This is a genomic window from Streptomyces sp. WMMB 322 (genome assembly GCF_900090145.1).
In the GTDB taxonomy this organism is placed as follows: Bacteria; Actinomycetota; Actinomycetes; order Streptomycetales; family Streptomycetaceae; genus Streptomyces.
This window is the reverse complement of record NZ_FMHI01000022.1, coordinates 1-114,957: the sequence shown is the minus strand read 5'-3', so window position 1 is coordinate 114,957 and position 114,957 is coordinate 1. Positions and strand designations below refer to the sequence as shown.

Sequence of the window (114,957 nt, the reverse complement as noted above, 5' to 3'; positions counted from 1 at the left end):
ATCCGGCGGCCAGCAGCCGGGGATCCGGGTCGACGATCATGTCCGCGGCGACCTGGGGCGGGGCGATTCCCAGGAGCATGTAGTGCCACAGGTCCGCGATGCGGTGCGGAAGGTCGGCCCGTTTGCTGGAGAGCTTGGAGAAGTGCTGGACGCCGGTGTAGCAGCCGACGAGGAGCACCGCGAGCCGTTCCACCTCGACTCCGCTGCGCAGCTGCCCCCGTTCGGCCGCGGCGGCGAGCTGGCCGCGGAAGACCTCCGCCCACTCGCGGTACGGGGAATCGTCGTGGAAGCCGATCTCTTCCTGCTCCACGGCCAGCCGTACGCCCGCGCGCAGGAGCTTGTTGGTCTGCAGCTCGCGTGCGAGGAGGAGGGTGGTGTCGATCAGACGCTGGAGACCGTCGGGCCCGGGAGGCAGGACGACGGAGTCGCGCTGGGAGAGCATGACCGTACGGGCGAGGTCCAGCTTCGAGGAGAAGTGGAAGTAGAGGGCGCCCTGCGTGATGCCGGCGCGGTGCATGATCTCCGAGATCCTTGCCGCCTTGTAGCCTCCCTCGTCGAAGACCTCGGCCGCCGCTTCCAGGATCAACTGCCTTGTCTCGACAGCCCGTTGCTGCATCGGCTTTGCTCTTGCTGGCGCCATCGGACCTCGCCCCCTGAAGGTTCTATCGTTTTCAGGCACAGATCACGTCAACCTCGGACACCATCCCACCCGGAGGGCCGCATGGCTCACACCCCCGCTGTGCCCGATCTGCCGGAGAGCACAGCGTACTCGTGGCCGGTGCCACGGGAGTTCGTGCACAAGACCGCCCACTCGGAAGTGCTGCTGACGGGCTGGCGGCGGTGCGGACAGCGCGAGTTCGAGGTGGGCGCGCAGTGGCCGCGGGACCACGGCTTCTGGCGTACGGACGATGACGGCGTACAGGATCCGATGCTGCTGGTGGAGACGACGCGTCAGGTGCTGCCGCTGATCGCGCACGCCGCATACGGGGTGCCGCCGGGGCACCAGCTCATCTGGGATCACCACCACTGCACGTTCTCCACGCCGTTCTTACCGGTTACCGGCGCGCCGGCCGAGGTGGTGCTGCACCTCTCGGCCGCGGAGGCTCCCGTTCGCGGCAAGCGGCCGCGCCGGATAACGCTGAGCATGACCGTGCGGAGCGCGGGCCGGGTCATCGGCAGCGCCTCCACCGTGTACACCGCGCACAGCCCTCAGATCTACGGCAGGCTCCGTGGACCCGGCACTCCCTCGCCGCCGGACGCCATGGCCGCCGCTCTCGCACCGCCGCCGGCGCTGACTCCCTCACTCGTGGGCCGGGAGAGCGAACGCGAGGTGGTGCTCGCCCCGGCCGGTGTCGGGAGCGGCGGCCGCCGTCAGCTGCGGGTGCTCACCACGAGCCCCTGGCTCTTCGACCACCCCGTCGACCACGCTCCGGGCATGCTGTTGATGGAAGCCGCCCGGCAGTCGGCGCACCTCGCCGCTGCCCCGCACCGTCCGGGGCTGACCCGCATGGAGGCCGAGTTCCATCGCTACGTCGACCTGGACGCCCCAAGCTGGGTCGAGGTCTCACCCGGCCCGGACGAGGCGGGGGACGAGGACCGGCCCGCGCGCGAGCGCACCCTGACGGTGTCCGTCACCCAGCACGGCAAGGAGGCCTTCACCGGTCTCGTCGGCTTCAGGACGGAGGCCGGGAACGCTGCGCGCCCCCCGGCGCTCGGGTAGGGTTACCGGCCCAGCCGCACACCAGGCCCGGGGAGGTGGGACCGATCAGCGCTGTGGAACTGGGTGTTCCGCTCCTCTCCCGCGGGCGTGCCGTCCCGCCGGCCTGAGCCCGCGCGGAGCCCGGAACCGGAAGCACCCCCGGAATCCCGAGAGGCGTGCCCGTATGTCTGTGAGTCCTTCTGCTCTCCCCTCCTCGCTCTCCCGCTCCGCGCTGGAAGCCAGGCTGCGCGAGGCCGGCTGTGTCTTCGCCGAGGAGGAGGCCGACTTGATGCTCTCCGCGGCCGCCACCGCCGGGGAACTCGCCGCCATGGCGGAGCGCAGAGCCGCCGGCCTCCCGCTCGAACACGTCCTGGGCCGTGCGGAGTTCTGCGGTCTGCGGATCGCGCTGGAGCCCGGGGTCTTCGTGCCCCGGCGGCGCACCGAGTTCCTCGTACGGTGTGCCGCAGCGCTCACCCGTCCCGGTGCTCTCGTCGTCGATCTGTGCTGCGGCTCCGGTGCATTGGGCATGGCGCTGGCGGCGGCGGTGGCCGGGCCCGGTCACGAGCCCTACGGAGCGGTCGAGTTGCACGCCTCGGACGTCGACCACGTGGCGGTGCGGTGCGCTCGGCGTAACCTCGCGGACGTCGGCGGCCGGGTCCATGAGGGGGATCTCTTCGACGGACTGCCTGCCGGGCTGCGCGGCCGCATCGAGGTACTGCTCGCCAACGTCCCCTACGTACCGACGGGTTCGTTGAGTCTGCTTCCGGCGGAGGCACGCGTCCACGAGCCGCGGGCGGCACTGGACGGCGGCAGCGACGGACTGGAGATGCTGCGACGCGTCGTGGCTGAGGCGCCGCGGTGGCTGGCGCCGCACGGTCATCTGTTCATGGAGGCCGGCGAGGCACAGGCCGAAGCGGCGACCGCAGCGATGGAGGGCAGCGGGCTGGCGGTGCGGGTGGAGCGTTGCGAAGAGCTGGGCGCGACGGTCCTCGCCGGGACGGAGCCGGGCGGGCCGCGCAGCTCAACGCGCCCTGGCTAGAAGCTGGTTGGAGGGGCGCGCCGACTGTACGGAGGGGCGGCCGGCCCCTCCCCGGGCGTCATGCGAAGCGCGCCCCGGAGCCCCTGGGAGCCGAACAAACGCGTTCTGCCGTGACCTGTGAGCCTCCCCGGTGGTGCGGCGGCCCGGCGGATGACGGCCGGCCACGAAGCACCCGCTGCCGGCTGCCGCTGCCCGCCGCGAACCGGCGTGTTCTCGTGAGGAATTGCGGCGAGAACGTGCCTGTCGGTGACCCACCTGTCCGAATGCCGCACCGGCCGTGATAGTTGTGTGCGCCAACGAGAACCGCAGCTGCACCGGATGAGTCCGTACGGAACCGCGCCGGCAGATGTGTTGCTCGTTGTGCCCGAACACACCGTCTCGACAAGGGCTTTCATGGGGACGCCGACGATACAGGTCAGAGTCCTTGCGGTCGCGGGCCGGCGTGTGTGGATGGCAGTGAGCGGCACCCTGTGCACCGCGACACTCAGAGTGCTGCACTACAGTCTCTGCGCCCGTGTCACGGACGAGCGGACGCAGTTCTTCCTCGATCTCAACGCGGTGCGCCCGGGCGAGCCGCTCCCCGCACCCGACCTTTCCCGGCTGTTACCGCCCGGTGGCCGTCTGCGCTTCCACATCGTCGGAGTGCACGAGAGTTTCCGGGGCCCGCTGGAAGCGGACAGCCGGTGCCGCTTCCACTCCGATGTCGCCTCTGCGTGGGCGGAGTGGTCACGGCAGCCCTGAACGGGGGCGCAGCCGGCCCGCGCAGACCGAAGTCACTTGAAGGCGGCCGGAGAGTCAGGCGGGATGCAGAAGAGTCATGCGGCGTCCAGCACGGCGCTGACTGTCTTGCCTCCACCGGGTGCGGTGGTGACGTCGAGACGCCGGGCGATACGGCTGACCATCGCGATGCCACGACCGCGTTCGCATTCACTTCCCGCGTGGTGCACTCGGGGCAGCAGACCGCCGTCGTCGCGGACCGCGACGGTGACCGTTCCCTCACCGCTGCTCAGTCGCAGGCGGCAGCGGCCGCCGCCGTGCAGCGCGGCGTTGGTGACGAGTTCGGAGACGACCAGCGCGGCCTCCTCAACCTGCCCCGCCGCCTCGGGCGGTGTGCGGGTGCCGGTGAGGAATCCGGTCGTCAACTGCCGCGCCGTGCGGGCCGATGCGGCACTCCGCGGCAGTGTGTACTCGACGCGTGCGGTGCGCCGCGACGGACGCGGGCTCACGCGCATGACGTTCACTTCCTCTCGGTTCCGGCTCGCTGCCCGTGGAACGGGCGGCCGGCCGGCTGCGCGAATCGAGACCTTGGGAGGTTCTTCCCGTGGGACGCGGGGGCATTCACCGGTGAACCGCAGTGGAGGCCTCCGGTCACGGAAAATCCACCGTTTCGCCGTGTTCCGCGCGAAAGCAGGCCGTACCCCCTGCCGGACCCGGACGGACGCTCGTCCGCCGGGGCACCCGTCCGGCTGTCCGCCCCGCCGGCTAACCGTCCCGACCGTCGCGGTTCTTGCCGGGTGCCGTGCCGAGCTCGTCGACGACAAGATGTTCACGGTCCGTCCTTCCGGTGCGATAGGCGGCCCGGCCGACCATGTGCGCCGCGACCGGGACCGTCAGCAGCTGGAAGAAACCGACCAGGGCCAGCGTCCCCAGGTCCGCAACGTTGCGCAGCCGCAGCCCGGCCCCGACGAGCACGAGCAGCAGGCCCAGCACCTGTGGTTTCGTCGCGGCGTGCATGCGCGTGAGGACGTCGGGCAGCCGCACCATCCCGATCCCGGCGAGCAGACACAGCACGGCACCCGCGAGCATGCAGACCAGGGACGCCACGTCCGCGGCCTCCGACCAGTTGTGCTGGGTCCAGGTCATCCGCCACTCCCCTGCTCCGCCGTGCCGCCGCTCGCTTCAGGTCCGCCGCCCGGTCCGCCGGGCTGAGCGGCGCTGTCGTGCCCCGCTGTCTGCCGGTCTCCTCCGTCGTCCACGTCGGGATCCTCGCTTCCGGCCTCGTCCCGCAGCGCGAGGAAGCGGGCAATGCTCACGGAACCGGTGAAGCCCAGAAAGGCGAGGACGAGCAACGCCGGGAGGTAGTACGGGATCTGGCGCGCCGCGGTCAGTACACCGATTCCGGCCATCACCACCGCGACGAGCGCGTCGAGCGCGACGGCCCGGTCCAGCGTGGAGGGTCCGCGCACCAGCCTCACGGTGACGAGCACACCGGAGGTGAGCAGCAGGGCGATGACGATGCTCAGGACCGCTTCCACGGGCCGCTCCTCCCACCGGTGTCATCGGTGCCGCCCGGGCCGGCTCCGGGGCCGGGCCCGTCGAATCCGGGAGAGCCGCCGCTGCCGTTCGCCGGCCCGTGACGCTCCCAGGCGTCGAGCGCGGCGATGTCGGCGCGCGTGCCGAAGGCCCGTACGACGCGGTCCTCCAGGCGCAGCACCTCGTAGCGGGCCCGCTCCCATTCCGCCTCTCCCCCGGCCCCCACCACGTGCACGAACAGCGTCCCGGACGCGCGGTGCACGTCGAGGACGTTGCTGCCGGGTACGGCTGCGACCGCGACGGACGTCGCCGTCAGCATCAGGTCGCTGGGGGTGCGCATCCGCACGGCCAGCACCGCGCACAGCGGCGGCCGCGGCCCGAGGATGTACCGGTTGAGGCGCCAGGTGGAGACGGTCATGTCGATGACGAACCGGACGGTGAACCGCAGGAGGCCCACAGGACGCAGCCGCACTTGGGTCTCGATCGGCGGCAGCGGGAAGACGACGCACACGACGAGGCCGACGAGGATGCCGGTGACCACGTCGGCGACGCTGAACGTGCCCCACAACAGCACCCACACGACGGTCAGTCCCAGCACCGTCGGCCACTGTGCCGCCGAGAGACGTCTGCGGCCGCGGGGGCTGCCGCCCGGTGGCCCGCCGCGTGCCGCGCCCGGCGGTCCGCCCGGTGGGGTGCCCTGGGGCGTATCCGGTCCGGTCTGCGGTTGTTCGCTCATCGTCCCGTCACCGCCGTCACGTAGGGCGTGCGTGCGGTCAGCTCGTCGGCCACGCGGACCGTCAGCGAGGACAGCGGCCCCGCGAACACGGTGAAGGCCAGCCCGAACGCGACGAGCGCCACCGTCGGGGCGAGCATCGCCGCCGGCGGCTGACCGGTGGTGATGGCGCGGCCGCCGAAGCTCGCGGCCTCGGCCCGCCCGGCGAGCACGTCGACGTCGACCGCCCCGCTGCCCCCGGGGGTGGCTCCCGCTTCGGACACGGCGGCGGGTTCCCCCGGTGTCTCCTCGTCCGTCTCGACGGTGTCGAGGACGACCCCCACCACGTACAGCTGCGGCGGCGCCGCCCGCCAGAAACCGAGGTTCCACGCCTTGGCGAGGGCGTAGAGGGTGAGCAGACTCGTGGCGGAGCCCGCCGCGATCAGCACGTACGTCATTGCGCCGCCGTGTGCGACGCCCGCGCGGAGCAGCCCGAACTTGCCCAGGAACCCCGACATCGGCGGCATACCCGCGAGGTTCATGGCCGGGACGAAGAAGACCAGCCCCAGGGCGGGTGAGAGTTTCGCGATGCCGCCGAGCCGCCGCAGGTCGGTGGTGACACCGCGGCGTTCGACGAGCCCGACGACGAGGAAGAGGGTGGTCTGCACCGTGATGTGGTGCACGACGTAGAAGACCGAGCCGGCGAATCCGGCGCGGGTGGCCAGGGCGATACCGAAGACCATGAAACCGATGTGGCTGATGAGGGTGAAGGAAAGGAGCCTCTTCAGGTCGGTCTGTGCGACCGCGCCCAGGATTCCCACGAGCAGTGAGAGCAGCGCGAGCACCATCAGTACGTCGCTGAGCCTGTTTCCCGGGAAGAGCAGGGTCTGCGTGCGCAGTATCGCGTAGATGCCGACCTTGGTGAGCAGTCCCGCGAAGACTGCGGTGACGGGGGCGGGCGCCGTCGGATAGGAGTCGGGCAGCCACGCGGCGAGGGGGAAGACGGCGGCTTTGGTGCAGAAGACAGCCAGCAGCGAGATCTGCGCCAACAGGGATACCCCGCCCGGCAGTTCGTCGAAGCGGCGGGCGAGTTCGGCCATGGTCACGGTGCCAGTGGCCGCGTAGACGACGGCGACCGCCGCGAGGAAGAGCACGGAGGAGAGCAGCGAGACGATCGCGTAAGTGGCTCCGGCCCGGATGCGCGTGACGGTGCCGCCGAGCGTCAGCAGGACATAGCTGGCGGTCAGCATGATCTCGAACCCGACGTAGAGGTTGAAGAGATCACCGGCGAGGAAGGTGTCGGAGACCCCGGCCACCAGCACGAGATAGGCGGGGTGGAAGACCGACATGGGGGTGCCCTCCTCCCGGTCCGCCATGCCCTGGCCGACCGAGTAGAGCAGCACGCACAGCGTCACGGACGAGGAGATCACCAGCATCAGCGACGAGAGCCGGTCGGCGACGAGGACGATGCCGACCGGCGGCTTCCAGCCTCCGGCGTACATCACCTGCGGGCCGTATCTGTCCGCGTCGATGAGCAGCATGAGGGCCACGGCCAGGACGGTCGCGAGGACGACGGTGCTGATGACGCGCTGGGTGCGCTGGAGGCGTACGCCCACGCCGAGTTTGAGTCCCGCGGCGAAGAGAGGCAGCACCACCGGCAGGGCCACCAGCGCTGATGCCGGGCCGTCGGTGCCCGGGGGTACCGCGGCGATCACCGGATGTCTCCGGCGGCGCGGTCGGCCGAGGGTGCGGATGCCGGGCCGGGGGCCTTCAACGGTCCGCCCCGAGGATCGTCTCCCACAGGTCGTCGGTCAGGTCCTCGTCCCTGCGTGCGGTACGGACGTGGGACGGGCGCGTCTCGGCGCGGGCCCGGCGACGTGCCTCGTGGTAGTGGGCACCGGCGCGCCGCGGACGCCCCGGGACGCCCTCCCGGACCAGCCGCTCGTCCTCCTCGCCGAGTGCGAGCAACTCACGTCGCCTGGCGCGGCGTTCACGTTCCCGCGGCAGGCGTCGTGAGCCCTCCTCGCGGTGTTCCTCGCCGTGCTCGGCGCGGTGTGCGACGCGCAGGTCCTCCGCGTCGTCCTGCACGTCGTCGCTGCCGGAGAGCTGCCAGGCGCGGTAGGCCATGGCGGAGAGGAACGCCGTCAGGGCGAGGGTGATGACGATGGCGGTCAGCACGAACGCCTGCGGCAGGGGGTCAGAGATCCGCTGGGGCCCGGTGACCTTGTACAGCAGCGGTGCTCGGGAGGCGGCTCCGGATGTGGCCAGGAGCAGGAGGTTGACGCCGTTGCCCAGCACGACCGTGCCGAGAACGATGCGCGTGAGGGGACGGCTGAGCAGCAGGACCGTGCCCGCGGCGATGAGTGCACCGCCGGTGGCCACCAGCGCGACCGTCTCGTTCATCTGGCGGCCTCCCCTCCGGCGCGGGCCGTGCCCTCGCTCTCGCGGAGGGAGCGCTCGACGCGCCGGTCGATCTCGGAACCGAGGCTGCGCAGCACGTCCAGGACGGCCCCCAGGACGAGCAGGTAGATGCCGGTGTCGAAGAGCACGGGGCTGGCGGCGTGGAAGTCTCCGATGACCGGCAACTTCCCGTAGTAGGTGCCCGACTTGAGGACGGAACCCTCCAGCACCAGCCCGGCGAATCCCGTCGCGGTCATCGTCATCAGGCCGAGCCCGAGCAGGAAACCGGCGTCGACCGGGGCGGCAGCGTCCAGTTCGTACCGTCCGCCCGCGAGATAGCGGACCGACAGCGCCAGCCCGGCGACGAGGCCAGCGCCGAAGCCGCCGCCCGGCAGGTTCTCGGCGCAGAAGAGCAGGTAGAGGGAGAGCACGATGATGGGGTGGAAGACCAGCCGGGCCAGCACCTCGAAGATCACCGAACGCCGTTCGGGGTCGAGGGTGCCGCTGGCGGTCAGCCAAGTACGGCGGGGGACGGCACCCGCTCCCGGGCGGGGCGAGGGGGCGCCGCTCCCGGCTTGTTGCGCATGGACCGGCCACACGTGCCCGGCCCGGTGGGTGCCGCGGCCCTCGGCGCCCAGTCCGCGGCGTACATGCGCGGACGGGCCGGCGCCCTGCGGCACAGTCGTGACGGGACTTCCGGCGCGGCGGCGCAGGAAGACGAGGCTGGTCACACCCACGGCGGCGACGCCGAGCACCGCGGACTCGCCCAGTGTGTCCCAGGAGCGCAGGTCGACCAGGGTCGTGGCGACGACGTTCTTCAGCCCGTCGGCCCGGGTCGCGGCGATCAGTTCGGGGCCCGCGGGCTGCGCCTGCCGGGCGGCTCCGGCGACGTACGTCAGTACGGCGGCGAACCCTCCGGCGGCCAGTCCGGTCACGAGCCGTGTGAGGCGCCGCGGCACGCTGGTGCGCCGCTCATCGGGGAAGCGGGCAGGCAGTCTGCGCAGGACGAGCACGAACACCACAAGGGAGACGGTCTCGACGGCGAACTGGGTCAGCGCCAGGTCGGGTGCGCCGTGCAGCACGTACAGCACGGCGGTTCCGTAGCCCGTCACGCCGGCCAGTACCACCGCCGTCATGCGCTGCCGGGATGCGGCACACAGCGCAGCCACCATGCACACCACCACGGCGACGCCGAGTTGCGGCACGGAGTCGAACCAGCGCACCGGGCCGGCGTGCCGCCACGGCGGGGCGATGATCATGGCTGCGCTCTGCGCTGCGATCAGAACGGCGAGGACTGTTCCGAGGTAGACCGGGAGCGATCCGCGCTGCACCGTGCCGGTGACCTCCAGGGCCGTGCGTTCGAGGCCGGACAGCAGGCGGGCGAAGACGTGCCGGGCGTCGGTGACCGCCAGCCTCTCCCCCAGGCGTTCCATCCGGCCTCCCATGAGGAAGAGCGCGCCGCCCGCGAGCCAGGCCAGCACGGAGAGCACGAGCGCGAGGCCCGGCCCGTGCCACAGCGCCAGCTCGTACGTGCCGCCGGACGGGGGGAACGCGTGGGCATACCGGGAGAGCAGCGGCGCGATGCTGGAGACGCCCGGCCCCAGGGCCGCTCCTGCCAGCGCGCACACGGCGGGGGGTGCGGCCAGAAGGAGACCGGTGCCGGCGCGGACGGGCGTGGGCTCGTGGATGCCCTCGCCGACGGGTTTCGTGGCGAAGGCTCCCCACAGGAAGCGCAGCGTGTACGCCGTCGTGAGAGCGGATCCGGCCGTCACCGCAGCCGTCACAGCGACGGACACCGGGCCGGGCACGCCGGCGCCGCCTCCGTGCAGCAGGGCGGCGAACGCGGCCTCCTTGGCGGGGAATCCGAGCACCGGCGGCAGCGCGGCCATGGACACACCCGCGGTCACGGCGATGGCGCACGCGGCGGGCATGGAGCGTGCCAGTCCGGAGAGCCGGTCCGTCCGCCGGGTTCCGGTGGCGTGGTCGATGATGCCCACGACGAGGAAGAGCGGGGCCTTGAACAGGGCGTGCGCCAGCAGCAAGGCGGTACCGGCGAGCGCAGCGTCGCGTGTCCCCGTGCCGGTCAGGACGGTCAGGAGGCCGAGCTGGCTGACGGTGCCGAAGGCCAGCAGCCGCTTGAGGTCCCGCTCGCGCAGCGCGCGCCATCCGCCGAACAGCATCGTCGCCGCCCCCAGGGAGAGCACCGTGACCTGCCACGGCGGCGCGTGGGCGTAGGCGGGAGCGAGCCGTGCCACGAGGTAGACACCTGCCTTGACCATGGCTGCTGCGTGCAGATACGCGGAGACGGGCGTCGGCGCGGCCATCGCTCCGGGCAGCCAGAAGCTGAAGGGCCACAGGGCGGACTTCGAGAGGGCGCCGGCGAGGATCAGCACGAGCGCGACGGCGACGGTCCCGTCGGCGGGCGGTGGATCGGCGAGGATGCCGGAGATGCGGTACGTGCCGGCTGCGTGGCCCAGCATCAGGAAGCCGACCAGCATGGCCAGTCCGCCGGCGACCGTCACGATCAGCGCCTGGAGCGCGGCGAGCCGGTTGCCACGGCGCTCCGGTACATGGCCGATGAGCAGGTAGGAGAAGACCGTCGTCAGTTCCCACATGACGTAGAGCACGATCAGGTCGTCCGCGAGGACCAGTCCGAGCATGGCGCCCGCGAACGCGGTGAGATTCCCGGCGAACTGGCCCAGCGAGAACGCCGGGCGGCTGAAGTAGCCCGCGCAGTAGACGAGCACCAGCGCGCCGATGCCGCTGACCACGGCCGCCATCAGCAGGGCGAGCGCGTCGCAGCGCAGATCCAGGCCCACGTCCAGGTCGGGCATCCACGGCCACCGCTCGACGAGCGCCTCCCCGTCCGCGACGCCCGTGTACTGCCGGACCGCCCATCCCAGTGCCGCCGCCGGGATCAGGGCCAGCAGAAGAAACGCACGCGTGCCCGTCCACCGCACCAGGAGCGGAGCGCAACAGGCCCCGGCGAAGTGGAGAAGGATCAGCGACAGCACAGCGCGAATGATTCCATGACGAATCGGTCAATCTGCGGACAAAGCCCTCGCCGGGACTCCGGAAGAAGCGGCCCGTCCACGGAGCGGACGGCCGCGGAGCGCGTGACCAGCAGCCGAGGGGCGACCGGCGGACACACCCCGGCTCACGGGCTCGGACTGAAGCTCCGGGTCCGGCTGCCGGAGGGCCACGGGGGAGCCTCCGGCAGCCGGGCCGTCAACACCCGCTGCTGCGGCAGGAGTTCGGGCCGCAGTGCCAGCACCGCACAAGGCACGGTCCGGCAAATCACCCGTGTGCCAGTTTCCCAGCCCACGCACTTTCTGTGACTCTTGGAGGACTCAGGGTGACCACCCCCGACATCAGGAGTCCCCCATGATCCTCAGCATCTCCGGCGTCCTCCTGCTCGGCTTCATCATCTTCCTCTTCACCCGCAAGGACGGGCTCAAGATCTCGCATGCACTGGTGTGCGCCCTCTTCGGCTTCTACCTGGCCGGCACCGCCCTCGCCCCCAGCATCAAGGCGGGCGGTGCCAGCCTCGCAGGCCTGCTCAGCGGGCTGAAGTTCTAGCGCGGCGCACGTCGCGTGCGGGGCCGCCCCGCCCGGCGTGCTGTGCGCCGCTTCGTCACAGGAGGTTCCGTGGTGCGTTGGCCGTTCCCCCGGCAGCCGGCGGGTGCGGGTGCTGCCGTACGTCCGGCCCGCCGCGTTCTGCGGGCCGGCACGGCCGGGGCGCTGGACGTGCTGCATCCGCTGGTCGTGCTCGTCCGCGGTCTGGCACGGCTGACGATGCTGGTGCTGCGCTGGTGGGCCCGTGCGCCCAAGGAGCGGCGCGGCCCCGTGTTCTTCCTGGCCGCGGTGGCGGTGATGGTGGTGGCCCTGATGCCGTGGGGGCCGGCCCTCGCCGTCGCGGTCGTCGTGGGCACAGCCGCCTGGCAGGGACGCGACGGTGCACGGACGGCGGGCGGAGCGGCCCGCGAGGAGGCGGAGAACACGCGCCTCCAGGCTGTCTACGACGCGCTGGTGCCCGTCTTCACGCTGCGGGACGATCCCGATCCGGACCCTCTGTACGCGCACGACGGCGCATGGGAACGGGCTTTCGAGGAGGCCGAGTTCACCGATGACGGCCGCATCGGACGTCTTCTGCTGCGGTATCCGCCCCACTTCCCCGACGGCGATCCCGCCCACCGGCTTGCCGTGGAGCAGCGCGTCGGCGCCAAGTCCGGACGCGACCGCGAGTACCGCTTCGCATGGGACGAGGAGCGCAACCAGCTGGAGATGACGGTCCCTCCGCCTCTGCCGCAGGGCGTCCGGGCCCAGCGCTTCGTGACGGGCCCCGGAGAGATCGTGCTCGGGTTCACGGACGCCGAGGCGCTGCCCCGCCGGATCCCGGTGAACGACGCCGGGCAGGCACGCGACGTCCCGCCGGTGGTATGGCGCACGGGGGCGCGCTCGGGCGAGCCGCATCTGCTCGTCGCCGGGACGCCCGGCGCCGGGTCGAGCACACTGCTGCGGTCGGTGGTGCTCCAGGCACTCCAGCACGGAGACGTGGTCGTCGTGGACGGCAGCGGCTCGGGCGGATTCGCGTGCCTGACGGGGCGTGAGGGCGTACTGGCCGTGGAGACCTCGGCCGGCGGGGCCGTCGCGTCGCTGGAGTGGGTGGTGCACGAGACGGAACGGCGGCTGACGACGGCGAGCCGCGCCCGCCAGGCAGGCCGTCCCGTCCCGGAGGACGTGCGGCGGCCGCTGTGGGTGGTCGTCGACAGGCCCGCGGCTGTCTGCCATCTCGCACGCACAGAGGGGCGACGCGACCCCCGGGAGCTGCTTCAGGTGCCGCTGCGGCACGGGCGGGCGGCGCAGGTGACGGTCGTGGTGGCGGAACACTTCGAGTGCGCACCCGAGTTGGGCCGGGCGGTGCACTCGTGCACCAGGGCCCGGGTGCTGCTCGGCGAGGCGTCGCCGGAGGAGATGTGGGCGGTGCTCGGCGAGGTCACCGTCACACCGCCCGGGGCGCATGCGGGTCCCGGACGTGGCTTCGCACGGCTGGGCGCCGGGCCCGTGCTCCGGCTACAGGTGCCGGCTGCGCCCGACCCCCTGGACGACGCGGCCGGTGAGGCCGAACGCCAGGCCGTGCTGGGGCTGTTGCCTCCGTTGACCACCGCACAGGCAAAGGCGCTGGGGGCACAGGCCGGGCAGTCCTCCGGTGCGTCGCGGACGAAGCCGGAGGCGAGGGCTCAGGCCACGTAGGTGCGGGGCACGTCGCCGTCGGCGACCGCACCTGTGCGCACGAGGTCGGCCGCCTTGGCCAGCCTGGCCACGGCCTCGTCGACGACGGGCCCTGCGACGGTGAACAGCAGCCGCACATAGCCCTCGAAGGCCCCGTCCACACCGAAACGGGTCCCGGCCGGTACCCGTACCCCGATGCGCTCCCCCGCTTCGGCGATGCGCGAGCCGGACAGGCCGCCGGTGCGTGTCCAGAGGGTCAGTCCGCCGCTGGGAACGGTGAAGTCCCAGTCGGGCAGCCTGTCATGGAGCGCGGCGACGAGCGCGTCCCGGTTGGCGCGGGCTCCCGCCCGGCGGGCCGCGACCGCCGCCTCCCAGCCGTCGCCCGTCATCAGCCGTGCCACGGCGAGCTGTTCGAGCACGGGGCTGCCCAAGTCGGCGTAGACACGGGCCGCCACGAGACTGCGGATCACCTCGGGTGCCGCCCTGACCCAGCCGATGCGCAGCCCCGCCCAGACGGCCTTGCTGACCGAGCCGACGGTGATCACGGCGGAGCCGCCGGGGTCGAACGCGGCCATCGGGCGCGGCAGTTCGACGTTCTCGTCGAGCGTCAGGTCGGTCATGGACTCGTCGGCGACGAGGACCGTGCCGGCGGCGCGTGCCGCCGCCACCATCTCCCGCCGCTGATCGTCCGGGGCGAGCGCGCCCGTGGGGTTGTGGTAGTCGGCGATGACGTACGCCATGCGCGGGGCACTCTCGCGGAACGCCTGCCGCCACGCGGGCAGGTCCCAGCCGGCCAGGCCTTCGGCCATGGGCACGGGCACGAGGCGGGCGCCCGCATCGCGCAGCAGGTGCAGGACGTTGGCGTACGAGGGGTGTTCGACGGCGACGCGCTCGCTGCGCGGGACGAGCTGCCGTGCGAGCGCGGCGACGGCGCCCATCGCGCCGGTGGTGACCATGATCTGCTCGGGCATCGTCGGGACGCCGCGGGCGGTGTAGCGCGCCGCCAGTGCCTCCCGCAGGGCGGGCAGCCCTCCGGGGTAGTTCCCGTGGGTGTCCGTGTAGGGCGCCAGGTCCGAGACCGCCCCCTGGAAGGCCTCGGTGAGGTGGGGTTCGGGCGCCAGGAAGGTCGCACAGGCCAGATCGATCACCGACCCGGCGGACTCGGGCGGCAGCGGCTCCAGTCCGCGTGTCGGCAGCGGCTTGCCCGCCGGCACGGCCGTCCAGCTGCCAGAGCCGCGCCGCGAGGCGAGGAAACCCTCGTTGCGCAGTGCCTCGAAGGCGGCGGCGACGGTCGTCCGGCTGACGCGCAGTGCCGCGGCCAGCTCACGCTCGGCGGGCAGGCGGGCGGCAACCGGAATGCGGCCTTCGAGCACGAGGAGGCGCACACCGTCCGCGAGCGAACGGTAGGCCGGTACTCGATGTCCGGCGTCGGCCGCGGTGGCCGCGCGCTGCGACGCCAGCAGCCGGGCGAGCTGCGGAGCACCCACCGCCGAGGTCCACTGCACCATGATTGCGGTCCACCTCTCCCTGATTGGCCATGGATGTGGCCTGTTTCCTGGCACCAGACTGCCACGCAACTGCTCACCGGAGCCAGCAGTGCACCGGAGGGGAAGGAGCCTCCCTTGTCACGTCCGTCTCGCCCGTCACCTCCGTCCGGCCCGACGCAGCCGGGCGGGCACACCGGCAGGCGCCTGGCGCAGCTGTACGCGGGACTCCTCCTCTTCGGAGGCAGCATCGGACTGATGGTGGAGTCCGGTCTCGGCCTCCCGCCGTGGGACGTGCTGCATCAGGGACTTGCCCGGCACACCACCCTCTCGATCGGCACCGTCTCCGTCGTCGCGGGAGCCGTGGTGCTGCTGCTGTGGGTGCCGATGCGGCAGCGGCCGGGACTTGGCACCGTCTCCAACGTCGTCCTGGTCGGGGTGGCGATGGACGCCACGATCCTGCTCACACCGGCACCTGACGCGCTCGCGCTGCGGATCTTCGCGGTGGCCGCAGGGGTGGTACTCAACGGGGTGGCCACCGGCCTGTACATCTCCGCACGCTTCGGCCCGGGCCCGCGGGACGGCCTGATGACCGGCCTGCACCGGGTCACGGGCCGCTCGGTCCGCCTCGTACGCACCGGGATCGAAGCGACGGTGCTGGTCTCCGGACTGCTGCTGGGCGGCACCGCAGGCGCCGGCACCGTCGTGTACGCGCTCGCCATCGGCCCGCTCTCCCAGCTCTTCCTGCGGGTCTTCGCCGTACCGGCAGCACCGGCGGGACCGTCCGACGGTGCACCGCTCATCTTCCCCGGCAGCTCGCACGTGGTGGCACGCGGCACCGGCCGGCGCAACGAGGACGAGACCGTGGGGCGCAGGCGCGCATGGTGGCGCGGGGGCGCGATACTGCGGCGGTGATGAGCACCGATCCTCGGAAGCCCCCGGTCTCCTTCCCCTCACATCCGGCAGCGCTGCGCCGCAAGCCGCGCCATCCCTTCCTCGACCATCCCGGTCCGCTGGCCCTCGCCCACCGTGGCGGTGCCGCGGACGGGCTGGAGAACACGCACAGCGCCTTCGCCCGCGCGGTCTCCCTCGGCTACCGCTATCTCGAAACGGACGTGCACGCCACGGCCGACGGCCGCCTCGTCGCCTTCCACGACGAGACGCTGGACCGCATGACGGACGCCAGCGGCCCGATCAGTGAACTGCCCTGGTCGCAGGTGAGGCGTGCCCGTGTCGGCGGCAGCGAGCCCCTCCCCCTGATGCGGGACCTGCTGCGGGCCTTCCCGGAAGCGCGGTGGAACATCGACGTCAAGGCCGAGCCCGCCCTCGTGCCGCTGCTGGAGTTGCTCTCGGAACAGGGCGCATGGGCTCGCGTGTGTGTGGGCTCCTTCGAGGAGGACCGCGTGGCGCGGGCGCAGGCCATGGCCGGCCCCCGGCTGGCCACCTCGCTCGGCACGCGCGGCGTGGTGAGGCTGCGGCTGCGCTCGTACGGCCTGGTACCGGCGAGGGCGGTGCGGGAGAGCGCCGTGTGCGTCCAGGTTCCCGAACACCGCTCGGGGATCCGCCTGGTGGACGCCGCGTTCGTACGTGCGGCACACGCCCGGTGGATGCAAGTGCACGTATGGACCGTCAACGAGCGAAACCGGATGCGGGAGTTGCTCGACCTGGGAGTTGACGGCATTGTGACCGATCACATCGAAACACTGCGCGACGTCCTCACCGAGCGGGGTGCGTGGATGCCCGGGCCCGGCCCGCGGTAGAGCGGCTGCGGCACACGCGCCGCTTCGCGCACACGCCGGGCGGCCGCGCACCGGGGCCGGGCACGCCGCCGGAGACGAGGGGGCAGGGCAGTGACTGCTGTGGTGACCGGTACCGGGGACGGCACGGCCGACCGCCGCCGTGAACAGCGCGGCTGGTACTTCTACGACTGGGCGAACTCGGTCTTCTCCACCAGCGTCCTGACCGTCTTCCTCGGCCCGTACCTGACGGAGGTCGCCAAGTCGGCCGCGGACGGGGACGGTTACGTGCATCCGCTGGGCCTCCCGGTGCGCGCGGGCTCCTACTTCGCCTACACCGTCTCGCTTTCGGTTCTGCTGTCGGTGCTGGTGCTGCCGATGGCGGGGGCGGTCGCCGACCGTACGGGCCGCAAGAAGCCGATGCTGGGGGTCTTCGCGTACCTGGGCGCGGGCGCCACGGCCGGGATGTTCTTCCTCGAGGGCGACCGTTACGTTCTGGGGGGCGTGCTGCTGGTCGTGGCGAACGTCTCGTTCGCGGCCTCCGCCGTCATCTACAACGCCTTCCTCCCGCAGATCGCCACGCCCGAGGAGCGCGACGCGGTCTCCTCCCGCGGCTGGGCATTCGGCTACGCGGCCGGCTCGGTTGTGCTCGTGGGGAACCTGGCGCTGTTCCTCCAGCACGAGGAGCTGGGGGTCTCCGAAGGTTCCGCGGTGCGGATCTGCCTCGCCTCCGCCGGCGTGTGGTGGGCGGTGTTCACAGTGGTGCCGCTGCTGCGGCTGCGGGAGAGACCCGGGGCGGTGGCGGGTTCGCGCGTCTCGCTGCTCAGCGGATGGCGGCAGCTCGGCCATACGTTCCGTGAACTGCGCCGCTACCGGCTGACGATGCTCTTCCTGCTGGCCTACCTCGTCTACAACGACGGGGTGCAGACGGTGATCACCCAGGCGTCGGTCTTCGGCTCCGAGGAACTGGGCGTGGACCAGACCACGCTCATCGGTGCGGTGCTGCTCGTCCAGGTGCTCGCGGTGGCGGGCGCCCTGCTGATGGGCCGGCTGGCGGCCCGCCACGGCGCCAAGCGCACGGTGCTCGGCTCGCTCGTGGCGTGGACGGCGATAGTCGGCGCAGGGTACTTCCTGCCCGCCGGGGCGCCGGTCTTCTTCTTCGCCCTCGCGGCCGGGATCGGCCTCGTCATGGGGGGCAGTCAGGCCCTCTCCCGCTCGCTGTACTCGCAGTTGGTACCGGCGGGCAAGGAGGCTGAGTTCTTCTCGCTGTACGAGGTGAGCGATCGCGGAACCAGCTGGCTCGGCCCGCTCGTCTTCGGACTCGCCTATCAGCTGACGGAGAGCTACCGGGCTGCAATCATCTCGCTGGTGGTCTTCTTCGTGCTGGGTTTCGTCCTGCTGCTGCGGGTACCGGTGGAGCGGGCGGCGGCCGCGGCGGGCAACCCACGGCCCGACCGGATTTAGAACTTGGGGCGGCGGCGCGGTAGTGTACGCCCTCGGCTCGCCGGATGGACCGTTACTGCATGCCAAAGAGATGGGAACGCTGGGTTACATCTCCTGTCAGTTGTGACAAACCGGTCATTGGTGGGTACACGAAGGGCGGCACGACGGGCGACGCATCTCCCTATTCGGGAATCTTCACCGCCGACCGGACGTTGAGCAGATGACGACGACAGCGACACCTGTCCTGTGGGCGAGAAGCCCGGGAGGCACGATTCATGAGTGAGCGAGCTCTTCGCGGCACGCGACTCGTGGTGACCAGCTACGAGACCGACCGCGGTATCGACCTGGCACCGCGCCAGGCCGTGGAGTACGCATGTGAGAGCGGGCATCGATTCGAGATGCCGTTCTCTGTCGAGGCCGAGATCCCGCCGGAGTGGGAGTGCAAGGTGTGCGGTGCACAGGCACTCCTTGTGGACGGCGAGGGGCCGGAGGAGAAGAAGGGCAAGCCCGCACGTACGCACTGGGACATGCTCATGGAGCGGCGCACCCGCGAGGAGCTGGAGGAGGTCCTCGCGGAACGGCTGGCCGTGCTCAGGTCCGGCACGATGAACCTCGCGGTACATCCGCGCGACGGCAACAACAAGCGCAAGTCCGCGTAAGCGCGCGGCATACGCGCCTTCGGACCCAGCGGATCCACACATCGCGGCGCGGGCCGTGACCTGCTACTGGTCACGGCCCGCGCTCCGGTGTGTACAGAAGGGTCCCGGTGGTACGGGCGGGTCCGCACCACTTCAGGGAGCTAGCGGGAGGGCGGCTCGTCGTCGCGGACGACCTCGCCCTCGACGACCTTGCCGTCGGGCCTGTGCATGCGCATCTGGTTCTCCGCCCTGCGGGCCTGCTGGTAGGCGTCGCCGAAGGTGCCCGGCGCGAATCCGGACCGCCGCTCCAGATGACGCTGGGCGGTGCGCCTCATCAGGGCTGCCGTCGGGGGAAAGATGCACAGCAGGCCCAGCGCGTCCGAGATGACACCCGGCACCATGATCAGCAGTCCGCCGAGCATCGTCAGCGCGTTGCCGCCGCGGGAGCTCTCCGACCCCTCAGGCGGGGCCTCCCCCTTCTGGGCGGCCTGCTGGGCCTGCTGAATGCTCTCCGTGAGCCGCTGCCACGCGCGGCGACCGGCACGCTTGATGACGAAGACGCCGAGCACGAAACCGGCGGCCAGCAGTCCGAGCACCGCGAGGCCGCCCACGGCCTCGCCGATGAGGATCAGCAGCCAGATCTCCAGGAGCGCCCACGCCGCCACCGCCAGAGGCAGGAACCTGCGTGTGCGTGACGGACGGGGGCCACCCGGGCCCTGCCGCCCGCTCGTGGAGCGGCCGGAGCCCTGCTCGTCGTGAGGCGGCTCGAACGGGTACGGTGCGCGACTCGTCATGCCTCAAGTGTGCCTGCGGTCGAGGGCCCGCTTCACGCGGCCCTCGACGCCCCAGGCGGTCACCCGCCACAAGGCCTCGACCATGATGTCGCGGCTCATCTTCGAATTGCCCCGCACCCGCTCGACGAACGTGATCGGCACCTCGACGACGTGATAGCCGGCGCTGACCGCCCGGTTCGCGAGGTCGACCTGGAAGCAGTAGCCCTGCGAGGCCACATCGTCCATCCCCAGCCCTTTGAGGGTCTCGCTGCGGAAGGCGCGGAAGCCGCCGGTGATGTCACGCAGCGGCAGGCCGAGCATCACACGCGAGTAGACGCTGCCGCCGCGGGAGAGAAGACGGCGCGAGCGTGGCCAGTTGACGACCCGTCCGCCCGGGACCCACCGCGAACCGAGCACCAGATCGGCGCCCTTGAGCGCCGTCAGCAGGCGCGGCAGCTCCTCGGGCTGGTGGGATCCGTCGGCGTCCATCTCCACCAGTACGCCGTATCCGTGGTCGATGCCCCATCGGAAGCCTGCGAGGTAGGCGGCACCGAGGCCCTGCTTGCCGGGCCGGTGCAGTACGTGGACGTGCTCGTCCTGCTTGGCGAGCCGGTCCGCGATCTCGCCGGTGCCGTCCGGACTGTTGTCGTCGGCGACCAGGATGTGCGCGTCGGGCACAGCCTCACGCACGCGGGCGGTGACGGATTCGATGTTGCCGGCCTCGTTGTAGGTCGGGATGATCACCAGAACCGTGCCGAGCGGGCCGTACTGCCGCGCCTGTCCGCCGTCCGTCACCGCTGCTGCCCCTCTTGCTTCCGCTGTGCATCGGTCTGCTGCACCTTCCCCGTCCGCCGTGTCCACCGGAGGCCGGTCCGGCTGCGCCGGCCCGTGTACCAGGCCGCGGCACAGGCGAGAACGCCCACCATAGCGATCACCCACTCCGGTACGGCGCCGACGCGGTCGGCCAAGGTGATCTCGTCACGAAGCGGAAGCCTGGCGCTGAGCACGTCGCGCTCGAATTCCTGCGTGCGCTGCTTGATCGTGCCGTCGGGGCCGACGACGGAGCTGATGCCGCTGGTGGCGGCCGTGACGACGGCGCGGCCGTGCTCGACCGCCCTCAGCTTGGACATCACCAGCTGCTGTTCGGGCTGGCCCGTCCTGCCGTAAGTGGCGTTGTTGGTCTGGACGACCAGGGCACGGGCTCCGTCCTTGACGGTGGCCCGGGGGATCTCGTCGTAGGCGACCTCGAAGCAGATCACGTCGCCGAGGCGGGCGGGCCCGGTCTGCAGGACGCCCGTGCGGTCGCCGGGCCAGAAGTCACGGGGAATCTGCTGAAGGCGGGTGATGACCTTGCTCAGCTCGTCGCGGAAGGGCACGTACTCGCCGAAGGGCACGGGGTGCTGCTTGGTGTACGAAGCACCGGGCCCCTTCTCCGGATCCCACACGATGCCCTGGTTCTCGACGTACCCCCTGGTGCCCGGATGGTCGACGAGGGCCCCCACCAGAATGGGGACGCCCACCGCCTTCGCGGCCTCGTCGATGCGCTCGCGGGCCTCGGGCCACCGGTACGGGTCGAGGTCGGAGGAGTTCTCCGGCCAGATGACCAGGTCGGGCTGCTCGGCCTTCCCCGCCTTGATCCGCCGTGCGAGGTCGAGGGTGGTGTCGACGTGGTTGTTGAGGATCTTCATGGGGCGGCCGAGGAAGTTCATCCCCGGCTGCTCCACATTGCCCTGCACCACAGCGATGTCCGCCGTGTCGTCCGCAGCGGTGGGCACGGGCACGGCGTACCCCGCGGCGGTCACGAGCGTCGCCAGGGCCAGTGAGGAGAGCAGCGGCGCCAGCGGACGGCGGGATCCCGTCCGGGCAGGGGCAGACGTAGCTCCGGGCTCCGGCTTCCCGTGCTCTTGCTGCTGAGTCCGGCCTGCTGCCCGCACGCCGCGCAGGTGCCAGAGCGCGAGCGCCGCCGCGGCGAGGGCGGTGCCCGTCAGCGCCGCGGCGTAGGTGACCAGCGGCGCCCCGCCCAGCGCGGCGAGCGGCGTGTAGGGCGACCCGGTATTGGCGAATGCCAGCCGCCCCCAGGGGAAGCCCCCGAAAGGCACACGGTCACGGGCCCATTCCTCGGCGACCCACAGGCAGGCGCCCCACAGCGGCCACAGCGGCAGCCGGGAGGTGGCGGCGAGCGCGGCACCGAGGGCCGCGACGAACAGCGACTCGATGAAGGCGAGCCCCAGGACCGCGTCCCATCCGACCACGTGAAGCCACTTGAGCAGCATGACGAAGAAGGGCCACCCGAACGCGAATCCCGTCCAGGCCCCCTGGCGGACGGTCCGGCCGCGGGTGAGCAGGCTGAGCGCGGCGACCGTCAGCAGCGACAGCGGCCACAGACCGTAGGGCGGGAAGGCGAGGGCCAGCGCGAGGCCGGCGAGGGCGGCGGCCGCTGTGCGGGCCGCTTCGCGCCTGACGAGGGTGCCAAACCGTGACAGCCTGCCGCCCCGACGCGCTGCCGCAGCCGCGGCGTCGCCGCTGACGGGCCGGGCGTCCGCAGGAACGGGCGGTTGCTGTGCCGCCGTGGCGGTGGCCCCGTCCCGGCCCGCGGTTCCGCTTCCGCTCTGCGGGCCCCTGGTGCGCGGCGACTCCTCCGGACCGTGCGGCCGGTCGGCGGACTGGCCGCCGGCGGCGGATTCGGCGGTGGTGTCGGAACCCGGTGGCAAGGTCGCGCCCTTCCTGCAGGTCGTGCGGTGGTGAAGCGACCGTATAACGGCGGTGCGCCTTCGCGGGGGCGGGGCAGGGAATGCCGCAGCGGACCAGGGGATGTGCTGCGGCCGCGGCGCCCCGAGGCCTCCGAGCCCGCAGGGCGGGAGGCGCCGACGGCAGGCAGCGGTGAGCCGGGAGCGCATGCGGCAGGGCGGCGGGACAGGAGCGGAATGCGGCGGCCAGCCCGGTGATCGCACGGCGCGAGTCGCGGGGACATCTGCGGGTCGGGGCCCGGTGCCCTTCGGGCCGACCTGGGACCCGCTGGCTGCGAGTCGACCGAGAGCCGTTGTCTACTGAGCATCCGGGCCCCACCCGGGTCACACCCGCCGGCCAGCCTCGACCTTTCAACCCCCGTGCCGCTGGCGCTGGACCTGGCTCCCAGTGGTGATGTCCCGGTGCGGTACACCACCCCCTGGCCCAGCGGCGTTCGACGACTGCGCGGGGAACGGCTGGCCGGACGTCCTGTGGTGGACCTGGCCGAACCTACCCGTCGCCGGGCATCGGCTGTCAACAGCGACGCTACCTGCGGCGTTTCGCCGAATCAGCAGGTCAGTCAGGCGCAGGGAGCGCGGCGGTCACAGCCTGAGGGCCCGTCGGCGGCGTGTAACGGACACTCATACATCACTCGTTCGGCCGCTCGTGGACCGTCACTCCCCTCACCACCGTCCGCAGGCACACGGGCAGTTGGCCGCCGGGCGTGAGATCGGGCAGGCCGGGGGTCCCTGAGCGGGGGTCGGTAGACCAGTTGGCGACGCGCGAGTCGGGCGTCTGCACGACCAGTTCACCGGTACGCCAGAGCGCGTAATCGGCGGGTGCGCCGGGGACGAGCACCCCCGCCTCGTCGGAGCCGACCGCGCGCCGCCCGCCGCGGGTGTGCGCGGTGAACCCGCCGCGCACGGAGATGCGGTGCCCGGGTGTGCGATGGAAGGCGGCAGCCCGGATGGCCGCCCAGGGGCCCAAGGGCGTCACGGGGCTGTCGGAGCCGAAGGCAAGAGGCACCCCGGCGCGCTGCAGCGCCGCGTACGGGTTGAGGCCGGCGGCACGCTCCTGGCCGAGCCGCGCCGCGTACATGCCGCCGGGACCGCCCCAGGCCGCGTCGAAGGCGGGCTGTACGGACGCGGTGAGGGCGAACTCGGCGAACGCGGCGATGGTTTCCTCGTTCAGCATCTCGGCGTGCTCCACGCGGTGGCGTGCCGCGCGCACCCGGTCCGTACCCACGCGTTCCGCGGCGGCCCGCACGCCGTCGGTCACGGCCATCAGCGCCGCGTCTCCGATGGCGTGGAAGCCGGCCTGGAGACCGGTCTCGGTGCACGCGGCGACGTGGGCGGCGATGCCTGCGGAGTCGAGATAGGCGTTGCCGGTGTGGTCGGCGTCGGCGTAGGGCGCGCACAGGTGCGCCGTGCGGGAGCCGAGGGAGCCGTCCACGAAGAGGTCACCGGCGGCCCCGACGGCGCCGAGGGCGCGGATTCGGGCGGCGTCGGCCTCGCAGGTGACGGGTTGTGCCCAGTAACCGTGCACGCGGGGCCCGTCGCCCTGCGCGGCGAGGGAGAGCAGCGCGGTGAAGTCGTCCTCGCTGGAGATGCCCGGGCCTGCGCACTCGTGGAGGTCGCTGATGCCCAGGGAAGCGGCGTGGGCGAGCGCCGCCTCCTGGGCCTCGGCGCGGCGGGCCGGTGTGAGGGTGGAGTGGGCCTGTTCGCGTACGGCGTGGTGCGCGTCGCGGGTGAGGGGCCGGTCGTCGGCGAACCCGGGCAACTCGGCGATGCGGGGGACAAGTTCGAGGGCCGAGGTCGAGACGAGCGCCGAGTGCACGTCCGTGCGGGAGAGATACAGGGGCCGCCCGCCCGTGGCCTCGTCCAGCTCCGCACGGGTGGGATGACGGCCCTCGGGCCAGTGCGTGGCGTCCCAGCCGTGACCGATGAGGACCCGGTCGCCCGGCCGCGATGCGGCGTAGCCGCGGATGCGGGCCAGAGCGTCGCGGAGTGTGGCGACGCCGGTCAGGTCGAGGCCCGTCAGGGCCAGCCCCGTGGCAGTGGTGTGCACATGTGCGTCTGTGAAGGCGGGGGTGACGAGCGCGCCCTCGAGATGGACGACTTCGTCGACTCCGTCGGCGAAGGAGTCGGCGGCCCCTTCGGAGCCGATCCAGGCGATGCTGCCGCCCTGCGTGACCATCGCCGTGGCGAAGGGGTCCGCGGGGCTGTGCACCTCCCCGCCGCGGAGCAGGACGGTGCGGTTCTCGTGCCCGGTGGCGGTGCGCTCGCTCATGGCGACAAGTCTCCCGTTCCGCCGCCGGCGGGCACCGGGCGGGTCAGACGGACGGGGGGCGCGCCTCATACGGGGTGGAGAGGACGACCGTCGTACGGGTGGAGACGCCGGAGAGGGTGCGGATGCGGGCGAGGAGGTGTTCGAGGGCGATGGGCGTGCCGACGCGGACTTTCAGGATGTAGTTCTCGTCGCCTGCGACGCTGTGGCACGCCTCGATCTCCGGTACCTCCGCGAGGCGTTCGGAGATGTCGTCGGGCGCACTCGGGTCGAAGGGCTTGACCGAGATGAAGGCCGTGAGCGGCAGGCCGACGGCCTCCGGGTCCACGAGGGCCGCGTATCCGCGGATGACACCGCGCTGTTCGAGCCGGCGCACTCGCTGGTGCACGGCCGAGGTCGACAGGCCCGTCGCCTTGCCCAGGTCGGTGTAGCTCATGCGCCCGTCCTTGACGAGCAGCTCGACGATTTGGCGATCCACTTCCTCCACAGCAGGTCAACCTACTGTGCCGGGCGCACTCGGGCACAGCGGGCGCAGGGAGGAGCGCACGTCGGAGCCCGGCGTGTGACGAAGGCCACATCGATGCTCCCGTGTCCCCGGGCGTGCGGCGATTACGCGAATGACGCCACGGGAAGTGCTTGCTGAGGCCGGGGCACGATGCCCGGCAGGTCCACATGAGGGGGATTTGCATGCGCACTGAGAAGCGGGTCCGTACTTCCGAGGAGGCCGCCGTGGCGGTACGGGAGGAGACGGCCGCCGAGGGGGCGTACGAGGAGGAAACCTTCGACATCGTCCGGGTGACCTGCCCGGACTGCGGCCGGCCGATCGCGCTTCTCGCGCAGGAGGACAGGCTCCCCGAGCACGCGCTGTGCGCCTCGCCGTGGAATCCGTTCGGGCTGACGGTCTGCCAGGGCTCCGGTCGTGCCGCGGCCGAGGCGGCGGTGGGTGACGGTGAAGCGGTCCAGGAACACGGGCTGACGGCGCTGCTGACGCTTCCGGAAGGGCTGGACTGGCGGCGGCAGCCGTTCTCGCATGCGGGCGGCCGGCGCACACTGTCGCTGATGGGAGACGCCTAGCCGGCGGGGGCAGAGCGGCCGGCCTCCCCCCGGGACGTGTCTTCGCCGCCCGGCAGGTGGATACAGCGCCGTCCTTGGGCACTCGTGTCGTCTCCGAAGGCACCGCATCGACACGAGCGAGGCCCCCATGACACAGACGCAGAGCAGGCCGGGGACGAAACCGGCGCGGCGGTCCTCGGACCGGGCGACGGTCCGGGCGCTGCTGGAGACGCACGGCCGTACGTACGCCGAGCAGGCGGGCATCAAGCTGCGGGACACCCCGTCGCCGCTGTACCGGCTGCTGGTGCTCTCGATGCTGCTCTCCGCCCGCATCCGCGCGGACGTCGCCGTCGCCGCGGCCCGGGCGCTCTCGGACGCCGGCATGACGGATGCCCGGCGGATGGCGGAAGCGACGTGGCAGCAGCGGGTGGACGCCCTCGGTGTGGGCGGCTACCGCCGCTACGACGAGCGCACCTCCACCCAGCTCGGTGACGGCGCTGAGCTGCTGCTGCGCAAGTACAAGGGCGACCTGCGGCGCATGCGCGGAGAAGGACGGGTCGCACAGCTGCTGCGCGAGGTGCCGGGGATCGGACCCACGGGCGTCGACATCTTCCTGCGGGAGGCGCAGGAGGTGTGGCCGGAGTTCGGCCCGTACATCGACCAGAAGGCACAGCAGGGCGCGCAGCGGCTGGGTCTGCCCGCCTCGCCCTCGAAGCTGGCCGGTCTTGTCACCGAACGTGACCGGGCGCGGTTCGCGGCGGCGTTGGTGCGTGCGGCACTCGACAAGAAGGTGGTCGAGGACGTGGAGGCGGCGGTCTAGGGGCTGCCCGGCGGATCTTCGTGGATCAGCGAGGGGCGTCCGGCGCATGGGGCCTCCCCCGCGAAAGCGAGGGGACGCATCGCAAGGCGGAGGGTCGTCCTCATACTGGGCGTATTCGGGCGATCCCGACAACGCGGCGAGGTGCGGTGCCGGGAGTCGCGAGCCCGCGAAGACCGCCGGACAGGCCCTAGCGGTATCGCCCCCGCGCGGATGCGGGGGCGCCGTGCTCCGGCGGGCAGGGGCATCGTGCCGCCGCGGGTCAGCGGCGGCTCTCGGGGCCCGCGAGCTGACGGGCGACCACCATGCGCTGGATCTGGTTGGTGCCCTCGACGATCTGCAGGACCTTGGCCTCCCTCATGTAGCGCTCGACAGGGAAGTCGGCGGTGTAGCCGTATCCGCCGAGGAGCTGCACGGCGTCGGTGGTCACGCGCATCGCGGCGTCGGTGCAGAACAGCTTCGCCATGGCGGCCTGCTTCCCGAAGGGGACTCCCGCATCCCGCAGGCGCGCGGCGCTCAGATACAGGGCACGGCCCGCCTCGATCTGTGTCGCCATGTCGGCGATCATGAAGCGCAGGCCTTGGAAGTCGGCGATGGGCCGGCCGAACTGTTCACGCTCGAGCATGTACGCGAGGGCCTCGTCCATGGCGGCCTGTGCGACGCCGACAGCGCATGCGGCGATGCCCAGCCGGCCGGACTCCAGCGAGGAGAGCGCCACGGTCAGGCCCTGGCCCTCCTCGCCGATGCGGCGTGCGTCGGCTACGCGTACGCCGTCGAAGTGGACCTGTGCGGTGGGTGATCCGTTCATTCCCATCTTGCGCTCGGGCGCCGCCGCGCTCAGGCCGCCGGCGTCGCCGGGCACGAGGAACGCCGTGATGCCGCGCGGTCCTTCGCCGCCCGTGCGAGCGAGCACGGTGTAGAAGTCGGCGACTCCCCCGTGGGTGATCCACGCCTTGGTGCCCTCCAGGACCCACTCGTCGCCGTCCCTCGTGGCGCGGGTGCGCAGGGAGGCCGCGTCGGAGCCGGAGGAGGGTTCGGACAGGCAGTACGCGCCCAGGGTGCCGCCGCCGAGCATGGCGGGGAGGTGGTCCGCGCGCTGCTGCTTGGTCCCGAAGACGGCGAGCGCGTGGCAGGAGAGGGTGTGGACGCTGGTGCCGAGCCCGACGGTCAGCCGCGCCGCGGCCAGTTCCTCGAGCACCTGGAGATAGACCTCGTAGGGCTGGCCGCCACCGCCGAACTCCTCCGAGTACGGGAGTCCCAGCAGCCCCGATTCGGACAGCAGCGTGAAGATCTCACGCGGAAAGCGGCCCGCTGCCTCTTCGTCGCCCGCGTCGGGGCGGATCTCCCGCTGTACGAGTTCGCGCACGAGGGCCAGCAGGTCACGGGCTTCCTGTGTGGGCACTTGACGCTGGACCGGCTGGGGTCCGTGTTGAGGCATCACGACGCTCTCCTCCTGTTCGGGGGCTGCGGCGGCGGTCCGGGGTGTGGATGGCGCCGCCGTAACAGGACCACGGCCGGGGGCCGGGCCCTGCGCGAGACCGCTTCGCCTGTGACGCCGTGTCGGGTTGCGACGGGGACTGACCAGGGGTTGCGGCGAAAAAATTATGCCCGATGGGCGGCATCCCGTCACCGGCGGCAAGAACTGGAGCCGCCCTGCGCGAGGGACAACCCGATTGGTACAAACCATTGACACACTGGTCTAGTCCTTCTACATTCCGGCGATAGCTTGCCTTGCCGTCGCATTGGTGGCGGTCAGTCATCCCGGCCCGCACCGAGGGGCCTTCAGCAGCGTCTCCCCCAACTCCCCTGAGGAGAGCCATGACCGGACTGTTCGTACGACGACGCAGACCCGCTCCTCCCGCACCCCGGCGCCGCCCTCTCGTCCTCGCCGCCGCCGGATTCGCGGCCGTCCTCGCGCTCACGCTCCCGGGAACCGGCGCGGCCGCGGCCCCCGCGGCAGGTGCGCACGCGGCCGCACAGCCCGCGAAGGGCCAGCAGCAGGCGGGCGGAAAGCTGGTGGGCTACTTCGCCAACTGGGACGTCTACCAGCGCAATTACCACGTCAAGGACATCGAGACCTCGGGAGCCGCCGCCGAACTCACGCACATCAACTATGCGTTCGGCAACGTGCAGGGCGGAAAGTGCACGGTCGGCGACGGATTCGCCGACTACGAGAAGGCCTACACCGCCGAACAGAGCGTCGACGGGAAGGCCGACAGCTGGGACCAGCCGCTGCGCGGCAACTTCAACCAGCTCCTCAAACTCAAGCAGAAACACCCGGAGTTGAAGGTGCTGTGGTCCTTCGGCGGCTGGACCTGGTCCGGCGGCTTCGGTGAGGCTGCGAAGAACCCCGCGGCCTTCGCGGACTCCTGCCACAAGCTGCTCAACGACGAGCGCTGGGCGGGGCTGTTCGACGGCATCGACATCGACTGGGAGTACCCCAACGCATGCGGGCTCTCCTGCGACGAGAGCGGCCCTGGTGCCTTCAGGGAGGTGATGAAGGCGCTGCGCGCGAAGTTCGGCGGGGAGAAGCTGGTGACGGCCGCGATCACCGCCGACGCGTCGGCCGGGGGCAAGCTGGAGGCGGCCGACTACGCGGGAGCCGCACAGTACGCCGACTGGTATCTGCCCATGACCTACGACTACTTCGGCGCCTGGGACGCTCAGGGGCCGACCGCGCCGCACTCCCCGCTGACCGGCTACGACGGCATCCCCAAGGACGGCTTCAACGCCGCGGCCACCGTCTCGAAGCTGACCGGAATGGGCGTGCCCGCGGAGAAGCTCCTGCTGGGCCTCGGCTTCTACGGGCGCGGCTGGGACGGCGTGAGCCAGTCGCAGCCGGGCGGTACCGCGACGGGACCCGCCCCCGGGACTTACGAACAGGGCATCGAGGACTACGAGGTGCTCAAGAGCCGCTGCCCCTCCACCGGTACGGTCGCCGGCACCGCGTACGCACACTGCGGCAGCCAGTGGTGGAGCTACGACACCCCGGCGACCATCGGAAGCAAGAGCGACTGGGCCGCTCAGCAGGGCCTCGGCGGTTCCTTCGTGTGGGAGCTCAGCGGTGACACGCCGGACGGTGAACTGATCAAGTCCATCCGGTAGGCGGGCCCGTCCTCAGGCCGCCGGCCCTCACCTGTCCCGCGCCCCGTGAGCGTCACGGGGCGCGAGGCGTTGTCAGTGCCCGGTGGAAGACTCCCCACATGACCGGTGACCTGGGCACGGCGGTGCGGTGGGCGCTGGCCGAGACTGACGACGGACGGGCACAGGTCTGCCCGCTGGGTGGTGACGGGAAGCCGGCGGGGCCCGTGCGCACCGAGAAGTCCTGCGTATCGGCAGTGCGTTCCCGTCCCGGCGTCGCACGGTGGGTGTGGCGGTCGAGTGCGGCGGTGCATCCGCGGCTGGCCGACGCGGGCGTCCACGTGGAGCGGTGCTACGACGTGGAGACGGCGGAGGCGCTGCTGCTCGCGCACGAGGGGCGGCACGGCGCGCCCCGCTCCCTTGCCGCGGCGTGGGCCCGTCTGTACGGGCTGCCCGTACCGTCTGACCCTCCGGCAGCCTCACGGGGCGCCGAGGCGGCGCCGTCGCTGTTCGACGCGGGCCCCACACCCCTGCCGGAGGGCGTCGAGCCGATGACGGCGCTCCTGGAGGCGTACGCGGCACAGCTGGAGCGCACCACGGCCGCGGAACACCCCGAGCGGATGAGGCTGTTGCTGGCGGGTGAGTCGGCGGGGACGCTCGTCGCGGCGGAGATGGGGCGGGCGGGGGTGCCGTGGCGGGCGGACGTCCACCGCGAGCTGCTGGAGGAGCTGCTCGGCGAGCGGTACGGCGGCGACGGCCTTCCGCGGCGGCTGGCCGAGCTGGAGGAGGAGGTGTCCGCGGCGTTCGGACCGGGGATGCGGGTGCGTCCCGATCTGCCGGCGGACGTGCTGCGGGCATTCGCGCAGGCGGGCGTGAAGCTCTCCTCGACGAGGGCGTGGGAGCTGCGCCGTGTCGATCATCCGGCGGTCGAGCCGCTGCTGGCGTACAAGAAGCTCTACCGGTTGTGGACCGCACACGGCTGGTCCTGGCTGCGCTCGTGGGTGCGGGAGGGCCGCTTCCGCGCCGAGTACGTGCCGGGCGGTGCGGCGTCGGGCCGCTGGACGACGAACGGCGGCGGCGCGCTGCAGATCCCGAAAGTTGTTCGCCGCGCTGTCGTCGCCGACCCGGGATGGCGGCTGGTCGTCGCCGACGCCGGGCAGATGGAGCCGCGGGTGCTCGCGGCGGTCTCGCGCGATCCCGGGCTGATGGCGCTCGCCGGCAGCGACGAGGACCTGTACACGGCGCTGTCGCAGCGGGCGTTCGGCGGGGACCGCGCGCAGGCCAAACTCGCCCTGCTCGGCGCGGTGTACGGACAGACGAGCGGCGACGGGTTGCGCAACATGGCAGCGCTGCGCCGGCGTTTCCCCCTCGCAGTCGCCTACGTGGACGACGCTGCGAGGGCCGGTGAGGAGGGCGGGCTGGTGCGTACGCATCTGGGCCGCACCTGTCCGCCCGCCGGGCCCGCGGACGGCGACGGGCATGGGGACGGGGAGGGGGAGGGGGAGCGCACCGGGCCGGAGTCGGAGAGCATCCGGGAAAGCGGCGGCGAGAGACCGCCCGGGCCCCCTGCAGGGTCCGGTGCGGTTTCGGGCGCGGCACGCGCGCGGGGGCGCTTCACGAGGAACTTCGTGGTGCAGGGAAGTGCGGCCGACTGGGCGGTGCTGATGCTGGCGGCGCTGCGCCAGAACCTGGCAGGTTCGCCGGCCGAGCTGGTCTTCTTCCAGCACGACGAGGTGATCGTGCACTGTCCCGCGGAACAGGCGGAGCAGGTCGCCGAGGCGATCACCGACGCGGGAGAGCGGGCGGGACGGGCGGCCTTCGGCGACACCCCCGTGCGGTTCGCCTTCAGCACAGCCGTCGTGGAGTGCTACGCGGACGCCAAGTAGGCCCGGCACGGCCCCCGGTGACCGGCGGAGCAACCTGCTGCACCGCCGCACCGGGGGATCTTCCGGCTCACTCCCCCAGCGCGGAGCGCAGCCGGGCGGCGACTGCCGCTGCCTCGGCCTCGCTGCCGTAGCGGGTGCGGGGCCAGAAGAAGCCGCGCAGACCGTCCTTGCGATTGCGGGGGACGACGTGCGTGTGGAAGTGCGGCACGGACTGGCTGATCCGGTTGTTCGCCGCGACGAACGAACCGGCCGCCTCCATGCCGGCCTCCACGGCGGCGGTGATGCGCTGCACCCGCTCGAAGAACGGGCCCACGCCGCCGGCGGGCAGGTCCGTCAGCGTCTCGTGGTGCTCACGCGGTACGACGAGAGTGTGGCCGGGGAAGAGCGGCCGCACGTCGAGGAAGGCCACCACGAACTCGTCCTCGAGGACGCGGTGGCTCTCGCGGCGGCCGGCGACGATGTCACAGAAGATGCAGTCCACGCCCCCAGTCAACAGGCTCCCGCCGGCCCGCGGGTAACGGACCGCCCGGGGCCGTGGGTGCGCTGCCGCAGTCCGGAACCGTCCGGGCGCAGCGTCCACAGGTGGAACTGGCCGCCCTTGAAGGCGCAGACGGCCAGTTGACTGCCGTCGGGCGAGAACTCGGGGCGGGTCGGCTCGAGTTCGGGATCCGTCAGCGGCACGGCGCGTCCGCCCTTGCGCGGCACGGACCACAGGATGTTCTGCACCTCCGCGACGAGCCGGTCGCCGCCGGGTGCGAGGGTGGCCGCGCCGTTCGTGGCGGCGGTGAAGGAGAGCGTGACGCGGGAGGCGGAGCCGGAGAGCGCGGCGGACGGAACCGCGGCGGCGGAGCCCGGTGACCCCACGTCGGTGCCGGCGGCGGCCGCGCCCGCGGCGGCCGTGGTGAGGAAGCGGCGGCGGGAGAGGCGTGCGGCCCGGGAGAGCGGGCTGCCGGGGTGTCCGTGCTCCGGCGCAGGCCCGGGGCCTTCCGGTCCGGCGGCGGCCGGATGGTCGGCGGGTTCTGCGGATGTCATCGGCCCTCCCGGGCACCGGTCCGGCGTGGGGTACCGCGGGAGGAGTGGGTCGTGTGCGTTCCCGGACGCGGCAGGTCACCGATGGTGTCCACGGCGACGGCACCGGTCAACACTGCGCGCCCGCACGACTGTTGGGCCTGGGGCCCGAGCGGGGCGGCGGCGCTCCGCGTCACGACGGGGGCTTGTCCGCCTCGCTGCGCTGGAGGTCCAGCAGGGCGCAGAGTTTCCGTGCGGCGGGGCTGGCCGCGTCCCCCGTCGGGCGCGCGAGCGAGACCTCCCACACCGGCTGCGGCCCTTCCGCCAGCGGCACGGCGCACACGCCCGCGGCCTGGGGTTTGCGTGCGAAGTGGCGCGGTACGACGGCCACTCCGAGGCCCTGCTCGACCAGTTCGATGAGGCTGTGCACGTCGTTGACCTCCAGGGCGACCTGCCGTTCCACGCCGGCCGCGGCGAAGGTGCGGTCGGTCAGCTGCCGCACGCCCCAGTCGGGCTGGAAGTCCACCAGCGCCTCTCCCTTGAGCTCCGCCCATCGCGCCGCCTCTCCTCCGGCGAGTGCGTGCCCCGGGTGGCACAGCAGGACGAGCGGTTCCCCGGTCAGCGGCGTGAGGTGCACGCCCTGCGGGGGCGGGCCGCACAGGGCCACGAAGGCGAGGTCCAGCCGGCCGGCGCCGACGTCCTCGGCCAGCCGGCGCGAACCGGCCTGCCGCAACCGGATCTCCACCTGCGGATGCGCCGCACGGAAGCGGGCCAGCAGCCGCGGCACGTGTACACCCGCTATGCACTGCTCGGTGCCGACGGACAGGGTGCCCCGCAGGAGCCCCTGCGCCGCGGCGACGGCCTCCTTCGCTGCGCGGACGCTCGCCAGCGTGCGGGTCGCCTCGTCCAGCAGTGCCCTGCCGGGCCCGGTCAGCTCCACACTGCGGGTGGTCCGCACGAACAACTTGGCGCCCAGCTCCCGCTCCAGCGCCCGCACGGACGCCGACAGGCCGGACTGGGAGACCACGAGCCGCTCGGCGGCGCGGGTGAAGTGCCGCTCCTCGGCGACGGTGACGAAGTACTCGAGATGCCGCAGTTCCATGATTGAGAAGGCTAGCTGCTGAATCTGTTCACTTTCTTCTATTGGACGCCCAGCCCGTGGCGGGCGAGGCTGGAGCGGTCCACCACAGCGCGGCCTGCCGGTCCCGTCGCCGCCCCTTCCGGACCGGTCCCCTCCGGCCGAGCCCCCTCCGGCCGGGCCCCCTCCGGCCGGGCCCCCTCCGACAAGCCACGCAACACCCGAGGAGAGACTCCGTGTACGCAGCCGACGACGGCCGTTACGAGACGATGCCCTACCGCCGCAGCGGCCGCAGCGGGCTTCGCCTCCCGGCGATATCCCTGGGCCTGTGGCACAACTTCGGCACCGACCGGCCGCTGGAGCGCCAGCAGGCCATCGTCCGCCGTGCCTTCGACCTGGGCGTCACACACTTCGACCTTGCGAACAACTACGGTCCGCCGCCCGGTGCGGCGGAGACCGCCTTCGGCCGCATCTTCCACCAGGACCTGCGCCCCTACCGGGACGAGATCCTCGTCTCCACGAAGGCGGGGCACCTCATGTGGCCCGGTCCGTACGGGGAATGGGGTTCCCGCAAGAGCCTGCTGGCCTCCCTCGACCAGAGCCTGGGCCGGACGGGTCTGGAGTACGTCGACATCTTCTACTCGCACCGGCCCGACCCGGACACGCCGCTGGAGGAGACGATGGGCGCACTGCACAGCGCAGTGCGCCAGGGCAAGGCCCTCTACGCCGGGATCTCCAACTACTCGCCGGAGCAGACTCGCGAAGCAGCCCGCATCCTGCGGGAGTCGGGCACGCCGCTGCTGATTCACCAGCCGCGCTACTCGATGCTCGACCGGGGGCCGGAGCAGGGCCTGCTGGAGACCCTGACGGACGTCGGAGCCGGCTGCATCGTCTTCTCGCCGCTTGCTCAGGGCCTTCTCTCCAGCCGCTACCTCGACGGGGTACCGGAGGGGTCGCGTGCGGCGGGGGCGAGCCCCTTCCTCAGCGGTGAGCAGATCACGGCCGAGACGGTCGCGATGCTGCGCGGCCTGAACGAACTGGCCCGTGAGCGCGGGCAGTCGCTGGCGCAGATGGCACTGGCATGGGTGCTGCGCGACAGCGTCACATCGGCCCTCGTGGGCGCGAGCAGCCCGGAACAGCTCGCGGACAGCGTCGCCGCGTGCGGGAATCTCGGCTTCGGGGACGACGAACTGGCCCGCATCGAAGAACTGTTGGCGCAGGGCCCGTCGCTCTGACACACCCCGGCGGAACCGGGCAGCGGAACGCGCCGCCCGGTTCCGCCGCCCGCGGTCCCGGGCAGCGTTGCCTCGCCGGACGTACTCACGCCCCGAGGCAGGCCCGTCCGGCGCCCGGTCAGTTGAAGGTGTCGGGGTCCGGCCCGACGCGCGCGCCGGTCTCGAGGGTTCCCATGGAGGCGAGATCCTCGTCGTCCAGTTCGAAGCCGAAGACGTCGATGTTCTCCCGGATGCGCGCCGGCGTGGCCGACTTGGGGATGACGACGTTCCCCAGCTGGATGTGCCAGCGCAGCACCACCTGCGCCGGGCTCCTGCCGTGCTTCTCCGCGATTCCGGTCACGACCGGGTCCACGAGCACACCGTTGCCCCGGCCCAGCGGCGACCACGCCTCGGTGGCGACGCCCAGCCCCGCGTCGAACTCACGCAACTCCCGTTGCTGGAGGCGCGGATGGAGCTCGATCTGGTTGACGGCGGGGACGATGTCGCTCTCCTCCCTGAGCCGGCGCAGGTGAGCGGGCTGGAAGTTGGAGACGCCGATCGCCCGGGCCCGCCCCTCGGCATGAATCTTCTCCAGGGCCCGCCACGTCTCGACGTACAGATCGCGCGCCGGGAGCGGCCAGTGGATGAGGTAGAGGTCGACGTGGTCCAGGCCCAGCTTCTCCAAAGACGTGTCGAATGCCTTCAGGGCGGCGTCGTGGCCCTGGTCGGTGTTCCACAGCTTGGTGGTCACGAAGAGCTCTTCGCGCGGGATTCCCGACTCGGCGAGGGCGCGGCCGGTGCCGGCCTCGTTCCGGTAGAGGGCGGCGGTGTCGATGCTGCGGTAGCCCGCTTCCAGCGCGGAGGCCACCACGCCGTGCGTCTCGTCCTCCGGTACCTGGTAGACACCGAAGCCCAGCTGCGGCATGCGGATTCCGTTGTTCAGGGTGACTTCGGGGATCGTGCTCACGTGGCGTACCTCGGCTCCTCGGTTCCGTGTGTCAGCGGATGTCGCGGACCCTTGCCCGCACCACTCTACGGAATGCTCGGTTCCGCTCAGCTGTCGCGCAGGCCGCCTTCCGGGCTCAGCTCCGCAGATCGCCGAGTACGTCTTCAGCGAGGGTCTCCAGCAGCTCCTCGTCCTCCTTCTGCGGCCGCATCGAGGCCGGTTCACCGCGGTAGGTGTCGAAGAGGACGTGCGTGGCGCCCAGTTCCGCGAGCCCGTCCAGGTCGCTGTTGACCTGGCTCAGAGTGCCCTGCCCGGCCAGGCGGGTCTCCTCCGGCAGCGGCGAGGCCGTAAGCCTCAGCGGCAGCCGCGGCGCGAACTGCGGTACAGCCCTGCCCTCCTCCTCGGCGATGCGGCGCAGCGCGGGGAGCCCCGCGTCCCGGTAGAAGCGCATGCTCTGGTTGAGCGGATGCCATGCGTCCCCGTGGCGGACGGCGCGGCGCATGGCGGCCGTGGTGCCACCCCCCACCCACACCGGAGGTATGCGCACCGGCAACGGGCCGGTGGCGACGTCGTCGAAGGAGACGAACTCACCGTGGTGGGAGATGTTCTCGCGCCGCCAGGCCTTGGCGAGGACCTCCAGATACTCGTCGGTGATCGCTCCGCGCCGGCGGTGATCCACGCCGAGCGAGCGGTACTCGCTCTCGCTCCAGCTCACCCCGACACCGAGGATGAGGCGTCCGCCGCTGAACCTGTCGATGTTCGCAGCCACGCGGGCGGTCAGCAGGGGATGCCGGAATGGCAGCACGGTCACCGTGGTGCCCAGCTCGATGCGCTCGGTCTGCCCGGCGAGCCAGGCCAGAGTCGTGAACGGGTCGTAGAACGGCGCCTCGTACTGCTCGGCGACCTCGGGCGTGACCGCCACATGGTCGGAGATCATCGCGAAGTGGAAGCCTCGTTCCTCGGCGTACCGGGCCCAGCGCAGCAGCGTGTCCGGGCCCGTGCCCGTGCCGAAGTTGAGGATGTTGACGCCGTATCGCACCGCACTCTTCCTTCCCCCGGGCCCTGCCTGCGCGGGCGAAGCCGCGGCAGTGCGCCCGCAGTTGGCCGGCGGACAGCCCGCGCACCGCTCCGCGCGCCCCCGCCATGCGCCGCATGGCGCGGGAGAGCGCGGAGCGGTGCACCCCCCGCCTGCCGAGGGTGAGCCGTTCGTCCAGGCGGCCCCCCAAGCAGCCGACCGGACATTCGACCGGTGCGGCCCGCCTGGCCGAACAGCTGGAGAACGACCGTTCTCGCTCGCGCAGAGTACAGTGCGCGAGGATGGTTCTTCAAGTGTCGAAGAGGCGGCCATGGATACCGAAGTCCCAACAAGCACAAGGGTGTTGGATGCTGCGGACGCCCTCTTCTACGCGCACGGCGTGCAGGCCGTCGGCATCGACCGCATACGCGACTCCTCCGGGGTCTCCCTCAAGCGCCTGTACCAGTGCTTCCCGTCCAAGGGCGCCATCGTGGAGGCCTATCTGCGGCGCCGCGACAAGATCGCACGAGGCGCCATCGAGGAGCACATCGCCGGTTACGACACGCCCAGGGAGCAGCTGCTCGCCCTGTTCGAGTGGCTCCATGCCTGGTTCCAGCAACCCGGCTTCCGAGGCTGCGCGTTCAACAACGCCTTCGGTGAACTCGGCAGCGGCTCCGAGTCCGTCACCCGGGTCGTCAGGGAGCACAAGGCGGCACTGCGCGCCATCTTCCGCCGCCTGGTCGAGGGAACCGGAGTCCCCGACCCCGAGCGCGTGACAAGCCAGATCATCGTGCTGTTCGACGGAGCGATCACCGTGGGAACGGTCAGCGGATCGCCCGAGGCCGCCCTGGAGGCCCGTGACGCGGTGAGCGTCCTTCTCGACGCCCGCATGCCCGCCTCCGGCGACTGACCGGCGGCGCCGACCACCGGCCGGCGCAGCACGGGAGCGATCCGACGGCCGTTCCCCCCGCGCGCCGGGACGACCGGCCCCCTCCCTCCGACCGGCTCGTCCCCTGCCGGCACAGCGTTCCGCACAGCCCACTGGCAGCCGCGAGGCTGACCGCCGCGTTCCCCGGCCGTATCGTCCCCGTATCGGCGGGCGACGAGCGGCGGGCCGCACACCCCCGGCTGCGGCACCGGCCATGGTTCCGTCCCGGCGGGGCACGCTCACCGTCGGACGACAACGGGCAAGCGGGCGGCGCCGCAGGGCCGCCCGGAAGGAGGACCACGGTGGGCCACTACGAGGAGATCTTCCGTGCGAGCGTCTCGGACCGGGAGAGGTTCTGGCTGGATGCGGCCGGCGCGCTGGACTGGGACAGGGCGCCGTCGCGGGCGCTGGACGATTCACGGCCGCCCTTCTACCGCTGGTTCCCCGACGGGGAGTTGAACGTCTGCCACAACGCTCTCGACCGCCACTGCGAGGCCGGTCACGGCAGCCGGGCGGCGCTGATCCACGACTCGCCCGTCACGGGCACGAAGACCACCTACACCTACGAACGGCTCCGCGACGAGGTCGCCGTCTTCGCGGGCGTACTGCGGGATGCCGGCGTCTCCGTGGGCGACCGGGTCGTGATCTACATGCCGATGGTCCCCGAAGCCGCCGTCGCGATGCTGGCCTGCGCACGTCTGGGCGCGGTGCACTCCGTCGTCTTCGGCGGGTTCGCTGCGAAGGAACTCGCGGTGCGGATCGACGACGCCTCCCCCACCGTCGTGGTCTCGGCGTCCTGCGGCATCGAGGGATCCCGCGTCATCGAGTACAAGCCCCTGCTGGACCAGGCGATCGAGATGGCCTCGCACACGCCGGCGCGCCAGGTGATCCTGCAACGCCCCCAGGCCGAGGCCGCGTTGGGGGCGACGGACGTGGACTGGGTGCAGGCCTGCGCGGCGGCCTCGCCGGCGGACCCGGTGACCGTACGCTCCACCGATCCGCTCTACGTCCTCTACACCTCCGGGACCACAGGCAAGCCCAAGGGCGTCGTGCGCGACAGCGGCGGATACGCCACGGCGCTGGCCTGGAGCATGTCCAACGTCTACGACGTGGGGCCGGGGCAGACACTGTTCACCGCCTCCGACGTCGGCTGGGTCGTCGGGCACTCCTACATCGTCTACGCGCCGCTGCTGGCGGGAGCGACGACGGTGCTCTACGAGGGCAAGCCGGTCGGCACCCCGGACGCAGGACAGTTCTGGCGCGTGGCATCCGAGTACGGCGTGCGCTCGATGTTCACCGCGCCGACGGCCTTCCGGGCGCTGAAGAAGGAGGACCCGGACGGCGAACTGGCCCGCCGGTACGACCTGTCGTCGCTGAAGTACCTGTTCCTGGCGGGTGAGCGCCTCGACCCGGAAACCTACCGCTGGGCCTCGGAACTGCTGGACATTCCCGTCATCGACCACTGGTGGCAGACGGAGACGGGCTGGCCGATCGTCGCCAACCCGGCAGGCATCGAACTGCTGCCGGTCAAACCGGGATCACCGACGAAGCCGCTGCCCGGCTGGGACATCCAGGTGCTCGACGGGGAGGGCAAGCAGGTTCCGCCGGGCACCAACGGTGCCATCGTCGCGAAGCTGCCCATGCCGCCGGGCGCGCTGCCGACGCTGTGGAACGACGACGAACGGTTCGTGCAGTCCTACATGTCGGCCTTCGACGGGTACTACCTCACGGGAGACGGCGGCTACCTCGACGAGGACGGCTATCTCTTCGTGATGGGACGCACGGACGACGTCATCAACGTTGCCGGCCACCGCCTGTCCGCCGGCGGCATGGAAGAGGCACTGGCCGGCCATCCGGACGTCGCGGAGTGCGCCGTCATCGGAGTCGCCGACGAGATGAAGGGACAGGTGCCGCGCGGTTTCGTGGTGCTCAAGTCCGGCATCGACGCCACCGGCGAGGGCTACGAGGAACAACTCCGGAGCGAACTGGTGCAGTTGGTGCGGGACCAGGTCGGGGCCGTGGCCTCGCTCAAGGACGTCGCCGTGGTGCCCGCGCTGCCGAAGACCAGGTCGGGGAAGATCCTGCGCAAGTCCATGCGGAGCATCGCCGACGGGACCGACGAGCCGGTGCCCAGCACGATCGACGACCCGGATGTGCTCGAAGCGCTGCGGCCGACGCTGCGCAAGCAGTGACCTGACGGCTCCCGGCCCCGGAGTGGGATCCGAAGGCCGGGAACCGCGGTGGTGCCGGATCCGGGGCGCCCCTTCCGCGCATGCCGGGCGGTACGGGCCGGTGCGTGGACCGTCCGCATGCCGTGCGGCACTCGGGCCGTGTTCTCCGGTCGTCAGTACGGCGGCCCGTGGTGGAGGTGCGGTCGACGGCCCCTCAGGCGTTGCCGAGGTCGAGTGTCGCCACGACCGGGAAGTGGTCGCTGGGGTGCCGGCCCTCGTGGGTGAAGGTGCTGATCCGGGCGGAGGTCGTGCGGACACCGGGCGAGGTGAGGATCCAGTCGATGCGGGATCCGCTCGCGGACATGCCCGAGTAGTCGTGCCACGTGTGGTGGTCCTCGCCGCGCCGCCCGGCCGGCGCGGCGGTGAAGGAGTCGGTCAACCCGCCGTCCTTCACGAGGATTTCGTGGACACCGCCGCCGCCCGGCACGGGAGGAACGTTGAAGTCGCCCGTCAGGACGCACGGGAGGCCCGGCTCGAACGGCGGCAGCGGGGCCTTGGGTCCGCGCATCTGCTGGAGAAGCAGCCGGGCACCCGCAAGCCGGGCCTCCTCGCTCACGTTGTCCAGGTGGGTGTTGAGGGCGTAGAACTCCCCGCCGCCCTCCCGGTCGCAGAAACGCACCCAGGTGACCATGCGCGGCGAGCCGGCACCGGGCCACTTCTGCCCGACCGCGTACGGGTCCGGGGCGATCCAGAAGTGCTCGTACTCCACGGGGTACAGGCGGCCGGCGTCGTAGAAGACCGCCATGAACTCCCCCCGGCTGCCGCCCTCCCGGCCCAGGCCGATCCAGTCCCAGCTCCTGCCGGAATGCTGCAAGTCCTCGTGAACGTCCCGCAGTTGACGGTGCAGTCCCTCCTGGGTGCCGACGAGGTGGGGTGCCTCCTCCCGCAGCAGGGCCGCCACCGCGGGGCGGCGCTGCTGCCAGGAATGCGGGGCGGCGGGGTCGTAGTCGGCGAAGCGCAGGTTGAACGTCATCACGCGAAGCTCCATGCGACATGCGTACCACCGCCTCCCACCGGGCCTGTATCCGGCAGGTGCCCGGCCCCGCTGCACGCCTGCCCGGCGGCGGTCAGTGCACGGGGGCCGGTCAGTGCACGGAGACGTCGGCCGGGGAGCCGTCCTGCGCGGGCTCCGGCGCGGAACCGGACGGCGGCCCGGACCGGGTGGTGCGGGCCGGACCGGTCCGGCCGGGTGCCGCCTCGCCGACGCGGGCGTCCCGCCGCACCAGGGCCGCGTACCGCCCGTCGGCGGCGAGCAGTTCGGCGTGCGTGCCGCGCTCGGCGATGCGTCCCGCTTCCAGCACGACGATCTGGTCGGCGTCCCTGACGGTGGAGAGCCGGTGGGCGATGGTGAGGGTGGTGCGGCCCGCGGACAGGGCGTCGACGGCCTGCTGCACGGCGCGCTCGGTGCGGGTGTCCAGTGCGCTCGTCGCCTCGTCCAGGATGAGCACGGGCGGGTCGCGCAGGATCGTGCGGGCCAGCGCGAGGCGCTGCTTCTCACCGCCGGAGAAGCGGTGGCCCCGCTCGCCGACGAGGGTGTCGTAGCCGTCGGGCAGCGCCTCGATGTGGTCGTGGATCTGGGCGGCCCGGGCAGCGGCGTGCAGCTCCTCCGGGGTCGCATCCGGCTTGGCGAAGCGCAGGTTGTCGGCGACGGAGGCGTGAAAGAGGTAGGTCTCCTGGGAGACCACGCCGACAGCACGGGCGAGGGTGTCGAAGTCGAGGTCGCGTACGTCGACGCCGTCGAGTGTGACGCGGCCGCCTGTGACGTCGTACAGGCGCGGCACGAGGTGGCCGAGCGTGGTCTTGCCCGAACCGGTGACGCCTACGAGGGCGAGGGAGGTGCCCTCGGGCACGGTGAGGTCGATGCCGTGCAGGGTGGCGGGAGCGCCCTTCCCTCCGTAGGCGAAGTCGACCTGCTCGAAGCGGACTTCGCCCCGCACGCGCTCCAGCCTGACGGGCGAGGCGGGCTCCTCGATGTCGACGGGCAGGTCGAGGTATTCGAAGATGCGCTGGAAGAGAGCGAGCGAGGTCTGCATCTCGACGCCCGTCGAGAGCAGTGAGACGGTCGGCCGCAGCAGCCCCTGCTGGAGGGTGACGAAGGCGACGAGCGTGCCGATGGACAGGCCGGGCCCGCCGAAGTGGACGAGCAGCCCGGCCGTCCAGTACAGCAACGCCGGGATGGCTCCCATGACGATTGCGATGACCGACATCCGCCAGCGGCCCGCCATGTGGGAGCGGACCTCCAGCCCGAGCAGCCGCTCCGACTCGCCTGCGAAGTGACGGGTGAGGGAGTCCGCCCGGCCCATCGTCCGCCCGAGCAGAATGCCGCTGACGGACAGCGATTCCGTGACGAGGGCGGACATGGCGGCCATCTGTGCCTGCCGCTGCGTGGTGATGCGCTTGCGCTCCCGGCCGACGCGGCGGCTGATCCACACGAAGAACGGCAGGAGCAGCAGTGAGGCGGCCGTCAGCCGCCAGTCCAGGGCGAGCATGGCGGCGACGGTGGCGACGACGCCGGTGAGGTTGGAGACGAGGGAGGTCGCGGTGGAGGTGACGGTCGCCTGCATGCCGCCGATGTCGTTGGCGATGCGGGACTGCACCTCGCCGGTGCGGGTGCGGGTGAAGAACGCCAGCGGCATCCGCTGGAGCTTGGCGTAGACGTCGGTGCGCAGGTCGTGCATGACGCGCTGTCCGACGGTGGTCGACAGATACGTCTGCAGCACGTTGAAGACGCTGCTGACGACCGCGATGAGGATCAGTCCGAGCGCGAGCAGGCTGAGCAGTCCGGTGCGCCGGCCGGGGATGGCGACATCGAGGATCTCCCGGAGCAGGAACGGGGAGGCCACGGAGACCAGCGAGGAGGCCCCGACCAGTAGCCCGACGACGGCCAGCCGTCCCCTGTAGGGGCGGAAGAGGCGCAGGATGCGCCTCAGTTGCCGGGGCTGCTGCCCGGCGGCGTCGCCGTCCTTGTGCGGTGGGGTCCACCCGGTGGTGTCGTGGTGCAACGGGCTCCTCGGCGTTCGCGTTTCGGGGCTGCGACCGATGCGGACGGCCGGTCCGGGTTCCCGGTCCGGCGTTCCCGGTCCGGGTTCCCGGCCCCGTCCTCGGTTCCCGTCCGCGGCTTCCGGGACGGGGCCCGAGGCTGGGTCTGCAACGGTCATCCGAGACTACGCGCCCTCCGCGGAGCCGCCGAACACGGAATCCGGCCGGAACAGGCCCCCGTGTCTGCCCCTAGCATGGGCCGCACACCCGTCCGTGCGCCCTCCCAGGAGAGACCATGCCGCTGCTCGACCCAGGACACGGCGCCCTGCGGCCCCGCACGGGCTCCGGCCACGTTCCCGCGCACGACCGGGTCCCGGAGGATCTTGCGGACGGCACGCCCCAGCCGCTCCGTGACGACCTGATCCGGCTGCTGGACGCGGAGAAGGTGCTGTGGAAAGTCTCCGACCTGGTGCGTTACGCCTCGGACGCCAGCCCGTACCGCTTCGTGCCGCAGGTCGTCGTGGTCGCCGAGGACACCGAGGACGTCTCGGCCGTGCTCTCCTACGCCCGGGAGAACGGGCGTCAGGTCGTCTTCCGCGCCGCCGGCACATCCCTGAACGGGCAGGCGCAGGGCGAGGACATCCTGGTCGACGTGCGCCGTCACTGGGCGGGGGTCGAGGTCCTCGACGAGCACGGTGCCCGTGCCCGCATCGGCCCCGGCACGACCGTGGTGCGGGCCAACGCCTCGCTGATGCCCTACGGCCGGCGGCTGGGCCCGGACCCGGCGAGCGCGATCGCCTGCACCGTCGGCGGCGTCGTCGCCAACAACGCCTCGGGCATGACCGCCGGCACGGACGGCAACTCCTACCGCACCCTCGCCTCGCTCACCTTCGTCCTGCCGTCCGGCACGGTCGTCGACACCGCCGCGCCGGACGCCGACGAAGCCCTCGCGCTGGCCGAACCCGCCCTGTGCGAAGGCCTCATGGCGCTCAAGGCCGACATCGAGGCCGACGCGCAGCTCACCTCCCGCATCCGCGCCAAGTACGAGCTGAAGAACACCAACGGCTACCGTCTCGACGCCTTCCTCGACGGCGAGACCCCCGTGAGCATTCTGCGCGGTCTCGCGGTGGGCTCCGAGGGCACGCTCGGCTTCATCTCCGAGGTCGTCTTCGACACGCTGCCGCTGAACCGGCACACCTCGACAGGGCTGCTGTTCTTCCCCTCGCTGGCCGCGGCGGCCGCCGCGGTGCCCCGCTTCAACGAGGCGGGCGCCATGGCCGTGGAGCTGATGGACGGCAACACGCTGCGGGCCTCGGTCAGCGTGGCGGGCGTCCCGGCGGACTGGGCCGGCCTGCCGAAGGGGACGGCCGCGCTGCTGGTGGAGTTCCGGGAACCGGACGAGGCGGCGCAGCGGGAGCGGGAGCGTGAGGCGTCCGCGGTGATGGCGGACCTCGAACTGGTCGCGCCCGTACCGTCGGTGACCAACACCTTCACACGTGACGCGAAGACCATCGGCTTCTACTGGAAGGCGCGCAAGGCCTTCGTCTCGGCGGTCGGCGGTTCCCGGCCGTCCGGCACGACGCTGATCACGGAGGACTTCGCCGTGCCGCCCTCGCGCCTCGCCGAGGCGTGCGAGGCGCTGCTGGCCCTGCAGGAGCGGCACGGCTTCGACGCCGCCGTCGCCGGGCACGCCGCTCACGGCAATCTGCACTTCCTCCTCGCGTTCGACGCCGCCGACGAGGACGACGTTGCTCGCTACGCGGCGTTCATGGACGAGTTCTGCCGGCTGACGGTCGAACGCTTCGACGGCTCGCTCAAGGCCGAGCACGCCACCGGGCGCAACATCGCGCCCTTCCTCCAGCTGGAGTGGGGCGCGCGGGCCACCGAGCTGATGTGGCGCATCAAGCAGACCGTCGACCCGGCGGGCGTGCTCGCGCCGCGAGTGCTGCTGGACCGCGACCCGAAGGCTCATCTGCGGGGGCTGAAGTCGATCCCGAAGGTCGAGGCCGTGGGCGACCCGTGCATCGAGTGCGGCTTCTGCGAACCGGCCTGCCCCAGCGGGGACCTGACGACGACGCCCCGTCAACGCATCGTGCTGCGCCGGGAGATGCTGCGCCAGCCGGCCGGGTCCGCCGTGAACGAGAGCCTGCTGGAGAGCTACGGCTACGACGCGGTCGACACCTGCGCGGGAGATTCGACGTGTGCCCTCGCATGTCCGGTCGGCATCGACACCGGCGCGATGATGAAGGACTTCCGGCGCCTGCGGCACTCGCCACGCGCGGAGCGCAACGCGGAGCGGGCCGCCCGGCGCTTCCGTGTCGTGGAGCGGGCGGCCCGGCTGGCGCTGGCCGCGGCGGACACGCTGCGCCGCAGGGTGCTGCCGCGCCGGGGCGACCGGCTGCTCGCGTCACTGACGGGTGCCGCCCGCAAGGCCGTGCGACCCGACCTCGTCCCCGAGTGGCTGCCGCAGCTCCCCGCGGCGGCGGCCGGGCGGCTGCCCGCCACGGACCGCCACGGCGCCGCGGCCGTCTACTACCCGGCGTGCGTCAACCGCATCTTCGGCGAACCGCACGGGTACGAAGGCCCGTCGCTTCCGCAGTCCGTGGTGATCGTCTCGGCGCGGGCGGGGCGGCCGGTGTGGATTCCCGACGACGTCGTGGGCACCTGCTGCGCGACGATCTGGCACTCCAAGGGCTACGCGGCGGGGAACGCGCTGATGGCGAACCGGATCGTGGAGGCCGCCTGGCGCTGGACGGACGGCGGCCGGCTCCCGCTGGTGGTCGACGCCTCCTCCTGCACGCTGGGCATCGGCGAGGAAGTCGTGCCGTATCTCAGCCCCGCCAACCGCAGTCTGCACGAACGTCTGACGGTGATCGACTCCGTCGCGTGGGCGGCGCAGGAGCTGCTGCCGCGGCTCACGGTGGAACGGCGTCAGGAATCGGCGGTGCTCCACCCGGCCTGTTCCACGCAACACCTCGGCGGGGTCGAGCAGTTGCGCACCGTCGCCGAGGCGTGCGCCGAGGAGGTCGTCGTCCCGGTGGACGCGCGCTGCTGCGGTTTCGCGGGCGACAGGGGCATGCTGCACAAGGAACTCACCGCTTCCGCGACGGCGCGCGAGGCGGCCGAGGTGACCGCCCGGGACTTCGACGCGCACCTGTCGTCGAACCGGATGTGCGAGGTGGGCATGGACCATGCGACGGGAGGCCGCGGCTACCGTTCGGTGCTGCTGGAGCTGGAGCGGGCCACGCGGCCCGAGTGACCTTCCAGAACCGCTCCCGGCGGGGGCCCGGGAGCGGCCCTGGAAGGTCAGGTGGCCGTGCGCCCGCGTGGCGAGCGCGGCGGTCGTGCTGCCGTCAGGACTCGGCACCCGTGTGCAGGGCCACCACGCCCTTCGCCGGAACGGTGGTCTCCGCCTTGCCGTCGTCTCCGACGGTGACGGTGTTTCCGCCGCAGTCGTCCGGCGAGGCCTTCGCGACGTTGCAGTAGGTGCCGGCAGGCAGCGGTGTCTGGAACGTCCGCCCGACTTCCGCGTCGCCCGCGTTGAGGGCGACGAAGCCCTTTCCGGCACGTCCGAAGGACAGGGCGGAGCCCTCCGACCACCAGTCGGTCAGCTCCGCATCGCCGACGGTGTTGCGGAAGCCGACCATGCCGGTGATCTCCCGCTGCGCGTGCATGTCCGTCCAGGCTCCGTCGCCGCTGGGCGGGCCTGCGTCCTTGTCGGACCACTCGTAGCCGGAGAAGACGTTCGGCGCACCGTAGGGGTGGGCCAGCATGAAGGCGTTGGCGAGCTTGTGGAGGTCGCCGTCCTTGTAGGTGAGCGTCGAACCGTTGCGCTCGGTGTCCCAGTTGTCGACGAACGTGCGGGCCTTGCCCGAGGGCAGTTTGCCCTCCGCGATGTTCTTCAGGCCGCCCACGTCGCCGCCCTGGAAGGCGCTCTTGAGGTGCGTTCCGTAGCGGAACTCGTCCACGTCGCCCAGGCCGGTGTACTCCTCGGGCTGGACGGCCTCGCCCTCTCCGTGGATCACCTCGGAGACCCAGAAGCCGGGGTCGGACATCTTGCCCTTGATGGCCTCGACGTCCTGTGCGGACATGTGCTTCGCGGCGTCGATGCGGAACCCGTCGACGCCCATGTCCCTCAGCCCGTCGAGGTAACCGGCGATCGTGGAGCGCACCTTGTCGCTGCCGGTGTCGAGGTCGGACAGGCTGACGAGTTCGCAGTTCTGCACGTCCTCCCGGTTCTTGTAGTCGGAGATGTCCTTGCGGCAGCCGTGGAAGTCGGAGTCGCCGTAGGTGCCGGGGTAGTCGTACTTGCTGTACTGCGTCCCACCGGTGCCGGTGCCCGAGCCGGCGGCCATGTGGTTGATGACCGCGTCGGCGATCACCTTCACTCCCGCCTCGTGGCAGGCCGCCACCATGCTCTTGAACGCTTCGGCGTCGCCGAGCCGCCCGGCGATCTTGTAGCTGACCGGCTGGTACGACGTCCACCACTGCTCGCCCTTGATGTGTTCACTCGCGGGCGAGACCTCGACATAGCCGTAGCCGGCCGGACCGAGGGTTTCCTTGCACTCCTTGCCCACGTCGGCGAACGGCTTCTCGAACAGCGTTGCCGTGACGGTCTTCTCACCGGGGGGTGCAGCCTGGGACGGCCACGCGTTGAGCGCCGTGACACCGCCCGCTGCCAGGACCGCGGCCGTGCTCGCGCAGATCAGACGCTTTCTCATCGTGTGCGGCTCCTTCGTCGTCGGACACACAGGTGCCGAGGAAGGCAGCCACGCGCCAGGCCGCCGTGGGGGGTTCGGGAGGGAGCCTGCCGTCGTCCACGTGAGCACGTCAAGATGTGGAGCAAGTCTTTCCAGTCACTTTCTGCAAATTCTTGCTTGCTGCTGGACCGCAACTCGCTGCGTCGCGAGGCCACTTGCAGCAGGCACCTGTGAGTAGCAGAGGAAGTAGACGCTCGCGTACGGCACTTGGACGTTACGGAAACCAAGTGCAGCCCGTGCGGGCCGGTTCAGCGGGCGAGAGCGGCTCTGTCTCCCATGACCACCGCCGGGTGCTCGTCCGGGTCCAGCGTCCGCAGCAGATACACCATGCCGGCGCGGGAGATGCTCACACAGCCGGACGTGCCGCTGCCGTGGTCCAGGTGCAGCCAGATGCTGCCGCCCTTCTCCTTCCCCTCGGGCCGCACCGGGTCGAGCGGGGAGGTTCCCTTGTTGCGGTTGTAGTCGACGGCGATGACGTGATCGAAGTCGTGCCGTGTCTTCTTCGGCCAGTACGACGGCGGTGTGAAGGCGGCGCTCGCCGTGTAGGGCAGCTTCGCGTCCGGCGCGGGACGCACACCGCCGGCGTCGGTGAGGGTGAAGACGCCGACAGGGCTGCGCTTGTCCCCCTCACGATGGTTCCGGGTCCAGCCCCTGCGCCCGTTGTGGCCCCGCCAACTGCGCTCGGCGGTCCACTTCTCACCCTTCCTGGTGAACAGCCGCACCGTCGCCGAGGGTGAGTCCTTGCCCTTGCCGTAAACGGCCACCACCTGGCGGGTCTTGCCGGGAAGCCGCTTGTGCAGCGCATCGCTCACACCGGGGATACGGGTGGGGTCGGCCTCAGGTGCGGCGTCGCCGCCGTGCTTCCCGCTGCCCGCCTCCTTCGCGGCGCCCGCATCACCGCCGCACGCCCCCAGCGTCACTGCGAGAGCCGCCACGGCGCCCGTGAGGGCCGTCCTCGTCGTCCGGACCCCCGCCTTGCGGCTCTCGGCTGCCCGCGCGTTCCGCACCCGCTCCACCCCGGTCCTGCGCATGTCCACCATGGTCGCACTCCCCCGCACCACGCGGCGGGGGCGGCATCCACGAGCCTTTCGGAACCGGTCACTTCCGCAGGTCCGGCAGTGCGGCGGGGGTTGGTCCGGCCGGCGCACGGCGCCGGAAAACCCGTTGCGCGGCGGCACCGCCACGGTGAGAGGCTACGGAAGCGGACGCCCCCTCATCGCGCCGCACACACCGGGTCACCATTCGCACCGACCGCTCTGGGACGTCATGCACATTCGCGATCTTCCCCACTCCGACCCCGGCGTTCCCGATGTGCGGTCCGGTCCCCGCTTCCTGCTGTGGCTGGGCCGCAAGCAGCTGGGAGGCCAGGCCAAGGCGCTGGGCTGGGGCACCCTGCACATGGCCTCCGTTGCCCTCGTTCCCGCCGTGGTCGGGCTGGCTTTGCAGGCCGTTGTGGCCGGTTCGGGTGAGGGCCTGGCCGAGGCCGGTGCGCTGCTCGCCGTCATCGCCGTATCGGTCACGGTCGGCGACACGATGCTCCACCGCACGGCGATCACCAACTGGATCACCGCCGCGGCCCGTGTGCAGCAGTTGCTGGCACGCCGGACGGCGGCCCTGGGGGCGACGCTCACTCAGCGGGTCGCCGCGGGAGAGGTGGTGGCCGTCTCCACCGGCGACATCGAGAAGATCGGCTGGTGCGTGGAGTCCGCGTCACGCTTCAGCGCGGCGCTGCTGACCACCGTCGGTGTCTGCGCCGGCCTGGTCGTCTACGAGCCGCAGCTGGGCCTGCTCGTATCAGCGGGGATGCTGGTGCTGGCCGTCACGGTCCTCCCCCTGCTTCCCCGCGCCACGCGCCGCGCCGACCTGCAGCGCGAGAAGGCGGGACGGGCCACCGAGCTGGCGGCGGACACGGTGGCGGGGCTGCGTGTGCTGCGCGGCATCGGTGGCGAGGAGCTCTTCCTGGACCGCTACCGGCTCGCGTCCCAGGAAGTCCGCCGTGCTGCCGTGCGCACGGCACGAATGTGGGCACTGATCGAAGCGGTTCAGATCGCGCTCCCGGGCCTGCTTCTCGTGGGCGTCGTATGGCGCGGCGCGGGCCTCGCCCTCGACGGACGCATCGGCGTCGGCGAACTCGTCACCGTGTACGGGGCGGTGACCTTTCTGCTGTTCCCGCTGCGCCTGTTCCAGGAGTTCGCCATGGCCTACTCCTTCTCACGGCCGTCGGCGCAGCGGGCCGTCCGCGTCCTGTCCCTGCGCAGGGGCGGCAACAAGAGCGACGACCGCTCCGGGAGGGTCGCCCCCGGAACAGGAGAGGAGCCGGCGGGGGCCGCCGAGGGCGGGACGGAACCGGAGGCAAAGGAGGCTCTGGGCGGCGATCTCTACGACCCCGTGACCGGACTTCTCGCACCCGCCGGGCAGTTGACCGCCGTGGTGTGCGGCGACCCGGAGGCGGCGGGCAAGCTCGCGGACCGGCTCGGCGGCCACGCGCCGGAAGGCGACGACTGCGCATCCGTCCTTCTCGGAGGGGTGCCGCTGGACGACGTGCCGCTCGCGAGCGCCCGTTCGGCCGTGCTCGTCCAGGACAAGGACCCCGTGCTGCTGTCGGGGTCGCTGCGCGAACTGCTGGACGTGCCCAACTCCGGTGCGGTGCCGCAGCATCGCGCGCTGGAGGCCGCGCAGTGCGGCGACGTGCTGGACGCGCTGATGCAGGGCAACGCCGATCCCGGTGGCGATCCGCTCGATGCGTCCGTCACCGAACGCGGGCGGTCGCTCTCGGGCGGGCAGCGGCAGCGGCTCGCGCTCGCGCGCTCGCTGGTCACCGACCCTCAGGTGCTGGTGCTGGACGAACCGACATCGGCGGTGGACGCCCACACCGAGGCCCGTATCGCACGGTCCCTCCGCCGGGTACGGGCTGACCGTACGACGGTCGTCTTCACCTCGAGCCCGCTGATGCTGGACCAGGCGGAGCGGGTCGTCCTCGTACGCGGCACGGAGGTGCTCGCGGCGGGACCGCACCGCGAGCTGCTTCGTACGCACGCCGGGTACCGCGCCGTCGTCACGCGCGAACCGGAGAACGGTGCACGGCCCCGTGCGGGTGCCGCTGGTGCCCCCTCTTCCACTGCCCCCTCCCCCGTATCCGACGGTCCGCGCCTCGCACAGGCTGAAGGAGCAGAGCACGCATGACCGCCCCGACCACTCCGACGGGTGCCTCCGTCCCGGCCGGCTCCACCGCTCCGGCCGACACGGCTTCTGCCGGCTCTGCGGCTCCGGACGGCTCCACCGTCCGCATCGGCATCGCGCCGCCCGAATACGATCCCGCGTCGGCGGAGAATGCGACCACACTGCCCGTCGGCGGAACGGCCACCGTCCGCACCTACGTGGGTGAACTGCTGCGGCGCCACAGACGCGCCTTCATCACGCTCATCCTTGTCAACACCGTCGCGGTACTCGCGTCGATGGCGGGCCCCTACCTGCTGGGCGGGCTCGTCGAGGACCTCACCTCGGGTGGCCGCGACCTGCAGATCAGCCGCGTCGTCGGTCTGTTCCTGCTGGCCCTCGTCGTCCAGAGCCTCTTCGTGCGGGAGGTGCGGCTGCGCGGGGCGATGCTCGGCGAGCGGATGCTCGCGGACCTGCGTGAGGACTTCCTCGTCCGTTCGGTCCGGCTGCCTCCGGGTGTCCTGGAGCGGGCCGGCACCGGGGATCTGCTCTCCAGGATCACCACGGACATCGACCGCCTGGCCAACGCGATGCGTGAGGCCGTACCGCAGCTGTCCATCGGCGTCGTGTGGGCCGCGCTGCTGCTCGGGGGCCTCACGGCCACCGCGCCCCCGCTGGCGCTGGCGGTCCTCGTCGCGCTGCCGGTGCTGCTGTTCGGCTGCCGCTGGTACTACCGCCGGGCGCCCAGTGCGTACCGTTCCGAGGCCGCCGGGTACGCCGCCGTGGCGGGCGCCCTGGCGGAGACCGTCGACGCGGGCCGCACGGTGGAGGCCCACCGGCTGGGCGAGCGCCGCGTCGCGCTGTCCGAGGAGCGGATCTCGCAGTGGACGGCCTGGGAGCGCTACACGCTCTGGCTGCGTTCCGTCCTCTTCCCCGTCGTCAACGTCACCAACCTGCTGCTCGTGGCGGGGGTGCTGATCCTCGGCGGCACGTTCGTGCTGTGGGGCTGGATCGGCGTGGGACAGCTGACGACGGGCGCACTGCTGGTGCAGATGCTCTTCGAACCCGTCGGGCTCATTCTTCGCTGGTACGACGAACTCCAGGTCGCCCAGGTCTCGTTGGGGCGGCTCGTCGGCGTCCGGGAGATCGAGCCCGACTCCGGAGACAGGCTGCTGGCTCCGCAGGGCCGCGAACTGCGCGCGGACGGCGTGCGCTTCGGTTACCGCACGGGGACGGACGTGCTGCACGGCGTCACGATGCGCGTGCCGCCCGGCACCCGGGTCGCGCTCGTGGGGCCCTCGGGGGCGGGCAAGTCCACGCTCGGCCGTCTGCTGGCCGGCATCTACGGACCGCGCACGGGCGAAGTCACCCTGGGAAACGCCGAGTTGTCGCGGATGCCGGCGGATCGGGTCCGGCGGCACGTGGCACTCGTCAACCAGGAACATCACGTCTTCGTCGGTTCGCTCCGCGACAACCTGCTGCTTGCCCGCACGGGTGCGAGCGACGCCGAACTGTGGGCGGCGCTCGCAGCGGTGGACGCGGACGGATGGGCGCGCTCGCTCCCGGACGGCCTGGACAGCGAGGTCGGCTCCGGGGGGATCTTCGTCGCACCGGCGCACGCACAGCAGATCGCGCTGGCGCGGCTGGTACTGGCCGACCCGCACACGCTGGTGCTGGACGAAGCGACCTCGCTGCTGGACCCACGCGCGGCCCGGCACCTGGAACGCTCGCTGGCCCAGGTGCTCGACGGGCGCACCGTCGTGGCCATCGCACACCGGCTGCACACCGCTCACGACGCAGACGTCATCGCTGTCGTGGAGGACGGCCGGATCAGCGAACTGGGCAGCCACGACACCCTGGTCGCACAGGACGGTGCGTACGCGGCTCTCTGGCGTTCCTGGCACGGCTGAGAACACCCCGGTCACGTGCAGGCGGCACGGCGCCGGCATTCCCGAGAGCGCCGGCAGCCCCTGGGGTGGCCTCAGCCGAGCACGCCGAGCGCGAAGACCGCTCCCGCACCTCCGAGCACCATGAACAGGGGCATCAGCACCCGCGTTTCCACCCACGCTCCGGCGCGGAAACGCATGAACTCCGGCGGGCCCAGCGGATACCAGCGTTTGCCGCTTATCTTGACGGGCCACAGGATCGGGCAGCCCGAGATGGTGATCGCGTCGCCGATGTTGTGCACCAGTGCGCCGAGCACGATCGGAAGCCCGAGCCACAGGTACTCCATGCCCTGCCCGCCGAAGAGCCAGTCGGCGCCGTTGCCCGGCCGGTCGAGCTCGCCGGCGAGACTCCAGGCGCTCGTCGCACCGAGCAGCCACACCAGGATGTCGCTGGAGACGCGGGCCGCGCGCCACAGCAGGCCCTCCACCGCGAGCACCATGTGAATGAAGAGGATCACCAGCACCGCCCAGCGGCCGCCGAAGACGGCCGCCGCCGAGAATCCCGCACCCAGGAACAGCGCCCAGGGCCAGGTGTGCGTGAGGGTGCGGTGACCCCCGGAGCGGCGCCGCTCGCCCTGCCCTCGGGTGGAGTTGTAGACGGCCTCGGAGAGCTTGTCGATCACTCCGCACAGGCCGCGGGAGAAGGGACCGAAGGCCCGGGAGATGGTGGCGGCCTTGTGGTCGAGATCCGGGGCGAGTGCGGCGCCCGAGCTGATCAGGGCGCCGCCCAGGAGCACGGGCCAGGGCATCGGGTGGTCCAGCGCGGCTGCCGCGGCGCCCACCCCCAGCCATGCCGCCGCGCCCGACAGCGAATGCGCCGGTCCCATCATGTCCGTCCCCACCCCTGTAACTGCTCGCAACGACCCCGGGGCCGTGGGCTGCCCCGGCCCAACTGGCCGCCGTGAACGTACTGATCGCCCGCAGCGCTGACGCCCTGTCGGCGGCACAGCGTATCGGCAGATGATCACGGGAAGAACACCGGTTCCCGGTAGCGGGAGCAAGGAAGGCAGTATGGGGTGCGTGACAGCCACCCTCATCGATCAGATGCCGAGCGAAGCCGACCCCGACGCCCTCTACGAAGCCTTCTCCGGCTGGGCGCAGGAGAGGGGCATCTCGCTCTATCCCGCGCAGGAGGAAGCGCTGATCGAGGTGGTCTCGGGCGCGAACGTGATCCTTTCCACCCCGACAGGCTCCGGCAAGAGCCTGGTCGCCGCGGGCGCCCACTTCGCGGCCCTCGCGCGGGACGAGGTGACCTTCTACACCGCTCCGATCAAGGCCCTGGTCTCGGAGAAGTTCTTCGACCTGTGCAAGATCTTCGGCACGGAGAACGTCGGCATGCTCACCGGCGACGCTTCCGTCAACGCCGACGCCCCTGTCATCTGCTGCACGGCCGAGGTGCTGGCCTCGATCGCCCTGCGGGACGGCGCCGAGGCCGACGTCGGCCAAGTGGTGATGGACGAGTTCCACTTCTACGCCGAGCCGGACCGCGGCTGGGCGTGGCAGATCCCGCTGCTGGAGCTTCCGCAGGCGCAGTTCGTTCTGATGTCGGCGACGCTCGGGGACGTCACCCGCTTTGAGGAGGACCTCACGCGCCGCACGGGGCGCGACACCGCCGTCGTGCGCTCGGCCAGCCGTCCCGTGCCGCTGTCGTACGAGTACCGCACCACCAGCCTCACCGAGACCGTCACGGAGCTTCTGGAGACCCATCAGGCGCCGGTCTACATCGTGCACTTCACCCAGGCGCAGGCGGTGGAGCGGGCGCAGGCGCTGATGAGCATCAACATGTGCACCCGCGCGGAGAAGGACGAGATCGCCAAGATCATCGGCAACTTCCGCTTCACCACCCGCTTCGGGCGCAACCTCTCGCGCTACGTGCGGCACGGCGTCGGCGTGCACCACGCGGGCATGCTGCCCAAATACCGGCGGCTCGTGGAACGGCTCGCGCAGGCCGGACTGCTGAAGGTCATCTGCGGTACCGACACCCTCGGCGTCGGTGTCAACGTGCCCATCCGGACAGTGCTGTTCACGGCGCTCACCAAGTACGACGGCAGCCGCGTGCGCACACTGCGTGCCCGGGAGTTCCACCAGATCGCGGGACGCGCGGGCCGGGCGGGCTTCGACACCTCGGGCTTCGTCGTCGCCCAGGCCCCGGAACACGTCGTCGAGAACGAGAAGGCCCTCGCCAAGGCCGGGGACGACCCGAAGAAGCGGCGCAAGGTCGTGCGCAAGAAGGCACCGGAAGGCTTCGTCAACTGGGGGCAGCAGACCTTCGAGAAGCTGATCGCCTCCGACCCGGAGCCGCTCACCTCGAGGTTCCGCGTGACCCACGCGATGCTCCTGTCCGTCATCGCCCGGCCCGGAGACGCCTTCGCGCAGATGCGCAAGCTTCTGGAGGACAACCACGAGGACCGCCGCTCCCAGCTGCGGCACATCCGCCGGGCGATCGCCATCTACCGCTCGCTGCTGGACGGCGGCGTCGTCGAGCAGCTGGACGAGCCGGACGCCCAGGGCCGCACCGTGCGCCTGACCGTCGACCTCCAGCACAACTTCGCGCTCAACCAGCCCCTGTCCACCTTCGCGCTGGCCGCCTTCGATGTGCTCGACCCCGAATCCCCCTCCTACGCGCTGGACATGGTCTCCGTGGTCGAATCCACGCTCGATGATCCGCGGCAGATCCTGGCCGCACAGACCAACAAGGCCAAGGGCGAAGCCGTCGCGCAGATGAAGGCGGACGGCATCGAGTACGAGGAGCGGATGGAACGGCTGATGGACATCAGCCACCCGCAGCCGCTGGAGGAACTGCTCTTCCATGCCTACGGGCTCTACCGCAAGTCCCACCCGTGGGTCGGAGACCACCCCCTCTCCCCCAAGTCGGTCATCCGTGACATGTACGAACGGGCCATGACCTTCGCGGAGTTCGTCTCCTTCTACGAACTGGCCCGCACCGAGGGCATCGTGCTGCGCTACCTCGCCGGCGCCTACAAGGCCCTGGAGCACACCGTCCCCGACGAGAAGAAGTCCGAGGACTTCCAGGACATCATCGAGTGGCTCGGCGAGATGGTCCGTCAGGTCGACTCCAGCCTGCTCGACGAGTGGGAACAGCTCGCCAACCCGGAGGAGCAGAGCGCCGAGGAGGCGCAGGAGCGCGCCGACCACGTCCGGCCCGTCACCGCCAACTCCCGGGCCTTCCGGGTGCTGGTGCGCAACGCCATGTTCCGGCGCGTGGAGCTGGCGGCACTGGACAAGGTCACCGAACTGGGCGAGATGGACGCCGATTCCGGCTGGGACGAGGACGCCTGGGCCGAGGCCATGGACGGCTACTGGGACGAGTACGACGACCTCGGCACCGGCCCCGACGCCCGCGGCCCGGGCCTGCTCAGCATCGAGGAGGTCCCGGAGGAGGCTCTGTGGCGCATCCGGCAGACCTTCGCAGACCCCGACGACGACCACGACTGGGGCATCTCCGCGGAGGTCGACCTCACCGCCTCCGACGAGGAGGGACGGGCCGTGATCAAGGTGACCGACGTGGGCCGGCTGTGAGGGGCCGCCCGCGCCACGTGAAAGAGGAGCACGTCCGATGACCAGCCCCGCAGAGCAGCTGGCCGCCCTGCTCGACCTGGAGCAGATCGAGATCAACATCTTCCGCGGGCGCAGCCCCCGGGAGAATCTCCAGCGCGTCTTCGGCGGCCAGGTCGCCGGGCAGGCCCTCGTCGCCGCCGGACGCACCACCGACGGGCACCGCCCGGTGCATTCGCTGCATGCGTACTTCCTGCGGCCGGGAGTGCCCGGGGTTCCCATCGTGTACCAGGTCGAACGGGTGCGGGACGGGCGCTCGTTCACCACACGGCGCGTCGTGGCCGTGCAGCAGGGCCGGACGATCTTCAACCTCACCGCCTCCTTTCATCAGCCGGAACTGGGCATCGACCACCAGGTCCCGATGCCGGACGTGCCGGACCCGGAGAGCCTGCCGAAACTTGCCGAGGAGATCCGGAACCACCTGGGCGAACTTCCCGAATCCCTCGAGCGCATGGAACGCCGCATGGCGTTCGACATCCGCTATGTCGAACGGCTGCGCTGGGAGGCGGGCGAACTGCAGGAGGCCGAACCGCGCAGCGGGGTGTGGATGCGGGCCATCGGCTCCCTCGGTGACGATCCGCTCGTGCACACCTGCGCTCTCACCTACGCCAGCGACATGACCCTCCTGGACGCCGTACGCATCCCCGTGGAGCCGCTTTGGGGACCGCGGGGCTTCGACATGGCCTCACTCGATCACGCGATGTGGTTCCACAGGCCCTTCCGTGCGGACGAGTGGTTCCTGTACCAGCAGGAGTCCCCCATCGCGACGGGCGGCCGGGGGCTGGCCCGCGGACTGATCTTCGACGCCGAGGGCCGGCTGATCGTCTCGGTGATGCAGGAGGGACTGTTCAGAAAGCTGGGCGGCTGAGCCTCCTCGGCGTGCCCCACCGCCCCACCACGGCAGCCCCCGACGCGGCGCCCGCAGCGTGTTCAGCACGCGGGCCCGCTGCCCCGGCCGCACCTGCCCGGGGCTTCCGTCCCGGCCCGTGCGTGCTGCCCTGCCCGGACCGGGCTCCGCGGCTGCGGAGCTGCGCCGGGCACACGCCTGAACCCGTGGGGCCAGGCAAGCGGCGTCGCCCTTCGGGGAGTCGTCCGAACCGGCGCCCTCGGCGGCGGAACGGGCGGGAACAGCGCAACCGCCGGAAGGGCCGGTCTCCTCGAATGCGACGGTCTCCGAGGCGCGTGCGCTCTCCAAGTCGGCCGCAAGCATGAGGCGGTGCCAGAAGATCTCGTCCTCGGCTGCTGCCGTGCACAGCTCCTCCGTCACCTTGCGCACGAACGGAGATCTGCCCCGAACCGACACCAGCTCCGGCCGCAGTGCAGCCAGGCGGGCCCGCTCCTCCGCGTCCGGCACGGACTCCCGCAGGACGTCCTCACCGAGCACCGCGGCCCGGGCGGCGGCCGCTTCCCACGGCCCCTCCGCATCCCGGCACAGCTGCCCGACGCGGCGCCCGCGCCAGTGCCCTGCCCTCAGATCCACCCCTTCGGCCAGCAACATCCGCAGCCCGCGCGGAAGGTTCCCCGACAGCAGCTCCGGCCGGGACTCCGCGAAAGAAGTCAACTCCTGCGCCGGATACAGCCACACCACCGTCCCGTACCGGTTCACGTAGAAGCGGACCGGGCTGAAGCAGCCGGCTCGTGCCAGGCGCGCGAAGCGCGGCGGCGTGATGCCCAGCAGCTCGGCTCCGCCGCCCGCGTCCACGACACTCAGCCGCGCCCGGAGCCCCTCCGGGAAGTCCTCCGCTGCGCGCAGCCTGGCCAGTTCGGCACGGGGCACCCTGCGCCGTACCGGCTCACCGCCCGTACCCACCGTGGCCGCCGCTGGTGCAGCGTGCACCGTGCGTACGTGGCCCAGCTGCACCGCCAGCGCCATCTCGCCCCGTGCCAGGCCCAGTTCCTTTGCGGCCGTGCTCATCGCGACGTCGTCGTGCATGGTCTCCCCCGTCTTTCCTGTCGTCTCCGGCTACGGGCCGGCCGGGGCTCCACGAGCCCAGCTACTGACAGTGACGACGTTAGACGGTGAAGGCGCACCCTGCACGGCCTGTGGACAACTCCCCGCACGGTCAGGTGCAGGGTGCCCGCAGGCGCTCGGCGGACCGCTACATGCTGTTGCGCGTCGGCAGTCCGAGGTGCTCGCCGACGCGGTTGACCAGCAACGTCATCTCATAGGCAACGGCTCCGACGTCCGTATCGGCTCCTGTCAGCACGCACAGGCAGCTTCCCTCGCCCGCGGAGGTCACGAAGAGCAGGCCCTCGTCGAACTCGATCATCGTCTGCCGTACTTCTCCCGTTCCGAATTGCGTCCCCGACCCCTTGGCCAGGGACTGCAGACCGGATGCCACTGCGGCGAGATGCTCGGCGTCGGCCTTCTCCAGGGTCTGACTGTTCGCGGTCACCAGCCCGTCGGTCGAGAGAACCATCGCGTGCTGCACGGACGGCATACGGTCGGTCAGGTCATCGAGCAGCCAGTCGAGCCCTGTGTTCAGCGCCATCTCGGCGTTCCCCCTTCTCCTCAGCTGCTGCCGTGCCACCCTTACCCACCACAACGCACGGAGCAACCACACGCTCACTTGCCGCACGTGACGCCACGAATCGTGTACGCCTCGCGCAGTATGGGCCCATGGCAGAGAAGATGACGGAAGACGAGTGGCGTGCCTTCATCTCCGAAGGCACACGTACGGGGAAGGTCTCGACGGTCCGCGCCGACGGAAGCCCCCACGTGGCGCCCGTGTGGTTCGTGCTGGACGGTGACGATCTGCTCTTCAACACTGGTGAGGACACGGTCAAGGGCCGCAACCTGGCCCGCGACGGCCGTGTCTCCGTCTGCGTGGACGACGAGCGGCCCCCGTTCGCGTTCGTGGTCCTCAGCGGCCGGGCCGAGTTGAGCCGCGACATGGACACGATGCTGCACTGGGCCACCCGGATCGGCGCCCGTTACATGGGCGAGGAGGCCGGGGCGAAGTTCGGCGCCCGCAACGCCGTTCCGGGCGAACTGCTCGTACGGGTGCGCATCTCGAAGGTGGTGGCGCTCTCCGGCCTCACCGACTGAACCCCCGGCAGGGCGCCGCCGCGCCGGCCGGGTCTCCGGCAGAGGGACAGGGTTCCACCGGGGCCGCGCAGGTCCGCAGCGGTGCCCTGCTCTTCGGCGTCGGCCATCATGAGGGTCATGCAGAACGAGACGAGTGACGAGGCGGCCCGGGTGCGCGAGTTCTTCTCCGCCCGCGCGGCCCGCTGGGACGCACGCTTCCCCGACGACGGCCCCGCGTACCAGGCGGCGGTCGGCGGACTCGCTCTGCGCGAGGGCGACGCGGTACTCGACGCCGGCTGCGGAACGGGGCGCGCCCTTCCCCCGCTCCGCGCCGCGGTCGGCAGCGGTGGCACCGTCCTCGGTGCCGACCTCACGCCGGAGATGCTCCGTGCGGCCGTGCGTGCGGGGAGGGACACTTGCGCGCATCTGCTGCTGGCAGATGTGTGCCGGCTTCCGCTGCGTGACGGCCGCCTCGACGCCGTCTTCGCGGCAGGGCTGATCTCCCATCTCGCGGGGCCGGACTCCGGGCTCACAGAGCTGGCCCGGGTGGTCCGCCCGGGCGGCACTCTCGCCCTCTTCCATCCCGTCGGCCGCGCCGCGCTCGCCGCGCGACACGGCCGCGCGCTGAGTCCGCACGACGTCCGCGCCGAACCCAATCTCCGTGCGCTGCTTGCTGATTCGGGCTGGCGGCTGACCTCGTACGCGGACGAGGACGACCGCTACCTGGCGCTGGCGGCACGGACGTAGAGCCAGCCCGCCAGCCGATCCACCAGACCGGCAGGCGTCACACGTTGCCGTGCGGCACGGGGCATCCGGCGGCGCCGCGTTGCACCTGCCGTGGGAAGGTCCCCAGATCCTCCAGGCGGTAGCCGACCGGATAGCCCGGGTACCCCTTGATCTCCCAGTTCTGCCGGGCGTAGTGGGGGGTGCGCCGTGGCGGCATCAGGCGTACGGCGCGCGCCCGCGTGCGCAGGGCGCCCTGCACGAGTCTGCGGACGGCCGGCCGCGGCGGACCGTAACGGAAGGTGTGCAACAGGGAGTCGTCGAGCAGCGCCTTGCTCGCGCCGCGCACCGCCGGGGCGAGCGGGGACGGATACCAGGAAGCCATCAGCTCCAGGGTCGAGTCGGACACGCGACGCGCGTCGGGGTCCCAGCCGAAGTGGGCGGCCTCGTACTCGTCGAGATACGTCTCGAACTCGTCGAAGCCACACGGGATTTCCGTGATCCCGAGATGCCTGCCCAGCACGCGGTAGTAGACGGCGGACGCGTGCTGCTCGTGGCGCGAGAGGCGGCGCCACCCGTACTCGTCGAGCCACCGCTTCGGCATCACGACGAATGTGCACAGCACGTAGCGCATGTCGCCGTCGGAGATGTCGTAGCTGCGGTGCATCTGGTTTATGCGGCGTATCGCGGTGCGGCCCTCGTCGGACTTGTGACCGTGCTCCATCACGGCGTCCAGGAGCAGCGCGGTGTCGTCGTAGCGCTTCTGCGTGCGGTCGGTCAGCTCCGCGGTCTGCGCCAGCAACCGCCCTATGCTGGGCACCGCGTAGGTGCGGTACAGCGCGAGCTCCAGCGCACGGGCGAAGTCCCAGGGGAACTCGTACGTCGCCGACAACCGGTAGATCTCCTCGAAGTCCTCTTCCGGGTCGAGTCGCAGGATGTGCTTGAGCCGGTCGTATCGCCCCACGTCGTCGCGTCCCTCCGTCAGTGGCCCTGCTCTGTAAACGGACTGACTCTAGAGTTAAGGTTCCCCAGAACTTACGGAAGGGGAGGGCCCGTGGCCGCCGAGGACGATGACGCGCTGTTTGTGCTGACGGCTGTACTCCTGACTCCCGCCCAGTTTCCGAGTGTTCTGGGCGACGACTACCCGGAGGCCTGCGCGCGACTCGGCCTCGAACCGTACGCCGAGGGCTACGGGTTGGTTCTCGGCCAGGACGGCTCCGGCGCCCGCTGGACCGTGGCGACCGACGACGTCACCCTCGTGGCCTGCGCCATCGCCGCGTGGGACTGCGGCATGGAGTACGACCTCTCCCCCTCGGACCGCTCCGTGGCCGCGGCGCTGCCGGGCTGGCCGCTGAACGTGGCGGTCTCGGCCCCGGGCGTTCCGGCGCCGCACGACCCGGCACCGGACCCGGAGGTCGACGGCGGGCGCGCCGCACTCGTACCGCCGGACACGGAGCAGTGGGGCCCGGCACAACGCCGGCTCGGCGCCGACGAGATCGCGCTGCAGTGGGCGGTGTGGCGCGAACAAGTCGATGACGACGTCGACTTCGTCGAGGCGGGCGAGAGCCCCAACCCATCCGTCAAGCGCGTCCTGGAGGAGGTGCGGGAGTACGTGCACACCCCGCCGCCCCCCGGGCGGGTACGTTCGGCCTTCGCCTCGGGAGAAGCGCGCACACTGCGTGCGGACGGCCCCGGCTGGAGCATGGTCGCCCGCACCGACGACATCGCCTTCCTGCTTCTGGACGACGAGCCGGGCGAAGTTCTCCCGGTGGGACGCGGCGCCGAACTGCCCGGTCTGCTCGAGGCGTTGGACGGGATGGCGCTCCGCCCGGCCGCGTGAGGCGTCGCGGCGCGGCCGGTGCCCGGCTCGGTCTCAGCCGGGCGGAACGAACGGGCATCTGCACCTCGCCGGGCTGTCCGTGCAACGTAACGGCGATGGCGTCGCGAAGCGGCTGCCCGCGCTCGGCCGCCATCAGGAACTCGGTGCTCTCCCCCGGCGGTACGACCGCGTCCTCGGGGACACCGCGGACCGACGACGGGAGAGCGGCCCGGCCGTCCGGACGCCGGTGAGCGTCCTGCTGCCGGTGTTGCGCAGGGCCCAACTCCGGTGAGCCGCAGGCAGCTTCCGCGCACAGCTCACATCACCGGGGTCCTCCGCACTCGCGGTCAGCGGTTGAGCTCCTTGCGGCTCACCCGGCGCAGCCGGCGGCGCTGCGAGGGGTCCAGCGCCAGGTAGGCGATCGCGGGTACGCCGACGATCACCGCGAGAGCGATCCAGAACGACGTCAGCCACCACAGGAGAAGTCCCACAGCCACGCCGCCGACGGCGATCTTGCCTCTGTTGGTCATGTCGTCCTCCTTCAGGACGGGTCTGCCCGCCCGTCTCTATCCATTAGAACTCCGATTCGCCCTGCGGGGTTCCTTCCGCTTTCGTTGCCCAGAGGTGCCGGCTCCGTCGGACCATCTGATCAAATTTGACGAGCAGGAGGACGTCGCGCCGGCCCTGCCTCACGACGAGCCCGGCCGGGACGAGCAGGACCTGGGCCCTGCTCGTCCCGGCCGGGGGAGAGTTGCCTTCCAGACGGGAAAGCGGTGCCGAGCCGGTTATGCGTTCTGGTTCATGACCGGCAGGTAGCCGCTGGTCTGCCCGGCCTCCGTGGGGTGGTAGGACTCCCCGATCGGGAAGGTGACGCTGTGCAGCCACGAGTCGCCGGAGCAGATCTCGTGTCCGGTGAAGGAGCCGCGTACGTCGCCGAAGGTGAAGCCGTGGTCGGCCGCCCGCTTGGCGATCGTGTCGTTGAGGACGTCGGACGCGGAGTTGATCGCCGCGCGCGACGTCTCGCTGATCCCGACGGAGCATTCCCCGTTGAGCTTGTATATGCGGGGGTAGCCCATCACCACGACCTTGGCGGAGGGCGCTCGGTCGCTGATGGCGTTGTAGACGGAGTCGAGCTCGCCGGGCAGCGTGCCCGTGATGTAGCTCTTCGCCTCCTCGATCTTCTCCAGGCACACGCTCTCGCCCTGCAGCACACACGCCTGCATGGTGTCGGCGAAGCCCGCGTCGTTTCCTCCGATGCTGATGCTCACCAGGCCGGTCGAGGAGTTGAGCGGGCCCAGTTGACCCTGGAGCACGTCGCCCGTGCGGGCGCCGGAACATGCCGTGAAGTCGAACGAGGCCGGCGAGTTGGCCGCGGCCCACTGCTCGGAGTACGCCTTCGAACTCCGCTTGCAGTCGCCGCTGTCGCCGTAGTCACCCGCGCCGAGGCCGGAGGAGTAGGAGTCGCCCAGGGCGACATACGCCGGGGCCGCGTCCTGCGCGGAGGCGGGCACGGCCCCGGTGAGGGTGATGACTCCGAGGGACGACGCCACGGCGGCGCCCGTGGTCGTCCATCTGCGTGGCTTCATGGAACCTCTCATGGTGGGGGGAGCATGGAGGGTGCGTTTGTCATGTACAGAAGTACCAGTCACCGGCCTCCACTGGAAGTGCTCATGTCAAGAAAGCTGTGGAAAGTGTGACTGGCTTGCATCGCAAGGGTGTTGACGAAGCCCGGGAGAGGAACGCCGTCTTCACAGCCCGGCGGCCTGCACTACGGCGGTGACGCGGTACCGGAAGGTAGCTTCCACCGGGCAAAGATCCCTACACGCGACGGGAGTTGGCAGTTACGCGCGTAGGCACGCAGGGGCGGCGCCCGGGAGGTGAACCCGGGGGCCGGAGCGCAGGACGGGATGGCGGAGCGTCACGGAGCCTCTCGTGACGGACGGCGCGGAGGCGGGCTCGGAGACGCCGTACGCAGACACGCCGCCGGGCAGGGACCGCACCCCCACGTGACGGCGGCCCTGCCCGGGGCTGGCTCTGTGCGACTGTGCGCCGGACGGCGCATCGTGCCGACTCCTCGGCTACGCGCCGCCCTTGAACCCGACTCCCGCGTAACCGCGGTGGTCGACGAGTTCGTGCTCACTCGGGACCGGGCCGTCCGGGCGCCACAGCGGCGGCTTCACCAGTCCCGGTTCGATGAGCTCGAAGCCGTTGAAGAAGGGCAGGACCTCGTCGTAGCTGCGCATGATGAGCTGCGCGGTGGAGTTCTTGTAGACCTCGGCGGCGTTCGCCCCCTCCTCGCCCTCGTCGACGTCGTCGGTGACGTGCGAAAGGATCAGGCAACTGCCCTTCGGCAGGCGGCTGGTGACCTCGGAGACGATCTTGCCGGGCTCCTCGTCGTCCCGGATGAAGTGCATCACCGCGACGAGCATCAGGGCGACCGGCTGATCGAAGTCGATCAGATTCTGCGTGGTGGGGTGATCGAGGATCGCCTCGGGCTCACGGAGGTCGGCCAGGACGAAGCTCGCGTTGTCCGAATTGGTCAGCTTGGCACCGGCGTACGTCGCCACGATGGGGTCGTTGTCGACGTAGACCACACGCGTCTGCGGGGCAATGGCACGTGCCACCTCGTGCGTGTTGGGCGAGGTGGGGATCCCCGTGCCGATGTCGATGATCTGACGGATGCCGCTCTCCACGACCGTACGCACCGCGCGGTGGTGGAAGTCCCTGTTCCCCTGGGCGGTCGGACGGATGAACGGTGCGTGCCCGAGGACGCGCTCGGCGGCCGCCCGGTCGACCGCATAGTTGTCCAGACCGCCCAGGTAGTAGTCGTACATACGGGCCGGATTCGGCGTGGTGGTGTCGATCTGCTCAGGACTGAAGCCCGTCTCCGACACGTCGTCCTCCATGGTGGTCTTGCCGGTCAGGCGAGCAGAAAGTCGGCATCGCCGGCCTGAACGCCCTGAATGAACTTCTTGATCTCGTGGGGGGTGTAGATGAGGGCGGGCCCGTCGGGGTCCGTGGACTGACGCAGGGCGACCCGTCCGTCATCCAGTTTCAGAGCCTCCACACAGCTGCCGCCGTTGCCGCCGCTCCAGGGCTTGTGCCAGCCCTCGGTGCCGAGGTTCTTGGCGGGCATGCCGTTGTAGATACGACCCATGGTTCAGATCTCCTTGCGCATTGCACTGAGCATCGCCTCCGTTCGCGACACGGGTGCGGCCTGGGCACACATCCGGTCCAGTGCCTCCAGGAAGGTCGTCACGTCGTCGCGCTGGTCGAAATAGACGGCTCCGACCAGACTCTCCGCGCATGCGACGTCGGGCAGTTCGTCGATGGGGAAACGGAAGAGATGGAACGGTCCGTACATCGCCGGATGCGGGCCGGCGCTGAACGGCATGATCTGCAGCCGGACGTGCTGCCGCCGGCCCGCCTCGATGAGCACGTCGATCTGCTCACGCATCACCTCCGGACCGCCGAGGGAGCGCCGCACCACCGTCTCGTCCATCACCACCCACAGCATGGGCGGTTCGTCGCGGTCGAGAACGGTCTGACGCTCCATCCGCAGCGCGACCTGGCGCCGGATCTCCTCCTCGGGGGCATGGGGCATTCCCGAACGCAGCACTGCCCTCGCGTATGCCTCGGTCTGCAACAGCCCCGGCACGTAGTGCGGTTCGTAGGCGCGGATGCTGTGCGACTCACTCTCCAGACTGACGAATGCGCTGAACCACTCGGGCAGCACGTCGCGGTAGCGATGCCACCAGCCGGGCTGGTTGGCCTGGCGCACCAGGGCGAGGAACTGGTCGAGCTCCGCCGGATCGGTCACGCCGTAGGTCTGCAGAAGCTTCTCGACGTAGAGGACCTTCAGGCCGACCTCGGCCTTCTCCATCCGCCGGACGGTGGCGTGGGTCACGTCGAGCGCCTGCCCCGCTTCTTCGTACGACAGGCCGCACTTCTCCCGCAGATGTTGCAGGCGCCTTCCCAGAACCACCCGCAGAACGGTGGGGGCGCCACCGCTCGTCCGCGAGTCCACCACTATCGCTCGCCTCCAACTCCCGTCATGAGCAAGCAGTTTGGCATGGACGTCCTGTGAGACGACAGCCTGCTTCGAACGATTCTGTAATTTGCAGACTGATCCTTGCCAGGTGTGACCGAACAAGCTCATAGTGGATCCGTGGCTTCCCCCCATGACGCCCTCTCTTTAGAAGATCGGCCCTCAGCTGTGTCGGTACGCCCGCTCCGGGACGCGTTCCGTCTGCCCGCGCTCAACTCGTCGGTCGGGTGGGCGCGAAGACGAGTGCTCGACCGCCTGCACGAATGGCGAGTCGATCAACAGGCATGCGAGGACGCACAGTTGCTCGTGTCCGAGCTGTTCACCAACGCTGTGCGCCACACCGCCAGTGACAAGGTCAGCTGTGAACTCTGGCTCGTGGGCCTGCGGTTGTGTCTCGAAGTGACCGACCAGGGTGGAGGTCCCGACCCGCTCCGGCCGCCTCCGGGCGATCCATCGGACGCCGATGGGGAAAGCGGCCGCGGCCTGCTGCTGGTCAGCGTCCTCGCGGATGACTGGGGCATCCGCCGCAGCCTCGACGGCGGCCCGGACAGCGGGCACGCGGTGTGGGCGGAACTGACGTGTTCCCTCACCCCCGGTGACGACTGAGGGCGTCACTGCCACACGGCGGCTCCGCCGGCCGGGTGCAGACGCACAGCGCCACCGCCCCGCACGGGGGGCGGTGGCGCTGTGCGTGTACACCCGGTGGGCCCCCGGTACACACGCCCCTGTCCTTCGGCTACGCTCACGGGCATGGACAGGACCTACTGGCACGCGGTCACACCGCCTCCCGCGTCCCGCTGAGGGCGCACTGATCCGCGGGCGACGCTCCTGCGTCCCGCCCGCTCCCCGGCAGTCCGGGCTCTTCCCGGCGGCCCGCTCCACGCGGCGCCGCCACTGAGGTCTTCCCGCCCGCTGCCAGCGACTGCTGCGCCCTTCCGATGACCGTGATCACCGGCCTCCAACGGATCAGGACGCAAACCGCATGTCATCCTTCTCTGCCAGTCCGTCCTCGCACGCGCACCCGCATGCAGACTCACCGGCCCCGCAGGCGCCGTCGTCCAACGGCTCGCCGTCCTCAGGCCCCGGCAGGCGCGGCGGGGCAGGGCCCCTGCTCGTTCTTGCCGCGGCGGCGCTGTGGGGCACCACCGGCACGGCCGCGAGCTTCGCCCCCGCCTCCGCCTCACCGCTGTCGACAGGGGCCGCCACCATGGGCGTCGGCGGCCTTCTCACCTTCGTACTCGCGGGACGTTCGGCGCTCCGCGTGCTGCACGCGGGCCGCCCCGTGGCGCTTTGGGCGCTCCTGGGAGGCGTCGCTGTCGCCGTGTACCCCCTGGCCTTCTACTCCTCGATGGACCGAGCGGGCGTCGCCACCGGCACGGTGGTCACGATCGGCTGCTCGCCCGTCTTCGCCGCCCTGATGGAGCGGCTGCTGGTCGGCGTGCGGCTGACGCCACGCTGGCTCGCCGCGACGCTCTGCGCCGCTACCGGGTGTGCGCTGCTGGCGCTGACCGCCGGGGGTGGTTCGCAGGGCGGTCACGACGTGCCGGGCGGCGTCGCGCTGGGGCTCCTCTCCGGCGCCGCTTACGCCGTCTTCGCCTGTTACGGGGCGCGCATCATCCGTGCGGGGCACACCTCCCGTGCGGCGATGGGCAGCCTCTTCGGGCTGGGGGCGCTCGTACTGCTCCCGGTGCTCGCCCTCACGGGCGGACCGCTGCTGAGCGCACCACGCGGCGTGCTGGTCGCCGCATATCTGGCAGTTGTGCCGATGTGCGTGGCATACGTGCTCTTCGGCGCCGGTCTGGCCCGTGTCACGGCGGGTACGGCGACGACGCTGTCGCTCTTCGAGCCCGTGGTCGCCGCCGCTCTCGGGGTCGCCGTCGTCGGTGAGCGCCTCGGGGGCTGGGCGTGGACGGGGACGGGCCTCGTCCTGCTCGGGCTCCTCGTTCTCACGGTTCCGGTTCGTAAGCCGGGACTGCGGCGAAGCGCACGCGGAAAGGTGCCGGGGCGGGCCGACGGGTCGCCGGCGGCAGATCGCTGATCACGCGCGCGGGCGGGCGGCCCGGGTACCGGAGAACCGGAACCCGGGCCGCCCGCCCACAGCGGCCGCTTCCGCGGCACTGCTTCTCCCCGGCCGGCGGGACGTGCTCCGGGGTCTTGGTGCGCGTGGCGCCGGAGGCCGGCGTGATCCCGCCATCGCTACAGAGGGTGAATAACGCGCACCGCCGGTGGTGCGGAGAGTCATGGAGTCATCGCCTGATGCGGCACATTCCGCCTCTGCCGGTTCTCGCACCCGCGTCGCATTTTCGACGGAAGCAGCCCCGCAGCCGGTGACGTGGAACACAGCTGTCCGCCGAGGCGTTGAGACTACAGATGTCGAGAGACGGACAAGCGGGACGGAGGCATGGCCCATGGGCAGCGAGCCACGGGGCCGCAGTGGTGACGGGGGCGAAGAGGAGAACGGGCAGAACTGGGACGAGGGGCTCGCCTTCGACGAGAACTTCATCCGGGGCGCCGAAGTGAAGGAGCCGGCCGCGCGGACGCGGATGCTGCGCGAACGCTGGCGGCAGAGTCCGCCCGAACCGCAGCCCTGGCGGGCCGACGCTCCTCCCGCGGGATGGTTCTTCAGCAAGAGCCGCCGCCGGGCGCGCAAGCGGCGCCGCGGCAAGGACGACTGACCACCAGAGAGAACACACAACGGCATGTGCCTTCCGGGCCGGCGCCCTGCGCGGCCAGGAGGACAGCGGCTGCGCTCACACGTCCCCGGACCGGCGCCCCCCGCACACCCCGTCTCCACCGCACCCGGCCTGACTGCCCGGAGCGGTGCGCCCCACGGCGGGCAATTCCCCTCACGCGGCTTTCTTCACCGCCGGACCATTCCGGTCAGGCGGCCGATGGGCGGAGAATGTCCGTATCAATAGCAGTATGAACCGAGACATCTCTTCGTACGGCTCCCAAAATTCGTACAACCTTGCGATACTTGCGGGCCGGTACACCACCCGCCACCGCAGTCGAAAGGCGAAAGGCCTGTTCCATGACAGACAGCACCCTGGGCGACTCCGTCACCGCGCCGTCCGCCGACGTCCCTCTCAGCCGTGACGATCTGCTGGACCGGGCCCAGCCCTACCGCCGCGAACTGCTGGCGCACTGCTACCGGATGATGGGGTCCGTCCACGACGCCGAGGACCTCGTGCAGGACACCTACCTGCGGGCATGGCGGGCCGCCGACCGCTTCGAGGGGCGCTCGTCGCTGCGTACGTGGCTGTACAGGATCGCGACGAACGCGTGCCTGACCGCCATCGAGAGCCGTGGCCGCCGGCCCATGCCCTCCGGGATCGGCGCGCCCAGCGACGATCCGGAGCGCCCCGTGGTGGAGGCGCCGGAGGTGCCGTGGCTCGAGCCCGTGCCCGACGCGATGTTCCGCGGCGAACAGCCCTCGGACCCGGCAGCGGTCGTCGTCTCGCGCTCCAGCATGCGGCTCGCGCTCGTCGCAGCCCTGCAGCATCTGCCCCCGAGGCAGCGCGCCGTCCTGCTGCTGCGCGAGGTCCTCAAGTGGCGGGCCGCAGAGGTCGCCGAGCTGCTCGGGACCTCGACGGCGAGCGTGAACAGCGCCCTCCAGCGCGCACGCGCCCAGCTTCAGCAGGCGGCGCTCACGGAGGACGAGCTCTCCGAGCCGACCGACCCCTCCCAGCGCGAGCTTCTCGACCGCTACGCCAAGGCGTTCGAGAACTCCGACGTCACGGCGATCGTGCAGCTCTTCAAGGAGGACGCGGTCTGGGAGATGCCTCCGTTCCCCGAGTGGGTCAGCGGCCGCGACGCCATAGCGCGTCTCATCGGCGCGCAGTGCCCTATAGGCCCCGGCGAAGGCCTGATGATCCCGACCTCTGCCAACGGCCAGCCCGCCTTCGCGCTCTACAGCCGGCATGAGGGCGGTGACTACAAGCCCTTCCACCTGCAGGTGCTCGAGATCGAGGATGGCCACGTGGCACACGTGGGCGCCTTCTTCGACGACCGCCTCTTCCCGCTGTTCGGGCTGCCGGAGTCCGTGCCCGCGGAAGCGGCCGGGCGCTGAGCGACCGCCGTCCTCCGCGGGCACGGGTGCAGACGCGAGGGCGGGAGTTCAGGCACCCAGCAGATGGTCCATGGCGAGCTGGTCGAGGCGTTCGAAAGCCATGCCCCGCCCGGCCGCCTCGTCCGCGTCGAAATCCTCGAAGGCGGAGCGGTCCGCGAGGAGCCGTCCCGGCGTCTCGCCCGGCTCCAGAGTGGGCCGGGCGAGCTGGTCGAGCCGCGACTCGCGCAGCGCCTCCTGCACCGCCGGGTCGGCGCGGAAGGCCGCCGCACGCTCCCGCAGGATCAGGTAGTTGCGCATGCAGCCCGCCGCCGACGCCCACACCCCGCTGTAGTCCTCGGTGCGGGGCGGCTTGAAGTCGAAGTGACGCGGGCCCTCGTAGCCGCCGCCCTCCAGCAGGTCCACCGTCCAGAAGGCGGCCCGCAGGTCTCCGGCACCGAAGCGCAGATCCTGGTCGTACTTGATGCCGGACTGGCCGTTGAGGTCCAGGTGGATGAGCTTCCCCGACCACATGGCCTGTGCGATGCCGTGCGGGTAGTTGAGGCCCGCCATCTGTTCGTGCCCGACCTCCGGGTTGACGCCGAAGAGCTCCGGCCGCTCCAGCCGGTCGATGAACGCCAGCGCGTGCCCGACCGTGGGCAGCAGGATGTCGCCGCGGGGTTCGTTCGGCTTGGGCTCGATGGCGAAGCGGAGGCCGTAGCCCTGCTCCGTGACGTACTCGGCGAGGAGGTCGAACGCCTCCTTCATGCGGTCCAGCGCCGCGCGGATGTCCTTGGCCGCGCCCGACTCCGCCCCCTCGCGGCCGCCCCATGCCACGTACGTCCTGGCCCCCAGCTCGGCGGCGAGGTCGATGTTCCGCATCGTCTTGCGCAGGGCGTAGCGGCGCACGTCGCGGTCGTTCGCGGTGAAGGCGCCGTCCTTGAAGACCGGGTGGGAGAAGAGGTTGGTCGTCGCCATGGGGACGGTCATGCCGGTGGCCTCCAGGGCCTGCCGGAACCTGTTGACGTGGGCCTCCCGTCCGGAGGACGGGGTGCCGTGCGGGATGAGGTCGTCGTCGTGGAAGGTGATGCCCCACGCACCGAGTTCCGCGAGCCGGTGCACGGCCTCGACCGGGTCGAGCGGCGCGCGGGTCGCTTCACCGAACGGGTCGCGTCCCAGCCAGCCCACCGTCCACAGACCGAAGCTGAACCTGTCCTCCGGCGTCGGCTCGTAATTCATTCCGCCGCCCTCTCCCCGTGGCACTTCCTCGCGCCCACGGCTATTAGTCATGTCCGTTGACAAATTAGTATGCGCCCAGCGGCGGCAGCGTGGGAAGAGGCCGCGAAGAAGGAGGCTGAGGGGTTTCATGTCCGCACCAGAGGGACCGTTCGTCATCGGCGTGGACAGCTCCACGCAGTCCACCAAGGCACTCGTCGTCGACACCGCCACCGGCGAGGTCGTCGCACGCGGCCAGGCGCCGCACACCGTCACACCGGGACCGGGCCACGAGAGCGACCCGGAGGAGTGGTGGCAGGCGCTCGGAACCGCGCTCGAACAGTGCGGCCGTGCGGCGCAGCAGGCCTCGGCCGTGTCCGTGGGCGGGCAGCAGCACGGGCTCGTCACGCTCGACGCGGGCGGCAGGCCCGTGCGCCCCGCGATGCTGTGGAACGACGTGCGCTCGGCACCGCAGAGCGACCGGCTCATCGAGCAGCTGGGCGGTCCGGACGCCTGGGCGGACCGGTTCGGCAGCGTCCCCGCACCCGCCTTCACCGTCACCAAATGGGCGTGGCTGTGCGAGAACGAGCCGGAGTCCGCCGCCGCCACGGCAGCGGTCAGGCTGCCGCACGACTACCTGACGGGGCGGCTCACCGGTGACGGGACGACCGACAGGGGCGACGCCTCCGGCACCGGCTGGTGGGCGAGCTCCACCGGCGCCTACGACGAGGCGATGCTCGAACTCATCGGCCTTTCCCCGCAGTTGCTGCCACGCGTGACGACTCCGGGCGAGGCGGCGGGCACCGTGCGGTCCGGTCTGCCGGTGCCGGCGGGCGCGCTGGTCGCGGCAGGCACCGGCGACAACATGGCCGCCGCGCTCGGGCTGGGCCTGCGCCCGGGACAGCCCGTGCTGAGCCTCGGCACGTCCGGCACGGTGTATGCCGTCTCCTCGCGCCGGCCCACCGATCCGACCGGCACCGTGGCGGGCTTCGCCGACGCCCGCGGCGACTGGCTCCCCCTGGCCTGCACCCTCAACTGCACGCTGGCCGTCGACCGCGTCGCCGCACTGCTCTCCCTGGACCGCGAGGCCGTCGAAACCGGCGGCGAGGTGGCGCTGCTGCCCTTCCTCGACGGTGAGCGGACCCCCAACCTTCCCTACGCCTCAGGACTGTTGAGCGGCCTGCGCCACGACACCACCGCCGGCCAGATCCTCCAGGCCTCCTACGACGGCGCGGTCTTCGCCCTGCTGCGGGCACTGGACAAAGTGCTGGACGGGGAGAACGGGGAGGAGGCCGGCGGGAACGCCCCGCTGCTGCTGATCGGCGGCGGCGCGAAGGGAACCGCCTGGCGTGAGACCGTCCGGCGCCTGTCGGGCAGGCCGGTGCAGGTGCCGCGCGCCGAGGAGCTCGTGGCGCTGGGCGCCGCGGCCCAGGCGGCGGGGCTGCTGCTGGAGGAGGACCCGGCGGCCGTGGCCCGCCGATGGGGCACCGCGAACGGTCCTGCCTACGAGGCGATCCCGCGGGACGAGGCCACCCTGACCCGCGTCGCGGACACTCTCGCGGGGGCGGATACGCTGCTGCGGCAGCGCTGACACCCCTGCCGGCGACCCGGCCGGACAGCACGCCCCGCCGGGCGGGCGGTTCAACTCACAGCGGAGCAACGGACGTTAGGTTCATGGCAGTCCCACCCAACTCGCAGCAGGAGATGCGTCAGCGCAATCTCTCGCGTGTGCTGTACGCGGTCGCCTACGCCGCTCCCGTCTCGCGTGCCTCCATCGCGGCGAGGATCGGGCTGACGCGCGCCTCCGTATCCACCCTCGTCGAGGAGCTGCTGCGCGCGGGGTTCCTCGTCGAGCTGGGCCCGGGGCGTTCCGGCGGGGTGGGCAGGCCCGGTAATGCGCTGGCGCTCACGGGCCTGGGCCCGTGCGGCATCGGGGCCGAGATCGGCGTGGACCATCTGACGGTGTGCGCCGTCGACCTCGAAGGCCGGGTCCGCGTACGCGCCGGGGACGAGAGACCCAACGGCGAGGCCGGGGCGGAGTGCGTGCTGCGGCGCCTGAGTTCGCTCCGCGACCGGGTCGTCAAGGAGGCCGGCGCCGCCGGGCTGCGCCCGGCGGGCCTGGCTGTCGCCGTACCCGGGCTCGTCACCCGTTCGTCGACGACAGTGGTACGCGCGCCGAACCTCGGCTGGTACGACACGGACCTGGCGGCGCATCTCGCCCCGGCGGGCGCGCCCCTGCCGCTGACCGTGGAGAACGAGGCCAACTTCGGTGCGCTGGCGGAGCTGTGGCTCGCCGGGAGGAACGGGGAGAGCGGGGAGAGCCAGGCACGGCGCGACTTCATCCACGTCTCGGCCGAGGTCGGCATCGGCGCCGGAGTCGTCCTCGACGGTGAACTCCTGCGCGGCACCAGGGGGTTCGCCGGGGAGCTGGGCCACGTGCCGGTGCAGCCGGACGGGCCGCGCTGCGCCTGCGGCGGCTCGGGCTGCCTCGAACAGTACGCCGGCGAGGCGGCTCTGCTCCGGGCAGCGGGAATCCCGGTACGCGGCGCCGGCGGGCGTACCGCGGCGCTGGCAAGGCTGAGGTCCCGCGCCGAGGACGGCGACGAGGCGTCTCTGCGGGCTCTGCGCCGCGCCGGCAGAGCCCTGGGCATCGCGCTCACCGGAGCGGTCAACCTCCTCGATCCGCGGGCGGTACTCCTCGGCGGCGCCCTCGCCGGGCTGGCGCCCTGGCTTCTCCCCCCGCTGGAGCGGGAGTTGCGGCAGCGCACGGCGAGTGAGGACACCGTTCCGGAGGTGGCGGTCTCGGCGATCGGGAGCGACGGCCCGTCGCTGGGTGCCGCGTACTCGGTCGTTCGGGCGGTGCTCGACGACCCCCTGCCGTACGCCGTCGCGCACTGACGGGCTGAGCCCCGCACGGCGGGCGACCGGCGGCACGAGGCAGCACCCGGTCCCTCACCGGCAGCGATCCGGCCGGCCCGGCACCCGGCTCGTCAACTGCGCCGCGGGCTTCAGCACTTCGGGCGAATACCGGGAGGATGCCGTGCCTTGTGCAGGCGGCGCCCCACATGCTCGGTCACGTGACACGACGCCACAGATGGCACCGCGCCGCCTCAACCACCGTGGCCGGTGCGGCACTTGCTCTCACCTGCGCCGCACCCGCAGCGGCCTGGTCCCCGCCGCCAGCCGGAACGGACGACGGCACGCGCCGCATACCCTCACCTCGCACCGACGAAGACCCGGACCGCCTTGCTGACGGCGACGGTCTCGGCCTCGCCCTCGAAGCGGCCGGTGTCCGCCTCCGGCTCGCCACGCGGGACGGCACGTGCCACGCCGTGTCACTCACCGTCATCGCCGACCGCCTCCGGCTCGCACTGGCCGCACGGCACTGTTCCTGGGAGTGCGTCTGCGAACCGGAAACCCCGCCCCCACCCCTTCCGACGCCCGCACCCACCGCGCCGCCGTCCCCCGGCCCACCCCGGCCGACGCCGCCTTCCGCCACTGCGGCTCCGCAGCCGGCGCCCAGTGACGAACCACGGGCCCAGGCCCCGGTCGTGCACCGCCCCCGGCAGCCCGCACATGTACCGCCTCCCGAGGCGCGGCCCGCCCCGTCCGAAGCGGTCCCCTCCCCCGCGCCCGCTCGCTCCCGTCCGGCTGCACCAGCCCGACTCGAACCGGTCCCACGCACCGACAGCGGCCGGCTGCCGCTCTCCGGGCGGCTTCTTCTGCTCGTGGCTCCCGCCGTGCTCGCCGCCGCCGCGCTGCGCGCCCGCAGCGGCCGTTCCGGCAACTCGCAGCGCAGCGGCGCCGGTTCGGGCCCGCCTCCGTCGTCGTCACCCTTCGGCCGTTGAACGGGGCGGGTGCCGTCAGGCCCCTTCGCCTCCGACGCCTCCGCCGAACGCCCCCGCCGATCACAAGGGAGTGCAACCGTGCCCGAATGGATGCTCCTCGTCCTCGCGACCCTCACCGCCTGCGCCGCCGTAACCGTGGCCGTCGTGCTCCGGCAGCGGCGTGCGGCCTCCGACGACCCCTCCGAAACCCCCGACGTGATCGAGTACATGACGATGATGACCGGGGTGGTGTACGCGATCGTGCTCGGCCTGGCCATCGCCGGTGTGTGGGAGGCACGCAACGTCGCCGACGACGTGGCCACCGACGAGGCCCAGGCCCTCCACGAGGTCCACGAGCGAGCCCAGGCCGCCCCCGCCGCCCCTCGCGAGCAAATCAGGTCGGACGTCGCCGCCTATGTCCACCACACCGTCGCCGAGGAGTGGCCGTACATGGTGGAGCACGGCAGTCTCACCCCTCACGGCGGCCGGCTCCTGGCACAGCTTCGCAAGGACGTACTGGCCTGGGAGCCGAGCACGTCACGTGAGGAGCAGACGTACGCGGCGCTGGCGGACCGTGTCGCGGCGGTCGACGCCGCACGCACCAGCCGTGCGGGCAGCGCGGAGCCGACGCTGCCGGGCGTCGTGTGGCTGGGGCTGTTCGCCGGCGCAGTGGTGTCGGTCGGGATGCTCTTCGCGTTGCAGATCCAGCGATCGACGAGGGAGCTGCTGCTGGCGGGCATCTTCACCGCGCTGATCGCGTTCCTGCTCTTCCTCGTCCGGCACTTCGACGAGCCGTTCGCCCGCGGACTGACCGATCCGGCGGGGGCGTTCACAGCGCTCTTTCCCCAGGCAGGCAGCAACGTCACAGGCGGATGAGATGCTGACGGCTCCACGGTCGGGATCGTCTGAGGAGAACCGGGTGTCACTGCTCCTGCCCGCGCTGCACACCGAGTCCAGCCGCGCTGCCCTCCGCTTCGGTGAGCGCGCGCTCAGCTACCGGCAGCTCGCCGCGGCGGCGGGTGAGATGGCCACGCGCATCGGCGACGCCGGACGGATCGCGGTGTGGGCCACCCCCACCCTGGAGACCGCCGTCGCCGTGGTGGCCGCCCTGCTCGCCGGTGTTCCCGCGGTACCGGTGAACCCGCGCAGCGGCGAACGCGAACTGGCGCACGTCGTCGCCGACAGCGCACCCTCCATGGTTCTGGCCGAGCCGGACGCCGAGCTGCCCGAGGCGCTGAGCGGGGTTCCCCGCACGGACATCGTGGTCACCGGAGAGGCCGACGCCACCACGTGGGCTCTCGCGCCCGAACCCAACGCCGAGTCGCCGGCGCTCATCGTCTACACCTCCGGCACCACCGGGCCGCCCAAGGGCGTCGTCCTCTCCCGGCGCGCGGTCGCCGTGACGCTCGACGCGCTGGAGGACGCCTGGGAGTGGACGGCGGACGACGTCGTAGTGCACGCGCTGCCGCTGTTCCATGTACACGGCCTGATCCTGGGCGTCCTCGGCCCGCTGCGCCGCGGCGGAGGCCTCCACCACCTCGGGCGGTTCTCCACGCAGGCAGTGGCGGACGCCCTCGCCGGGGGCGGCACCATGCTCTTCGGCGTGCCCACCATGTACCACCGGCTGGCGGAGGCGCTGGATTCCGAGCCGCGGCTTGTCGAGGCGCTCGCCGGTGCGCGGCTGCTCGTCTCCGGCTCCGCTCCGTTGGCGCTGGAGGACCACCGGCGCATCACCGAAGCGACGGGCCGTCACGTCATCGAGCGCTACGGAATGACGGAGACGCTGATGAACACCAGCGTCCGCGCCGACGGGGAACCCCGGCCCGGCACCGTCGGCGTGCCGCTGCGCGATGTGGACGTGCGCCTCGTCGACGACGCGGGCAGACGGATCGGCTCCGGGGGCGGGGCGGAACCGGAGGGCACGGACGTGGTCGGGGAGGTGCAGGTGCGCGGTCCCAATCTCTTCACCGAGTACCTCAACCGCCCTGACGCCACGGCCGGGGCCTTCGACGGCGGCTGGTTCCGCACGGGCGACATGGCCACGCGGGACGCGGACGGTTACGTGCGGCTGGTGGGGCGCAAGGCCACCGACCTCATCAAGAGCGGCGGTTACAAGATCGGTGCCGGCGAGATCGAGAACGTACTGCTGTCGCACCCCGGCGTCTCCGAGGCCGCGGTCACCGCCGCACCGGACCCGGATCTCGGCGAGCACGTCGTCGCCTGGATCGTGCCCGCCGAGCCCGCCTCACCACCGCGAGGCGAGGAACTGGCGGACTTCGTCGCGGCGCAGCTCGCCCCGCACAAGCGGCCCCGCACCGTGCACTTCCGGGACGCGCTGCCGCGCAACGACATGGGCAAGATCCTCAAGCGGGAACTGGCCGGCCCGACTGCGACGGCACAGCCCGCGGACTGAGCCGCGCGATCCGGCCGTGAGCCCGGTCCCCGCCGCTGGCGCCGGGGCCCGGCGGTCTGCGGCGCTTCGGAGAAGGCCGCGCGGCCGGTGCGGTGACGCGGCAGCCGGCGGGTCAGGCTCCCTGCCGCTGGCCGTGGTCCGGCGCCAGCCCTCGGTCGGCGAGCCAGCGCAGCTGATGCAGCGTCTGCGAGCCGCGCCCGCCGCCGTGGTCGCCGAAATGCCAGACCACCACGTCCTTGTCGTCGTGCGCGTAGTGGTTGTACGCGGCGAAGCCGGTGGACGGCGGGCAGACCGGGTCCATGAGGGCGACGCTGAAGAGCGCGGGCACCGCCGCACGCCGGGCGAAGTGCAGACCGTCGAAGTACTCGAGCGTGGAGAAGACGCTCTCGGGGTCGTCTCGCATGTGGACCCCGAGATAGTGGGCGATCTCCGGGTACGGGCCGGCAACGGCGAGTTCCGCACCGCGCCGGATGTGGCACAGGAACGGAACGTCCACGAGGGCCGCCGCGACGTCCGTCCCGGCCAGGGCGGCGACTGCCAGGGCCAGACCGCCTCCCTGGCTGTGCCCGGTGACGATCACGCGCGCGGGGTCGACCGCGGGGTGGCTGCGCGCGGTCTCGGCGGCGAGCACCGCGTCGGTGATCAGCCGCCGGTAGTAGTGGTGTTCGGGGCCGTCGATTCCGCGGGTCATGAAGCCGCCCACGTAGTGCGGTCCCGGCACCGGGTCCGGGTCGGGGGTGGCATGGCCCTGGCCGCGGCTGTCGACGACGAGGTGGGCGTAGCCGGCGGCGCTCCACAGCAGATGCTCGGTGTGGAGCCCTCTTCCGCCGCCGTAGCCGATGTAGTTGACGATCGCCGGCAGCGGTGCGTCCGCGCCGCGCGGCAGCAGCAGCCACGCCGCCACGGGCTGCCCGTCCCAGCCGGGGAAGCGCACGTCGTGGACGTCCACCGTGCGCAGCGGGGAGTCCTCGATCCGCGGGAACGTCGCCGGCGGTGCCGTGCTTGCCGCTTCCCGGGCCGCGGAGAGGGTGCCCGCCCAGAAGTCCTCGAAGTCGTCCGGCGCTGCGGTCTCGGGCCGGTAGGCACGAAGTTGCTCCAGCGGCATGTCGGTCAGCGGCATGTGTCTCCTCGGCGAACGCCCCGGTCCTCCATGTGCCCGGCGGGCCCAGCATGGCACGGGCAGCGGTACCCGCCCTGCCGCGCCCTTCACCCCCTCACCCGCCCATGACGGACCACGACGGTGGTATCCGTGGCACATGGACTGGTTTGCGGCATCCGACTACTGGCTGACCCGGATCGTGCTCCAGAGGGCGCTGGCCGGCATCTACCTGGTCGCTTTCGTCTCCGGAGCCCTGCAGTTCCGGGCGCTGATCGGTGAGCACGGGCTGACCCCGGTGAGACGGTTCGTGCGGCGCGCTCCCTTCCGGGCCTTTCCGAGTCTCTTCCAGTGGCGCTGCTCCGACCGGCTGTTCGCATCGGTCTGCTGGGGCGGCGCGGCACTGTCGGCGGCCATCGTGGCGGGCGCCGCGGACGCCGTTCCGCTCTGGGCGTCGATGCTGATGTGGGCGCTGCTGTGGCTCGCGTACCTCTCGATCGTCAACGTGGGGCAGATCTGGTACAGCTTCGGCTGGGAGTCGCTGCTGCTGGAGGCCGGCTTCCTGGGGATCTTCCTCGGCAACGACGAGACGGCTCCGCCTGTGCTCGTGCTCTGGCTGCTGCGCTGGCTGGCGTTCCGGCTGGAGTTCGGGGCGGGACTGATCAAGTGGCGTGGTGACCGCTGCTGGCGCGAGCTGACATGTCTGGACCACCACCACGAGACGCAGCCGATGCCCGGCCCTTTGAGCTGGTTCTTCCACCGGCTGCCCAAGCCGCTGCACCGCGTGGAGACGGCGGCCAACCACGTGGCCCAACTCGTCGTGCCTTTCGGGCTGCTGATGCCGCAGCCGGTGGCCACGTTCGCAGCCGCGGTCGTCATCGTCACCCAGCTGTGGCTGGTGCTGTCCGGCAACTTCTCGTGGCTGAACTGGCTGACGATCGTCATCGCCCTCGCGGCAGTGGACAGTTCGGCCTTCTCCGGGGCACCGCCCCCCTTCGCCGCGCCACCGCTGTGGTACGTCGTGGTGGTCTGCGCCGTGACGGCTCTTGTGCTGGCGCTGAGCTACTGGCCCGTGCGCAACATGGTGAGCCGGGGCCAGCAGATGAACGCCTCCTTCAACTCGCTTCACCTGGTGAACACTTACGGTGCCTTCGGCAGCGTCACCCGGGTGCGGCACGAGATCGTGATCGAGGGCACGGACGAGGAACTGCCCGGCGAGGAGACGGTCTGGCGGGAGTACGGCTTCAAGGGCAAGCCCGGCGATGTGAGCCGTCTGCCGCGCCAGTTCGCCCCGTACCATCTGCGCCTGGACTGGCAGATGTGGTTCGCCGCCCTCTCCCCCGCCTACGCGGCCGGCTGGTTCGAACCGTTCGTCGCCCGCCTGCTGGAGGGCGACCGCGAGACCCTGCGGCTGCTGCGGTACAACCCCTTCCCCGGCCAACCACCCACGCACGTACGGGCGCTGCTGTACCGGTACCGGTTCACGACCCGTGCGGAACGGCGGGAGACGGGCCACTGGTGGCACCGCACGCTGGTGCGGGAGTTCCTGCCGCCCGTCCGGGCAACGAGAGACGCGGACCAAGCACGCTAGTGCTGTGGCCGGCTGCCGCCCGGGCGGTGAGGAAGCGGTCCTTCGGCCTGGCCGCATCCTGACCGGGGACCCACCGGGCCGCCGAAGGCAACGGCCGGTGAGGCCCCCTCTCCGGTGCGGAGGACGTCGGGGAGGACCGGACCACACCTGATGGCTGGAATCGTGCGCCTTGGCTGGTTTGCCGTCAACGTCGGCGTCGCAACTTTCACAACCCGGCGCCCGGCCCCACCGTCACGACCACACGCAAGCCCTCAGAGGAGGGGTACCGGGCGCCGCAACCGTCCACGAAAAGGCGAGGCCCCGCCTGCTCCCCCCACAGGAACAGACGGGGCGACCCCGTCCACCACCCCCCACAGGGGCGAACGGGAATCCAGGGCCGACGCCGAGCCCTGCTGGCCACTGATGCCGAGACTGCGCTCGCATGTCCCAATTGCGCAAGATGCCAGATGGTCACATTTCCGCCACGGGTGATCCGGCAGCCGTGCGGCCGAGCAGGCGCCCCGTGGCCCGTGGGTGAAGTGAGTGCAGTGCGCGTCCGCAGAGGGAGGTCTGGCGCCGCCGATCTGACGACCCGGTGACATCTGCCCCGGAGAGCCGCTGCGATGCTGGTCACCGCCCTACGGTGGGCAGGTGACCACCTCCACGCGAACTGACGGCCCGGACAGCGGAACCGGCCCGGACAGCGGGACCAGCCGCCGCCGAGCGGCGGTGAACGGCGCCGTACGGGGGTTTCGTGGCGTCCACCGCCGCAGGGTGCTCGACCTCTGCGCAGTGGCCGCGGCAGCACTGCTCTTCGCGGCAGCGGCGGTGGCGGGCCGCAGTTACGCGGACAGCCCCGGCACGCTGCGGCTTCGCTGGCCGCCCCTCTACGCGTACTGGATGCCGCACGCCGGCCCGGGCACCGTCCTCGCGCCTGCCCTGGCCGTACTCCTGATCGCCTACGGGCCGCGCCTCGCCGCAACCCTGCACTGGCGTTCGCTCCTGCACGCGGCATGGGCGGCCGGGATGGCGTGGAGCTGGTCGCTGACGCTCGTCGACGGCTGGCACCGGGGCGTCGCCACGCGGCTGACGACGAGTTATGAGTATCTGCAGTCCGTCGGCGAGGTCGAGGACATCGGTGCGACACTGCGCGGCTTCACGGCACGCATCCTCATGGACGCGCCGGACAACTGGCCCCCGCATGTCGCCGGCCATCCGCCGGCGGCGCTGCTGACCTTCGTCGGGCTCGACCGGGTCGGACTCGGCGGCGGCGTCTGGGCCAGCGTCTTCGTCATCACCGCCGGATCCTCGGCAGTGGCGGCCGTGCTGGTGACGGTCCGGGCGCTGGTCTCCGAGCGGGCGGCCCGCACGTGCGCCCCCTATGTGGTGCTCACACCCGCCGTGGTGTGGACCGGCGTCTCGGCCGACGGCTACTTCACGGCGGTGAACGCGTGGGCGCTGGCGCTGCTCGCCCTTGCGGCGACCCGCAGCGTACGGGCTCCCGCGTGGGCCGCGGTGGGCTCCGGACTCCTGTTCGGGCTGGCCTGCTATCTGTCGTACGGGTTGATTCTGACGGGGTTCCTCGCTCTTGCGGTGCTGGCCGCGGCGCGTGCGGTGCGCCCCGTTCCCCTCGTACTGCTGGGCATGGCGCCGTGGTTCGTCCTCTTCACGGCCGCGGGGTTCTGGTGGTTCGAGGGCTGGTCGACCCTTGTCGAGCGCTACTACCAGGGAGCAGCGCGGGTCCGCCCCTACGGCTATTTCGTGTGGGCGAACCTGGCTGCGCAGACTGCTGTGGCAGGGCCTGCCGTCGTCGCGTCACTGCGCAGGGCGGGCGCCGCCGCCACCGCCTCCCTGCGGGCCCGCCGGACCCGCCGAAGTGGCGGGGAAACCGACGCCGAGCGGGAGGAGTCGACGAGGCGGCGCGCAGCGCTGCTGCTTCTCGTCGCGGGCGCTGTGTGCTGCGTGCTGGCCGCGGACCTGTCGGGGATGAGCAAGGGCGAGACGGAACGCATCTGGCTGCCGTTCACGCTGTGGCTGCTGCCGGCGACGGCGCTGCTGCCGCGCCGTGGCCGCCGTTGGTGGCTCGCGGCGCAGGCGGCCACCGCGCTGACGGTCAATCATCTGCTGATCACTGGCTGGTGAGTACGGCCGACAGGCCCGGACCGTTCCCCGGCCTCCAGGACGGGCCCGCAGGGCGGGCGCGGCCAAGGGCCATGAACGGCCGCTCGCCGCACCGCCATTCCTCCACGACCCGCCAGCCGGCCTCCGCGGCCCGCTCCCTGAGCGCTTCCCGGCCCAGCCTCGCCCAGAGGAAGGCCGGGCCCTGAGCGTCCGTGCCGTCGTACAGCCGCACCTCACTTCTCTCCTCCACCTCCGCGGACGAGGCCTCGGCGAACAACAACCCGTCGGGCGTGAGAAGTTCCTGTATGCGGTCCAGCAGCCTCGCCGGATCGCCCCCGATGCCGATGTTGCCGTCCAGAAGCAGCACGCTCTGCCAGCGTCCCTCGCCGGGAAGCGGCTCGAACACGGAACGCTGCAGCGCCGTGCCACCCGCGCCGCGCGTACGGGCGATCGCGGCCGGGGACGTGTCGACGCCCAGCGCGGGCACGCCCAGCCCGGACAGTGCCGCCACCAGCCGCCCGGGGCCGCAGCCGACGTCGAGGACGGCGCCCGAGCAGCGGCGCAGGACGCTCATGTCCGCCCGGTCGGCCTGCGCACACCACCGCTCCACCTCCAGCGGCAGCAGCCAGCCGTCGCGGCGCTGCAGGAACAGCGGTCCGCGGCCGGCGCGCAGCGCGTCAGCGTAGGGGTCCTGCTCCGTGCACCACGCCGGCGCGGGTGCACTCACTGCGCCACCGCCCGGGCGAGATCCGCGTGCACGGAGGCGAAGTGCCCCGAGGAGAGTGCGGCGACCCGGGCCGCGTCGGCAGCGGTGTCCACATCGCGCAGCACCGGCAGGTCCCGTACGGACAGTCCTGCCTCGACGAGCCGGTGACGCTGCCGTGCACCCGTGTCCGCCCTGGACATCGGCACGCCCAGCACGAGGCCGGGCCGCGGGCGGGCCATGCCGAGGGCCCAGAAGCCGCCGTCCGCCGCGGGGCCGAACCAGGCGTCGTGCTCGTCCCACGGGCCGGAGTCCGTGGCGAGGGCGAGCAGTCCGGTGGTGATCTGCGGGGTGTCCATGCCGATGAGCAGCGCCGGCCCGTCGCACAGTCCGAATGCGGCCGCGATCCGTTCGTCGAGGCCGCCGCCGCACTGCGGCACCACTTCGAACCCGCCGGGCAGCCAGGGCCCCGGCCGCCCGTCGAGCACCAGTACGCGTCGGCGCACGTGCATTCGCGCGACCGTCTCCAGGGTGTCCGCCAGCGCCGCCTCGGCGAGCCGGGCCGCGTCCTCGGGACGGTAGGGGGGCGTCAGACGTGTCTTGACCCGGCCCGGGACCGGCTCTTTGGCGATCACGAGAAGGGTCGTCGGTGCAGGAACGGGTGCTTCGGCGGAGGCGGGTCGGGGTGCTCCGGCAGGGGCGGGCCACCGGGCAGGGCCCGCCGCGGCGTCCGGTGACGCGGCGGGCAGCGGCAGCCGGGCACCGGATGCGGGCGGGGCGGGGTCCACGGCTCCGCTGTCCCCGGTGCGGTGGCCGTCCCCGGCGCCGCTCATCGCAGGACCGCCTGCATGTCGCGCACCGCGTGCCAGGTGCCGAGCCATGTGCCGGTCACCTTCGACTTGCCCGAACGGGGCAGGTAGTCGACCTCCGTCTCGTCGATGCGCCAGCCCGCGTCGGCGGCGCGCACCACCATCTGCAGCGGGTAGCCGCTGCGGCGGTCCGTCAGCCCCAGTCCGAGCAGCGCCTCGCGGCGTGCGGCGCGCAGCGGTCCCAGGTCGTGCAGCCGCACGCCGGTGCGGCGCCGCAGCATCCGCGAGAGAGCGCGGTTCCCGAGCCGGGCGTGCAGCGGCCACGCTCCGCGCCGCGTGGGGCGGCGCCGTGCCAGTACGAGGTCCGCGGTGCCCTCGCGGACGGGGGCCGAGACGCGCGGCAGCATGCCCGGGTCGAGGGTGGCGTCGCAGTCGCAGAACGCGACGAACTCCGCCTCGGCCGCGAGCAGCCCCGCGTGGCAGGCGGCTCCGAACCCGCGGCGCTCCTCGCGCACCACTGTGGCGCCGTGGTCGCGTGCGATCTCCGCGGAACCGTCCGTCGAACCGTTGTCGACGACGAGTGCCCGCCATCCGGCCGGAATCCGCTCCAGCACCCACGGCAGCGCCTCGGCCTCGTTCAGGCAGGGAAGCACCAGGTCGCCTTGCCAGGACTGCGAGTTGGTGGTCATCTTCATCTGCCTCACCCTACGAACCCATACCGGACATATGGGATCGACGCACCTTACGGAAGGCTGACATCCGCACCCGGCCCCACCTGTGCCGGTTCTCTGCCGCCTGCCCGGTGCCAGACTCGCCCTATGCGAATACAGCCTCCGGCCGCGGCACGCAGGGTCCTTGTCGTGGACGACGACCCGACCGTCACGGAAGTGGTGGCCGGCTATCTCGACCGCTCCGGTTTCGTCGTCGACCGCGCGGCCGACGGCATCGACGCACTGACCAGGGCGCAGGCCGCGCCCCCCGACCTGGTCGTGCTGGATCTGATGCTGCCGGGACTGGACGGCCTCCAGGTGTGCAGGCAGCTTCGCCGGCAGGGGCCGGTGCCCGTCGTGATGCTGACGGCACGGGGCGACGAGGAGGACCGCATCCTCGGCCTCGAGGTAGGCGCGGACGACTACGTGACCAAGCCGTTCTCCCCGCGCGAACTGGTGCTGCGCATCGAGTCGGTGCTGCGCCGAGCAGGAGCGCCGCCGCCGGAGGGCCAGTTGCTCACGGGGGGCGGCATCACCCTTGACCCGGCTGCCCGTTCAGTCTTCGACGCACGCGGGCCCCTTTCGCTGACGCTCCGTGAGTTCGACCTGCTCGCGCATTTCCTGCGCCACCCGGGACGGGCCTTCAGCCGGGAGCAGCTCATGGCGGACGTGTGGGGCTGGGATTTCGGCGACCTGTCGACAGTGACCGTGCACGTACGGCGTCTGCGGCACAAGGTCGAGGCCGATCCCGCGCACCCCCGGCTGATCACGACGGTGTGGGGCGTCGGCTACCGCTTCGACGACGGCGGCGGGGGCCTGTCCGCCGCTGACGGTGGCGGGCGCCGGGATTCCGGCGGAGACGGCGACGGCGGAAGCGGAGGCCGCGATGCGTGACCTGCTGTTGATCGCGCTCTATGCGGCGCTGGGAGCCGCGGGCGTCGGGCTGGCCGGACTGCTCGCACTGCGCGCGCTCCGGCGCCGGTCGGTGGCCGTGTCGCTCGCCGTACTCACCGCCGTGGCCGTGGGTTCGGTGCTCGCCGGAACCCTGTCGGTGGCGTGGGCGATGCTTCTCAACAAGCACGACCTGGGCGTGATCACCACGGTGTGCGTGATGGCGGGCGTGACCGCGACCGCCACCGCACTGCTGCTCGGCCGGTGGGTGATCGGAGGGCACCGTGCGCTGGAGCAGGCGGCGCGCGCGCTGGGCGAGGCGGGCGGAGACGGAGACGCAAGCACCGGCGGATTCGCCGGCGCCGGTGACGCCGGACACTCGAACTCGACGGGCGCACCGCCCCGCGGGAGCGGCGGTCGGTCCCGGGCCGAGGGCACCATCGGGGCCGGGGAGGACGCGGCCGGTCCCGGCGTCGGCGGATTCGTGCAGCCCACCACACCCATGCCTGCAGAACTCGCGTCGCTGGCACGGCAGTTGGCGGACTCCAGCGCAAGGCTGGCCCGTTCCCGCGAACGGGAGCGTGCGCTGGAGGCCTCACGGCGGGAACTGGTCGCGTGGATCTCGCACGACCTGCGCTCGCCCCTGGCCGGGCTGCGTGCGATGGCCGAGGCTCTGGAGGACGGAATCGCCGCGGACCCGGCCCGCTACCACCGGCAGATACGCGGTGAGGTCGAACGGCTCTCCGGCATGGTCGGCGACCTCTTCGAACTCTCCCGCATCCAGGCCGGTTCGCTCACGCTGTCGCCGACTCGCATCTCCGCTTACGACCTCGTCAGCGACGCCCTCGCGGGAGCGGACGCCCTCGCCGGTGAACTGGGGGTGCGGCTGGCCGCGGCCGGCGTCGAGCAGGTCCCGATGGAGGTGGACGGCAAGGAGATGTCCCGCGTGCTGGCCAACCTCCTCGTCAACGCCATCCGGCGCACTCCCGCTGACGGCACGGTTGCCGTGACGGCGAGACAGGTCGAGGACTCGGTGGTGCTGTCGGTCACCGACGGCTGCGGCGGGATCCCCCCGGAAGACCTTCCGCGTGTCTTCGACACCGGCTGGCGCGGCACCGACGCCCGTACGCCGCCGGGCGGCGCCGGCCTCGGGCTGGCCATCGTCCGCGGCATCGTCGAGGCCCACAGGGGGCGCGCCGCTGTACGCAACGTGCCGGGCGGCTGCCGGTTCGAGGTCATGCTCCCGGCCGCTCGCTGACGTGCCCGGAAGGGACGCCGGGGTCGGCGCCCGGCGCAGTCGGCGCTCGACCGCGGGCCCGAGGTGGACGGCGGCGAGCCGTCGGTTCCTACCAGGACGCGGCGCCGCACTGCCTTCCGGCCCCGTGTCCGGCAGTGACCGGGGAGGACCCGCGACCGGAGGCGCGTCCGTCGACCACGCTGCGGGCCGGACAGCCGTCCCGGTCTCGGTCGCAGGTGCGTCACGGTGCGGCATGAGGGCCTCGCCGGCCGCCGGTGCAATGCCGCAATCCGCACCAGGCCGGAAGGCCCTCGCCCATTCAAGATCACCTACCGGTGATCATGGTCACCGACCTCCACGGGCAGAAGACCTAGGAGCGTACGGGGAGGGCCAGTTCGTCCTTCGCGAACCGGGCCATTCCCTCCGCGAACGGCACGCGCGCGCTCCAGCCCAGCTCACGGCGGAAGCGTTCGGAGGACGCAGTGATGTGGCGTACGTCGCCCAGACGGTACTCCCCCGTCACCTCGGGCTTCGGCCCGCCGAACGCCTCCGCCAGGGCGTGGGCCATCTCCCCCACGGTGTGGGGCCGGCCGCTTCCGGTGTTGTACGCGCGCAGCGCCCCGCCCGGCAGACCATCGAGGGCCTCGAGCGCGACGACGTTCGCCGCCGCCACATCGTCGACGTGGACGAAGTCGCGACGCTGTGCGCCGTCTTCGTACACCTGTGGGGCCTCGCCCCGTTCCAGTGCCGAGCGGAAGAACGAGGCCACTCCCGCGTACGGAGTGTCACGCGGCATCCCGTCTCCGTAGACGTTGTGGTAGCGCAGGCTGATGACACGGCCGCCGGTGGCCCGTGCCCACGCGGCCGACAGGTGCTCCTGCGCCAGCTTCGTCGTGGCGTACACATTGCGCGGATCTGCCGGGGCGTCCTCCTCGACGAGTTCGGGGTCGAGCGCGGCGCCGCACCGCGGGCAGGGAGGCTCGAACCGGCCACTGTCCAGGTCCGCTACGGACCGGGGGCCGGGCCGCACCACCCCGTGGACCGAGCAGCTGTACCTCCCCTCCCCGTACACCACCATCGACCCGGCCAGGGCCAGCCTGTGCACCCCGGCATCGGCCATCTGTTCAAGGAGCACGGCAGTACCGAGGTCGTTGCAGCTCACGTACGCGGACGCATCCGCGAACCCCTTGCCCAGCCCCACCATCGCGGACTGGTGACAGACCGCATCGGCTCCTCTCAGAGCCTCCCTGACTGCCGCCGGATCCCGTACGTCTGCCCGGATCCCGGTTGCCGCTGCCGTGTCGAGGACCACTGGCTCGTGGCCCGCGGCCTCGAGCGCGGTCACGATGTGGGACCCGATGAACCCTGAACCGCCTGTCACCAGTACGCGCATGGGTCCACGCTACGGCGGCAGGACCCCTGACCGGCCGAACCGGGACGCATGTCAGCGTTCCGTAAGGTCAGCCATGCCGCCTGCGCCCGCCGAGGCGATCAACGCACGGGCATCTTGTACGTCGAGGCGGCACCCCTGTCACCGCACCCCAGCGGGCACTTCGGCCACATCTGTCACATCCGTCACCTCCGTCACCTCCGTCACCTCCGTCACGCTGATGAGTACCGTTCCACTGATGCCGCGCCTCTTCCTTCAGCGAATTGGCCTGTGCAGCCGGCTCCCGGGCGCGGGGGGGCCGGGGGCCGGGGCGGGCGCCCAGGAGGAACAACCGCCGGGATCCGGATCCCTGCGTCGACGGCTGAAGCGCACCGGCTCACACGGCCGCAGGCCCCCTCCCCTTCTCGTAGACGGTCAAGCCGCGCGAAAGCCTCAGGGGAACGAGCACGAGCTCCACCGCCACGGCCTTCCACGCATAGAGCAGGTTCACGATCTTGGCCGGATAGACACAGGGAATGTTCAACAGCACACGCCCCAGCGGGAGTCGGCGTCTCCGAGCCGCGTACACCAGGGGCGGCAGGGTGAAGACCAGCTCCGCGCCCAGCCACCACAGCACGGTGGGCAGAGCAGGGCGTCCCATGCCGAGCGTCAGAACGAACGGCGCACTCCACCAGAGGGGCGCGGTGAGGATCTCCAGTATGGCCAGCAGCACCCACACAGCGAGTATCGGTTTCCTGCGCAGCAACTGCGCCGTGTGCAGGCGCACGTTCTGGCAGAAGCCCGCCATCCACCGCCACACCTGCTTGCGCAAGTAGAGCAGGGTCTCCGGGTCCGCCGCCCAGGCGACGGCGTCACCGACGTAGCGCGCACGCCGTCCCGCGATCTGCTGTGACCAGGTGAAGTCCATGTCCTCCACGATCGTCCGCTCCGGGAAGCCGCCGAAGTCCACCAGTGCCTCCTTGCGGAAGACGGAGCAGCAACCGGAGCACACCATCGGGCTGTTGGCGCGCTGCTGAATGGGCCGATGCCAGTGGAAGCCGAAGAGATACTCCACGGAGCGGCCGCGTTCCCACACCGTCCGCGCGAACCGGGTCTGAACATTGCCCGCCGCGACGACGACGTCAGGATCGTCGAAAGCGGGAAGGATCCGCTCGATGTAGTCCCTCGCCAGCACAGTGTCGGCGTCGACCGCGAGCACCAGCTCCCCTGAGCAGTGCGGCAACGCGTAGTTCTGCGCCCGGGCCTTGCTGCCGAGATTGCGCGGCGGGCGCAGCACGCAGACGCCGTAGGCGCGTGCCACGTCGCCGGTGCCGTCCCGGGAGGCGTCGTCCACCACGATGACCTGCTGCGCCGGCACAGACTGGCGCAGCACCGACTCCAGGGTCGCGGGCAGGCCCTCTTCCTCGTCGTGGGCCGGGATGATCACCGTGACGCTGCGGACCACGCGCTCACCCCCTGCGCCGTCGCCGGTGCTGCACTGCTCGCCCGCCGGCGCCGCCGCAGGGCCGCGCGCACTATGACGACGGCTCCGACCAGTCCGTACACCAGCACGCTGACACCGATGAACGGCAGCCCCCCGTGCATGGGCTCCTCCTCTTCGCACATGTCCCGGCGCCTCTCGCCGGGCACGGAAGACAAGCTAGCCCGCGCCGACCACTCAAAGTTCTGAGCCGCTACTTCCTGTGCGCGACCACCGGCTTGTGGACAGCTCCCTCACCCTTGAGTGGGGGGATTGCCGCGAGCCTCGTGTTCGGCTGCCGGCCGCCCCTCGGCTCCCCCCGGCCGCTCCGGGGAGTGCGCCAACTCCGGCGACGACGACTCCAGCGGCACCGACCACGACCTCACCAGGCCCAACTGGGCGGCCTGGCGCGGCAGCAGCGCGTCCAGCAGCCAGTCGGCAGCCACACGCACGCGGTTCCCGGGCAGCGCAGCCAAGTGATAGACACGCGTCACTGCATTGGCCAAGGGGCCGGCCAGCGGCACCCCGAGCGGATTGGCGGCCGCCTGGATTCCGCCGAGATCCACCGTGAAGCCCCAGTCCTTGTGCTTGTACGGGCGCCGCCTGCCGTATCCGAACGACGCCGCCACATTGTCCGCCACCGTCTTCCCTTGCCGCACGGCATGCTGCCCGGTCATCGGCGTGTACTCACCCGGCTTCGTCAGGTCCGGCACCGCGGCGGCGTCACCGCACGAGTACACCTCAGGACGGCCCGGCACCTGCAGGTACTCGTCGACGCACAAACGGCCCTTGTCCGAAGGCAGCCCCGTGTCCTCCACCAGCGGATCGGGCCGCACACCGACGCACCAGATCAGTGACCGCGTCCTGACGAACTCCCCGTCGTCCAGGAGGACTCCCTCCTTCGTCGCCTCCTTCACCGACGTCCCCGTCCGGACCTCCACGCCCCGCTTGGCCAGCACACGGTGCGCCGTCTTCGACAGGCGCTCGTCGAGCCCCGGCAGCACACGGGGGGCGACGTCGAGAAGCATCCAGCGGGGCAGCCTGTCACCTCGCAGCTCGTTGCCGGCCTTGCGGTGCTGCTTGGCGAGCGAATCGGTGAACAGCTTTCCGTGCGCGGCGACTTCCGTCCCCGTGTAGCCCGCGCCGACGACGACGAAGGTGCAGCGGGCATCGCTTTCGGCGGGGTCCTCCTCCGAAGTCGCCATCTCGATCTGCCGCGTGATGTGATCACGCAGATACAGCGCCTCAGGCATGCCCCGGAAGCCGTGGGCGTGCTCGGCGACCCCTGGGATGGGCAGCAGCTTGTTCACGCTTCCCACGGTCAGCACGAGCCGGTCATAGCCCAGCTCGCCTCCGTTGCCCTCCGGATCCACGTACGTGATCTTCCGCGACTCCAGGTCGACCCCGTTCACCTCCCCGAGCACGAGCCGCACCCCACGCAGGGTGCCCGCCAGCGACACCGACACCCGGCGGGGCTCCAGTACGCCGGCGGACACCTGCGGGAGCATGGGCAGGTAGAGGAAGTAGTCGTTCGGGTTGACGAGAACGATCTCCACATCCCCGCGGAACTTGCGCGAGAGCCGCCTCGATGCCTCGTATCCGGCGAATCCAGCTCCGACGATGACGATGCGGGACCGGCTCACTGGTGGCACTCCAGACCTTTGGGTAGCGTCGCGAACGCTGCCGCAGTTCCCAAGGTCCTGCCGCCCAAACCCGGACCACTGGCCTTGCAGGGACCGATACGACCCGGACCACTGGCCTTGCACGGCCCGATACGGGTGCGCGGGCACCTCCGCACGTCATGTATTGTTCTTCGTGCGCGAGCGGCGCGGGCACACACCCCGAGCCGGACGGGCACCGGGACGTGGCGCAGTTTGGTAGCGCACTTGACTGGGGGTCAAGGGGTCGTGGGTTCAAATCCCGCCGTCCCGACACTGTGATCAGCGGGTTTGCCGGAACGGCAGACCCGCTGAACTTGTTCGGGTGACACGTGACGGCGACGTGATGACTCGCGTGCCCGTCCCCCACTCCTGCGACCGCTTTCGGTCGCCAGGTCTACTGCATGTACCGGTCCATCGGCAAGGAAGGCCTGGGCGCGCGGCCGCCTTCATGTCCACCAACGTGAATTCGCCCTTCCTCGTTGGATGTCGGGCGATGCTACTGCGCATCGTGCCGCGGCCAGGACGCAGCGGTCGCGGTGCGGGGTGATACCGGCGGCTACGGGGAAAGCCCCGGGCCCACCCGCGAATCACGCACCGGCTCCCCGGTCCTGGCCGGGTTCCGCCGCCGACTCGGAATGGAAGACCCGGAGTTGGAGCATCGCGGAGAAACGTTGACCGGAGTCCAGCAGGTCGATCTCCCCGACCTCTGCCACGCGTCGGAGCCGGTAGCGGAAGGTGTTCTGGTGCACGAAGACGGAATCGGCGGCTGCGGTCACGTCGCCGAAGGACTCCAGCCAGGCCCGCAACGTCCCGACGAGGTCGCTGCGGTGCCGGCGGTCGTAGTCGATGAGATTGGCCAGTACGCCTGTCGGGCGGTCGCCCCTCGTGGCGGCGATGTCGCGGAGTTCCATGACGAGCGCCTCGGCCTGGAGTTCCTCGAGGCGGCCTATTCGCCTGTCCCCTCCGCGCTCCCGCAGCACCCGCAGTACGCGGTCGACGGTGGTGCGGCCGTGCGCCAGGCCGGGCGCGTCGAGGGCGACGGGCCCGACGGCCGCGATCGCCGGGAGCCGCTCCCCCACCCGGTCCAGGAAGTGGTGAACGACCCGCATCCCCTCCACCTCTGCCGCCTCCACGCTTCCGGGTGGCAGCAGCCCGTAGGTCACCGGACCTATCGCGGCCGCAGCGGAACGGGGGTGGGCGGAGCTGAGGTGCAGGGCGAAGGCGTCGGTGAGCCGGTGCCGGGTGTGTGCCACAGCGGCACCGTCCGGGCCCGGTGGGGCTTCGCCGGGGTGTCCTTGCCGTTGTCGGCGTTCATCGAGGGCGAGTCCGAGCACGAGCAACGGCCGAGCCGACAGGCCGAGGCGTTCGAGGGCCCCAGAAGCGCTCGCGTCTCCCTCCAGTGCTGAACTCAGCAGACCTGCCCGCACTCTTCGCTGCACGTCAGCACCGGCACGTACCCGGAGCATGTGCAGGGCAACCAGCTTGGCCGACTCCCGAAGTGCCTCGGTGCGCTCCTCGCTGAGGGGGCCGTTCACGGCCGCCCAGATGGAGCCGAGCACCTCGTCACCGGCGCGGACGGCGACGGCGACCCGCGGCAGGGAGCGCTCGTTGCCGTCGGGAATGGGGTCGATGTAGACGGGGAGGTCGCTGCGCAGCAGAGCGCCGAAGACGCCGCGCTCGTTGAGAACACGGGAGTACCTCTGCGGCACCTGGCGGCCCAGGATCGTCTCGACGCGAGGCGGATCTGCCTCGTCCTGGCGGCTGGAGAATGCGAGCACCCGGGAATTGCGGTCTTCGCCTGCGCCGAGTAGGTGCCGACGTAGCGGCCGGCGTCGATACGCTCCGGGTTCGGCGGCGGGGTGGGGAGCTCCGGCAGCGCGGCGGACGTCAGCGCGCCGAGAACGTGGGCGACGATGTCGCGGTGGAGCGAATGGGCATCGCCGCCGTTGGTGAGCACTGCGACGGCCACACCCGCTTCGGGCACCATGCGCAGGAACGCGTCCTGCCCGATGGTGCTGCCGTCATGCCCGATGATCGCGCCGGTGCCGGTGTCGTACCGCTCGAAGCCGAGCCCCCACGAGGTGCCCCTCAGACCCAGATCGGGCAGGCCGACCTCACGGGCGTGCATGCGTGCGGCAGTTCCCGGCGCCAGAACGCGGCGCCCGTCGCCGGCCCGGCCGTCCTCGAGATGCATCCTGGCGAAGGCGAGCAGGTCCCGCACGCTCATGGCGAGCGTCGATCCGGCAGGAGCGTTGGACCGGGCCAGGGCCCACACCGGCGCCGGCTCACAAGGGGCGCCCGGCTCGGATGCGACGTGCCCCACGGCGGCCCGGAACATGATCGCCTCGTAGGGCCCGGTCGCGGCGTGGCTCAGCCCGAGCGGGGTGAGCAGCCGTTCCCGCAGACATGCGTCGTAGGGCTTGCCCAGCAGCACCTCGACGAGCCGGCCCAGCACGCAGTAGCCCGCGTTGTTGTACGAGAAACCGTTCCCCGGGGGGAATCAGCTGCGGAACGTCCCGGAGGGTGGCGACATACTTCTCGATGCAGTCGTCGCCCACTCCCGTGTCGGTGAAGATGTCACCTTCGAAGCCGGAGGTATGGGTCAGCAGCTGCCTCACCGTGATCTGCTCTGAGGCCTCCCGGTCCGCGATGCGGAACTCAGGCAGATACCTGCGGACGGGCTCGTCCGGATCGACCCGCCCCTCGTCGACGAGTTGCATGACCAGCGTGCTGGTCCACAGCTTCGTGACCGATCCGATCTGGAAGACCGAGTCCGTGGTGGCCTCCACCCCGGTCGCCCTGCTGAGCACTCCGGCTGCCCCGTCGACGAGTTCGTCCCCGCTCAGGACACCCCAGGCGGCTGCCGGTACGTCGTACATGTCGAGCAGCGCCGGGAGTCGCTCGTCGATCCATGCCGTGACTTCACGTAGCTCGCTCGTGCCGGGTCACGTTAGGAAGCCCGTCCACGGCTGTGTTCGTCGTCACGGACAATGCGTTCGCGGGTGGTTCGTCGGAGGAGACAAGGCGCGACGCGCCATCGGCGTGCGGCGCTGTCTCACGTCCACGACGGACGGGCAGCGTGAGCTGCGGGGGCTTGGAGCGGTGGGCCATCGTGACCGTGCGGGTCCTCGCGGATGACCGCGACATCTCCCGGCGGAACGTCGATGAGACCCGTCACCTGCGTGCCGTGGAGGAGCTCCCGCCCTTCGGCGGCCACCCTGGCCGGCTGATCCGTGTGATTGATCAGGAAGAGGTAGGTGGTTCCGCAGCCGTGGCGCCGCACCGCTTCCACCCCGATGGGCACGTTCGCGGCCGGGCTGACCCCAGCATTCCCGGCGATGCCGCGGAGCAGATCCCGCAAGGTTCCCTCTTCCGGAGCGGTGGCGATGTACCAGGCGCTGCCCCGTCCGTACGGATGCCGGGTCACGGCGGGGCCGCCCGGCACCGGCCCGCCCGAGGCGTCCGCCGCGAAGGAGAGCACGGTTTCGGCTCCGTCGGCCCGGATTCGTTCGCTCCACAGCCCGGCCCGGGATCCGTCGCTCAGTGCGATCGTCTCGTCCTCCCGGAGGGGGTGGAACTCCTCGGCGCGCAGCCCGAGCAGCTCGCGGTAGGCGCCGGGATGACCGCCGAGGCGCACATGGTCGTGTTCGTCGGCGACGCCGCTGAAGAAGCCGATCGCCGCCTGCCCGCCGCGTTCGACGAAGGCGGCGAGGGACGACGCGTCGGCGTCGGTGGTCGCGTAGAGGCTGGGGACGAGCACGAGGCGGTAGGACGAGAGGTCGGCGCCGGGATGCACGAGGTCGCAGGTGAGGGCGTTCGACCAGAGTGCTTCGTACCAGCGGCGGACGAGGTCCAGATAGCGAAGGTCCTGTGAGGGGCGGGCCTCCAGTTCCAGCGCCCACCACGCCTGCCAGTCGAACAGCACTGCCACCTCGGCCCGTACGCGGCTTCCTCTGACCTCCGCGAGCGAATCCAGCGCGGCACCCAGAGAGGTGACTTCCCGCCAGATCTCGGTGTCCGTACCGCCGTGGGGCAGCATCGCGGAGTGCCATTTCTCGGCGCCGGCCCTGGACTGGCGCCACTGGAAGAACATGATGCCGTCGGCGCCCCGTGCCAGGTGGGCCAGGCTGTTGCGGCGCATCTGCCCGGGTGTCTTGGCCACGTTCCGTGGCTGCCAGTTCACCGCGGATGTGGAGTGCTCCATGAGGATCCACGGTTCACCGGAGGCCATGCCCCGGGCCAGGTCGGCGTCGAGGGACAGACCGATGTGCGCCCTGGGGTCGGCGGCGGTGAGGTAGTGGTCCACGGAGATCAGGTCGCATTCGGGGGCGAATGCGAAGCCGTCGGTCTTCTTCTCCAGCGTGCCCATCAGGTTGGTCGTCAGCGGAACGCCCGGTGAATGACGGCGCAGGATTCCGGCCTCCCGGCGGTGCAGGGCCAGTAGTTCGCCGGAGGAGAACCGCTGGTGATCGAGGTGCTGGGTGGGATTGACGAACGCCGGTGTGGCGAGGGGCGGCATGATCTCCTCCCAGTCGCCGTACCGCTGGCTCCAGAAGGCCGTGCCCCAGGCGTGGTTGAGCTCGTCGAGCGTGCCGTACTTCTGGCGCAGCCAGCGGCGGAAGGCGGCGGCGCTGGTGTCGCAGAAGCAGTGCGCGTTGTGATTGCCCCACTCGTTGTGCACGTGCCACAGGGCCAGCGCGGGATGGTCCGCGTACCGTTTCGCCAGCTCCTCCACGAGAGCTGACGCGTACTCCGTGTACGCGGGGCTGCTCGGGCAGAAGGCCTGGCGGGAACCGTGCCACAGTCGGGTGCCGTCCGCGGTGACGGGGAGGGCCTCCGGGTGGAGGCGCGAGAACCACGGCGGCGGCGCGGCGGTCGGAGTGGCAAGGTCGACGGCGATCCCGTGGTCGTGCATCAGGTCCAGGACCTCGTCCGTCAGGCCGAAGTCGTAGTGTCCCGGGCGCGGTTCGAGCACGGCCCAGGAGAAGACACCGACGGTGACCAGGTTGACGCCGGCCTCCCGCATGAGACGTGCGTCCTCGCGCCAGACCGGGCGCGGCCACTGCTCGGGGTTGTAGTCGCCGCCGTAGGCGATGCGTCCGAGGCGGCCGCCCAGCCTGTCCCACGCCCGGCTCACGCCTTCACCGCGCCCGCGGCGAGTCCGGCACGCCAGTACCGTTGCAGCACCAGGAACGTCACGACGATCGGCACCACCGAGACCAGCGAGCCCGTGACGGTCAGCACCTGTAGTTCCGGCACGCGGCTGATCTGCGACTGCCACGTGGACAGTCCGAGCGTCAGCGGGTAGAGACGCTCGTTCTGGAGCATGATCAGCGGCAGCAGGAAGTTGTTCCAGATGACCACGAACTGGAACAGGTAGATGGTCACCAGCGCGGGCGACATCAGCCGCAGGGCGATCGTGAAGAACGTCCGGAAGTCTCCGGCGCCGTCGATGCGTGCGGCCTCGATCACGTCGTCGGGAACGGACGCCGCGGCGAAGATCCTCGACAGGTAGACCCCGAACGGGCTGACGATGCTGGGAAGGAAGACCGACCAGAAGGTGTTGGTCGCTCCCACCTCCGAGAACATCAGGAACAGCGGGAGGGCGAGTGCCGTGGCGGGAACGAGCACGCCGCCGAGGACCACCGAGAAGACGAACTCCCTGCCGCGGAAGGCGAACTTGGCGAGGGCGTAGCCTGCCATCGCGGCGAGCAGGGTCCCCACGGCCGCTCCTGCTCCGGCGTACAGCAGGCTGTTGAGCATCCACCGCAGGAAGATCCCGTCCTGCTGTGCGACCAGTTGCCGGAGGTTCTCGCTCAGGTTCCACTCGGAGAACCAGAACCCGAACGTGGCGACCAGGTCGCCCTGCGTCTTGGTTGCGGACACGATCAGCCAGTAGACGGGCAACAGCATGTAGAGAGCGATCAGTGCGAGGAAGCCGGTGGCCGCGATCATGGACCAGCGGCTCTCGCGAGGCCCGCGCGGGCGCCCACGGTGGGCGGCCGGCGGGGCGTGGCTGCCCGCGGTGTCGGTGAGCACGCTCATGCGTCGTCACTCCGTCCGGTGAACTTGAGAAATGCGAAGGACAGCACGAATGTGGCCAGCGCCAAGGTGACCGACATCGCCGCCGCCTCGCTGTAGTTGTCGCTGGAGGCGAGTGAGAACGCGGCGAGGTTGGGCGTGTACGTACTGGTGACGCTGGTTGAGATGGAGCGGAAGACCTGAGGCTCCGTGAAGAGCTGAAGGGTTCCGATGATGGAGAAGACGCCGGTCAGCACCAGTGCGGGACGGATGACGGGAACCTTGACCCGCCAGGCGATGGTGGTGCCGCCCGCACCGTCGACGCGGGCCGCTTCGTAGATGTCCGGGGGAATGGCCTGCAACGCCGCGTAGATGATCAGCATGTTGTAGCCGGTGTAGGTCCAGGTGACGACGTTCGCCATCGACCACAGGACCATCCCGCCGCCGAGGAAGTCCGGCCGGATTCCGGTTTCGCGCAACAGGTCCACGATCGGTGAGAGCCGGGGGTCGTAGAGGAACGCCCACATCAGCGCTGCCACGACCCCGGGAATGCCGTACGGCACGAAGTAGACGATGCGGAAGAAGCGCTTGAGCCGTGCCACCGTCGAGTCGAGCAGCAGGGCGAGCACCAGGGCCAGCAGCAGCATCACGGGTATCTGAACCAGGCCGAACCCCAGAACACGGCCGACGCTCGCAAGGAACTCGCCGTCCGCGAGCACCTCCCGGTACTGGTCGAAGCCGGCGAAGACGGTGCTCTTGCTGCCGAAGGTGCCGCCGACTCGTACGGTCTTCAGCATGCTCTGGTAGGCGGCATAGCCGACGGGCAGCAAAGTGAAGAGAACGAAAGGCACGAAAAAGGGGAGCAGGAACAGCACCGGCGTCCAGTTGCGCCGGGGCCGCGACTTCGGGATCGTCCCGGGTGCACGGGACCCGTGTGAGATGTCGATGGTCACTTCTGTTCATCCTTCGAGAAAGCAGAGAAGGGGCTTCGCCGGGAGCCTGCTCCGGCATCGCCGTCGCAGGCTCCCGGCGTCCGGCGCCGCTATTTCGCGACCTCGAGGGACTGGTTCCTCAGCGACTCCACCGTCTTCCGGTTCGTCTGCTTCAGGGCGCCGCCGAGCGTTCCCTTGCCTCCCAGCGCGTCGGCGATTCCGTCGCCCATGCTCCGGTAGGTGTCGGTCATCGTCGGTCCCCAGGTCCAGTCGGTGTCGACGTTCCGGGAGGCGCGGGCAAAGGTGCCGAAGATCTTCTGGTCGCCGTAGAAGTCCACCGGCTTCTGCAGTGCGGGCAGTTCGAGGCCTTTCTTCGCGGCCGGGTAGAGCCCGCCCTCGCGGTTGAGAATGGCGAGCGCCTCGGGGTCGGTGTTCAGCCACCAAGCGAACTGCGAGGCCTCATAGGGATGTTTACTTCCCGCCAGTACGGCTGTTGTGGAACCGCCCCAGTTGCCGGCCTTCTGCTCGCCCTTCGACCACTGGGGCATCGGCGCGACCGCCCACTTGCCCGCGGTCTTCTTTGCGTTGTCGCGGATCGTGCTGTAACCCCAGGCCGCACCGACCCACGTCGCAACCTCGCCGTCGTTCCATGCCTTGTACAGGGCGGGCGAGAACCCCTGCAGGTCGGTGGCCACCAGCTTCTCGTCGATCATCTTCTGCCAGTAGTCCGTGACTTTCCTGTTGCCGGGACTGTCGACGCTCACCTTCCACTTGTCGCCCTGCCGGCGGAACATCTGCGACCCGTTCTGCCACATCAGCCCGGTGAGCCAGTTCGGGTCGGTCTGGGAGAAGTGTGTGATGTAGGAGCCGGGGCCGGCCTTCTTCAGCTTCTTTGCCGCTTCGTAGTACTGCGCCCAGGTCTCGGGCACCGGGATGTCGTACTTCTTGAAGAGGTCCTTGCGGTAGAAGAGCCCCATGGGCCCGGTGTCCTGAGGGAGTGCCCAGACGCCGTCCTCTCCGTCGGCGCCGAAGGTCACCTGGGACCACGTCCAGTCGACGAACTCCGCTTCCGCCGCTTTCACGCCCGGGCACCGGGATATGTCCCTCAGCCCGTCCTTGAGACGGAAGTTGGCCAGTGAGTCGTATTCCATCTGGCCGAGGTCGGGAGCGTTGCCGGCTTTCAGCGCGTTGGCCATGTTCTGGTACGTCCCCGCGTTGCCGGCCGGTGTGCTCTTGACCTTCACCTGGATCCGCGGGTTCTGCCGGTTCCACTCGTCGACGGCCTTCTCGATCCCGGGCACCCAGGACCAGAAGCTCAGCCGGACCTTGCCCTCACTCTTCTCGCACTTCGCCGCCCTGCCGTCGCCGTCGTCACCGCCCGAGGGGCCGCCGCACGCGGTGAGAGCGAGCAGGGGCAGCACTGCGAGCGGCACCAGCGCCCGTCGTCGCAGGGGCCTTCGAACGGGCGGCGACAACGTGGCCGCGCCTTCGGTGAGACCACCGGGACCGGGCGCGGCGGCCCGGGCCGCCCGGCGCGGTGTGCGCGAACGGCGAGCGTCGCAACAGACGCAAATCAACGCCTTCGTACAGTTCTTGATCTGATCAAACATCGGCTGACCTCGATCTCTCGTGTCGGTGTCCCCGGGGAGCCGGGGACTGTCGGGCTTGTGTGGTCCTCGTCGGGTCGCACGGCTTCCTGCTCGTCAGGGCGTGCGAGGGCAGGGGCGCCGTCCGGTCCGGTGCGCATGTACGCAGGTCAAGCGCCGACGTCTGCCGACCGGGAGGTCTCACAGCGCGACCACCCCCTTGACCGTTGCCGCTGCCGCACCGAGCAGGGCCAGGCCGGTCGCCGCCGCACGGGCCCGGGCGACCGGCATCCGCCGGGCCAGCCAGTGGCCGGCGGCGGATCCCGCTGCCAGTGCGGTCAGGGCGGACATGGCGACGGGCACGTCGATGTCGGGCACGCCCTTGGCCGCGAGCGACGCGGCGTTGACGAGCGCGAAGTACAGCTGCGCCGAGCTCACGAACTCGCGCTGGTCCCAGCCGGTGGAGACCGCGTAGAGCGAGACGGGCGGACCGCCCACGCCGGCCGCGGCGTTCAGGAAGCCGGAGGCGCCGCCCGCGGTGATCGCACCGCTTGTTCCCCGCAGAACGCGGGCACGGGGCAGCAGGGTCACGGTCAGCAGAGCCAGCAGCGTGACCGAGCCGACGACGACCATCAGCGGGGCGGCGGGAGTGTGCTGAGCGACCCGGGCCCCGGGAACGACCATGACCATCGCGGGCACGGAGAGCAGCAGCACCTTGCGCAGCGAGACGTCTCTCCAGGTGAAGGCGAAGACGACGAGGTTGCTCAGCAGGCTCAGGGCGTTGGCCAGCAGCACCCCCTGGAGCGGGCCGAGCAGCAGTACCAGGAACGGCGAGGCGACCAGCGCGAAGCCGAGGCCGGTCACCCGCTGGGCCGACGCGCCGCCCAGCACCGCGAGGGAGAGCAGCAGCAGGCCGGCGGACACGGTCACATGCCGAGGGCGAGGTAACGGACATCCGTGAACTCCTCCAGCCCGACGTCTGCGCCTTCCCGGCCCAGGCCCGACTGCTTGACGCCCCCCATCGGCGCGAAGGAGGCCGAGGGCAGTGCGTCGTTGACCCCGACCACGCCGGTCTCCAGAGCCTCGGCGAACCGCCAGGCACGCCCCACATCGCGCGTCCAGACGTAGGCGGCCAGGCCCATCTCCGTCGCGTTCGCGAGCCGGAGCGCCTCGGCGTCGTCGGACACCCGGAAGACCGCGGCGGCCGGACCGAACACCTCGCGGCACCCGAGGCCGGCGGCCGCCGGCACGTCGGCGAGGAGGACCGGCGCCAACCAGTGTCCGGCGGCCGGGAGTTCGCGTTCGCGCGTCAGCCGCCTCGCGCCGGCGGCGAGCGCCTCGCCGACCAGGTGCGTCACGGCGTCGACGCGCGTGCGGTCGATGACCGGGCCCAGGTCCGGTACCGGTTCGGCCGTGCCGCTGCCGATGCTCATCGCATCGACGCGCTCGGCGAGCCGGCCGGTGAACTCGTCGTACACGCCGTCCTGGACGATGAAGCGGTTCGCCGCGATGCAGGACTGGCCGGTGTTGCGGAACTTCGCGATCAGGGCGCCTTCCACGGCCGCCTCGACGTCCGCGTCGTCGAGGACCACGAACGCGCCGTCGCCGCCCAGTTCGAGCAGTGGGCGGACGATGCGCCGCGAGGCCTGCTCCATGACGAGGCGTCCGACCTCGGTGGACCCGGTGAAGGAGACGATGCGGACGGCGGGGTGGGCGAGCAGCGCGGACGTCAGCCCGGCCGCAGGCCCGTGCACGACGTTGACCACTCCCCGGGGCACGCCCGCATCGGTGAGGCACCTGATCATCTCGGTCACCGCGAGCGGAGCCTTCTCCGAGACGCGGGCCACGACCGTGCACCCCGCGGCGAGCGCCGGCGCGAGCTTGCGCGCCTGGATGGAGCACGGGAAGTTCCACGGTGTCAGGCTCGCGACGACGCCGGCGGGACGGCGCAGCGTGAAGTGCCGCTTCCCGGGCGCCTCGTGGGGGATGACGGCACCGCCGGGACGACGGGCCTCCTCGGCGAACCAGCGGAAGTACTCGGCGGAGGCGTTGACTTCGGCCCGGGCCTCGGGGAGCCGCTTGCCGGCCTCACGGGCCAGCAGCACCGACAGACCCGCCGACCGTTCGCGGATGCGTGCCGCGGCGGCGAGGAGGATGTCGGCCCGGTACCGGGCGGGGGACTCGCTCCACTCCCCGAAGGCGCGTGCCGCCGAGTCCGCGGCGGCGTCGGCGTCGGCGGTCGTGCCGAAGCTCACCTCGCCCACGACGCCGCCGTCGGCGGGGTCGGTGACGGGGTGCGGCGAGCCGTCCGGACGCCACTCGCCGTCGATGAGCATTCCGGCCCTCACGGTCGCCGTGCGGCCGGCTGCTGGCTGTTCCACCTTGCTGCTCCCTTTTCTTCACGGCCGCTGACAGCACGCGCACCGAGCCCGCGCGAGGACGGGCGGTTCGCGGAACCGTGCGGGCAACTCCCGTTCTCCGCACGTCGGTTCTGCGCGGATGCGCCTGACCGGGCGCCTCTTCGGACGCGATGACATGTGGAGCGGGGATCAGGCATGCCGCACCACTTCGCTCACGAGCCCGTCCGGCTCCGTGGCGGAACCGGGCCGGTCCAGGTCCAGCCGTACCTGGCGGCGTGCGCCGTCGAAGGCGACGAGGTCCACCGCCTCGGGCGCGTCACCGTAGGCGTGCAGCCGCCACGGCCGGCTCACCAGGTCGTCGGTGCACCGCACTCCGGCGTCGACGTCGACGCGCGGCAGCACGGCACCGTCGCGTACGAGTACGGGCATGCTCTCCAGCGGGACCTCGGCCTCGGCCCACGCGGGGCCCTCGTACCGTTCGCCGGTGAGAAGGTCCCTCCACCCTCCGGCCGGCAGGCGGAACCGCCGGTGTGCCGGGTCCTCGCCGTCGTCGAAGACGGGGACGACCATCAGATCGCGGCCGAGCAGGAACTGCCCGTCGACGCCGGCGGCGGACGGGTCGTCGTCGGTCATCGCCAGGGGACGCATCATGGGCCAGCCGTGCGCGCTCGACTCGTGTGCGACCTGCCAGAGGTAGGGCAGCAGCGAGTACCGCAGCCGAACCCAGTCACGGACGATCTCCAGGGCGCGCTCCCCGAACTCCCACGGCTCGCGCGGCCTCAGACCGTGGGCGCGCATCAGCGGGGACAGCGCACCGAACTGCGTCCAGCGGACGTAGAGGGCGGGGGTGAGCTCGGGCCCGAAGAAGCCGCCGATGTCGTGGCTCCAGAAGCCGGGGGCCGAGACCGCGTAGGAGAGGCCGCCGCGCACCGTGGCCTGCATGCCGGCGACCGTCGACTCCGCGTCGCCGCCCCACTGGCCCGGATAACGCTGCGACCCTGCCCACCCGCTGCGCCCCCACACCAGCGGCGACCGTCCGGTGAAGCGGGCGATCGCCTCGCTGACCGCGCCGTTGTAGCGCAGCGGGTAGAGGTTGTGAGCGTGTCGGGGCGGTGTGCCGTCGTGGAGGCGGACGTCGTCGGGCAGCGCCTCGCCGAAGTCGGTCTTGAAGACCGCGACGCCGTCGTGCAGGAAGTCCTGGTGCATCGCCTGCCACCACGAGCGTGCCTCGGGGTTGGTGAAGTCGATCAGAGCCCGCGGCCTCCCGTCGGGAGTGGGCGTCCTGCCGATCGCCGCCAGGCTGCCGTCGGTGTGCCGCACGAGGTAGCCGCACGACTCCGCCTCGGCGAAGCGGGGTGACTCGGGATCGAGATAGGGCAGTTCCCACACCGACAGGCGCACACCCAGCCCGGCGAGTGCCTCGATGAACTCCCTGCGCTCGCCGAATCGTGCCTCGTTCCAGATGAAGTCGCAGTTGAGGCGGTCGGTCACGAGCCAGTCGGGGTCCAAGTGCAGGACGTCGCAGGGCACTTCACTCTCCTGCATCCCCTTGGCGACCTCCAGCATCTCCTGCGCCGAGTGGTAGCGGCACCGGCCCATCCAGTAGCCGAAGGCCCACAGCGGAGGCACGGGGGGCCGGCCCGTCAGCGCCGTGTATCCGGTGAGGCGTTCCGCGAGTTGCGCCGCCACGACGACGTACAGGTCGAGGACCTCGTCGTCGACGGAGAGTTCGAGCACGGAGGGACGGGTGTGGCCCACGTCGGCGGTGGTCACGGCGCCCGTGTTCAGGAATCCGGTGTAGCCGCTGCCGGAGTGCCAGACGGGCACGGGTTTGTAGGCGAGACCGGTGCCCGTCCCCAGGGCGTCCTCGCAGCGCAGGACGAGGCGCTGGCCGTTCTTCACCAGGCGGGAGAACTGCTCGCCGAAGCCGGTGATGTCCTCGTCCGTGCCGAGTTGGAGATGCAGCGTGGTGCCGTGCTCGCCACGGAGCACGGGCGGCGCCATCGGCAGGCCCGCCGCCTGCCGCAGCGACTCGGCGGTGCGCATCACGGTCTCGCCCGTCACGGTGTCCTCGACCGAGAGGCTGAACGGGCGGCGCCGGACGCGTACACGGACGCGGTCGGTGGCGACGACCACCTCGTCCGGACTCTCGCGGAGTTCCACCGGGACGGCTTCCGGGCGCGGTTCGACGACGATCCCCAGAGCGGTGCCGTCGTCCGTGAGCACCTCGTGCCCCGGCGGGGCGAGCACGATGCGGACGGTGCCGCTCGCGACCGCCCCGATCCGCAGCGACATCGGCCGCTCCTCCACCGGGGGCAGGTCGATGTCGGGGAGGTTCGGCAGAGTCGTCTCGATGCCCTGCTCCAGCGGCGGCTCGCCGGTGACCCAGCCGGGCATGGTGCCGGCCCTGGCCGCCGGGAGCGCGACGACGCCGAGTTCCGCACCGTCCGGAGTGGGGTGCACCGAGGCGACCCGCCGGACGATGAACTGCTCTGCCATGGCTATCCCTTCACCGAACCGGCGGTCATGCCGGCCACGAAGTAGCGCTGGAGGAAGACGTAGGCGACGACGACAGGAGCCGAGGCCACCACGACTCCTGTGAACAGCAGCGGGTAGTTCGTCAGGAACTCGCCCTGGAACTGCAGCAGGGCCAGCGGCAGCGTTCTCTTGGCCGGGTCGTGGATGAACAGAAGCGGGTAGAGCAGGTCGTTCCACTGGATGACGAAGAGGAAGATCGCGGTGGCTGCGAGCGACGGCAGGGAGACGGGCAGTACGAGCGAGATGTAGGTCCGCCAGGGGTTCGCCCCGTCGACCGAGCCCGCCTCGTACAGCTCGCGCGGAAGAGTGCGCATGAACCCCGTCAGGATGAAGACCGCGACCGGCAGGGTCACCACGCACTCGATGAGGACGAGGCCGGTGAGGCCGTCGAGGAGGCCCAGCTGCTGGAAGAGCACGTACTGGGGAATCATGTTCGCCTGGGCGGGGACGGCCATGCCGAGCACCAGAAAGCCGTAGACGAGCCAGCCGAGCCGTCCCGGGATGCGCGCGAGGCCGTAGGAGGCGAGGCTGCCGACGGCGAGGGTGAGCACGACCCCGCAGCCGGTGACGATCGCGCTGTTGACGAACGCGGTCCCCATCTCGGCGTCGCCCAGAACGGTGCGGAAGTTGCCGGTGGAGAGTGAGGCGGGTGGGCCGAACGGCGAACCGAACAGCTCCTTGGTCGTCTTGAACGTGCCTGTCACGACGACGATCAGCGGCACCGCCACGAGCAGCGCGTAGACGGCGAGGACGACGCGTCGGCCGAGGCTGGTCATCACGGGTTCCCTCCTCATGCCGTGCGCTGGGTGAGTTTGACCGCTCGCCGCTGCAGCAGGCTGACGAGCGCGATGATGATCATGAACAGGACCGACTCCGCCGCCGCGTAGCCGTACTGCGAGTTGGTGAAGGTCGTGTAGATCCGGGTCGAGAGGATGTCCAGGGAGCCCTTGGGCGGGTTGCCGCCGAGGCCGAGAATGAGGTCGAAGGCCTTGAACGACTGGATCGTCGTGTAGGCGATGACGATGGCCGTCGCCGGAGCGATCATCGGCCACGTGATGTAGCGGAAGCGCTGCCAGCGCCCCGCTCCGTCCAGGTCGGCGGACTCGTACAGCTCCCGTGGGATCTGCTGGAGTCCGGCGATGAAGATGATCATCAACTGTCCGGCGTGTGCCCAGACCTGAGTGATCGCGACCCAGTAGATGGCCTTGTCCGCGTCTCCCAGGAACGCACTGCGCAGCCCGTCCAGCCCTATTCCGCCGAGGACTTGGTTGACCAGTCCGAAGTTGGGGTCGTACACGAACTTCCAGACGAACGCGACGGAGACCGAGGAGAGGATCGCCGGCAGGAAGTACAGGGCGCGCAGCGCCGTCGACGCCCGCGAGTTGCGCTGCAGCAGCAGAGCGAGCACCAGGGCGAGCGCCGTCTGCAGCACGACGACGACGAGCAGAAACTGCAGGTTGTTCGTCAAGGCGCGCCGGAAGAGGTCGTCGTTCGTCGCGATGGTGCCGAAGTTCCGCGCACCCACGCTGTTGAAGGCGGCGCTGATGCCGTCCCAGTCCGTCACGGCGTACTGGAAGGCCTGCACCGTGGGCGCGGCGAAGAAGACGGCGTACAGCACGACAGCGGGCAGAGGGAACAGCCACAGCGCGGGGTGCGTCCGGGTCGCGCGGCGCCGTCCCGCCCGCGGGGCGGGACGGCGGCGGGGCCCGCCCGCCGTGCCGGGCGGTGCCCCGGCGGACGGACCCTTCTCCAGCCGGCCGCCGATGGAGTGAGTGGCCATGTGTACCTACTTGCTGCGCTTCTGGTCGACGACGCGCTGGGCTTCCTCCGCCGCCTTCTGCGGTGACTTGCCGCCCACGACCGCCGTGCATGCGCCCTCGACCGCACCGCGGATGTCCAGGTCGACGAACTGGAAGCGCGGCGCCGCGAGCGTCTTCTTCTCCAACCAGGGAGAGATCGCCTTCAGGTCCGGGTCGGTGTACTCGACGCCCTTGACGGACACGTGCTGCCGGGTGGCGTTCGCGTACCGTCCCGCGACCTGGGGCTTCGAGAGGTGTTCGACGAAGGTCACCGCGGCCCGCGGGGACTTCGCTTCGGCGTTGACACCGAGGATGAACGTGGCGTTGTAGATGCCATCGTACTTCGCCTTGTCCGCGGACGTGGTGATCGGCGCAAGCAGGTCGACGTCGAAGCGGGCCTTCAGCTTGCGGATCGCTGCGATGTCGTACGAGCCCGTGGCGAGCATGGCCGCCTTGCCGTCGGCGAATATCTGCTGGCACGGCTCCATGGCGGTGCCGGTGGCATCGGACTGGAAGAACGGGCGGAGCTGCGCGTACTGCTTCAGGGTCGTGATGAACCAGTCGTCAGTGCACTTGTACTCACCGGACTCGATCCTGGTGCACATGTCGGGGGACGGGGCGTTGTTCATCACCATGCAGTTGAAGAGCTGCCCGGCGTTCCCGGGGTCGCCTCCGGGCCACGCGATCGGGGTGTGCCCCTGGGACTTCAGCCGGTCGCACAGCGCCAGGAAGGAGTCCCAGTCCTTCGGTGCCTTGCCGCGTGAGGCCTTCTCGACGAGTTCCTTGTTGACGACCGGCATGTTGAAGACGACCTGGTAGGGAAAGCCGAGCTGCTTGCCCCCGGACCTGCCGTCCTTGACGTACTTCGGGTCGAAGCGGGACCGCCACGGCTGATCGGAGAGGTCCGCGAACAGTCCTGCCTTGGCCATGTCGACGAACTGGGCACCGCGGAAGGCGGTGAACACGTCGCCGACCGAACCGCCGCGTATGCGCTGAAGGGCGGAGGACTGGTAGTCGTTCGACGGCGAGATGTCCTGGCGCACCACGGCGCCCGGGTGGGCCTTGCCGAATCCGGCCACCAACTCCTCGAAGGCGGCTTTGTCTTCGGCCCGCCAGTGGGCGAACGAGATCTTTCCGTCCACCTTTTCACCGGACGCCGCCGGAGAGGGCACCGAGGACGCACCCTTGTCTCCGCCCTTGGCTGTCCCGGGCCCCGCGCACGCAGCGCCGAACAGGCCCACTGCGCCGGCTCCGAGTATCTGGGCCGCGCGGCGGCGGCCCAGGAATGTTCCGACAGCGTCTTTGCTCATCGTTTTCTCCTTTGTGCGTCGGCCCGCCGGTCACCACTCGATGACGGGAATGCCGTAGATGTCGGCCGCTGCGCGCAGCCCGGGACGTACGTCGGTCCAGGCGAGCACCGTGTGGTGCGGGAACCCGCCCGTGACGAGGCCGTGGACGAACTCCGCGGCCGGCGCGTCGAGCCGGACCGCGGCGGTGTTGCCCTGGAAGCGGTTGGGCTCGGAGACCGACTCGCCCGACGCGATCAGCAGCCGGAGCCCCGTGGGACCGGAGCAATCGCTCTCCTCGGTGATCCGGGCCATCACCACCGGGCCCGTACGCAGCGCGAAGTCTCCCGCGACACCGATCCTGCGGTTGCAGTGGACCGACTGGGTGGCCTGCTCGGGGTCGGCCGCAAGGGCCGTGGCCGCCGAGCCGCAGTGCCACAGCCTCACGACGTTGTCCGCCGCGTCGAGGTCGACGGTGTCGACGAGGTACGTGGGTCCGCTGCCCAGCGCCTCCAGCAGAAGCATCGTCACCGTGCCGTGGACGTCCCGCTCGCAGGCGGTCGGGGTGCCTTCGTCCGCCAGCCGCGACAGCGCCGAGCACGGGCACACACCGAGCCTGGTCGGGAACTCCGGCCAGCACCGCACCGCGACCCCCGCCAGCACGTCCGCCGCGCTCCACTCCCGCAGAGCACTCGTCACCGCGGCGAAACCGGCCGTGTGGGCGGGGTCCAGTCCGCGCAGCGAAGGCCGCACGCGCGTGGCGGCAGCGAGTTCCTCTTCGACGGTCGTCTCGGGCACCGCATCGATGCGGGCGAACACCTCGTCGACCTCGAGACGTTCGACCTCGATGCCGAAGACGTCCCGCAGCGTGGCCGCGTCGTACTCGCTCGGCGTGAACCCGGGCGGCCCGTCGCCCACCACGCCAATCCGCCTGCCGCTCAGCGACTCGACAGCGGCGCGGACCTCCCCTTCCGGGGCTCGTTCGCGCTGGAGGGCGGGCAACTCCGGAGCGGCCGGCAACTCGCCCTCCAGCGCGGCCGACAGCGGCTCACGTACGGCCGGCTCCCAGGGGTCGCCGTAGAGCAGGCGGACCGAGCCGCCGGCACGTACGAGCGCGTGCCCGAAGAGGTTCGCCCCGCACAGCGAGTTCAACCGGAGCCGGCCTCCCACCGGGCCGGGTTCGCGGAAGGACCAGAGCAGCACCGGCCGGCGCAGCTCGCTGTACAGGCGCAGTGCCGGGCCCGCGTCGGAGAACGACGCACAGATGTTGACCACGAGGTCGGCGGAGGGATCGAGCTCCGCCGCCGCGGCGTCGGCGTCCTCAGGCGTGAGCACGAGGCCGGTGGGGCCGGTCACGTCGGCGCCGAGCGACGAGAGGAGCTCACGTGCCGCCCGGGCCCGTTCGCGCGCGGCGTCGAGGTCGAAGGTCGGCCGTGCGGTGGCGGTCACGAATACGCGGGGCATCTTCATCACCGCTCCCCCGCGACCGTGTCGACGACTTCGCACAGCCGCCGCAGCCGCGCCACCGCGTCCCGTGCGAGCGAGGCACGCCGGTCGTCGGCTTCCAGACACGCACGCCATACGGCACGCCCCGCAAGGAAGCCGGAGGCACCCTCACGCATGGCCAGCTCGACGGCGCGCGGGAAGACTTCGTCCTCGACGCCGGAGGACAGCACGACCCAGGGCGAGGCGATCGAGGCGCTGAGCTCGACGCAGGCTCGGCGGATCTGCCTTTCGTCGCCCTCCCCGTGGAAGGGGACCTCCGCCTTGTACAGGTCCGCCCCGAGATCCCCGAGTTCGCGGGCAGCTGCGACCACACCTTCTTCCCGGCTCCATGAACGCCCGTCGCGCGGGGCGCGGGACACCGGCTCGATGATGCTGACGAGCTTCGCCGCACGGGCGCGCGAGACGAAGTCCCGCACCATCTCGGTCCGGCGCAGCGGGTCCTCGTCCGGGCGCCAGACGACGAGCAGCTTCGCGGCGGCCGCCCCCCGGGATGCATAGTGCGCCAGGTCCACGTCGTCGTCGATCACGGCGTCGGTGACCACTTCGTCGGCGCCGGGTACGAAGCGGTCGCAGGCGGCGATGAGACCGCAGCCCGGAGCCACCACCTTTTGGTCCAGGGCCTGGTCGAGGACGAACTGCCGGTCGAGGAGGACTGCGGATGCATGCGGAGTCAGAGCGCGGATCGCGTCCAGTTTGAACGCGGTGACCTCTTCGTCCGTGACAGCCCGGCCGCGTTGACCGGCCATCATGGCCCGCAGCGCCTCGCGCTGGTCGACGGCGAGCATGGCGAACGCGCCGGAAGGACGCCGGAGCGCCGACAGGTCTGGGGTGTGGGTGGTGCGGGCGCTGGTTGCCGCGCTCGAATCGGACACGGGATCAGACCTTCTGACGGTGGGTTTCCGCTGAACGGGCAGCGGAGACGGAGTGGTTGAGGACGGCGGTGGCTTCTTGGTGGGAGGGGATCTGCGAGCGGCCGTCCAGGGCGCGGCAGGAGAGGGCGGCCACCGCGTTTGCGTAGGCCAGACAGAATCCGAGCGGCTCGCCGCGGACGACCGCGCTCAGCAGGGCGCCGTGGAAGACATCGCCCGCACCGAGGGTCGAGACCACGTCGGCCGCGACGCCGGGTGCGCTCACCCGGTCGCCGTCCGCGGTAAGTGCTACGGAACCCCGGGGCCCCAGGGTGGCGACGACGCACCCGGCGCCTTCCCCGACGGCCCGGCCAAGGGCGTCGTCGAGGTCGGAGGCGCCGTAACGGGCCAGCAGGGACGCTTCGTTCGGCACGTCCAGCGCCACACCCCGGGGCGCATATCCCGGTATGGCATTGCCCGCGTCGACGGAGATCCTCGGTACGCCCTGTGCCGTGTGGTCCAGGACTTCCGCGAGCTGATCACGCATCACGTCCCAGCCCACTTGGTCGACGTGCACCCAGGACGCCGCCCGGAGCGCGTCGGCGGCGGCCGAGCCGGCCCGGATCGCGAACTCAGGTCCCGGCCGGTTGCAGATGGCGCGGGTGTCACGGGAACTGTCGACGACGACCACGCTGGCACCGGTCGGATGCGCCGGGACCCGTATGACTCCGCTGACGTCGACGCCCTCTTCGGCCAGCCCGGCCAGGACGCGCTCGCCGTCCTCGTCCTCGCCGACGGCTCCGACGAAGCGGACGTCCGGCATTCCGAGCCTCACCGCCGCGACCGCGGCGGTCGCGGCCGGGCCGCCGCCGGCCCGAACCATCGCTTCGGCTTTCCGCCGCTCGTCCGGGCCGGGCATGTGGTCGACCATGGCGATGGTGTCGAGAGTGGCGACGCCGACGAACACCAGCGGCTCTTGGTGCATGCTCATCGCACCTCCTGGAAACTGAGTGGTCGATAATCATCACCAGGATGTTGGAAAGTCAACACTTCTGCGTAAGGTGTCTCTCACTGCGGCGAGAGGTTCGAACGACTTGAGGCAATGCGAAGAGGAGTGAGATCGCGATGGGTGAGCGGGACGCCGAAGTACCGGCGAAGTCCCAGGACGAAGGCCGGGCCCCGGCCCCGACATCCGTGCCGCGGCCGGGCAGCGGCCCTGATTCGGAGTCCTCCGGAGCGCGGGCGAGTACAGCGATGCGTTACACCGGCGCTGCCGACCGGCGCACTCGCATCCTCGACCGGGTCCGGGTGAGCGGTTTCATCTCGGTGTCCGATCTCGTGTCCGACCTCGGCGTCTCCGACATGACGATCCGCCGGGATCTGCGGAAACTCGCCTCGGACGGATCCGTGCGTGTGGTCCACGGCGGCATCAGCCTGCCGCACGCCACCCTTCGCACCTCCGAGTTCATCTCCCGCGCACGCTCCAACGCGGCGGCGAAGAAGCGCATCGCGGCGCGGGCCGCCGAACTCGTCCGCGACGACGATGTCGTGGCGGTCGACGCGGGGACCACCACCTTCGGAGTCGCCGCCGCCCTGCCCGCCGCCTTCGCCGGCACCGTGGTCACCCACTCGGTCTCTGTCGTCCAGCAGATGCTGCATCTGCCCGGCGCGCGGGTCGTCTGCCTGGGCGGTGAACTCTTCACACCCAGCCAGGCGTTCGTCGGCCAAACCACCGTGGACCAGGCACGGCACCTGCGGGTGCGGACGTTCTTCCTGGGTGCGGCCGCGGTCGACGCCCGTGGTGTGTACGTCGAGGCGGACGTGGAGCGGGCCGTCAAGGTCACCTTGATGGAAGCGGCCGACGAGGTCGTACTCGTCGTGGACGCGGCCAAGTTCACCAGCACCGCCCCAGTGCGGCTCTGCGGTCTGGAGCGCATCGCGACCCTTGTGACGGACAAGGCTCCTCCGGCGCAGGTGGCGAAGGAGATCGAGCGTTGTGACGTCCGGGTCATCACGGCGAGCCGCGGATCCGAGACGCGCGGGACGGACGGCACGACGACCGGGCCCGACTGACGGAACACATGGCTCGTTCCCCGGAGTTCCCGTGCCGCGAGCGGCCTGACTGCGGCGGTCCCGCTCCCGCGAACGTGCCTTCCTTTCCGAAGCAGGCGGCCGGCTCCCCCGGGTGCCGACTCGGCGGACCTCGGCATCTGTTCGGCGTTCATGCCGAGCAGATGCGGCGGCAGATCCCCGGCGGAGCAACTCCCGGATCCCCGGTGGCCTTCGGAACGTGCAGCCGGAACGCCACGCAAATCGCCCGTGCATGCGAAAGCCACACGCGTCCGCGTTCGGAGAATCGAGGATGCCGTTACTGAAGTGCCCACCGACGCCGCCGAGTTGCCCGTATCGCGTTCAAGCATTGACGGGGTTCCGTCAAGGAGGTTCACTGTCGCCGGTCCATGTTCCGCCGCCTCCGCAATCGCGTCGGCTTCCTTTCAGGCGAGTCAGCGAGTGCGGAGATCATTTGACGAGGTGACGATGCGGCCGAGAACCGCAGTCCTGCTCGCGACCACCGGCATACTCCTGTCCGGCCTGCTCCCCGCCTCCTCCTCGAACGCGCGAGCCGAGGACGGCCGGGCCCGCTACGAACTCCCGCGCTCACCCGAACTGTCGGAGACCGACCGGCTGTCCGACCGGCGTTCGGTCGTGGTCGGCGACCGCTTCTACTCGCTCGGCAGAGAGCGGCCTCTACCCCGCCGCCGGATTCCACACCTCCGGCGAAATGGGCGGAATGTGGACCCAGCCGATCAAGCTGCTGGACGGCATGTGGTTCGGGCTGGACGACGCATGGCTCGGCAAGGAGGCCAAGGCCACCAAGTTCAGCAGCGGGCACGGCTACACACGTACCGACTACGCCCCGTCCGGCGGGGTCCGCGCGAGCCGGACCGAGTTCGCCCCGGACGGCATGCGTGCCGGGCTGGTCGGGCTCACACTCACCGCCCAGCGGCAGTCCGAGGTGAAACTCACCCTCGACGCCCACTCCGAACTCATGAGCACCTACCCCTGGGGCGAGACGACACCCGACCAGACCGACTTCAACCTCCCCGACAAGGGCAGCTTCGCCGACGACGCCCTCTCCTTCCGGGACAAGGGCAAGCCGCCGGTCAAGAACGCCGCCCCGCACGACTACGCTGCGCTCGTCGGCGGCCGGCTGCCCGCGGACAGCCACGAGCTCGGACCGGACTTCCGTGGCCCGCAAAGCGACCCCGTCATCTGCCCGATCAAGGGCAAGAAGCCTGCCACCTGCGACGACAGCGAGTTCGGTAAGGGCACAGGCGGCCGGATGAACTACCGCGTCAAGCTCAGCTCCGGATCCCCGAAGACACTCTGGTTCGCAGTCGCGGGCTCCGACCAGGGCCCGAAGGAGGCCCGCGCCCAGTACGACAAGGCGCTGGCCGACCCCGCGGGGCTGCTGAAGGACAAGATCGAGCAGCGCCGGGAGGTGGCTTCCCGCACCGCCGTCGACCTCCCCGGGGACAAGCAGCTCGAGCGCAGCGTGGAGTGGTCCAAACAGAACCTCGCCGACTCCCCGCAGGAGTCCAGGGACTTGAAGCTCCGCGAGACGAACGCGGGCAAGAACTTCCCGGCTCCATCCGGCACGCTGCCCTCCGCCCGCTGGCTCGGCGCGGGCTGGCCGGACTACCCCTGGCTGTTCGGCACCGACGGCGAGTACACCGCGTTCGCCAGCGTCGCCATGGGCCAGTTCGACGACATCAAGGCGCACCTGCTGTCGCTGAAGAACGTCAGCGAGATCGTCAACGAGCGCAGCGGCAAGGTCATCCACGAGATGACCCCGGACGGATCCGTCTTCTTCGGCGCGAACGACGACGACGGCAACACCGACGAGACCGCGAAGTTCCCGAGCACCGTCGCCCTGATATGGCGGTGGACCGGGGACGACGCCTTCCGCGACGAGCTGTACGACTTCAGCGTGCGGAACATGGAGTTCATCGACCGCACTCTCGACGAGGACGGCGACGGATGGCCCGAGGGTCTGGGCAATGTCGAGCGGGAGGGCATGGGCGAGGAGAAGATCGACAACGCCGTGTACACGATGCGCGGTTACCGCGACCTGGCGGACATGGCACGCAGCAAGAACGACGCCAAGACCGCGGCCTGGGCCACGGAACGCGCCGAGAGGCTGGAGAAGAAGTTCGAGAAGACCTGGTGGGCCGGCAAGGACACCGACCAGTACGGGGACTCGCTCGAGGACCCGGACAACAGCCCGCTCCTCCAGAGGCACTGGATCGGCGTGACCCCGATGGACGCCGAAATGGTCAGGCCCGGCGAGCCCACCCGTCCTCTGGCGTCCTCGGAGCACGGCAGGACCGCGCTGAACAAGCGGGAAGAGAACTGCTATTCGGATGAGCTCGGGCTCTTCCACACGGGAACAGGCCCGACCTCCGCGGAGGGCGGCAACAAGGGCCCGTCCTGCGACAGCACCGTCTCCAGCGTGCAGAGCGAGCGAGCCAGCTACTCCCTCAACACCGGCATCATGGCCGTCGCCGAGGGCAACTACGGCCGTCTCGGCCGCGGTCAGCAGCAGCGCTACACCAAGGCCAACGCCCGCATCCAGCTCGACCCCTCGGTGTGGGAGATGCCGGGCGCCATGCCCGAGGTGGCTCCCAGCCCGGACTTCGAGCCGAACATCGAGCGTCACATGACGGAGCGTTCGATGGTGCTGCAGGCCTGGGGTGCGTACGGCGTGCTCTGGCCTGTGGTCCATCACCAGCTCGGCGTCTCGCCCGACTTGGGCAACGGGCGGCTCTCGGTGGTCCCGCAGATCCCGCAGGGCCAGAAGCGCATCGCCGGCAGCAATGTCCGTCTGGCCGACGGGTCGATCGACGTACGCGCCCGCCGGGCAGGGAAGACCCTCACCACCGACGTCACTCGTGACCAGCTCGACGCGAAGCTCTCCATCGGCCACGTCCTGCCGTCCGGGGCGGAGGTCGAGTCGGTGACGCTGAACGGCCGCCCGGTGCCGCACGAAGTGGTGTCCACCGGCAGGGGCAAGGAGGTCGTCGCCACGGCCCCGCGCGGGGACGAGCGCGCCACCTTGGTGGTCCGGCTCGCGTCAACTTGACCCGGCTCTAAAGGGCCGGGTTTGGAGGTAGTGCCCAGCTGGCTGCTGGGGTGGACTCCTCCGTCCAGACACCCCGT

At 71.2% G+C, this 114,957-nt stretch carries 94 protein-coding genes, 1 tRNA gene and 3 pseudogenes (2 of these 98 cut by a window edge); 39 read left to right on the top strand and 59 right to left on the bottom strand.

Translation table 11 applies throughout. The features are described from left to right. Positions 1-2, bottom strand: a 2-nt sliver of a protein-coding gene (locus H180DRAFT_RS26520; RefSeq protein WP_055488674.1) for an NAD-dependent epimerase/dehydratase family protein. It extends 952 nt beyond the left edge of the window; a 2-nt sliver of its 954-nt coding sequence is all that appears in the window; its start codon straddles the left edge of the window (only 2 of its three bases are visible, at positions 1-2); its stop codon lies beyond the left edge, outside the window. Further along, positions 1-616 carry the 5' portion of a ScbR family autoregulator-binding transcription factor gene (locus H180DRAFT_RS26515; RefSeq protein ID WP_055488673.1) on the bottom strand. 2 nt of this gene lie to the left of the window's left edge, so 616 of the gene's 618 nt are visible here — the first part of the coding sequence; its start codon is at positions 614-616; only part of the stop codon is in view: it crosses the left edge, with 1 base visible at position 1. The genes H180DRAFT_RS26520 and H180DRAFT_RS26515 overlap by 4 nt, the downstream gene beginning before the upstream one ends. Before the next feature lie 105 nt (positions 617-721). Here H180DRAFT_RS26515 and H180DRAFT_RS26510 point away from each other — a divergent pair, with 105 nt between their 5' ends. The 3 genes from H180DRAFT_RS26510 to H180DRAFT_RS29625 all read left to right on the top strand — a co-directional run bounded on the left by H180DRAFT_RS26510 (position 722) and on the right by H180DRAFT_RS29625 (position 3,479). After that, a complete protein-coding gene (locus H180DRAFT_RS26510) occupies positions 722-1,720 on the top strand; it encodes a ScbA/BarX family gamma-butyrolactone biosynthesis protein (RefSeq protein ID WP_055488672.1) in 999 nt (332 codons plus the stop codon). 163 nt (positions 1,721-1,883) lie between these two features. Next, positions 1,884-2,738 (top strand): putative protein N(5)-glutamine methyltransferase, encoded by an 855-nt coding sequence (locus tag H180DRAFT_RS26505; protein WP_055488671.1) that lies wholly within the window; start codon positions 1,884-1,886, stop codon positions 2,736-2,738. A 489-nt stretch (positions 2,739-3,227) separates the two neighbouring features. Then, positions 3,228-3,479 carry a hypothetical protein gene (locus tag H180DRAFT_RS29625; protein WP_139151450.1) on the top strand — a complete coding sequence of 84 codons (252 nt, stop codon included), beginning with the start codon at positions 3,228-3,230 and terminating at the stop codon, positions 3,477-3,479. Between the two features lie 74 nt (positions 3,480-3,553). On the opposite strand, the gene H180DRAFT_RS26495 is transcribed toward H180DRAFT_RS29625, so the two are convergent. From H180DRAFT_RS26495 to H180DRAFT_RS26465, 7 genes are all read right to left on the bottom strand, one after another. Further along, positions 3,554-3,970: an ATP-binding protein gene (locus tag H180DRAFT_RS26495; protein ID WP_055488715.1), complete on the bottom strand. Its 417-nt coding sequence runs from the start codon at positions 3,968-3,970 to the stop codon at positions 3,554-3,556. 250 nt (positions 3,971-4,220) lie between these two features. Beyond that, the gene (gene mnhG / locus H180DRAFT_RS26490) at positions 4,221-4,601 is read right to left on the bottom strand and encodes a monovalent cation/H(+) antiporter subunit G (protein ID WP_055488669.1); all 381 of its coding nucleotides are present in this window, start codon (positions 4,599-4,601) and stop codon (positions 4,221-4,223) included. Then, entirely contained in the window at positions 4,598-4,993 is a 396-nt protein-coding gene (locus tag H180DRAFT_RS26485) for an MrpF/PhaF family protein (protein WP_074467014.1), read from the bottom strand. Before H180DRAFT_RS26485 ends, mnhG begins: the two co-directional genes overlap by 4 nt. Then, entirely contained in the window at positions 4,978-5,727 is a 750-nt protein-coding gene (locus H180DRAFT_RS26480; RefSeq protein WP_074467013.1) for a Na+/H+ antiporter subunit E, read from the bottom strand. Before H180DRAFT_RS26480 ends, H180DRAFT_RS26485 begins: the two co-directional genes overlap by 16 nt. Further along, positions 5,724-7,418 carry a Na+/H+ antiporter subunit D gene (locus H180DRAFT_RS26475; RefSeq protein WP_254666196.1) on the bottom strand — a complete coding sequence of 565 codons (1,695 nt, stop codon included), beginning with the start codon at positions 7,416-7,418 and terminating at the stop codon, positions 5,724-5,726. Before H180DRAFT_RS26475 ends, H180DRAFT_RS26480 begins: the two co-directional genes overlap by 4 nt. Positions 7,419-7,473: 55 nt before the next feature. After that, positions 7,474-8,106 (bottom strand): Na(+)/H(+) antiporter subunit C, encoded by a 633-nt coding sequence (locus H180DRAFT_RS26470; protein WP_055488668.1) that lies wholly within the window; start codon positions 8,104-8,106, stop codon positions 7,474-7,476. Beyond that, positions 8,103-11,117, bottom strand: a complete 3,015-nt coding sequence (locus tag H180DRAFT_RS26465; RefSeq protein WP_055488667.1) for a Na+/H+ antiporter subunit A — start codon at positions 11,115-11,117, stop codon at positions 8,103-8,105. The genes H180DRAFT_RS26470 and H180DRAFT_RS26465 overlap by 4 nt, the downstream gene beginning before the upstream one ends. Before the next feature lie 370 nt (positions 11,118-11,487). On the opposite strand from H180DRAFT_RS26465, the gene H180DRAFT_RS26460 reads away from it, so the two are divergent. Together H180DRAFT_RS26460 and H180DRAFT_RS26455 are read left to right on the top strand one after the other, a co-directional pair. Further along, complete coding sequence (locus H180DRAFT_RS26460; protein ID WP_028434433.1) at positions 11,488-11,682, top strand: hypothetical protein; 195 nt, start codon at positions 11,488-11,490, stop codon at positions 11,680-11,682. 69 nt (positions 11,683-11,751) lie between these two features. Beyond that, positions 11,752-13,356 (top strand): hypothetical protein, encoded by a 1,605-nt coding sequence (locus tag H180DRAFT_RS26455; protein ID WP_074467012.1) that lies wholly within the window; start codon positions 11,752-11,754, stop codon positions 13,354-13,356. On the opposite strand, the gene H180DRAFT_RS26450 is transcribed toward H180DRAFT_RS26455, so the two are convergent. Further along, a complete protein-coding gene (locus H180DRAFT_RS26450; RefSeq protein ID WP_055488666.1) occupies positions 13,344-14,843 on the bottom strand; it encodes a MocR-like transcription factor YczR in 1,500 nt (499 codons plus the stop codon). The two genes, H180DRAFT_RS26455 and H180DRAFT_RS26450, sit on opposite strands and share 13 nt — an antisense overlap. 114 nt (positions 14,844-14,957) lie before the next feature. On the opposite strand from H180DRAFT_RS26450, the gene H180DRAFT_RS28800 reads away from it, so the two are divergent. From H180DRAFT_RS28800 to H180DRAFT_RS26425, 4 genes are all read left to right on the top strand, one after another. Continuing rightward, a complete protein-coding gene (locus H180DRAFT_RS28800; RefSeq protein ID WP_254666195.1) occupies positions 14,958-15,734 on the top strand; it encodes a membrane protein YczE in 777 nt (258 codons plus the stop codon). Continuing rightward, positions 15,734-16,579, top strand: a complete 846-nt coding sequence (locus H180DRAFT_RS26435; RefSeq protein WP_079100436.1) for a glycerophosphodiester phosphodiesterase family protein — start codon at positions 15,734-15,736, stop codon at positions 16,577-16,579. Before H180DRAFT_RS28800 ends, H180DRAFT_RS26435 begins: the two co-directional genes overlap by 1 nt. 90 nt (positions 16,580-16,669) lie before the next feature. Further along, the gene (locus tag H180DRAFT_RS26430; RefSeq protein WP_055488665.1) at positions 16,670-18,019 is read left to right on the top strand and encodes an MFS transporter; all 1,350 of its coding nucleotides are present in this window, start codon (positions 16,670-16,672) and stop codon (positions 18,017-18,019) included. Between the two features lie 254 nt (positions 18,020-18,273). Continuing rightward, on the top strand, positions 18,274-18,657 hold the full coding sequence (locus H180DRAFT_RS26425) for an RNA polymerase-binding protein RbpA (RefSeq protein ID WP_028434437.1): 384 nt from the start codon (positions 18,274-18,276) through the stop codon (positions 18,655-18,657). A 140-nt stretch (positions 18,658-18,797) separates the two neighbouring features. Here H180DRAFT_RS26425 and fxsA read toward each other — a convergent pair whose 3' ends face one another. The 5 genes from fxsA to H180DRAFT_RS26400 all read right to left on the bottom strand — a co-directional run bounded on the left by fxsA (position 18,798) and on the right by H180DRAFT_RS26400 (position 24,909). Beyond that, positions 18,798-19,430, bottom strand: a complete 633-nt coding sequence (gene fxsA / locus H180DRAFT_RS26420; protein ID WP_079100429.1) for an FxsA family membrane protein — start codon at positions 19,428-19,430, stop codon at positions 18,798-18,800. 3 nt (positions 19,431-19,433) lie between these two features. Then, positions 19,434-20,204, bottom strand: coding sequence for a polyprenol monophosphomannose synthase (locus tag H180DRAFT_RS26415; RefSeq protein ID WP_055488664.1), 771 nt, complete (start codon positions 20,202-20,204; stop codon positions 19,434-19,436). Then, positions 20,201-22,120, bottom strand: coding sequence for an apolipoprotein N-acyltransferase (lnt, locus tag H180DRAFT_RS26410; protein WP_055488663.1), 1,920 nt, complete (start codon positions 22,118-22,120; stop codon positions 20,201-20,203). Before lnt ends, H180DRAFT_RS26415 begins: the two co-directional genes overlap by 4 nt. 664 nt (positions 22,121-22,784) lie before the next feature. After that, complete coding sequence (locus tag H180DRAFT_RS26405; RefSeq protein ID WP_055488662.1) at positions 22,785-24,425, bottom strand: amidohydrolase; 1,641 nt, start codon at positions 24,423-24,425, stop codon at positions 22,785-22,787. Positions 24,426-24,468: 43 nt separating this feature from the next. Then, positions 24,469-24,909: an Lrp/AsnC family transcriptional regulator gene (locus H180DRAFT_RS26400; RefSeq protein ID WP_055488661.1), complete on the bottom strand. Its 441-nt coding sequence runs from the start codon at positions 24,907-24,909 to the stop codon at positions 24,469-24,471. Between the two features lie 200 nt (positions 24,910-25,109). Between H180DRAFT_RS26400 and H180DRAFT_RS26395 the strand changes: the two genes are divergently transcribed. Both H180DRAFT_RS26395 and H180DRAFT_RS26390 read left to right on the top strand, forming a co-directional pair. Then, positions 25,110-25,496 (top strand): hypothetical protein, encoded by a 387-nt coding sequence (locus H180DRAFT_RS26395; RefSeq protein ID WP_055488660.1) that lies wholly within the window; start codon positions 25,110-25,112, stop codon positions 25,494-25,496. A 127-nt stretch (positions 25,497-25,623) separates the two neighbouring features. Continuing rightward, positions 25,624-26,295: a hypothetical protein gene (locus H180DRAFT_RS26390; RefSeq protein WP_055488659.1), complete on the top strand. Its 672-nt coding sequence runs from the start codon at positions 25,624-25,626 to the stop codon at positions 26,293-26,295. Between the two features lie 259 nt (positions 26,296-26,554). On the opposite strand, the gene H180DRAFT_RS26385 is transcribed toward H180DRAFT_RS26390, so the two are convergent. Beyond that, positions 26,555-27,730 carry an acyl-CoA dehydrogenase family protein gene (locus tag H180DRAFT_RS26385; RefSeq protein WP_055488658.1) on the bottom strand — a complete coding sequence of 392 codons (1,176 nt, stop codon included), beginning with the start codon at positions 27,728-27,730 and terminating at the stop codon, positions 26,555-26,557. Positions 27,731-28,110: 380 nt separating this feature from the next. Here H180DRAFT_RS26385 and H180DRAFT_RS26380 point away from each other — a divergent pair, with 380 nt between their 5' ends. Then, a complete protein-coding gene (locus H180DRAFT_RS26380; RefSeq protein WP_055488657.1) occupies positions 28,111-29,397 on the top strand; it encodes a glycoside hydrolase family 18 protein in 1,287 nt (428 codons plus the stop codon). A gap of 98 nt (positions 29,398-29,495) precedes the next feature. After that, positions 29,496-31,259 carry a bifunctional 3'-5' exonuclease/DNA polymerase gene (locus tag H180DRAFT_RS26375; RefSeq protein ID WP_055488656.1) on the top strand — a complete coding sequence of 588 codons (1,764 nt, stop codon included), beginning with the start codon at positions 29,496-29,498 and terminating at the stop codon, positions 31,257-31,259. A 67-nt stretch (positions 31,260-31,326) separates the two neighbouring features. Here the strand turns inward: H180DRAFT_RS26375 and H180DRAFT_RS26370 are convergent, their stop codons facing one another. The 3 genes and pseudogenes from H180DRAFT_RS26370 to H180DRAFT_RS26360 all read right to left on the bottom strand — a co-directional run bounded on the left by H180DRAFT_RS26370 (position 31,327) and on the right by H180DRAFT_RS26360 (position 33,369). After that, entirely contained in the window at positions 31,327-31,740 is a 414-nt protein-coding gene (locus H180DRAFT_RS26370; protein ID WP_055488655.1) for an HIT family protein, read from the bottom strand. Positions 31,741-31,787: 47 nt separating this feature from the next. After that, positions 31,788-32,291, bottom strand: a pseudogene (locus tag H180DRAFT_RS26365) (TolB family protein); the annotation flags it as partial. 169 nt (positions 32,292-32,460) lie between these two features. Continuing rightward, positions 32,461-33,369 (bottom strand): LysR family transcriptional regulator, encoded by a 909-nt coding sequence (locus tag H180DRAFT_RS26360; RefSeq protein WP_055488653.1) that lies wholly within the window; start codon positions 33,367-33,369, stop codon positions 32,461-32,463. Between the two features lie 245 nt (positions 33,370-33,614). On the opposite strand from H180DRAFT_RS26360, the gene H180DRAFT_RS26355 reads away from it, so the two are divergent. Then, positions 33,615-34,580: an aldo/keto reductase gene (locus H180DRAFT_RS26355; RefSeq protein WP_107097777.1), complete on the top strand. Its 966-nt coding sequence runs from the start codon at positions 33,615-33,617 to the stop codon at positions 34,578-34,580. Between the two features lie 118 nt (positions 34,581-34,698). Here the strand turns inward: H180DRAFT_RS26355 and H180DRAFT_RS26350 are convergent, their stop codons facing one another. Next, positions 34,699-35,526: an aldo/keto reductase gene (locus H180DRAFT_RS26350; RefSeq protein ID WP_055488651.1), complete on the bottom strand. Its 828-nt coding sequence runs from the start codon at positions 35,524-35,526 to the stop codon at positions 34,699-34,701. A gap of 115 nt (positions 35,527-35,641) precedes the next feature. Continuing rightward, complete coding sequence (locus H180DRAFT_RS26345) at positions 35,642-36,544, bottom strand: TIGR03619 family F420-dependent LLM class oxidoreductase (RefSeq protein WP_055488650.1); 903 nt, start codon at positions 36,542-36,544, stop codon at positions 35,642-35,644. Between the two features lie 307 nt (positions 36,545-36,851). Between H180DRAFT_RS26345 and H180DRAFT_RS26340 the strand changes: the two genes are divergently transcribed. Together H180DRAFT_RS26340 and H180DRAFT_RS26335 are read left to right on the top strand one after the other, a co-directional pair. Next, positions 36,852-37,430 carry a TetR/AcrR family transcriptional regulator gene (locus tag H180DRAFT_RS26340; protein WP_055488649.1) on the top strand — a complete coding sequence of 193 codons (579 nt, stop codon included), beginning with the start codon at positions 36,852-36,854 and terminating at the stop codon, positions 37,428-37,430. A 320-nt stretch (positions 37,431-37,750) separates the two neighbouring features. Beyond that, on the top strand, positions 37,751-39,640 hold the full coding sequence (locus H180DRAFT_RS26335; RefSeq protein WP_055488648.1) for a propionyl-CoA synthetase: 1,890 nt from the start codon (positions 37,751-37,753) through the stop codon (positions 39,638-39,640). Positions 39,641-39,833: 193 nt separating this feature from the next. Here the strand turns inward: H180DRAFT_RS26335 and H180DRAFT_RS26330 are convergent, their stop codons facing one another. Both H180DRAFT_RS26330 and H180DRAFT_RS26325 read right to left on the bottom strand, forming a co-directional pair. Next, positions 39,834-40,667: an endonuclease/exonuclease/phosphatase family protein gene (locus H180DRAFT_RS26330; RefSeq protein WP_079100428.1), complete on the bottom strand. Its 834-nt coding sequence runs from the start codon at positions 40,665-40,667 to the stop codon at positions 39,834-39,836. A 97-nt stretch (positions 40,668-40,764) separates the two neighbouring features. Then, positions 40,765-42,681 carry an ABC transporter ATP-binding protein gene (locus H180DRAFT_RS26325; protein WP_079100427.1) on the bottom strand — a complete coding sequence of 639 codons (1,917 nt, stop codon included), beginning with the start codon at positions 42,679-42,681 and terminating at the stop codon, positions 40,765-40,767. Positions 42,682-42,953: 272 nt separating this feature from the next. Here H180DRAFT_RS26325 and H180DRAFT_RS26320 point away from each other — a divergent pair, with 272 nt between their 5' ends. After that, on the top strand, positions 42,954-45,917 hold the full coding sequence (locus H180DRAFT_RS26320) for an FAD-binding and (Fe-S)-binding domain-containing protein (RefSeq protein ID WP_055488646.1): 2,964 nt from the start codon (positions 42,954-42,956) through the stop codon (positions 45,915-45,917). Between the two features lie 94 nt (positions 45,918-46,011). Here H180DRAFT_RS26320 and H180DRAFT_RS26315 read toward each other — a convergent pair whose 3' ends face one another. Both H180DRAFT_RS26315 and H180DRAFT_RS26310 read right to left on the bottom strand, forming a co-directional pair. Beyond that, positions 46,012-47,379, bottom strand: a complete 1,368-nt coding sequence (locus H180DRAFT_RS26315) for an alpha-amylase (protein ID WP_055488645.1) — start codon at positions 47,377-47,379, stop codon at positions 46,012-46,014. Positions 47,380-47,666: 287 nt separating this feature from the next. Then, on the bottom strand, positions 47,667-48,449 hold the full coding sequence (locus tag H180DRAFT_RS26310; protein ID WP_175437832.1) for a L,D-transpeptidase family protein: 783 nt from the start codon (positions 48,447-48,449) through the stop codon (positions 47,667-47,669). A 235-nt stretch (positions 48,450-48,684) separates the two neighbouring features. Here H180DRAFT_RS26310 and H180DRAFT_RS26305 point away from each other — a divergent pair, with 235 nt between their 5' ends. Together H180DRAFT_RS26305 and H180DRAFT_RS26300 are read left to right on the top strand one after the other, a co-directional pair. Next, on the top strand, positions 48,685-50,601 hold the full coding sequence (locus H180DRAFT_RS26305; RefSeq protein ID WP_055488710.1) for an ABC transporter transmembrane domain-containing protein: 1,917 nt from the start codon (positions 48,685-48,687) through the stop codon (positions 50,599-50,601). Then, the gene (locus tag H180DRAFT_RS26300; protein ID WP_079100426.1) at positions 50,598-52,484 is read left to right on the top strand and encodes an ABC transporter ATP-binding protein; all 1,887 of its coding nucleotides are present in this window, start codon (positions 50,598-50,600) and stop codon (positions 52,482-52,484) included. The genes H180DRAFT_RS26305 and H180DRAFT_RS26300 overlap by 4 nt, the downstream gene beginning before the upstream one ends. A 71-nt stretch (positions 52,485-52,555) precedes the next feature. On the opposite strand, the gene H180DRAFT_RS26295 is transcribed toward H180DRAFT_RS26300, so the two are convergent. After that, positions 52,556-53,350, bottom strand: coding sequence for a metal-dependent hydrolase (locus H180DRAFT_RS26295; protein WP_055488708.1), 795 nt, complete (start codon positions 53,348-53,350; stop codon positions 52,556-52,558). A 181-nt stretch (positions 53,351-53,531) separates the two neighbouring features. On the opposite strand from H180DRAFT_RS26295, the gene H180DRAFT_RS26290 reads away from it, so the two are divergent. Continuing rightward, the gene (locus tag H180DRAFT_RS26290) at positions 53,532-56,060 is read left to right on the top strand and encodes a DEAD/DEAH box helicase (RefSeq protein WP_055488644.1); all 2,529 of its coding nucleotides are present in this window, start codon (positions 53,532-53,534) and stop codon (positions 56,058-56,060) included. Between the two features lie 37 nt (positions 56,061-56,097). Continuing rightward, entirely contained in the window at positions 56,098-56,964 is an 867-nt protein-coding gene (locus H180DRAFT_RS26285; protein WP_055488643.1) for an acyl-CoA thioesterase, read from the top strand. A 312-nt stretch (positions 56,965-57,276) separates the two neighbouring features. Here H180DRAFT_RS26285 and H180DRAFT_RS30660 read toward each other — a convergent pair. Beyond that, a pseudogene (locus tag H180DRAFT_RS30660) lies at positions 57,277-58,011 on the bottom strand (DUF6397 family protein); the annotation flags it as partial. Positions 58,012-58,195: 184 nt separating this feature from the next. Further along, complete coding sequence (locus H180DRAFT_RS26280) at positions 58,196-58,588, bottom strand: roadblock/LC7 domain-containing protein (protein WP_055488642.1); 393 nt, start codon at positions 58,586-58,588, stop codon at positions 58,196-58,198. A gap of 128 nt (positions 58,589-58,716) precedes the next feature. Here H180DRAFT_RS26280 and H180DRAFT_RS26275 point away from each other — a divergent pair, with 128 nt between their 5' ends. Both H180DRAFT_RS26275 and H180DRAFT_RS26270 read left to right on the top strand, forming a co-directional pair. Further along, complete coding sequence (locus H180DRAFT_RS26275; protein WP_055488641.1) at positions 58,717-59,145, top strand: PPOX class F420-dependent oxidoreductase; 429 nt, start codon at positions 58,717-58,719, stop codon at positions 59,143-59,145. A gap of 117 nt (positions 59,146-59,262) precedes the next feature. Then, on the top strand, positions 59,263-59,871 hold the full coding sequence (locus H180DRAFT_RS26270; protein WP_055488640.1) for a class I SAM-dependent methyltransferase: 609 nt from the start codon (positions 59,263-59,265) through the stop codon (positions 59,869-59,871). A gap of 37 nt (positions 59,872-59,908) precedes the next feature. Here H180DRAFT_RS26270 and H180DRAFT_RS26265 read toward each other — a convergent pair whose 3' ends face one another. Further along, entirely contained in the window at positions 59,909-60,811 is a 903-nt protein-coding gene (locus tag H180DRAFT_RS26265; protein ID WP_055488639.1) for an oxygenase MpaB family protein, read from the bottom strand. A 90-nt stretch (positions 60,812-60,901) separates the two neighbouring features. Here H180DRAFT_RS26265 and H180DRAFT_RS26260 point away from each other — a divergent pair, with 90 nt between their 5' ends. After that, entirely contained in the window at positions 60,902-61,687 is a 786-nt protein-coding gene (locus tag H180DRAFT_RS26260; protein ID WP_055488638.1) for a hypothetical protein, read from the top strand. 326 nt (positions 61,688-62,013) lie between these two features. On the opposite strand, the gene H180DRAFT_RS26255 is transcribed toward H180DRAFT_RS26260, so the two are convergent. The 5 genes from H180DRAFT_RS26255 to H180DRAFT_RS26235 all read right to left on the bottom strand — a co-directional run bounded on the left by H180DRAFT_RS26255 (position 62,014) and on the right by H180DRAFT_RS26235 (position 65,696). Next, a complete protein-coding gene (locus H180DRAFT_RS26255; RefSeq protein ID WP_055488637.1) occupies positions 62,014-62,196 on the bottom strand; it encodes a hypothetical protein in 183 nt (60 codons plus the stop codon). Positions 62,197-62,451: 255 nt separating this feature from the next. Beyond that, positions 62,452-63,252, bottom strand: coding sequence for an SGNH/GDSL hydrolase family protein (locus H180DRAFT_RS26250; protein ID WP_055488636.1), 801 nt, complete (start codon positions 63,250-63,252; stop codon positions 62,452-62,454). A gap of 492 nt (positions 63,253-63,744) precedes the next feature. Beyond that, positions 63,745-64,572, bottom strand: a complete 828-nt coding sequence (locus H180DRAFT_RS26245; protein WP_055488635.1) for an SAM-dependent methyltransferase — start codon at positions 64,570-64,572, stop codon at positions 63,745-63,747. Between the two features lie 14 nt (positions 64,573-64,586). Further along, positions 64,587-64,823: a DUF397 domain-containing protein gene (locus H180DRAFT_RS26240; RefSeq protein WP_037975153.1), complete on the bottom strand. Its 237-nt coding sequence runs from the start codon at positions 64,821-64,823 to the stop codon at positions 64,587-64,589. A 3-nt stretch (positions 64,824-64,826) separates the two neighbouring features. Beyond that, positions 64,827-65,696, bottom strand: a complete 870-nt coding sequence (locus H180DRAFT_RS26235) for a helix-turn-helix domain-containing protein (protein ID WP_055488634.1) — start codon at positions 65,694-65,696, stop codon at positions 64,827-64,829. Positions 65,697-65,834: 138 nt separating this feature from the next. Here H180DRAFT_RS26235 and H180DRAFT_RS26230 point away from each other — a divergent pair, with 138 nt between their 5' ends. The 4 genes from H180DRAFT_RS26230 to H180DRAFT_RS26215 all read left to right on the top strand — a co-directional run bounded on the left by H180DRAFT_RS26230 (position 65,835) and on the right by H180DRAFT_RS26215 (position 69,783). Next, a complete protein-coding gene (locus tag H180DRAFT_RS26230) occupies positions 65,835-66,320 on the top strand; it encodes an ATP-binding protein (protein WP_079100425.1) in 486 nt (161 codons plus the stop codon). A gap of 376 nt (positions 66,321-66,696) precedes the next feature. Continuing rightward, on the top strand, positions 66,697-67,752 hold the full coding sequence (locus tag H180DRAFT_RS26225; protein WP_079100424.1) for a DMT family transporter: 1,056 nt from the start codon (positions 66,697-66,699) through the stop codon (positions 67,750-67,752). A 370-nt stretch (positions 67,753-68,122) separates the two neighbouring features. Beyond that, positions 68,123-68,389, top strand: coding sequence for an SGM_3592 family protein (locus H180DRAFT_RS26220; RefSeq protein ID WP_055488633.1), 267 nt, complete (start codon positions 68,123-68,125; stop codon positions 68,387-68,389). A 356-nt stretch (positions 68,390-68,745) separates the two neighbouring features. Further along, complete coding sequence (locus H180DRAFT_RS26215; RefSeq protein ID WP_055488632.1) at positions 68,746-69,783, top strand: sigma-70 family RNA polymerase sigma factor; 1,038 nt, start codon at positions 68,746-68,748, stop codon at positions 69,781-69,783. A 48-nt stretch (positions 69,784-69,831) separates the two neighbouring features. Here the strand turns inward: H180DRAFT_RS26215 and xylA are convergent, their stop codons facing one another. Further along, on the bottom strand, positions 69,832-70,998 hold the full coding sequence (xylA, locus tag H180DRAFT_RS26210) for a xylose isomerase (protein WP_055488631.1): 1,167 nt from the start codon (positions 70,996-70,998) through the stop codon (positions 69,832-69,834). Between the two features lie 127 nt (positions 70,999-71,125). Between xylA and xylB the strand changes: the two genes are divergently transcribed. The 4 genes from xylB (at position 71,126) to H180DRAFT_RS26190 (ending at position 77,214) form a co-directional block, all read left to right on the top strand. Further along, entirely contained in the window at positions 71,126-72,565 is a 1,440-nt protein-coding gene (xylB, locus tag H180DRAFT_RS26205) for a xylulokinase (protein WP_055488630.1), read from the top strand. 83 nt (positions 72,566-72,648) lie between these two features. Next, a complete protein-coding gene (locus H180DRAFT_RS26200) occupies positions 72,649-73,872 on the top strand; it encodes an ROK family transcriptional regulator (RefSeq protein ID WP_055488629.1) in 1,224 nt (407 codons plus the stop codon). Between the two features lie 1,028 nt (positions 73,873-74,900). Beyond that, positions 74,901-75,677, top strand: a complete 777-nt coding sequence (locus H180DRAFT_RS26195) for a bestrophin-like domain (RefSeq protein ID WP_055488628.1) — start codon at positions 74,901-74,903, stop codon at positions 75,675-75,677. Between the two features lie 43 nt (positions 75,678-75,720). Next, complete coding sequence (locus H180DRAFT_RS26190) at positions 75,721-77,214, top strand: acyl-CoA synthetase (protein WP_055488627.1); 1,494 nt, start codon at positions 75,721-75,723, stop codon at positions 77,212-77,214. Positions 77,215-77,326: 112 nt separating this feature from the next. Here H180DRAFT_RS26190 and H180DRAFT_RS26185 read toward each other — a convergent pair whose 3' ends face one another. Beyond that, positions 77,327-78,334: an acetylxylan esterase gene (locus tag H180DRAFT_RS26185; RefSeq protein ID WP_055488626.1), complete on the bottom strand. Its 1,008-nt coding sequence runs from the start codon at positions 78,332-78,334 to the stop codon at positions 77,327-77,329. Positions 78,335-78,470: 136 nt separating this feature from the next. Here H180DRAFT_RS26185 and H180DRAFT_RS26180 point away from each other — a divergent pair, with 136 nt between their 5' ends. Together H180DRAFT_RS26180 and H180DRAFT_RS26175 are read left to right on the top strand one after the other, a co-directional pair. Beyond that, entirely contained in the window at positions 78,471-79,901 is a 1,431-nt protein-coding gene (locus H180DRAFT_RS26180) for a lipase maturation factor family protein (protein ID WP_055488625.1), read from the top strand. Positions 79,902-80,609: 708 nt separating this feature from the next. Beyond that, positions 80,610-82,022 (top strand): hypothetical protein, encoded by a 1,413-nt coding sequence (locus H180DRAFT_RS26175; protein ID WP_254666199.1) that lies wholly within the window; start codon positions 80,610-80,612, stop codon positions 82,020-82,022. On the opposite strand, the gene H180DRAFT_RS26170 is transcribed toward H180DRAFT_RS26175, so the two are convergent. The 3 genes from H180DRAFT_RS26170 to H180DRAFT_RS26160 form a co-directional block, all read right to left on the bottom strand. Beyond that, positions 82,009-82,728 (bottom strand): methyltransferase domain-containing protein, encoded by a 720-nt coding sequence (locus tag H180DRAFT_RS26170; protein WP_055488623.1) that lies wholly within the window; start codon positions 82,726-82,728, stop codon positions 82,009-82,011. The two genes, H180DRAFT_RS26175 and H180DRAFT_RS26170, sit on opposite strands and share 14 nt — an antisense overlap. Then, positions 82,725-83,339, bottom strand: coding sequence for a TIGR04282 family arsenosugar biosynthesis glycosyltransferase (locus tag H180DRAFT_RS30655; protein WP_055488705.1), 615 nt, complete (start codon positions 83,337-83,339; stop codon positions 82,725-82,727). The genes H180DRAFT_RS26170 and H180DRAFT_RS30655 overlap by 4 nt, the downstream gene beginning before the upstream one ends. Before the next feature lie 194 nt (positions 83,340-83,533). After that, positions 83,534-84,208: a glycosyltransferase family 2 protein gene (locus tag H180DRAFT_RS26160; protein WP_055488622.1), complete on the bottom strand. Its 675-nt coding sequence runs from the start codon at positions 84,206-84,208 to the stop codon at positions 83,534-83,536. 123 nt (positions 84,209-84,331) lie between these two features. On the opposite strand from H180DRAFT_RS26160, the gene H180DRAFT_RS26155 reads away from it, so the two are divergent. Continuing rightward, a complete protein-coding gene (locus tag H180DRAFT_RS26155; RefSeq protein ID WP_055488621.1) occupies positions 84,332-85,117 on the top strand; it encodes a response regulator in 786 nt (261 codons plus the stop codon). Further along, positions 85,110-86,372, top strand: a complete 1,263-nt coding sequence (locus tag H180DRAFT_RS30650; RefSeq protein WP_055488704.1) for a sensor histidine kinase — start codon at positions 85,110-85,112, stop codon at positions 86,370-86,372. The genes H180DRAFT_RS26155 and H180DRAFT_RS30650 overlap by 8 nt, the downstream gene beginning before the upstream one ends. Positions 86,373-86,721: 349 nt before the next feature. Here H180DRAFT_RS30650 and H180DRAFT_RS26145 read toward each other — a convergent pair whose 3' ends face one another. The 4 genes from H180DRAFT_RS26145 to H180DRAFT_RS26135 all read right to left on the bottom strand — a co-directional run bounded on the left by H180DRAFT_RS26145 (position 86,722) and on the right by H180DRAFT_RS26135 (position 90,843). Further along, on the bottom strand, positions 86,722-87,744 hold the full coding sequence (locus tag H180DRAFT_RS26145; RefSeq protein ID WP_055488620.1) for an NAD-dependent epimerase/dehydratase family protein: 1,023 nt from the start codon (positions 87,742-87,744) through the stop codon (positions 86,722-86,724). Between the two features lie 373 nt (positions 87,745-88,117). After that, the gene (locus H180DRAFT_RS26140; RefSeq protein ID WP_055488619.1) at positions 88,118-89,185 is read right to left on the bottom strand and encodes a glycosyltransferase family 2 protein; all 1,068 of its coding nucleotides are present in this window, start codon (positions 89,183-89,185) and stop codon (positions 88,118-88,120) included. Next, positions 89,164-89,370, bottom strand: a complete 207-nt coding sequence (locus H180DRAFT_RS29620) for a hypothetical protein (RefSeq protein WP_139151449.1) — start codon at positions 89,368-89,370, stop codon at positions 89,164-89,166. Before H180DRAFT_RS29620 ends, H180DRAFT_RS26140 begins: the two co-directional genes overlap by 22 nt. An 84-nt stretch (positions 89,371-89,454) precedes the next feature. Further along, the gene (locus H180DRAFT_RS26135; protein WP_055488618.1) at positions 89,455-90,843 is read right to left on the bottom strand and encodes an NAD(P)/FAD-dependent oxidoreductase; all 1,389 of its coding nucleotides are present in this window, start codon (positions 90,841-90,843) and stop codon (positions 89,455-89,457) included. Positions 90,844-91,058: 215 nt separating this feature from the next. Between H180DRAFT_RS26135 and H180DRAFT_RS26130 the strand changes: the two genes are divergently transcribed. Continuing rightward, positions 91,059-91,132, top strand: a tRNA-Pro gene (locus tag H180DRAFT_RS26130). Between the two features lie 316 nt (positions 91,133-91,448). Here H180DRAFT_RS26130 and H180DRAFT_RS30645 read toward each other — a convergent pair. The 16 genes and pseudogenes from H180DRAFT_RS30645 to H180DRAFT_RS26050 all read right to left on the bottom strand — a co-directional run bounded on the left by H180DRAFT_RS30645 (position 91,449) and on the right by H180DRAFT_RS26050 (position 110,728). After that, positions 91,449-91,772 (bottom strand): helix-turn-helix domain-containing protein, encoded by a 324-nt coding sequence (locus H180DRAFT_RS30645; protein ID WP_254666198.1) that lies wholly within the window; start codon positions 91,770-91,772, stop codon positions 91,449-91,451. Positions 91,773-92,392: 620 nt separating this feature from the next. Next, complete coding sequence (locus tag H180DRAFT_RS28795; RefSeq protein WP_074467007.1) at positions 92,393-93,316, bottom strand: serine hydrolase domain-containing protein; 924 nt, start codon at positions 93,314-93,316, stop codon at positions 92,393-92,395. 106 nt (positions 93,317-93,422) lie between these two features. After that, positions 93,423-93,740: pseudogene (locus H180DRAFT_RS30640) on the bottom strand (serine hydrolase domain-containing protein); the annotation flags it as partial. Between the two features lie 176 nt (positions 93,741-93,916). Beyond that, complete coding sequence (locus tag H180DRAFT_RS26110) at positions 93,917-95,998, bottom strand: beta-galactosidase (protein WP_055488615.1); 2,082 nt, start codon at positions 95,996-95,998, stop codon at positions 93,917-93,919. Continuing rightward, positions 95,995-96,906 carry a carbohydrate ABC transporter permease gene (locus tag H180DRAFT_RS26105; protein ID WP_079100421.1) on the bottom strand — a complete coding sequence of 304 codons (912 nt, stop codon included), beginning with the start codon at positions 96,904-96,906 and terminating at the stop codon, positions 95,995-95,997. Before H180DRAFT_RS26105 ends, H180DRAFT_RS26110 begins: the two co-directional genes overlap by 4 nt. Further along, positions 96,903-97,835 (bottom strand): carbohydrate ABC transporter permease, encoded by a 933-nt coding sequence (locus H180DRAFT_RS26100; RefSeq protein WP_055488614.1) that lies wholly within the window; start codon positions 97,833-97,835, stop codon positions 96,903-96,905. The genes H180DRAFT_RS26105 and H180DRAFT_RS26100 overlap by 4 nt, the downstream gene beginning before the upstream one ends. Before the next feature lie 89 nt (positions 97,836-97,924). Continuing rightward, entirely contained in the window at positions 97,925-99,247 is a 1,323-nt protein-coding gene (locus tag H180DRAFT_RS26095; protein WP_254666194.1) for an ABC transporter substrate-binding protein, read from the bottom strand. 354 nt (positions 99,248-99,601) lie between these two features. After that, positions 99,602-100,330, bottom strand: coding sequence for a sulfite exporter TauE/SafE family protein (locus H180DRAFT_RS26090; RefSeq protein ID WP_055488613.1), 729 nt, complete (start codon positions 100,328-100,330; stop codon positions 99,602-99,604). After that, positions 100,327-101,781: an NAD-dependent succinate-semialdehyde dehydrogenase gene (locus H180DRAFT_RS26085; RefSeq protein WP_199822522.1), complete on the bottom strand. Its 1,455-nt coding sequence runs from the start codon at positions 101,779-101,781 to the stop codon at positions 100,327-100,329. Before H180DRAFT_RS26085 ends, H180DRAFT_RS26090 begins: the two co-directional genes overlap by 4 nt. 168 nt (positions 101,782-101,949) lie before the next feature. Then, entirely contained in the window at positions 101,950-104,259 is a 2,310-nt protein-coding gene (locus tag H180DRAFT_RS26080; protein ID WP_055488611.1) for a glycoside hydrolase family 31 protein, read from the bottom strand. A gap of 2 nt (positions 104,260-104,261) precedes the next feature. Beyond that, positions 104,262-105,074, bottom strand: a complete 813-nt coding sequence (locus H180DRAFT_RS26075) for a carbohydrate ABC transporter permease (protein WP_199822521.1) — start codon at positions 105,072-105,074, stop codon at positions 104,262-104,264. Between the two features lie 14 nt (positions 105,075-105,088). Continuing rightward, a complete protein-coding gene (locus H180DRAFT_RS26070; RefSeq protein ID WP_079100420.1) occupies positions 105,089-106,078 on the bottom strand; it encodes a carbohydrate ABC transporter permease in 990 nt (329 codons plus the stop codon). A 6-nt stretch (positions 106,079-106,084) separates the two neighbouring features. Further along, positions 106,085-107,407 (bottom strand): ABC transporter substrate-binding protein, encoded by a 1,323-nt coding sequence (locus H180DRAFT_RS26065; RefSeq protein WP_055488609.1) that lies wholly within the window; start codon positions 107,405-107,407, stop codon positions 106,085-106,087. Positions 107,408-107,437: 30 nt separating this feature from the next. Then, positions 107,438-108,853 carry a hypothetical protein gene (locus H180DRAFT_RS26060; RefSeq protein WP_199822520.1) on the bottom strand — a complete coding sequence of 472 codons (1,416 nt, stop codon included), beginning with the start codon at positions 108,851-108,853 and terminating at the stop codon, positions 107,438-107,440. Beyond that, positions 108,853-109,761 (bottom strand): hypothetical protein, encoded by a 909-nt coding sequence (locus H180DRAFT_RS26055; protein WP_199822519.1) that lies wholly within the window; start codon positions 109,759-109,761, stop codon positions 108,853-108,855. The genes H180DRAFT_RS26060 and H180DRAFT_RS26055 overlap by 1 nt, the downstream gene beginning before the upstream one ends. 4 nt (positions 109,762-109,765) lie before the next feature. Next, on the bottom strand, positions 109,766-110,728 hold the full coding sequence (locus H180DRAFT_RS26050) for a carbohydrate kinase family protein (RefSeq protein WP_055488608.1): 963 nt from the start codon (positions 110,726-110,728) through the stop codon (positions 109,766-109,768). Between the two features lie 263 nt (positions 110,729-110,991). On the opposite strand from H180DRAFT_RS26050, the gene H180DRAFT_RS26045 reads away from it, so the two are divergent. Beyond that, positions 110,992-111,810, top strand: a complete 819-nt coding sequence (locus H180DRAFT_RS26045; protein WP_074467019.1) for a DeoR/GlpR family DNA-binding transcription regulator — start codon at positions 110,992-110,994, stop codon at positions 111,808-111,810. Between the two features lie 709 nt (positions 111,811-112,519). Further along, positions 112,520-114,880 carry a hypothetical protein gene (locus H180DRAFT_RS26040; protein WP_055488606.1) on the top strand — a complete coding sequence of 787 codons (2,361 nt, stop codon included), beginning with the start codon at positions 112,520-112,522 and terminating at the stop codon, positions 114,878-114,880. Positions 114,881-114,957: the final 77 nt, after the last annotated feature.

Excerpts from the sequence above, each read along its gene's own strand:
- H180DRAFT_RS26510 (WP_055488672.1), top strand. The coding sequence starts at position 722 with ATGGCTCACACCCCCGCTGTGCCCGATCTGCCGGAGAGCACAGCGTAC.
- H180DRAFT_RS26505 (WP_055488671.1), top strand. The coding sequence starts at position 1,884 with ATGTCTGTGAGTCCTTCTGCTCTCCCCTCCTCGCTCTCCCGCTCCGCG.
- H180DRAFT_RS26495 (WP_055488715.1), bottom strand. The coding sequence starts at position 3,970 with ATGCGCGTGAGCCCGCGTCCGTCGCGGCGCACCGCACGCGTCGAGTAC.
- mnhG (WP_055488669.1), bottom strand. The coding sequence starts at position 4,601 with ATGACCTGGACCCAGCACAACTGGTCGGAGGCCGCGGACGTGGCGTCC.
- H180DRAFT_RS26480 (WP_074467013.1), bottom strand. The coding sequence starts at position 5,727 with ATGAGCGAACAACCGCAGACCGGACCGGATACGCCCCAGGGCACCCCA.
- H180DRAFT_RS26470 (WP_055488668.1), bottom strand. The coding sequence starts at position 8,106 with ATGAACGAGACGGTCGCGCTGGTGGCCACCGGCGGTGCACTCATCGCC.
- H180DRAFT_RS26460 (WP_028434433.1), top strand. The coding sequence starts at position 11,488 with ATGATCCTCAGCATCTCCGGCGTCCTCCTGCTCGGCTTCATCATCTTC.
- H180DRAFT_RS26450 (WP_055488666.1), bottom strand. The coding sequence starts at position 14,843 with ATGGTGCAGTGGACCTCGGCGGTGGGTGCTCCGCAGCTCGCCCGGCTG.
- H180DRAFT_RS26435 (WP_079100436.1), top strand. The coding sequence starts at position 15,734 with ATGAGCACCGATCCTCGGAAGCCCCCGGTCTCCTTCCCCTCACATCCG.
- H180DRAFT_RS26425 (WP_028434437.1), top strand. The coding sequence starts at position 18,274 with ATGAGTGAGCGAGCTCTTCGCGGCACGCGACTCGTGGTGACCAGCTAC.
- fxsA (WP_079100429.1), bottom strand. The coding sequence starts at position 19,430 with ATGACGAGTCGCGCACCGTACCCGTTCGAGCCGCCTCACGACGAGCAG.
- H180DRAFT_RS26405 (WP_055488662.1), bottom strand. The coding sequence starts at position 24,425 with ATGAGCGAGCGCACCGCCACCGGGCACGAGAACCGCACCGTCCTGCTC.
- H180DRAFT_RS26395 (WP_055488660.1), top strand. The coding sequence starts at position 25,110 with ATGCGCACTGAGAAGCGGGTCCGTACTTCCGAGGAGGCCGCCGTGGCG.
- H180DRAFT_RS26390 (WP_055488659.1), top strand. The coding sequence starts at position 25,624 with ATGACACAGACGCAGAGCAGGCCGGGGACGAAACCGGCGCGGCGGTCC.
- H180DRAFT_RS26385 (WP_055488658.1), bottom strand. The coding sequence starts at position 27,730 with ATGCCTCAACACGGACCCCAGCCGGTCCAGCGTCAAGTGCCCACACAG.
- H180DRAFT_RS26380 (WP_055488657.1), top strand. The coding sequence starts at position 28,111 with ATGACCGGACTGTTCGTACGACGACGCAGACCCGCTCCTCCCGCACCC.
- H180DRAFT_RS26375 (WP_055488656.1), top strand. The coding sequence starts at position 29,496 with ATGACCGGTGACCTGGGCACGGCGGTGCGGTGGGCGCTGGCCGAGACT.
- H180DRAFT_RS26360 (WP_055488653.1), bottom strand. The coding sequence starts at position 33,369 with ATGGAACTGCGGCATCTCGAGTACTTCGTCACCGTCGCCGAGGAGCGG.
- H180DRAFT_RS26355 (WP_107097777.1), top strand. The coding sequence starts at position 33,615 with ATGCCCTACCGCCGCAGCGGCCGCAGCGGGCTTCGCCTCCCGGCGATA.
- H180DRAFT_RS26340 (WP_055488649.1), top strand. The coding sequence starts at position 36,852 with ATGGATACCGAAGTCCCAACAAGCACAAGGGTGTTGGATGCTGCGGAC.
- H180DRAFT_RS26330 (WP_079100428.1), bottom strand. The coding sequence starts at position 40,667 with ATGGAGCTTCGCGTGATGACGTTCAACCTGCGCTTCGCCGACTACGAC.
- H180DRAFT_RS26320 (WP_055488646.1), top strand. The coding sequence starts at position 42,954 with ATGCCGCTGCTCGACCCAGGACACGGCGCCCTGCGGCCCCGCACGGGC.
- H180DRAFT_RS26315 (WP_055488645.1), bottom strand. The coding sequence starts at position 47,379 with ATGAGAAAGCGTCTGATCTGCGCGAGCACGGCCGCGGTCCTGGCAGCG.
- H180DRAFT_RS26310 (WP_175437832.1), bottom strand. The coding sequence starts at position 48,449 with ATGCGCAGGACCGGGGTGGAGCGGGTGCGGAACGCGCGGGCAGCCGAG.
- H180DRAFT_RS26305 (WP_055488710.1), top strand. The coding sequence starts at position 48,685 with ATGCACATTCGCGATCTTCCCCACTCCGACCCCGGCGTTCCCGATGTG.
- H180DRAFT_RS26300 (WP_079100426.1), top strand. The coding sequence starts at position 50,598 with ATGACCGCCCCGACCACTCCGACGGGTGCCTCCGTCCCGGCCGGCTCC.
- H180DRAFT_RS26295 (WP_055488708.1), bottom strand. The coding sequence starts at position 53,350 with ATGATGGGACCGGCGCATTCGCTGTCGGGCGCGGCGGCATGGCTGGGG.
- H180DRAFT_RS26290 (WP_055488644.1), top strand. The coding sequence starts at position 53,532 with ATGGGGTGCGTGACAGCCACCCTCATCGATCAGATGCCGAGCGAAGCC.
- H180DRAFT_RS26285 (WP_055488643.1), top strand. The coding sequence starts at position 56,098 with ATGACCAGCCCCGCAGAGCAGCTGGCCGCCCTGCTCGACCTGGAGCAG.
- H180DRAFT_RS26280 (WP_055488642.1), bottom strand. The coding sequence starts at position 58,588 with ATGGCGCTGAACACAGGGCTCGACTGGCTGCTCGATGACCTGACCGAC.
- H180DRAFT_RS26275 (WP_055488641.1), top strand. The coding sequence starts at position 58,717 with ATGGCAGAGAAGATGACGGAAGACGAGTGGCGTGCCTTCATCTCCGAA.
- H180DRAFT_RS26270 (WP_055488640.1), top strand. The coding sequence starts at position 59,263 with ATGCAGAACGAGACGAGTGACGAGGCGGCCCGGGTGCGCGAGTTCTTC.
- H180DRAFT_RS26255 (WP_055488637.1), bottom strand. The coding sequence starts at position 62,196 with ATGACCAACAGAGGCAAGATCGCCGTCGGCGGCGTGGCTGTGGGACTT.
- H180DRAFT_RS26250 (WP_055488636.1), bottom strand. The coding sequence starts at position 63,252 with ATGAAGCCACGCAGATGGACGACCACGGGCGCCGCCGTGGCGTCGTCC.
- H180DRAFT_RS26245 (WP_055488635.1), bottom strand. The coding sequence starts at position 64,572 with ATGGAGGACGACGTGTCGGAGACGGGCTTCAGTCCTGAGCAGATCGAC.
- H180DRAFT_RS26240 (WP_037975153.1), bottom strand. The coding sequence starts at position 64,823 with ATGGGTCGTATCTACAACGGCATGCCCGCCAAGAACCTCGGCACCGAG.
- H180DRAFT_RS26225 (WP_079100424.1), top strand. The coding sequence starts at position 66,697 with ATGTCATCCTTCTCTGCCAGTCCGTCCTCGCACGCGCACCCGCATGCA.
- H180DRAFT_RS26220 (WP_055488633.1), top strand. The coding sequence starts at position 68,123 with ATGGGCAGCGAGCCACGGGGCCGCAGTGGTGACGGGGGCGAAGAGGAG.
- H180DRAFT_RS26215 (WP_055488632.1), top strand. The coding sequence starts at position 68,746 with ATGACAGACAGCACCCTGGGCGACTCCGTCACCGCGCCGTCCGCCGAC.
- xylA (WP_055488631.1), bottom strand. The coding sequence starts at position 70,998 with ATGAATTACGAGCCGACGCCGGAGGACAGGTTCAGCTTCGGTCTGTGG.
- xylB (WP_055488630.1), top strand. The coding sequence starts at position 71,126 with ATGTCCGCACCAGAGGGACCGTTCGTCATCGGCGTGGACAGCTCCACG.
- H180DRAFT_RS26200 (WP_055488629.1), top strand. The coding sequence starts at position 72,649 with ATGGCAGTCCCACCCAACTCGCAGCAGGAGATGCGTCAGCGCAATCTC.
- H180DRAFT_RS26185 (WP_055488626.1), bottom strand. The coding sequence starts at position 78,334 with ATGCCGCTGACCGACATGCCGCTGGAGCAACTTCGTGCCTACCGGCCC.
- H180DRAFT_RS26180 (WP_055488625.1), top strand. The coding sequence starts at position 78,471 with ATGGACTGGTTTGCGGCATCCGACTACTGGCTGACCCGGATCGTGCTC.
- H180DRAFT_RS26160 (WP_055488622.1), bottom strand. The coding sequence starts at position 84,208 with ATGAAGATGACCACCAACTCGCAGTCCTGGCAAGGCGACCTGGTGCTT.
- H180DRAFT_RS26155 (WP_055488621.1), top strand. The coding sequence starts at position 84,332 with ATGCGAATACAGCCTCCGGCCGCGGCACGCAGGGTCCTTGTCGTGGAC.
- H180DRAFT_RS30650 (WP_055488704.1), top strand. The coding sequence starts at position 85,110 with ATGCGTGACCTGCTGTTGATCGCGCTCTATGCGGCGCTGGGAGCCGCG.
- H180DRAFT_RS26145 (WP_055488620.1), bottom strand. The coding sequence starts at position 87,744 with ATGCGCGTACTGGTGACAGGCGGTTCAGGGTTCATCGGGTCCCACATC.
- H180DRAFT_RS30645 (WP_254666198.1), bottom strand. The coding sequence starts at position 91,772 with ATGGAACTCCGCGACATCGCCGCCACGAGGGGCGACCGCCCGACAGGC.
- H180DRAFT_RS26105 (WP_079100421.1), bottom strand. The coding sequence starts at position 96,906 with ATGAGCGTGCTCACCGACACCGCGGGCAGCCACGCCCCGCCGGCCGCC.
- H180DRAFT_RS26080 (WP_055488611.1), bottom strand. The coding sequence starts at position 104,259 with ATGGCAGAGCAGTTCATCGTCCGGCGGGTCGCCTCGGTGCACCCCACT.
- H180DRAFT_RS26075 (WP_199822521.1), bottom strand. The coding sequence starts at position 105,074 with ATGACCAGCCTCGGCCGACGCGTCGTCCTCGCCGTCTACGCGCTGCTC.
- H180DRAFT_RS26070 (WP_079100420.1), bottom strand. The coding sequence starts at position 106,078 with ATGGCCACTCACTCCATCGGCGGCCGGCTGGAGAAGGGTCCGTCCGCC.
- H180DRAFT_RS26065 (WP_055488609.1), bottom strand. The coding sequence starts at position 107,407 with ATGAGCAAAGACGCTGTCGGAACATTCCTGGGCCGCCGCCGCGCGGCC.
- H180DRAFT_RS26060 (WP_199822520.1), bottom strand. The coding sequence starts at position 108,853 with ATGAAGATGCCCCGCGTATTCGTGACCGCCACCGCACGGCCGACCTTC.
- H180DRAFT_RS26050 (WP_055488608.1), bottom strand. The coding sequence starts at position 110,728 with ATGAGCATGCACCAAGAGCCGCTGGTGTTCGTCGGCGTCGCCACTCTC.
- H180DRAFT_RS26045 (WP_074467019.1), top strand. The coding sequence starts at position 110,992 with ATGCGTTACACCGGCGCTGCCGACCGGCGCACTCGCATCCTCGACCGG.
- H180DRAFT_RS26040 (WP_055488606.1), top strand. The coding sequence starts at position 112,520 with ATGGGCGGAATGTGGACCCAGCCGATCAAGCTGCTGGACGGCATGTGG.